Annotated in this window: 104 protein-coding genes and 2 pseudogenes; 47 read left to right on the top strand and 59 right to left on the bottom strand. The window is 75.1% G+C overall.

Translation table 11 applies throughout. From position 1 onward, the window contains the following. The first annotated feature begins 104 nt into the window (after window positions 1-104). Genes LPU61_RS30670 through LPU61_RS30655 form a run of 4 tightly spaced genes read left to right on the top strand, consistent with a single transcriptional unit; the run spans window position 105 to window position 4,757 of the window. Window positions 105-365: a hypothetical protein gene (locus LPU61_RS30670; protein ID WP_007076395.1), complete on the top strand. Its 261-nt coding sequence runs from the start codon at window positions 105-107 to the stop codon at window positions 363-365. A gap of 9 nt (window positions 366-374) precedes the next feature. After that, window positions 375-1,418, top strand: coding sequence for a hypothetical protein (locus tag LPU61_RS30665; RefSeq protein WP_229406889.1), 1,044 nt, complete (start codon window positions 375-377; stop codon window positions 1,416-1,418). Beyond that, on the top strand, window positions 1,411-4,095 hold the full coding sequence (locus LPU61_RS30660; protein ID WP_229406888.1) for an FtsK/SpoIIIE domain-containing protein: 2,685 nt from the start codon (window positions 1,411-1,413) through the stop codon (window positions 4,093-4,095). The genes LPU61_RS30665 and LPU61_RS30660 overlap by 8 nt, the downstream gene beginning before the upstream one ends. Continuing rightward, on the top strand, window positions 4,092-4,757 hold the full coding sequence (locus tag LPU61_RS30655) for a hypothetical protein (protein ID WP_091284127.1): 666 nt from the start codon (window positions 4,092-4,094) through the stop codon (window positions 4,755-4,757). The genes LPU61_RS30660 and LPU61_RS30655 overlap by 4 nt, the downstream gene beginning before the upstream one ends. 14 nt (window positions 4,758-4,771) lie before the next feature. Here the strand turns inward: LPU61_RS30655 and LPU61_RS30650 are convergent, their stop codons facing one another. The 3 genes from LPU61_RS30650 to LPU61_RS30640 form a co-directional block, all read right to left on the bottom strand. After that, on the bottom strand, window positions 4,772-6,049 hold the full coding sequence (locus LPU61_RS30650) for a cupin domain-containing protein (protein ID WP_229406887.1): 1,278 nt from the start codon (window positions 6,047-6,049) through the stop codon (window positions 4,772-4,774). A gap of 9 nt (window positions 6,050-6,058) precedes the next feature. Next, the gene (locus LPU61_RS30645) at window positions 6,059-6,364 is read right to left on the bottom strand and encodes a hypothetical protein (protein ID WP_043968749.1); all 306 of its coding nucleotides are present in this window, start codon (window positions 6,362-6,364) and stop codon (window positions 6,059-6,061) included. A gap of 155 nt (window positions 6,365-6,519) precedes the next feature. Next, on the bottom strand, window positions 6,520-8,007 hold the full coding sequence (locus LPU61_RS30640; protein ID WP_229406886.1) for an endo-1,4-beta-xylanase: 1,488 nt from the start codon (window positions 8,005-8,007) through the stop codon (window positions 6,520-6,522). 210 nt (window positions 8,008-8,217) lie between these two features. Here LPU61_RS30640 and LPU61_RS30635 point away from each other — a divergent pair, with 210 nt between their 5' ends. Next, window positions 8,218-9,552 carry an MFS transporter gene (locus LPU61_RS30635; RefSeq protein WP_229406885.1) on the top strand — a complete coding sequence of 445 codons (1,335 nt, stop codon included), beginning with the start codon at window positions 8,218-8,220 and terminating at the stop codon, window positions 9,550-9,552. Here LPU61_RS30635 and LPU61_RS30630 read toward each other — a convergent pair. Both LPU61_RS30630 and LPU61_RS30625 read right to left on the bottom strand, forming a co-directional pair. Continuing rightward, entirely contained in the window at window positions 9,542-9,970 is a 429-nt protein-coding gene (locus LPU61_RS30630; RefSeq protein WP_229406884.1) for a DUF2267 domain-containing protein, read from the bottom strand. The genes LPU61_RS30635 and LPU61_RS30630 overlap by 11 nt on opposite strands. Window positions 9,971-10,317: 347 nt before the next feature. Then, window positions 10,318-10,995: a hypothetical protein gene (locus LPU61_RS30625; RefSeq protein ID WP_052503996.1), complete on the bottom strand. Its 678-nt coding sequence runs from the start codon at window positions 10,993-10,995 to the stop codon at window positions 10,318-10,320. A gap of 192 nt (window positions 10,996-11,187) precedes the next feature. On the opposite strand from LPU61_RS30625, the gene LPU61_RS30620 reads away from it, so the two are divergent. The 4 genes from LPU61_RS30620 to LPU61_RS30605 are packed head-to-tail and all read left to right on the top strand — an operon-like array spanning window position 11,188 to window position 14,648. Further along, a complete protein-coding gene (locus tag LPU61_RS30620) occupies window positions 11,188-12,102 on the top strand; it encodes an ABC transporter ATP-binding protein (protein WP_229406883.1) in 915 nt (304 codons plus the stop codon). Next, a complete protein-coding gene (locus LPU61_RS30615) occupies window positions 12,095-12,976 on the top strand; it encodes a hypothetical protein (protein ID WP_043968742.1) in 882 nt (293 codons plus the stop codon). Before LPU61_RS30620 ends, LPU61_RS30615 begins: the two co-directional genes overlap by 8 nt. Next, complete coding sequence (locus LPU61_RS30610; RefSeq protein WP_229406882.1) at window positions 12,973-13,932, top strand: ABC transporter ATP-binding protein; 960 nt, start codon at window positions 12,973-12,975, stop codon at window positions 13,930-13,932. Before LPU61_RS30615 ends, LPU61_RS30610 begins: the two co-directional genes overlap by 4 nt. A gap of 5 nt (window positions 13,933-13,937) precedes the next feature. Further along, window positions 13,938-14,648, top strand: coding sequence for an ABC transporter permease subunit (locus LPU61_RS30605; protein ID WP_043968740.1), 711 nt, complete (start codon window positions 13,938-13,940; stop codon window positions 14,646-14,648). A gap of 16 nt (window positions 14,649-14,664) precedes the next feature. Here the strand turns inward: LPU61_RS30605 and LPU61_RS30600 are convergent, their stop codons facing one another. Beyond that, window positions 14,665-15,288 (bottom strand): hypothetical protein, encoded by a 624-nt coding sequence (locus LPU61_RS30600; protein ID WP_229406881.1) that lies wholly within the window; start codon window positions 15,286-15,288, stop codon window positions 14,665-14,667. Window positions 15,289-15,424: 136 nt separating this feature from the next. On the opposite strand from LPU61_RS30600, the gene LPU61_RS30595 reads away from it, so the two are divergent. After that, window positions 15,425-15,667, top strand: a complete 243-nt coding sequence (locus tag LPU61_RS30595; RefSeq protein ID WP_229406880.1) for a hypothetical protein — start codon at window positions 15,425-15,427, stop codon at window positions 15,665-15,667. Window positions 15,668-15,959: 292 nt separating this feature from the next. Here LPU61_RS30595 and LPU61_RS30590 read toward each other — a convergent pair whose 3' ends face one another. The 8 genes from LPU61_RS30590 to LPU61_RS30555 all read right to left on the bottom strand — a co-directional run bounded on the left by LPU61_RS30590 (window position 15,960) and on the right by LPU61_RS30555 (window position 21,386). Next, the gene (locus LPU61_RS30590; RefSeq protein ID WP_229406879.1) at window positions 15,960-16,835 is read right to left on the bottom strand and encodes a DUF72 domain-containing protein; all 876 of its coding nucleotides are present in this window, start codon (window positions 16,833-16,835) and stop codon (window positions 15,960-15,962) included. A 50-nt stretch (window positions 16,836-16,885) separates the two neighbouring features. Next, window positions 16,886-17,284 carry a TraR/DksA C4-type zinc finger protein gene (locus LPU61_RS30585; RefSeq protein ID WP_043968735.1) on the bottom strand — a complete coding sequence of 133 codons (399 nt, stop codon included), beginning with the start codon at window positions 17,282-17,284 and terminating at the stop codon, window positions 16,886-16,888. A gap of 188 nt (window positions 17,285-17,472) precedes the next feature. After that, window positions 17,473-18,111, bottom strand: coding sequence for a uridine kinase (locus LPU61_RS30580; protein WP_043968733.1), 639 nt, complete (start codon window positions 18,109-18,111; stop codon window positions 17,473-17,475). Between the two features lie 82 nt (window positions 18,112-18,193). Continuing rightward, complete coding sequence (locus LPU61_RS30575) at window positions 18,194-18,799, bottom strand: winged helix-turn-helix domain-containing protein (RefSeq protein WP_043968732.1); 606 nt, start codon at window positions 18,797-18,799, stop codon at window positions 18,194-18,196. 331 nt (window positions 18,800-19,130) lie between these two features. Then, window positions 19,131-19,838 (bottom strand): winged helix-turn-helix domain-containing protein, encoded by a 708-nt coding sequence (locus tag LPU61_RS30570; RefSeq protein ID WP_043968730.1) that lies wholly within the window; start codon window positions 19,836-19,838, stop codon window positions 19,131-19,133. 52 nt (window positions 19,839-19,890) lie between these two features. Next, entirely contained in the window at window positions 19,891-20,388 is a 498-nt protein-coding gene (locus LPU61_RS30565; protein ID WP_091284157.1) for a rhodanese-like domain-containing protein, read from the bottom strand. A gap of 38 nt (window positions 20,389-20,426) precedes the next feature. Then, window positions 20,427-20,888 carry a cysteine dioxygenase family protein gene (locus tag LPU61_RS30560; RefSeq protein WP_043968727.1) on the bottom strand — a complete coding sequence of 154 codons (462 nt, stop codon included), beginning with the start codon at window positions 20,886-20,888 and terminating at the stop codon, window positions 20,427-20,429. 114 nt (window positions 20,889-21,002) lie between these two features. After that, a complete protein-coding gene (locus LPU61_RS30555; RefSeq protein WP_043968725.1) occupies window positions 21,003-21,386 on the bottom strand; it encodes a hypothetical protein in 384 nt (127 codons plus the stop codon). Between the two features lie 92 nt (window positions 21,387-21,478). Here LPU61_RS30555 and LPU61_RS30550 point away from each other — a divergent pair, with 92 nt between their 5' ends. Beyond that, window positions 21,479-22,429, top strand: coding sequence for a DUF3500 domain-containing protein (locus LPU61_RS30550; protein WP_043968724.1), 951 nt, complete (start codon window positions 21,479-21,481; stop codon window positions 22,427-22,429). Between the two features lie 89 nt (window positions 22,430-22,518). Here LPU61_RS30550 and LPU61_RS30545 read toward each other — a convergent pair whose 3' ends face one another. From LPU61_RS30545 to LPU61_RS30520, 6 genes are all read right to left on the bottom strand, one after another. After that, on the bottom strand, window positions 22,519-23,280 hold the full coding sequence (locus tag LPU61_RS30545; RefSeq protein WP_043968721.1) for a class I SAM-dependent methyltransferase: 762 nt from the start codon (window positions 23,278-23,280) through the stop codon (window positions 22,519-22,521). A 44-nt stretch (window positions 23,281-23,324) separates the two neighbouring features. Continuing rightward, window positions 23,325-23,825 carry a DUF2231 domain-containing protein gene (locus LPU61_RS30540; protein WP_043968720.1) on the bottom strand — a complete coding sequence of 167 codons (501 nt, stop codon included), beginning with the start codon at window positions 23,823-23,825 and terminating at the stop codon, window positions 23,325-23,327. A 127-nt stretch (window positions 23,826-23,952) separates the two neighbouring features. Beyond that, the gene (locus tag LPU61_RS30535; protein ID WP_043969538.1) at window positions 23,953-24,693 is read right to left on the bottom strand and encodes a GAF and ANTAR domain-containing protein; all 741 of its coding nucleotides are present in this window, start codon (window positions 24,691-24,693) and stop codon (window positions 23,953-23,955) included. Window positions 24,694-24,835: 142 nt separating this feature from the next. Continuing rightward, entirely contained in the window at window positions 24,836-27,130 is a 2,295-nt protein-coding gene (gene secA2 / locus LPU61_RS30530) for an accessory Sec system translocase SecA2 (protein WP_043968718.1), read from the bottom strand. A 43-nt stretch (window positions 27,131-27,173) separates the two neighbouring features. Next, window positions 27,174-28,262, bottom strand: coding sequence for a zinc-binding alcohol dehydrogenase (locus LPU61_RS30525; protein WP_229406878.1), 1,089 nt, complete (start codon window positions 28,260-28,262; stop codon window positions 27,174-27,176). Beyond that, a complete protein-coding gene (locus tag LPU61_RS30520) occupies window positions 28,255-29,280 on the bottom strand; it encodes a Gfo/Idh/MocA family protein (RefSeq protein ID WP_229406877.1) in 1,026 nt (341 codons plus the stop codon). Before LPU61_RS30520 ends, LPU61_RS30525 begins: the two co-directional genes overlap by 8 nt. A 229-nt stretch (window positions 29,281-29,509) precedes the next feature. Between LPU61_RS30520 and LPU61_RS30515 the strand changes: the two genes are divergently transcribed. The 5 genes from LPU61_RS30515 to ctaD all read left to right on the top strand — a co-directional run bounded on the left by LPU61_RS30515 (window position 29,510) and on the right by ctaD (window position 35,367). Then, on the top strand, window positions 29,510-30,490 hold the full coding sequence (locus tag LPU61_RS30515) for a glucosyl-3-phosphoglycerate synthase (protein WP_229406905.1): 981 nt from the start codon (window positions 29,510-29,512) through the stop codon (window positions 30,488-30,490). 121 nt (window positions 30,491-30,611) lie between these two features. After that, window positions 30,612-31,766: a glycosyltransferase gene (locus LPU61_RS30510; RefSeq protein ID WP_229406876.1), complete on the top strand. Its 1,155-nt coding sequence runs from the start codon at window positions 30,612-30,614 to the stop codon at window positions 31,764-31,766. A gap of 168 nt (window positions 31,767-31,934) precedes the next feature. Then, window positions 31,935-32,387 carry a DUF4383 domain-containing protein gene (locus LPU61_RS30505; RefSeq protein WP_043969536.1) on the top strand — a complete coding sequence of 151 codons (453 nt, stop codon included), beginning with the start codon at window positions 31,935-31,937 and terminating at the stop codon, window positions 32,385-32,387. Window positions 32,388-32,465: 78 nt separating this feature from the next. Continuing rightward, a complete protein-coding gene (locus tag LPU61_RS30500) occupies window positions 32,466-33,197 on the top strand; it encodes an ATP-binding protein (protein WP_043968711.1) in 732 nt (243 codons plus the stop codon). 163 nt (window positions 33,198-33,360) lie between these two features. Next, the gene (ctaD, locus tag LPU61_RS30495; protein ID WP_229406875.1) at window positions 33,361-35,367 is read left to right on the top strand and encodes a cytochrome c oxidase subunit I; all 2,007 of its coding nucleotides are present in this window, start codon (window positions 33,361-33,363) and stop codon (window positions 35,365-35,367) included. 83 nt (window positions 35,368-35,450) lie between these two features. Here ctaD and LPU61_RS30490 read toward each other — a convergent pair whose 3' ends face one another. The 4 genes from LPU61_RS30490 to LPU61_RS30475 form a co-directional block, all read right to left on the bottom strand. After that, a complete protein-coding gene (locus LPU61_RS30490) occupies window positions 35,451-36,305 on the bottom strand; it encodes a SigB/SigF/SigG family RNA polymerase sigma factor (RefSeq protein ID WP_043968709.1) in 855 nt (284 codons plus the stop codon). A 278-nt stretch (window positions 36,306-36,583) separates the two neighbouring features. Beyond that, entirely contained in the window at window positions 36,584-37,936 is a 1,353-nt protein-coding gene (locus LPU61_RS30485) for a hypothetical protein (protein WP_229406874.1), read from the bottom strand. A gap of 287 nt (window positions 37,937-38,223) precedes the next feature. After that, complete coding sequence (locus LPU61_RS30480; protein ID WP_229406873.1) at window positions 38,224-39,984, bottom strand: thiamine pyrophosphate-binding protein; 1,761 nt, start codon at window positions 39,982-39,984, stop codon at window positions 38,224-38,226. Next, complete coding sequence (locus LPU61_RS30475; protein ID WP_043968705.1) at window positions 39,977-41,101, bottom strand: Vms1/Ankzf1 family peptidyl-tRNA hydrolase; 1,125 nt, start codon at window positions 41,099-41,101, stop codon at window positions 39,977-39,979. Before LPU61_RS30475 ends, LPU61_RS30480 begins: the two co-directional genes overlap by 8 nt. Window positions 41,102-41,290: 189 nt before the next feature. On the opposite strand from LPU61_RS30475, the gene LPU61_RS30470 reads away from it, so the two are divergent. Continuing rightward, on the top strand, window positions 41,291-41,827 hold the full coding sequence (locus tag LPU61_RS30470; RefSeq protein ID WP_229406872.1) for a hypothetical protein: 537 nt from the start codon (window positions 41,291-41,293) through the stop codon (window positions 41,825-41,827). Window positions 41,828-41,870: 43 nt separating this feature from the next. Here the strand turns inward: LPU61_RS30470 and LPU61_RS30465 are convergent, their stop codons facing one another. After that, a complete protein-coding gene (locus LPU61_RS30465) occupies window positions 41,871-42,209 on the bottom strand; it encodes a DUF3817 domain-containing protein (RefSeq protein ID WP_229406871.1) in 339 nt (112 codons plus the stop codon). A 181-nt stretch (window positions 42,210-42,390) separates the two neighbouring features. Here LPU61_RS30465 and LPU61_RS30460 point away from each other — a divergent pair, with 181 nt between their 5' ends. Beyond that, a complete protein-coding gene (locus LPU61_RS30460; RefSeq protein WP_229406870.1) occupies window positions 42,391-43,869 on the top strand; it encodes a glutamate--cysteine ligase in 1,479 nt (492 codons plus the stop codon). Window positions 43,870-43,935: 66 nt separating this feature from the next. Further along, window positions 43,936-44,358 carry an SUKH-4 family immunity protein gene (locus LPU61_RS30455; protein ID WP_229406869.1) on the top strand — a complete coding sequence of 141 codons (423 nt, stop codon included), beginning with the start codon at window positions 43,936-43,938 and terminating at the stop codon, window positions 44,356-44,358. 98 nt (window positions 44,359-44,456) lie between these two features. On the opposite strand, the gene LPU61_RS30450 is transcribed toward LPU61_RS30455, so the two are convergent. The 4 genes from LPU61_RS30450 to LPU61_RS30435 form a co-directional block, all read right to left on the bottom strand. Further along, a complete protein-coding gene (locus tag LPU61_RS30450) occupies window positions 44,457-45,020 on the bottom strand; it encodes a hypothetical protein (protein ID WP_229406907.1) in 564 nt (187 codons plus the stop codon). A gap of 144 nt (window positions 45,021-45,164) precedes the next feature. Next, complete coding sequence (locus tag LPU61_RS30445) at window positions 45,165-46,811, bottom strand: pentapeptide repeat-containing protein (protein ID WP_229406868.1); 1,647 nt, start codon at window positions 46,809-46,811, stop codon at window positions 45,165-45,167. A 415-nt stretch (window positions 46,812-47,226) separates the two neighbouring features. After that, the gene (locus tag LPU61_RS30440) at window positions 47,227-48,441 is read right to left on the bottom strand and encodes a helix-turn-helix domain-containing protein (protein WP_229406867.1); all 1,215 of its coding nucleotides are present in this window, start codon (window positions 48,439-48,441) and stop codon (window positions 47,227-47,229) included. Continuing rightward, window positions 48,428-48,592: a hypothetical protein gene (locus LPU61_RS30435; RefSeq protein WP_199486169.1), complete on the bottom strand. Its 165-nt coding sequence runs from the start codon at window positions 48,590-48,592 to the stop codon at window positions 48,428-48,430. The genes LPU61_RS30440 and LPU61_RS30435 overlap by 14 nt, the downstream gene beginning before the upstream one ends. A gap of 390 nt (window positions 48,593-48,982) precedes the next feature. Between LPU61_RS30435 and LPU61_RS30430 the strand changes: the two genes are divergently transcribed. Next, on the top strand, window positions 48,983-49,219 hold the full coding sequence (locus LPU61_RS30430; protein ID WP_082106744.1) for a GntR family transcriptional regulator: 237 nt from the start codon (window positions 48,983-48,985) through the stop codon (window positions 49,217-49,219). Between the two features lie 85 nt (window positions 49,220-49,304). Continuing rightward, on the top strand, window positions 49,305-49,538 hold the full coding sequence (locus LPU61_RS30425) for a GntR family transcriptional regulator (protein WP_043968696.1): 234 nt from the start codon (window positions 49,305-49,307) through the stop codon (window positions 49,536-49,538). A gap of 234 nt (window positions 49,539-49,772) precedes the next feature. Here LPU61_RS30425 and treZ read toward each other — a convergent pair whose 3' ends face one another. From treZ to glgX, 3 genes are read right to left on the bottom strand one after another with little or no spacing between them, the layout of a single operon-like run. Further along, window positions 49,773-51,506 (bottom strand): malto-oligosyltrehalose trehalohydrolase, encoded by a 1,734-nt coding sequence (gene treZ, locus LPU61_RS30420; RefSeq protein WP_229406866.1) that lies wholly within the window; start codon window positions 51,504-51,506, stop codon window positions 49,773-49,775. After that, window positions 51,503-53,884, bottom strand: coding sequence for a malto-oligosyltrehalose synthase (gene treY / locus LPU61_RS30415; RefSeq protein ID WP_229406865.1), 2,382 nt, complete (start codon window positions 53,882-53,884; stop codon window positions 51,503-51,505). Before treY ends, treZ begins: the two co-directional genes overlap by 4 nt. Before the next feature lie 4 nt (window positions 53,885-53,888). Then, window positions 53,889-56,009: a glycogen debranching protein GlgX gene (gene glgX, locus LPU61_RS30410; protein ID WP_229406864.1), complete on the bottom strand. Its 2,121-nt coding sequence runs from the start codon at window positions 56,007-56,009 to the stop codon at window positions 53,889-53,891. A gap of 322 nt (window positions 56,010-56,331) precedes the next feature. Here glgX and LPU61_RS30405 point away from each other — a divergent pair, with 322 nt between their 5' ends. Then, window positions 56,332-57,750 (top strand): glycosyltransferase family 4 protein, encoded by a 1,419-nt coding sequence (locus tag LPU61_RS30405; protein WP_229406863.1) that lies wholly within the window; start codon window positions 56,332-56,334, stop codon window positions 57,748-57,750. A gap of 72 nt (window positions 57,751-57,822) precedes the next feature. Here the strand turns inward: LPU61_RS30405 and LPU61_RS30400 are convergent, their stop codons facing one another. From LPU61_RS30400 to LPU61_RS30385, 4 genes are all read right to left on the bottom strand, one after another. Next, window positions 57,823-59,106 (bottom strand): citrate synthase, encoded by a 1,284-nt coding sequence (locus tag LPU61_RS30400; RefSeq protein ID WP_077939903.1) that lies wholly within the window; start codon window positions 59,104-59,106, stop codon window positions 57,823-57,825. Window positions 59,107-59,347: 241 nt separating this feature from the next. Continuing rightward, complete coding sequence (locus LPU61_RS30395) at window positions 59,348-61,408, bottom strand: sulfatase-like hydrolase/transferase (protein ID WP_374199733.1); 2,061 nt, start codon at window positions 61,406-61,408, stop codon at window positions 59,348-59,350. Further along, complete coding sequence (locus LPU61_RS30390; RefSeq protein ID WP_229406862.1) at window positions 61,401-62,831, bottom strand: bifunctional 2-polyprenyl-6-hydroxyphenol methylase/3-demethylubiquinol 3-O-methyltransferase UbiG; 1,431 nt, start codon at window positions 62,829-62,831, stop codon at window positions 61,401-61,403. The genes LPU61_RS30395 and LPU61_RS30390 overlap by 8 nt, the downstream gene beginning before the upstream one ends. 17 nt (window positions 62,832-62,848) lie before the next feature. After that, on the bottom strand, window positions 62,849-62,998 hold the full coding sequence (locus LPU61_RS30385; protein ID WP_165949904.1) for a hypothetical protein: 150 nt from the start codon (window positions 62,996-62,998) through the stop codon (window positions 62,849-62,851). A gap of 205 nt (window positions 62,999-63,203) precedes the next feature. Here LPU61_RS30385 and LPU61_RS30380 point away from each other — a divergent pair, with 205 nt between their 5' ends. Then, a complete protein-coding gene (locus LPU61_RS30380) occupies window positions 63,204-63,605 on the top strand; it encodes a VOC family protein (protein WP_043968687.1) in 402 nt (133 codons plus the stop codon). 54 nt (window positions 63,606-63,659) lie between these two features. Here LPU61_RS30380 and LPU61_RS30375 read toward each other — a convergent pair whose 3' ends face one another. Then, window positions 63,660-64,340: a helix-turn-helix domain-containing protein gene (locus LPU61_RS30375; protein WP_229406861.1), complete on the bottom strand. Its 681-nt coding sequence runs from the start codon at window positions 64,338-64,340 to the stop codon at window positions 63,660-63,662. A 228-nt stretch (window positions 64,341-64,568) separates the two neighbouring features. Here LPU61_RS30375 and LPU61_RS30370 point away from each other — a divergent pair, with 228 nt between their 5' ends. From LPU61_RS30370 to LPU61_RS30325, 10 genes are read left to right on the top strand one after another with little or no spacing between them, the layout of a single operon-like run. Continuing rightward, on the top strand, window positions 64,569-65,546 hold the full coding sequence (locus LPU61_RS30370) for an asparaginase (protein WP_052503993.1): 978 nt from the start codon (window positions 64,569-64,571) through the stop codon (window positions 65,544-65,546). After that, a complete protein-coding gene (locus LPU61_RS30365) occupies window positions 65,543-66,574 on the top strand; it encodes a zinc-binding dehydrogenase (protein WP_052503992.1) in 1,032 nt (343 codons plus the stop codon). The genes LPU61_RS30370 and LPU61_RS30365 overlap by 4 nt, the downstream gene beginning before the upstream one ends. Next, window positions 66,571-68,085, top strand: coding sequence for an MmgE/PrpD family protein (locus LPU61_RS30360; protein ID WP_229406860.1), 1,515 nt, complete (start codon window positions 66,571-66,573; stop codon window positions 68,083-68,085). The genes LPU61_RS30365 and LPU61_RS30360 overlap by 4 nt, the downstream gene beginning before the upstream one ends. Next, a complete protein-coding gene (locus LPU61_RS30355; protein ID WP_229406859.1) occupies window positions 68,079-69,017 on the top strand; it encodes a polysaccharide deacetylase family protein in 939 nt (312 codons plus the stop codon). The genes LPU61_RS30360 and LPU61_RS30355 overlap by 7 nt, the downstream gene beginning before the upstream one ends. A gap of 1 nt (window position 69,018) precedes the next feature. Beyond that, window positions 69,019-69,810, top strand: coding sequence for an ABC transporter ATP-binding protein (locus tag LPU61_RS30350; RefSeq protein WP_043968683.1), 792 nt, complete (start codon window positions 69,019-69,021; stop codon window positions 69,808-69,810). After that, entirely contained in the window at window positions 69,807-70,676 is an 870-nt protein-coding gene (locus LPU61_RS30345; protein ID WP_229406858.1) for an ABC transporter permease, read from the top strand. The genes LPU61_RS30350 and LPU61_RS30345 overlap by 4 nt, the downstream gene beginning before the upstream one ends. Beyond that, the gene (locus LPU61_RS30340; RefSeq protein WP_082106740.1) at window positions 70,673-71,755 is read left to right on the top strand and encodes an ABC transporter substrate-binding protein; all 1,083 of its coding nucleotides are present in this window, start codon (window positions 70,673-70,675) and stop codon (window positions 71,753-71,755) included. The genes LPU61_RS30345 and LPU61_RS30340 overlap by 4 nt, the downstream gene beginning before the upstream one ends. Continuing rightward, the gene (locus LPU61_RS30335) at window positions 71,755-72,537 is read left to right on the top strand and encodes an HpcH/HpaI aldolase/citrate lyase family protein (protein WP_052503990.1); all 783 of its coding nucleotides are present in this window, start codon (window positions 71,755-71,757) and stop codon (window positions 72,535-72,537) included. The genes LPU61_RS30340 and LPU61_RS30335 overlap by 1 nt, the downstream gene beginning before the upstream one ends. Further along, window positions 72,534-73,196: an SDR family NAD(P)-dependent oxidoreductase gene (locus LPU61_RS30330; RefSeq protein ID WP_082106738.1), complete on the top strand. Its 663-nt coding sequence runs from the start codon at window positions 72,534-72,536 to the stop codon at window positions 73,194-73,196. The genes LPU61_RS30335 and LPU61_RS30330 overlap by 4 nt, the downstream gene beginning before the upstream one ends. 40 nt (window positions 73,197-73,236) lie before the next feature. Next, window positions 73,237-74,271, top strand: coding sequence for a LacI family DNA-binding transcriptional regulator (locus tag LPU61_RS30325; protein WP_229406857.1), 1,035 nt, complete (start codon window positions 73,237-73,239; stop codon window positions 74,269-74,271). 435 nt (window positions 74,272-74,706) lie between these two features. Here the strand turns inward: LPU61_RS30325 and LPU61_RS30320 are convergent. The 4 genes and pseudogenes from LPU61_RS30320 to LPU61_RS30305 all read right to left on the bottom strand — a co-directional run. Continuing rightward, window positions 74,707-75,930 (bottom strand): annotated as a pseudogene (locus LPU61_RS30320) (glycosyltransferase); the annotation flags it as partial. Window positions 75,931-75,934: 4 nt separating this feature from the next. After that, window positions 75,935-78,076 (bottom strand): glycosyltransferase family 39 protein, encoded by a 2,142-nt coding sequence (locus LPU61_RS30315; RefSeq protein WP_229406856.1) that lies wholly within the window; start codon window positions 78,074-78,076, stop codon window positions 75,935-75,937. A gap of 44 nt (window positions 78,077-78,120) precedes the next feature. Further along, a complete protein-coding gene (locus LPU61_RS30310) occupies window positions 78,121-79,614 on the bottom strand; it encodes a cell wall metabolism sensor histidine kinase WalK (protein ID WP_229406855.1) in 1,494 nt (497 codons plus the stop codon). Beyond that, window positions 79,592-80,332: a response regulator transcription factor gene (locus LPU61_RS30305; protein ID WP_141723685.1), complete on the bottom strand. Its 741-nt coding sequence runs from the start codon at window positions 80,330-80,332 to the stop codon at window positions 79,592-79,594. The genes LPU61_RS30310 and LPU61_RS30305 overlap by 23 nt, the downstream gene beginning before the upstream one ends. Before the next feature lie 153 nt (window positions 80,333-80,485). Between LPU61_RS30305 and LPU61_RS30300 the strand changes: the two genes are divergently transcribed. The 4 genes from LPU61_RS30300 to LPU61_RS30285 all read left to right on the top strand — a co-directional run bounded on the left by LPU61_RS30300 (window position 80,486) and on the right by LPU61_RS30285 (window position 84,010). Further along, window positions 80,486-81,316, top strand: coding sequence for an FAD:protein FMN transferase (locus tag LPU61_RS30300; protein WP_052503988.1), 831 nt, complete (start codon window positions 80,486-80,488; stop codon window positions 81,314-81,316). A gap of 145 nt (window positions 81,317-81,461) precedes the next feature. Continuing rightward, window positions 81,462-82,433 (top strand): serine/threonine-protein kinase, encoded by a 972-nt coding sequence (locus LPU61_RS30295; protein ID WP_229406854.1) that lies wholly within the window; start codon window positions 81,462-81,464, stop codon window positions 82,431-82,433. A gap of 11 nt (window positions 82,434-82,444) precedes the next feature. Further along, window positions 82,445-82,870 (top strand): OsmC family protein, encoded by a 426-nt coding sequence (locus LPU61_RS30290; RefSeq protein WP_043968668.1) that lies wholly within the window; start codon window positions 82,445-82,447, stop codon window positions 82,868-82,870. Between the two features lie 297 nt (window positions 82,871-83,167). After that, window positions 83,168-84,010: a hypothetical protein gene (locus tag LPU61_RS30285; protein ID WP_374199732.1), complete on the top strand. Its 843-nt coding sequence runs from the start codon at window positions 83,168-83,170 to the stop codon at window positions 84,008-84,010. 6 nt (window positions 84,011-84,016) lie between these two features. Here the strand turns inward: LPU61_RS30285 and LPU61_RS30280 are convergent, their stop codons facing one another. The 5 genes from LPU61_RS30280 to LPU61_RS30260 form a co-directional block, all read right to left on the bottom strand. Continuing rightward, entirely contained in the window at window positions 84,017-84,556 is a 540-nt protein-coding gene (locus tag LPU61_RS30280; protein ID WP_043968666.1) for a hypothetical protein, read from the bottom strand. A 165-nt stretch (window positions 84,557-84,721) separates the two neighbouring features. After that, window positions 84,722-85,168, bottom strand: a complete 447-nt coding sequence (locus LPU61_RS30275) for a response regulator (RefSeq protein ID WP_043968664.1) — start codon at window positions 85,166-85,168, stop codon at window positions 84,722-84,724. Between the two features lie 68 nt (window positions 85,169-85,236). After that, entirely contained in the window at window positions 85,237-85,584 is a 348-nt protein-coding gene (locus LPU61_RS30270) for an STAS domain-containing protein (protein ID WP_043968663.1), read from the bottom strand. Between the two features lie 85 nt (window positions 85,585-85,669). Continuing rightward, a complete protein-coding gene (locus LPU61_RS30265) occupies window positions 85,670-86,719 on the bottom strand; it encodes a B12-binding domain-containing protein (protein WP_043968662.1) in 1,050 nt (349 codons plus the stop codon). A gap of 41 nt (window positions 86,720-86,760) precedes the next feature. After that, a complete protein-coding gene (locus LPU61_RS30260; protein ID WP_052503987.1) occupies window positions 86,761-88,500 on the bottom strand; it encodes a PP2C family protein-serine/threonine phosphatase in 1,740 nt (579 codons plus the stop codon). A gap of 217 nt (window positions 88,501-88,717) precedes the next feature. Here LPU61_RS30260 and LPU61_RS30255 point away from each other — a divergent pair, with 217 nt between their 5' ends. The 6 genes and pseudogenes from LPU61_RS30255 to LPU61_RS30230 all read left to right on the top strand — a co-directional run bounded on the left by LPU61_RS30255 (window position 88,718) and on the right by LPU61_RS30230 (window position 93,738). Further along, entirely contained in the window at window positions 88,718-89,125 is a 408-nt protein-coding gene (locus tag LPU61_RS30255) for an STAS domain-containing protein (RefSeq protein WP_229406853.1), read from the top strand. A 45-nt stretch (window positions 89,126-89,170) separates the two neighbouring features. Then, the gene (locus LPU61_RS30250) at window positions 89,171-89,524 is read left to right on the top strand and encodes an STAS domain-containing protein (RefSeq protein WP_229406852.1); all 354 of its coding nucleotides are present in this window, start codon (window positions 89,171-89,173) and stop codon (window positions 89,522-89,524) included. Window positions 89,525-89,691: 167 nt separating this feature from the next. Further along, window positions 89,692-90,645 (top strand): class A beta-lactamase, encoded by a 954-nt coding sequence (gene bla / locus LPU61_RS30245; protein WP_374199731.1) that lies wholly within the window; start codon window positions 89,692-89,694, stop codon window positions 90,643-90,645. Between the two features lie 380 nt (window positions 90,646-91,025). Beyond that, window positions 91,026-91,700, top strand: a pseudogene (locus LPU61_RS30240) (DUF2267 domain-containing protein); the annotation flags it as partial. A gap of 85 nt (window positions 91,701-91,785) precedes the next feature. After that, the gene (locus tag LPU61_RS30235; protein WP_229406851.1) at window positions 91,786-92,577 is read left to right on the top strand and encodes a spermidine synthase; all 792 of its coding nucleotides are present in this window, start codon (window positions 91,786-91,788) and stop codon (window positions 92,575-92,577) included. Between the two features lie 126 nt (window positions 92,578-92,703). Further along, window positions 92,704-93,738 (top strand): AI-2E family transporter, encoded by a 1,035-nt coding sequence (locus LPU61_RS30230; protein ID WP_043969522.1) that lies wholly within the window; start codon window positions 92,704-92,706, stop codon window positions 93,736-93,738. A 36-nt stretch (window positions 93,739-93,774) separates the two neighbouring features. Here the strand turns inward: LPU61_RS30230 and LPU61_RS30225 are convergent, their stop codons facing one another. Both LPU61_RS30225 and LPU61_RS30220 read right to left on the bottom strand, forming a co-directional pair. Continuing rightward, window positions 93,775-95,076 carry an NAD(P)/FAD-dependent oxidoreductase gene (locus LPU61_RS30225; protein ID WP_043968653.1) on the bottom strand — a complete coding sequence of 434 codons (1,302 nt, stop codon included), beginning with the start codon at window positions 95,074-95,076 and terminating at the stop codon, window positions 93,775-93,777. Window positions 95,077-95,364: 288 nt separating this feature from the next. Beyond that, window positions 95,365-97,029: an L-lactate permease gene (locus LPU61_RS30220; RefSeq protein ID WP_229406850.1), complete on the bottom strand. Its 1,665-nt coding sequence runs from the start codon at window positions 97,027-97,029 to the stop codon at window positions 95,365-95,367. A 162-nt stretch (window positions 97,030-97,191) separates the two neighbouring features. Between LPU61_RS30220 and LPU61_RS30215 the strand changes: the two genes are divergently transcribed. After that, window positions 97,192-98,514 carry an NAD(P)/FAD-dependent oxidoreductase gene (locus tag LPU61_RS30215; protein WP_229406849.1) on the top strand — a complete coding sequence of 441 codons (1,323 nt, stop codon included), beginning with the start codon at window positions 97,192-97,194 and terminating at the stop codon, window positions 98,512-98,514. A gap of 19 nt (window positions 98,515-98,533) precedes the next feature. Here the strand turns inward: LPU61_RS30215 and LPU61_RS30210 are convergent, their stop codons facing one another. The 7 genes from LPU61_RS30210 to LPU61_RS30180 form a co-directional block, all read right to left on the bottom strand. Further along, entirely contained in the window at window positions 98,534-99,733 is a 1,200-nt protein-coding gene (locus tag LPU61_RS30210) for an alpha/beta hydrolase-fold protein (protein ID WP_229406848.1), read from the bottom strand. Between the two features lie 260 nt (window positions 99,734-99,993). Then, window positions 99,994-101,259 carry a hypothetical protein gene (locus LPU61_RS30205; RefSeq protein WP_229406847.1) on the bottom strand — a complete coding sequence of 422 codons (1,266 nt, stop codon included), beginning with the start codon at window positions 101,257-101,259 and terminating at the stop codon, window positions 99,994-99,996. After that, window positions 101,256-102,413 carry a ThiF family adenylyltransferase gene (locus LPU61_RS30200; RefSeq protein ID WP_199486168.1) on the bottom strand — a complete coding sequence of 386 codons (1,158 nt, stop codon included), beginning with the start codon at window positions 102,411-102,413 and terminating at the stop codon, window positions 101,256-101,258. The genes LPU61_RS30205 and LPU61_RS30200 overlap by 4 nt, the downstream gene beginning before the upstream one ends. Before the next feature lie 135 nt (window positions 102,414-102,548). Further along, entirely contained in the window at window positions 102,549-102,821 is a 273-nt protein-coding gene (locus LPU61_RS30195; protein ID WP_043968643.1) for a DUF6510 family protein, read from the bottom strand. A 19-nt stretch (window positions 102,822-102,840) separates the two neighbouring features. Beyond that, window positions 102,841-103,587 carry a ferredoxin reductase gene (locus LPU61_RS30190; protein ID WP_229406846.1) on the bottom strand — a complete coding sequence of 249 codons (747 nt, stop codon included), beginning with the start codon at window positions 103,585-103,587 and terminating at the stop codon, window positions 102,841-102,843. Next, window positions 103,584-104,174 (bottom strand): sulfite oxidase-like oxidoreductase, encoded by a 591-nt coding sequence (locus LPU61_RS30185; protein ID WP_199486167.1) that lies wholly within the window; start codon window positions 104,172-104,174, stop codon window positions 103,584-103,586. Before LPU61_RS30185 ends, LPU61_RS30190 begins: the two co-directional genes overlap by 4 nt. A 76-nt stretch (window positions 104,175-104,250) precedes the next feature. After that, window positions 104,251-105,270: a TerC/Alx family metal homeostasis membrane protein gene (locus LPU61_RS30180; protein WP_077939877.1), complete on the bottom strand. Its 1,020-nt coding sequence runs from the start codon at window positions 105,268-105,270 to the stop codon at window positions 104,251-104,253. Window positions 105,271-105,530: 260 nt separating this feature from the next. Here LPU61_RS30180 and LPU61_RS30175 point away from each other — a divergent pair, with 260 nt between their 5' ends. Next, window positions 105,531-106,730: a CaiB/BaiF CoA-transferase family protein gene (locus tag LPU61_RS30175; RefSeq protein WP_229406845.1), complete on the top strand. Its 1,200-nt coding sequence runs from the start codon at window positions 105,531-105,533 to the stop codon at window positions 106,728-106,730. 68 nt (window positions 106,731-106,798) lie between these two features. Here the strand turns inward: LPU61_RS30175 and LPU61_RS30170 are convergent, their stop codons facing one another. Further along, window positions 106,799-107,212, bottom strand: coding sequence for a DUF2267 domain-containing protein (locus tag LPU61_RS30170; RefSeq protein WP_043968634.1), 414 nt, complete (start codon window positions 107,210-107,212; stop codon window positions 106,799-106,801). Window positions 107,213-107,398: 186 nt separating this feature from the next. On the opposite strand from LPU61_RS30170, the gene LPU61_RS30165 reads away from it, so the two are divergent. Together LPU61_RS30165 and LPU61_RS30160 are read left to right on the top strand one after the other, a co-directional pair. After that, window positions 107,399-107,668: a DUF2795 domain-containing protein gene (locus LPU61_RS30165; RefSeq protein ID WP_043968632.1), complete on the top strand. Its 270-nt coding sequence runs from the start codon at window positions 107,399-107,401 to the stop codon at window positions 107,666-107,668. Between the two features lie 38 nt (window positions 107,669-107,706). Then, window positions 107,707-108,354: a DUF1345 domain-containing protein gene (locus tag LPU61_RS30160; RefSeq protein WP_043968630.1), complete on the top strand. Its 648-nt coding sequence runs from the start codon at window positions 107,707-107,709 to the stop codon at window positions 108,352-108,354. Between the two features lie 215 nt (window positions 108,355-108,569). Here the strand turns inward: LPU61_RS30160 and LPU61_RS30155 are convergent, their stop codons facing one another. From LPU61_RS30155 to LPU61_RS30145, 3 genes are all read right to left on the bottom strand, one after another. Further along, complete coding sequence (locus LPU61_RS30155) at window positions 108,570-109,232, bottom strand: hypothetical protein (protein WP_229406844.1); 663 nt, start codon at window positions 109,230-109,232, stop codon at window positions 108,570-108,572. 66 nt (window positions 109,233-109,298) lie between these two features. Continuing rightward, window positions 109,299-110,270, bottom strand: coding sequence for a pirin family protein (locus tag LPU61_RS30150; RefSeq protein WP_229406843.1), 972 nt, complete (start codon window positions 110,268-110,270; stop codon window positions 109,299-109,301). 15 nt (window positions 110,271-110,285) lie between these two features. After that, window positions 110,286-111,140 (bottom strand): hypothetical protein, encoded by an 855-nt coding sequence (locus LPU61_RS30145; protein ID WP_229406842.1) that lies wholly within the window; start codon window positions 111,138-111,140, stop codon window positions 110,286-110,288. Between the last annotated feature and the right edge of the window lie 406 nt (window positions 111,141-111,546).

Genomic DNA, 111,546 nt, shown 5'->3' with positions numbered 1-111,546 from the left:
AGTGACGTAATCGGACAGCCGGGCAGCAACACCGACAGGGCGGATGTTCTCTCCCCACGGGGGATGGGTTGTAATGGAGATCTCCCCGCCCCCAGGAGGTCCCCGTGGCGAGCGTCGCCGAGCTGAAGGCAGCCATCGATGTCGCCCTCCAACAGATCGGCGACGGGCAGACCGCGGTGCAGGCGGCCGGTGAGAAGCTGGCCGAGGCGCAGCAGACACTGGCCGGGGCGCTGGAGGGCAGCGGGCACGAGACCGTCGAGGCGGCGCAGGCGTCACTGACCCAGGCCAGCCAGGAGCTGGAGGAATGCCTCGCGGCGACCCTCGTCGCGGTGGAGCAGGCGCAACTCTACGTCTCGACCCTGTAAGGGGCGGGCGTGTCCATCATCGAGGACGTCGGGGCCCAGGTGCGGGCCGCCGCGGAGGAGTTCCCGCTGGCCCAGCTCGCCCTCGCGCTGGAGAAGTTCGGTCAGGCCACCGAGCGGCTGCGCTGGGTGCGGCAGGAGTCGGCCAACCCGATGGGGGTGCCGGAGCTGTCCGCGGCCGTCGAGCACGCCGAGTCCGCCGGGCACGCGCTGCGGGTGGCCCAGGAGCAACTGTCGACGTACCTCTCGGCCATCGGCCTGGCCCCCGACGGCGCGCCGCCGGCCCGCCCGGCCGGCGACCGGCAGGTGCACGACGCCCCGCGCGACGCGCCGCCCGCCGCCGGCGACGGACCGCCCCCGGCCCGCGACGACAACCCGGTGCTGCGCCGCTGGTGGGCGGTGCGGGTAGCGGAGCTGACCGGCGGCCGGGAGGGCGCGCCGGACGAGCCGGACGAGCGGATCGGCGATTCCCGGGAGCTGCTGCGCCGGGTCGCCGACGGGGTCCGTGGCGGCGACCGGGACCGGCTGCACCGCGAGCTGCGCGCCGCACACGCCGACGTCGGCCTCGGCCTGGCCGCGCTCGCCCCGCCGCTGCTGCGCGAGCTGGCCGGGGAGCTGCTCGGGCACCCGCCCCGCGCCGACGACCTGCCCCGGCTGCGTCGGGAGCTGGACGGCCGGGTGCGCGACCTGCTGCCCGGGCTGCCCCCGCCGGTGCTGGAGACGCTGCTGACCCGGGTCTGCCGGATGCCCCCGCCGCCGCGCGGCAGCGGCGAGGAGCAGCCGCACGCCGCCGACGCGGCCGTCACCGCCGGCGTGGTCACCGCCGTGCTGCTGGCCCGCCTCGGCAAGGACCTGCCCCACGACGAGGGGCAGGCCGACAAGGAGAGCGGGCCCGCGCAGCAGAAGCGTCGCGAGGCCGAACGCGACGCCTGGGACGAGGCGACGCGGCAGCGGGCGGACCGCGAGCGCGCCGCCCGGGAGCGGGCCGCGCAGGGCCTGCCCCCCGTGCGGCCCGCGCCGCCCACCGGGCGCGCCGGCCGGGGGTCCGATGGCTGACCGCCGCGCCCAGCTGGTGACCCGGGTGCGGGGCATGCTCTCCGAGGCGCTGGGCGCCACCCGGCACCGGCTCGCCGTCGCCGACGCCGAGCTGGCCGCCGCCCGGGACCGGCTGGCCAGGGTGCAGCACGCCGCGGCGGCCGTGCCGGAGAAGGTGGGGGCGCAGAGGGACCGGCGGCTCGCCGAGATCGACGCCCGGCACACCGCCCGGATCGCCGAGCTGGCCCGCCGGGCCGTCGACGCCGCCCGCCGCGAGGCGCCCGGCGCGGCCAGCGCCGACTGGGCGCAGTGGACCGCGACGCCGGCCGGTCGCGGCGAGACCCCCGGCGCCGTACGCGTCGGCACCGTGCGCATCCCCGGCGCGGAGCCGGTGCCGGCGCTGGTGCCGCTGCTCGACGCCGGGCACGTGCACCTGAGCGGGGCCGGGGCCGACGGCGGGGCTGCCGTGGTGCCGGCGCTGCTGCTGCGCAGCCTGGGTCGGGCCGACCCGGGCGCGGTGCGGCTGTTCGGCTACGACCCGGAGCACCTCGGCGGGGGGCTGGCCGGTTTCGCCCCGCTGGGCACCGCCGGGCTGCTCACCTTCGTCGGCCCGGGCGGGCTGGGCCGGCTGCTCGACGACCTGGTGGAGCAGATCCGCCGGATCAACGAGACCGTGCTCGCCGGGGAATACCGCTCGCTGCGGGAGCTGGCCGCCGCGACGGGCCGCCGCCCCGAGCCGTGGCGGGTGGCGGTGCTGCTCGGCGGCGACGAGCTGTCCCGGCACGAGCGCGGCCAGCTCGACCGGGTCGTACGCACCGGCGCGGCGTGCGGGGTGCACCTGGTCGTACGCGGCGTGCCGGTGCCGGACGACCCGACGGTGACCCGGGTCGTGGTGGGCCCCGACGGCGCCCGGGTGGGCGGCCCGCCCGGCCTGCCGGTGACCCTGGACCCGCCGCCGCCGGCCACGCTGGTCACCGAGACGTGCCGGCAGGTCGCCGCCCGGGTCAACGCCGGCCCCCCGCCAGCCCCGTTCACCGACCTGCTGCCGCCGCCGGAGCAGATGTGGCGGGAGGATTCCTCGACGGGGCTGACCGCGCCCATCGGCGAGGGCCCGCACGGCCGCCCGGTGCTGCTCAATCTCGGCGACTACCCGCCGCACGCGCTGATCGGCGGGCCGTCCGGCACCGGCAAGACCAACCTGATCTTCGCCTGGATCGGGGCGCTGGCCTCCCGCTACTCCCCCGCCGAGCTGGAGTTCTACCTGCTCGACTTCAAGGAGGGGGTGTCCTTCGCCCGGTTCGCCCAGGGCCGGCGGGACCCGAGCTGGCTGCCGCACATGCGGCTCGTCGGGATCAACGTCAACACCGACCGGGAGTTCGGGCTGGCGCTGCTGCGGTTCCTCGCCGAGGAGCTGCGTCGGCGCGCCGACGCGGCGAAGAAGCACGAGGTCACCAAGCTCGCCGAGCTGCGGGCGGTCGACCCGACCGGGCACTGGCCCCGCATCGTCGCGGTGGTCGACGAGTTCCAGGCGCTGCTGGCCGGCCGGGACGTGGTCGCCCGGGAGGCCGCCGACCTGCTCGAAGACCTGGCCCGCCGGGGCCGTTCCCAGGGCATCCACCTGGTGCTGGCCTCGCAGGACGTGCGCGGCATCGAGGCGCTGTGGGGGCGGCCGGCGCTGGTCGCCCAGTTCACCCTGCGCATCGCGCTGCCCAAGGCGCTGCGCATCCTCGCCGAACGCAACGACGCCGCCCAGTCCCTGCCCCGCCACCACGCGGTGGTCAACGCCGAGTCGGGCCTGGTCGAGGGCAACGAGGTGGCGCGCATCCCGTCGGCCAGCGACTGGGACGCGTGGAGCGAGCTGCAGCACCGGCTGTGGCGGATGCGCCCCGCCGACGCGAAGCCGGCCCGGCTCTTCGACGGCGACGCGATCCCCCGGCTCGCCGACGCCCCGGACTTCCGGGCGCTCACCCCGCCCGAGGGCGACGGGGTGCCGCGCAGCCCGGTGGCCCTGCTCGGGGAGATCATCGACGTGCAGGCCCGCTCGGCGGCGCTGCGGCTGCCCCGGGCGCCCGGGCGTAACCTCGCCGTGCTGGGCACCCGCGTCGACGAGGCGTGCGCCGTGCTGGACGCCGCCGCCCGGTCGCTGGCCCGCCAGCACCGCCCCGGCACCGCCCGGTACTCCATCGCCTGCCTCGACCCCGACGCCGACCCGGCCGCCCGGGAGCTCTACGCCGACCTGGCCGACGACGCCGCCTGGTACGACGACGAGACCGTACCGGAGCTGATGGCCGAGACGGCGGCGGCCCTGGACCGGCCGGGCACCCCCGCCACCCCGCACTACCTGCTGCTGTACGCGGTCGACGCGGCGGCGGGGCGGCTGGCCGCACGGGTCGGCGGGCGCACCGGGCTGGAGCACCTGCGGCGCATCCTGCACGACGGCCCGGAGCGGCGCACCCACGTGCTGGCCTGGTGGCGCGGCGTGGCCCGGATGCGGGTCGACCTCGGCGGGCCGGCCGCCCGCACCGACCAGATCGGCGCGTGGGTGGCCCTCGACGTGCAGGGCGGCGAGCTGGGCTCGTCGCTGTATCCGGGCAGCGGCGGCCCCGACTGGTATCCCCGGCCGTGGCGGGGGCTCTTCTTCGACCGGGCGGCGCACCGCACCGGGCAGGTCATCATCCCCTACGGACCGTCGGCGTGAACGAACCGGTGACCAGTGAGACGTACGCGGCGCAGGTGCGGCGGCTGGCCGAGCTGACCGACCGGGTGCGCACCCAGCGCGCCGAGGCCCACGCCTGGCACGAGCAGCAGTGCGCCGCCGCCGAGCGGGCCGTCGCCGAGGCCGCCGAGCAGTTGCGCGAGGCCGAGCGGGAGGCGGCCGACGCCCGCGAGCTGGTGGAGCGGGTGGACGCCGAGGCGGCCCACCTGTGGCAGCAGTTGCGGGCCCGGTTGGGCGCGGGTGCCCGCCGGCTCGGCGACCCGCCCGGCCCGGCCCGGGACGCCTCGGGCGACCCGCTGCTGCTGTTGCACGGGGTGCGCGGGCTGCTGGACCGCACCCGGCAGCCCGGCGAGCTGCCCGCCTCGGCGAACCCGCTGCTGGCGCTGTGCGGGGTGGTGGGCGCGGCGCTGATGTTCGCGCTCGGCCTCGGTGCCCGGGCGCTGGGGGCCCGCAACGGCGGGGACCTGGCGGTGGGCCTGCCGGTGTTGGCGCTGGTGGTGACCCTGCTCGGCCCGCTGGTCGGGTTGGCCCTGGCCAAGCGGCTCGCGGACCGTCGGCACGCGGTGCTGTCGCCCCGGCCGGTCACGGTCGTCCTGGTGGCGGGCCTGGTGACGACCGGGGTGCTGCTGGTCCTCGCCCGCTGAGAAGGTGCCCTTCCTCACCCCTCGGCCGGGACGGCGATCGCCTCGCGCAGCAGGCGGCGGGCGAGGACGACCCGGTCGGCGTCGTCGTCGAGACCGGGCAGGTCGCCGACCCGGCTCACCGCGCCCGTGAGCAGCGCGCGCAGCGCCGGCTCGCAGCCGGCGGGCAGGGTGAGCACCCGGTCGAACAGGCGCAGCGCGACCTTGTCGTCCCCGGTCGGGTCGAGCCGCCAGCGCAGTCCCGGCCGGGGCGCGAGCCGGGTGTCGGCGGCGACGGCGGCGAGCGCGGCGGCCTGGGCCAGGGGCCGGATCGGGGCGGGCCGGGCGGCCGGCCAGGCGCGTTGGCGCAGCCGCGCGGCCACGGCCGCCGGGTCGGCGCGCAGCAGCCAGTTCCGCAGCGCCTCGACGGTCTCGGTCAGCTCCGGCTCGATCGCGTCGGGGTCGGCCACGTCGGTGCCGAACGGCAGGCCGGCGCGCAGCCGGGCATCGGCGGCGGCGAGGGCCAGCAGCTCCTCGACGATGGCGTACCGGGTCAGGGCCCGGATGCCGACGGTCAGGTGCAGGGAGCTGGTCTCCTGGGCCTGGGCGCTGTGCAGCCAGCCGCGCGGCAGGTAGAGCGCGTCGCCCGGTTCGAGGACCACGTCGAGCGCGGCGGGCCCCTGGGCGGTCGCGGAGACCTCGTCGGCCCGGCCGCCCCAGGGCTGCCGTTCGAGGGGGTCGGGCAGCACCGGCGGGTGGATGCGCCAGTGCTTGCGCCCGTCGACCTGGAGCACGAAGACGTCGTGGGTGTCGTAGTGGGTGGCGAAGCCCTGGCTGCCGGCCGGGGTCAGGTAGGCGTTGACCTGCAGCGGCTGCGCGAGGGCGGTGCCGAGGTCGCGGGCGAAGTCGATGAGGGCGGGCCAGGTGCGGTGCAGGCCCTGGAGCACGAGGGTCGCGCCGGAGGCGTACAGCTCCAGGACCCGCTCGTCGAGGACCTGGTCGCCGATCTCGGCGCCCGCGCCGCCGCCGCCGGTCCAGCGCGCCGCCGGCACGAGCTGGCCGTCCTTGGCGATGCGCAGGAAGGGGGTACGCAGCCCGCGCCGGCTGAGCAGCTCGTCGGCGTCGGCGGGGCCGAGCAGGTCGGTGAAGCCGTCGGCGTTGGGCAGCTCGGCGGCGCGGGACAGCAGCGGCGCCCGGCCCCAGTGGGCGGCGGCGAACTTGCCCGGCTCGACGGCGACGCAGCGCGCGAGGGCGCGGGCGGCGGCAGCCGGGACCGCCGGGCGGCCGTGGCCGCCCGGCGGGTCGGTGATCGTCATCGCGAGGCGTCAGACGGCGCTGCCGTCGGCGCCGCCGTCCCGGTGGCCCGGGGTGGCACCGCCGTCAGCCGGACCCTCCGCGCCACCGTCGGCACCGCCGTCCTGCTGACCCGGGGTCGCGCCGCCGTCGGCCGGGCCCTCGGCACCGCCGTCGGCACCGCCGTCCTGCTGACCCGGGGTGGCCCCGCCGTCAGCCGGACCCTCCGCGCCGCCGTCGGCACCGCCGTCCTGCTGACCGGGGGTGGCACCGCCGTCGGCCGGGCCCTCCAGGCCGCCGCCGCTGGTCGTCTGGATGTCGTCGTCGTTGAGTGCCATGCGGTGCTCCCTCGCCAAGTTCCCGCCCCGCCGCGCGGCGGGGGTTCGTCGTGCGACGGGTGGTACCCCCGGCACGATCTTCTCTAACCCCACCGTAGACGGCGCGTCCCGCCGGCACGTCCGGTTCGCCCGGTGTGCCGGCGGGACGCGGGCGGTCAGCCGTTGGCGCAGACCTTGCCGTTGAACGTGAAGCTGGTGGGCGACGGGTTGGACCCGGTGTGGGTGCCCTGGAAGCCGAAGCTCACCGTGCCGCCGACGGCCACGGCACCGTTGTAGCTGGCGTTGCGGGCCAGCACCTGGGTGCCGGACTGGCTGACGGTGGCGTTCCAGGCGTTGGTGACCTGCTGCCCGGCGGTGAAGTAGAAGCCGAAGCTCCAGGCGTTGACGGGGTCGGGGCCGTCGTTGCGGATCCGGATCTCGGCGGTGAAGCCGTTGCCCCAGGAGTTCGGCACGTACGTCACCGTGCAGCTGCCGTTCGGGGCGGGCGTCGTCGGGGCCGGCGTGGTGGGCGCGGGCGTGGTGGGCACGGGGGTGGTCGGGACCGGCGTGGTCGGTGCGGGCGTGGTCGGGGTGGTGCCGCTGCCGAGGGCCTCGGCGACCGCCTGGTACGCGGGCTTCGGCGCGTAGTTGTCGTCCCAGATCAGCGCGGCGCCCTCACCGGGGAAGGTCCCCGGGATCCAGGAGTACTTGTCGGTGATGCCCCAGACGGTGACGCCCTGGCACCGGGCCACGGCGAGGCAGATGTTCATGACCTTCTTGTAGTCGGCGGCCTGCGTGGCCAGCTTCGAGGAGTTCGCCGGGGTGGACATCCGGATGTCCAGCTCGGTGACCCGCACGTCGACGCCGAGGTCGGTGAAGCGCTGAAGGTTGGCCTGCATGTCGCCGGGGACCTGCCCGATGATCAGGTGCGCCTGGAAGCCGACGCAGTCGATCGGCACGCCCCGGGCCTTGAAGTCCTTCACCAGGTTGTAGATCGCGGTGCTCTTGGCGTTGATGCCGTCGGTGCTGTAGTCGTTGATGCACAGCTTCGCGTCCGGGTCGGCGGCGCGGGCGGCGCGGAACGCCTCCTCGATCCAGCTGTTGCCGATGCGCTGCTGGAGGATGCTGTCGCGGCGTCCACCGGAGCCGCCGTCGGCGAACGCCTCGTTGACGACGTCCCAGGCGAAGACCTTGCCCTTGTAGTGGCCGGCGACCCCGGCGATGTGGTTCTTCATCGCCGCGAGCAGGTCGGAGCCGGAGAGGTTCGACGTCCAGCCGGGCATCTGGTTGTGCCAGACGAGGGTGTGGCCGTACACCTTCTTGTTGCTGCCCACGGCGTAGTTGACGACCGCGTCGCCCTGCCCGAAGGAGAACTGGTTGCGGTTGGGCTCGGTGACTTCCCACTTCATCGCGTTCTCGGCGACGACGAGGTTGAACTCGGCGTCGGCGATCTGCTTGTACGGGCTCTCGGAGAGCCGGTTGGGGTCCAGGGCGAAGCCGATGTCGCGGCCCTTGGCGTCGGCGAGGCTCCTCAGGCTGGCGGCGGCCTCGGCGGTGCCGGGTTGGGCGACGGCGATGCCCATGGCGAGCGCGCTCGTGGCGGCGAGCAGGCCAGCCAGCAGGCCCGACCTGGTGCGCCGACCGATGTGGTGGTGGATGCGCATGCGTTCCCTGTCCTTCGTTACGGGTCGCCAGCCACGGCGACGACGAGACGATGGGAGCGCTCCCGACATCCTGTCAGCATCGACACCCGTCGTCAACCGACCGGCCCGCCGCATGCGGCGCCCGGCGAAGGGCCACTGCCGAGCCCGGACCGGCTTCCCAGATAGCAAGATAATCGTCTCTCATATCGGGATGGCAGCTAGCCTCTGGCCATGGCCGACTCCCGCCGGTGGGTCATGCTCGGCATCGGCACCGCCGCGCAGACCGCAGGCACCCTCTACCTGTACGGGCTGCCGTTCCTGCTGCCCGCGCTACGCCGCACCACCGACCTGCCGCTGTGGGAGCTGGGCCTGCTGGTGGCCTGCCCCAGCCTCGGCATGGTGCTCGCCCTCATCGGCTGGGGCGTCCTGGCCGACCGGCGGGGCGAGCGCTTCGTCATCGGCCTGGGCCTGACCGGCGGGGCCGCGTTCCTGGCCGGGGCCGCCTCCGCCGCCGGGCCGGCCCTGTTCGTGCTCCTGGCCCTCGCCGGGGCCGCCGGTTCCGCCGTGTACGCCGCCAGCGGCCGGGTGGTGACCGGCTGGTTCGCGCCCGGCGAGCGGGGCCTGGCGATGGGCATCCGGCAGACGTCGCAGCCGCTGGGCGTGGCGGCGGCCTCGGCGGTCCTGCCGGTGCTGGCCGACTCCGGCGGCCCCCGGCTGGCGCTGCTGGTCGCCGCCGCGGTCTCCGCGCTGACCGGGATCGTGGCCGCCCTGCTGCTGGTCGACGGGCCGAGGCCCACCGCCGGCCGGACCGCCGCCGCCTCGCCCGCCAGCGGCTCGCCCACCACCGCAGAGCCCGCCGCCTCGCCAGGCTCCGGTGCCGGCGCGACCCACGCGCGGTCGCCGTACCGGTCGCCGACGCTGTGGCGGGTGCACGGGGCGAGCGCCCTGCTGGTCGTGGCGCAGTTCGTCGTCGGCGCGTACGCGCTGGACTACCTCGTCACCGAACGCGGCTGGCCGGTGCGTACCGCCGGGCCGTTGATCGCGGGGGCGCAGCTCGTCGCGGCGGCGGCGCGGGTGCTCGCCGGCCGCTGGTCGGACCGGTCCGCCCAGCGGCTCCGGCCGCTGCGGGTCATCGCCGCCGGCACCGCCGCCGCCCTCGGGGCCCTCGCCGTGGCCGAGACGCTGCACGCCCCGCCGGCGGCCCCGCTGCTGCTGGTCGCCCTCGTCGCCACGGTCAGCTGGCACGGCGTCGCGTACGCGGCCGTCGCGGACGTGGCCCCGGCGAGCTGGGCGGGCCGGGCCACCAGCGCACAGACCGTGCTGCAGAACGTGGCCGCCACGGCCACCCCGCCGCTGTTCGGGCTGGCCGTGGCGGGGCTGGGCTTCGGGCCGGGGTTCGCCGTCGCCGCCCTGTTCCCGCTCGCCGCCGTGGCGGTGCTGCACGGCCTCACCGTCGACGGTCGCCCGTCCACCCGCCCACCCGACCCGGGCACCGCCGCCGGAGCCGACGGGGCCGGCCGACCCCTGTCGGGATCGGCCGGCCGGCGTCCGGGCGTCAGGGAATGAGCTGGGCCAGGTCGCGGGGCATGGTGGAGCGGACGTCCTCCCACTCCCCCTGGGTGACGTGCCGGCGCAGGGTGTCCAGCACCACCTGGACCACGCGCTCCGGGCCGCCCTCGACGTCGTACGGGAAGCCCTGGCGGACCTCGTAGAGGAAGTCGTCCCGGTTCAGCTTGATCGGCACGTCCGACGGCTGCCAGCCGTCGAAGTAGATGCCCCGCAGCAGCACCGGCAACTGCGCGGCGAACTCCACGCTCTCCTGCACCGGCATCCGGTCGCGCAGCAGGTGCAGCACCGTGCGCAGGGCCCCGTACGACTGGTTGCGCTGCTCCTTCGGCCAGCCGTACGCCGCCTCGATGTCCTTCAGGATCAGGTTGGTCTTGTCCAGCGAACTCTCGAACGCCGAGATCAGCTGCTCAGCCATCTGCCCACCCCCGTAGGTCGGTCGTGTCCGGTGTCGGTGACCCTCACCGTCGGTCGTCTTCGCGGCGCGGCGGCCCGGCCGGGCCGCGCCACTGCCGAACGGGGCTGACCCGACCGGGCCGCGCCACCGCGCGGGGGCGGTCCCCGGCCGACCCGACCACGTGCAACACGCCGCCGCGCCGTCGATCCGGCACGTCCCGAACCGTCATCGTGCGCACCCCCTACCCAGCTCGGGTGGCCCACCGACGGGCCACGCACACCGCCCACCCTGCGCCCCGCCCGGGTGAGGCCGCCTCACCCCGTGGGGATGAGACCGGCCGCCGGCAGCTCGCAGGGCACGGGCAACGGTCAGCCGCCGGAGCCCTCCGCCGCGCCGTCGGGGGCGAAGGCGTCGTCGCCCGGACCGGCGTCCAGGTGGACGTGCTGGTGGCCCTGGCCGGTGTCGATGTTGACCTGATCGAGCTGGGTGGCCGCGACCGACCAAGCGGCCACCGCCTGCGCCGCCTGTCGTTTCGCCAGCTCCGTCAGAGCGCCCCGCTGGGTCGGCGGCCCGGTGACAGCGAGGAGATACGACTCGACAGCCAGGGACGCCTGCTCCACAGCGCCCTGCAGCCCTGCGCGCGCCACGTTGGTGGCGGTGGTGCCCGACGGAGGGTTGGCGAACGGCTCCGCGGCCCGAAGCAGGGTCTGTCGCCACTGGCGGGCCTGCTCCGGGCCCGGCTGCCCACCGTCCGACGGAGCCGCCCGGATGGCGCCGAGAATGGGAGAGATCTCGTCACGAAGGCGTCGGGCCGTCGTCGTCAGCTCGGCCACCTGCTGGGTGTCACGCTCCACCTCGGCCCTGCGCATGTCCGCCACAGCCGATTCGACGCCGTCCGGTCGGCTGGCCGTGTAGCCGGTGGCACCGCCCACGAGAACGCCCGTGAGCCCGATCGCCGCCACGACGGCGGCCAGACGGGCCTTGCTGCGGCGGCGCGTGTCAGACGCCGCCAGCAGGTAGGAGGGCTTGCCGGTACGGCGCGACACGACTTCTCCTCGGGCCGACGAAAGTTCGGTCGCAGCGTAGCTTTCTCCGCTGGCCCTAGTCGATAGTCCGCTGCCGGGCTGATGCCGCCCACGTCGGCCCGGGACCCTAGGGGTAGCCGGCCAGGAAGTTCAGGGATCCACCCGGGACGGGCCGCCGGCCACAGGCGACCCCCGGTCCCTACGCTGTACGGCGTGACACTCATCGCGACCGAGTCGCTGACCAAGACGTACGGGGGCGGGGTCACGGCGTTGGCCGACCTGACCGTCGCGGTCGAACCGGGCATCGTCGGGCTGGTCGGCGCCAACGGCGCCGGCAAGTCCACCCTGATCAAGATCCTGCTCGGCCTCCTCACCCCGACCAGCGGCCGGGCCCGGGTGCTCGGCCTCGACCCGACCACCGACTCCGCCCGGGTGCGCGCCCGGGTCGGCTACATGCCCGAGCACGACGCCCTGCCGCCGGACCTCTCCGCCGCGGAACTGGTCACCCACCTCGGCCGGATCAGCGGCCTGCCGCGCACGGTCGCCCGGGAACGGGCCTCGGAGGCGCTGCGGCACGTCGGGCTCTACGAGGAGCGCTACCGCCCCGTCGGCGGCTACTCCACCGGCATGAAGCAGCGGGTCAAGCTCGCCCAGGCCCTCGTGCACGACCCCGACCTGCTGCTGCTCGACGAGCCGACCAACGGCCTCGACCCCGCCGGCCGGGACGCGATGCTGACGCTGGTGCACCGCATCGGCACCGAGTTCGGCATCTCCGTGCTGGTCTGCTCGCACCTGCTCGGCGAGGTGGAACGGATCTGCGACACCCTCGTCGCCATCGACGGCGGGCGGCTGCTGCGCGCCGACCACATCTCCGCCATGACCTCCGCGACCGACGTGCTCGCCGTGGAGGTCAGCGAGGGCACCGAGGAGCTGGCCGCTCGGCTGGGCGCGCTCGGCCTGCCGGTGCGCCGGGACGGCCGGCTGCTGCTCGTCGAACTCGTCGACGACGCCACCTACGACCTGATCCTCGGCGCGGTCGCCGAGCTGGACCTGCCGCTGCACCGGCTGGACCAGCGCCGGCACCGAGTGGCCGAACTCTTCGCCACGAGGGAGCCCAGCCATGCCTGAGCCGACCGGCGTCATCCACGACATCGGCTACCAGCGGTACACCGGCCCCCGGCTGGGCCGCCGGGCCGTCTTCGGCGCGCTCTACCTGCACGGCCTGCGGACGGCGTTCGGCCTGGGGCGCAGCGCGAAGGCCAAGATCTTCCCGTGGCTGGTGGTCGGCATCGTCACGGCGGTCGCCGCCGCCCTCACCGCCATCCGCGCCCAGATCGGCGAGGCGGTGATGACGTACGCCCAGTTCGCCGACAACATGAGCTGGCTGGTCATCTTCTTCGTCGCGGTGGCCGCGCCCGAACTGGTCTCCCGTGACCTGCGCAGCGGGGTGCTGCCGCTCTACTTCTCCCGGCCGCTGCCGCGCGCGGACTACCCGCTGGCCAAGCTGCTGGCGCTGGCGACCGCGCTCTGGCTGCTGCTCGGCGGGCCGCAGTTCGTGATGTTCCTTGGCGCCGCGTTCAGCACCGGCGACGGCATGAGCGGCGTCGCCGAGGAGCTGCTCGACCTGCTGCCGAGCCTGCTCTACGCCGGGCTGTGGGCGGCGGTCTTCGCCTCGGTCGGGCTGCTGGTCGCCTCCCTCACCGGCAAGCGGGCGTTCGCGGCCGGTGGGATCGTCGCCGTGTTCCTGATGACCACGCCGATCGTCGGCACCCTGTCGGTCATGCCGTCGCGGACGGTCAACGAGCTGGCCTTCCTCGCCTCGCCGTCGACGCTGGTGGGCGGCGTGGGCTCCTGGGCGCTCGGCGACCTGCTGACGTTCGAGGGCCAGAGCGGAGTCCCCATCGGCGGCTTCGGCCCCGTCTACGCGGTCGCCGCCGTGCTGCTCGTGGCCGGCTGCGTCGCCCTGCTGCTGCGTCGATACCGGAAGGTGGCCGCCCGATGACCACGACCAGCGCCGCCCCGGCGACGGGGACGCCCACGGCCGCCACCCGCGCCCTCGACCTCGCGGGCGTCTCCCGCTGGTACGGCAACGTGGTGGCCGTCAACGACGTCAGCATGAGCCTCGGCCCCGGGGTCACCGGGCTGCTCGGCCCCAACGGCGCGGGCAAGACGACCCTGCTGCACATGATGGCGGGCTTCCTGGCCCCGTCGCGCGGGGTGGTGACCCTCGGCGGGCGGCCCACCTGGCGCAACCCCGAGGTCTACCGCCGGCTCGGCCTGGTCAGCGAGCGCGAGGCGGTGCAGACCTACCTCACGGCGTACGAGTTCGTGCTGGCCAGCGCGAAGCTGCACCGGCTGGCGGAGCCGGCCGCGGCGGCCCGCCGGGCGATCGCCCTGGTGGAGTTGGAGGGCGCGCAGAACCGCCGGATCGGCACGTACTCCAAGGGCATGCGGCAGCGGGCCCGGGTGGCCGCCGCGCTGGTGCACGAGCCCCAGGTGCTGCTGCTCGACGAGCCGTTCAACGGGATGGACCCGCGGCAGCGGCTGCACATGATGGAGCTGCTGCACCGCCTCGGCGACGCCGGCCGCACCATCCTGTTCAGCTCGCACATCCTGGAGGAGGTCGAGCAGGTCTCCGGCACCGTCCAGGTGATGGTCGCCGGCCGGCTGGCCGCCTCCGGTGACTTCCGCACCATCCGCCGGCTGATGACCAACCGGCCGCACGTGTTCACCGTGCGCTCCACCGACGACCGGGCGCTCGCCGTGGCGCTGATGGCCGAGGCGTCGGTGACGGGCGTCGAGCTGGGCCGCGCCGGGTTGACGGTGCGCGCCGGCGACTACGGCGCGTTCACCCGCGTGCTGCCGAAGATCGCCCTGCGGGAGGGTGTCCGGGTGCGCCAGCTGGTGCCCGAGGACGAGTCCCTGGAGAGCGTCTTCTCCTACCTGGTGGAGGCCTGAACCCCATGTCTACCGTTTCCTGGCTCACCCTGCGCGGGCTGTTCGGGCGTCGCCGCTTCCTCCTCCTGCTGCCGCTGCCCATGGTGCTGGTCGGCCTGGCGGTGCTCTCCCGGTGGCTCGGGGTCACCCCGCGCGACTGGGGGCCGCCGGTGCTGGTCGGCCTCGGCCTGGCCGTGGTGCTCCCGGTTGTCGCCCTGATCGTCGGCACCGGCGTGCTCGGCGCCGAGATCGACGACGGCACGGTCGTGCACATCCTGACCAAGCCGCTGCCCCGCTGGCAGATCGTGCTGCCCAAGCTGGCGGTGGCCACCGCCGTCACCGGCGTCACCGTCGCCCTGCCGCTCTACGCCGCCGGCCTGCTGGCCGACTCCGCACGGCTCGGCCTGGCGCTGGCCGCCGCGTCGGCGGTCGGTGCGTTGGCGTACTCGGCGCTGTTCCTGGCGCTCAGCCTGCTCACCCGCCGGCCGGTGCTGCTCGGCCTGGTCTACGTGCTGATCTGGGAGGGGTTGCTCGGCAGCGTCGTGAGCGGCACGCGGGTGCTCTCCATCCAGCAGTACGTGATCACCCTCGCCGACCGGATCGCCCCCACGGACCTGCTGCTGGCTGACGTGTCGGTGCCGGTGGCGGCGGTGATGAGCGCGCTGATCAGCGTGGGCTTCACCGTGCTGGCGATCGACCGGCTCCGCTCGTTCAGCATGGCCGGCGAGACGAGCTGACCCCTCCCCTGCCCGGTCAGGGGCAGCCGCGCCGGTTGCGGGGGCGGACCCCGGGGCCGGCGCGGCGGGCGTGGGTGGCGGCGGCCAGGTCGAGCAGGCGGCGGAGCCGGTAGGACAGGACCCGCCCCTGGTCGAGGGTGAACATCAGCTCGCCGGGCTCGGCCCCACCCACGGCGACCACGAGCACCGGGCCAGCGCCGGGCACGAGCGCCTGCGCCAGCGCCACGTCGGCGGCGACTTCGGTTCGGGCTCTAGCGGCCAGGCCTTCGGCGGCCGGGTCGTCGGCGGCCAGGGGGCCGGCGGGCGGCTCCGGCGAGCGCGGCGTCAGCGGGAGCCGCGTGGAGCGGTGCCGTCGTCTCGCGGCGCAGCCGTCCCGGTCGCACCAGCGGGGATGGGCGTCGCCGGGCGGGTCGGCCAACCCGCCGGTCGGGTACCGGTAGACGTGCCCGCAGGGCCGGCCCGACTCGGGGACGCGCGGCACCGGACAAGCGGACCACCCGGCGGCCTCGATCGTGGCGACGATCGGGGCCGCGTGCCCGGCGCACGCGTACGCGGCGGCGTCGAGGCCGCCTGCCCCGTACACCTCGATCCGGACGGTGGCCAACTCCCCGCACCCGGCCAACGGCGGCAACACACTCACGACCCGAACCTCCCCTGTCGAACCCAACCCCTCAATGCCAACACCATACCGCCTAACTGGCCAACATAAAGATAGTTTGCTGGCCAGTTTCTCGACCGAGAAATGGCCAAGATCGCCGGTGTGACAGTGTGACGGCGTGGCACAGGATCTGGCTTCGGCGACGGCGGCCTACCGGTCTGCCCAGAACGCCGTGGACACCGCCAAGGCTCAGGTGCGCACAAGCCAGGACGCGCTGCGTCAAGCGCGGCGAGACCTCGGCGAAGCGATCGTGGCGGAAGCACGGGCCGGCACCCGCATGCGGGACCTCGTCGCTGCCACGGGCCTGTCCCGCGAGTGGATCCGCACCCTCCTCCGCCAGGCCGGCGTCGAGCCCGACTAGGACCCTTGCCGGGGCGGGAAGAGACACAGCGTTTCCCCGCGGCTGCAAGCGCACCGCCTACGGCGACGAGCCGTGACCGGGGCAGATCTTGGAAGATTTCGGCCCCTGGAGGGGCCGTCCGCTTCCAAGATCTCCTATTCGCGGCGTGGCCGGCGACGTCGAGGCGGGGCAGCGCGGGAGAGATCGTGCTCGATCGCGGAAAGAGTGGCCTCCTGGCCCTTGGGGATGCCACTCCTTCCCTGATTGAGCGCGATCTCGAACCCGGTCGCCCGCGCGAGGGACCAGGCCCGCGTCAGGGGCCGGCGTCCAGGAGGGACTGGAGGCGCTGGCCGTTGCGCTGGGCGTAGTCCCGGTAGCAGTTGTTCATGAGCACGTGGGTCTCGCCCGCGTCGTCGGCGAGCGTGCGCAGCTTCGGGGCCCAGTCGCGCAGTTCCCGGTCGGAATAGTCGTAGCCGAACTTCTCGTGGATGTCCTTGCTGGCCCACTTGGCACTGTGGCCGTGGAAGCGGACCACGGCCAGGTCGGCGGTGGCCGCCAGCACCGGCGGCACCGAGGACCGGTGGCCCTGCGGCATGTCCACGCAGACGTACGCCAGCTCGTGCTCGCGCAGGAAGCCGAGCGTCTCGTCGCGGTTGTCCCCGGCGAACCAGGAGGCGTGCCGGAACTCGAACACCGGCCGCAGGGGTGCGCACCGGCGGGTCACCTCCAGCAGATACTGCTTGTTGTCCCGCTTGATGGTGAACCACGGCGGGAACTGGAACAGCAGCGCGCCGAGCCGGCCCCCCTCGACGAGCGGGTCGAGGGCGGACAGGAAACGGGTCCACACCTCCTCGTACGCCTGCGCGGGCAGGTCGCCGGGGTAGACGTTGCGCTTGTCGGTGTCCGGCCGCAGGTCCTTGTAGAGCGCGGAGACCCGTGTCGGGTGCCCGGTCAGCAGGCTGAACGCCTTGACGTTGAAGGTGAACCCGGCCGGGGTGCGCTCGGCCCACAGCCGCGCCGTGCGTTCGGCCGGCGGCGAGTAGTAGGTGGCGTCGACCTCGACCAGCGGGAACTGCTTCGCGTAGTACGACAGCCGCTTCTCCGGGGTGTCCGCCGTCTGCGGATACCACCCGGAGTCGAGCAGGGTCCGGTCGGTCCAGGACGCGGTGCCCACCTTGATCTCACCCATGGGTGGAGTGCACCGCGTCCGCTACCGACCGGCGACCGGAGGGGGCCGCCTCAGGCGGCCCGCCGCTCCCGGCTCTGCTTGCAGGTGACGCAGGCGGTGGCGGAGGGGAAGATTTCCAGCCGCTCCACCGGGATCGGGGCCGAGCAGCCCTCGCAGAAGCCGTACGTGCCCTCGTCGAGCCGGCCCAGGGCCCGCTCGAACTGGGCGCGGCGGTCGAGGATGGTGCGCAGCAGCGACTGCGCGGTGTCCCGCTCGGCCGTCTTGGTGCCGCTGTCGGCCTGGTCGTCGCCGGCGGTGTCGCCGACCTCCACCAGGCGCAGCACCTGGCTCTGCAGCACCGCCTGCTCGTACTCGGCGGAGAGCTCCTCGTAGCGAGCCCGCAGGGACGCCCGGATCTGGTCGGTGTCCGCCTGCGATCGGCCGGTGGCTACCGTGTCGTGGACGAGCATCGCTGCCTGCCTTTCCTGGCTGGTGCGCCGGGGTGGTGCCCGGCCCGGTCGCTGCGTGACGCGGGTGGAGATCACTCGCGCTCTGTGAGCCGGGCGATTACCCCGGGTGCAGCCGCGCCAAACCACCGAATTCTGGAATCTCCAGCCCGCCTCCCGGGGCGGCGCCCCAGGGGGCGTGCGGCCCGGGGTCACCGGGCGGCGTCGGGCTCCACGAGGGCGGGGCGGCGGGGGTCGTCGACGCGCACCACCACGTCGGCGAAGCTGGCCGGGGCGACCTCCTCGGCATAGCGGGCGAAGGCAGGCAGCGTCCAGCGCAGCGCGGGGTCGGTGCGCCGGGCCAGGGCGGCCGGGGAGAGTTCCAGGTGCACGGCGAGGTCGACGGGGAGCCCGCCGCCGAGCAGGAGCGCCCCGCTGACGAGGACGACGCCGTGGGGCGGCAGCGTGACGTAGCCGGCCCGGCTGGCCCGGTCGGTGCGGGGGTCCCAGAGGGACGGCAGGATCCGGCCCGAGCCGCCGGGCCCCGCCGGGTCGAGGACCTCGCGGCGCAGGCCGGGCTCGTCGACCCACCCCTCGTAGTAGGCGTCGGGATTGGTCCGGCCGAACTCCAGCCGCACGGAGGCCGGACGGAGGAAGTCCGCGGCCCGCACGTGCAGCACGGGGCGGCCGAGAGCGCGCAGCGGGTCGACCAGCGCGGCGGCCAGTTCGTCGGGACCCGCCGCCGGGGCGCCGTCCACCGCGACGCGGAGCCGGCCGGGCGGGTCGGCGGCGACGAGCCGCTCGGTCAGCTCGGTGACGAGCCGCTCGGGGGTGATGGGGCGCACGCGCATCCGACCATCGTGCCCGGTCGTCGGGCGCGCGACGCGGGCCGGGCGGCGGGGCCGGCGCTGACGGGCCCGGCCGGTGGGGTCGTCAGCCGCTGCGGTCGATGGTCACCCGGGCGTCGTCGGCGAGCCGGTAGCCGACGCCGTAGACGGTGGTGACCAGCGGCACGTCCACGCCGACCTTGCCGCGCAGCCGGCGCACGTGCACGTCGACGGTGCGGACCCCGGCGTGTTCGTAGCCCCAGACGGCGTTGAGCAGTTGCAGCCGGGTGAACACCCGCCGGGGGTGGGCGACCAGGTGCAGCAGGAGGTCGAACTCCAGCCGGGTCAGGGGCAGCGGCTCGTTGTCGCGCAGCACCGACCGGGACGACGCAAGGATGTGCAGCGCCGGGATGGTCGGGGCCAGGGGGCGGGGCGGCGTGCGCCCGGCGGGCACCTGGTCGGGCCGCCGTTCGGGGGCGGGGCCGGCGGTGACGACCCCCTCGCCCCGCTCCAGCATCTCGCGGGCGGCGTCGAGCAGGCGGCGGGCCGCCGGGGTCAGGGTCTCCTCGGCCACGAGCGGGATGCTGAGGGTCACGGTGAGCACGGGCGTGGTGCCGTTGACGGGACGGCGCTGACCGCCGGGGGGCCGACCGGGAACCGCGGGTTGGGACGTATGCCATCCGGCGCGCGGCGATGCGGGGCTGACCGACATGGTCCTCCTTGGCTGGTCCGGGTATCTCCCCACGGCCCGGGACGCCGCTGCATCGATGCTTCCCGGCGCCCACCTGGCGGTCAAGGGGCGGCTACGTTGCATGAATGTGACAATTGACGAACACATCGGAGCCGGATGCTCGCTCTGCGTACGAGGCCTGATGATTACAGCAGAGTCACCATGATCGTGGGATACGGGGGGGTACCCGCGCGGCCCGCCGTTCGCGGTCGGGCCGCAGGGTGACCGGCCAGGCGGCGCGGACGTCCGACACGCGGACGCGGCGCACCCCGGTTCCGGGGTGCGCCGCGTCGCCGGCTGCGCGGCGGACGTCTCAGCGATGCGGGTCGACGCTGACCCGCGCCTCGTCGGCGAGCCGGTAGCCGACCCCGTAGACCGTGGTGACCAACGGGGTGGCGGCGCCGAGCTTCGCGCGCAGCCGTCGGACGTGGACGTCGACGGTGCGGGCGATGGCGTGCTCGTAGCCCCAGACGTTGCTGAGCAGCTGCAACCGGGTGAAGACCCGGCGGGGGTTCTCGGCCAGGAAGTGCAGCAGGTCGAATTCGATGCGGGTCAGCGGGATGACCCGGGGGCCCTGCCGCACCACCCGCGAGGCGGCCAGGATGCGTACCTCCTCGGGGTCCTCGGGGGGCGGCGGGGCGGCGGCGGAGACCCGGGGCACGAGCGGTCGCGGCCCCGCCGGGTCGGCCTGCGCCGACCGGAACTCGACCGGGCGGGGCCGGCGCTCCGCCGGGGCCCACGGCTCCGGTGCGCGGCGGCCCTGTTCCGTGGAGCCCGCCAGCAGCGTGCCCTCGCCGGACTCGGCCAGCTCCCCCAGCAGCTCGACCAGCCGGGCGAGGCGGGGCGTCAGCTGGCCGGGGGCGAGTTCGACGGTGACGGTCAGTGTCGGCACGGACCGGGCGTGTCCCGGCGACGGGACCCGGTCGACCCGGCCTGCCGGCGCACGGTCGGGGCGGCACTGGGGGGCCCGCTCGGCCCGGCCCGGCGGGTGGGGGCGCGAGGAGATGGCGACGACGGACATGGTGCCTCCTCAGATGGCGGTGCCGACCGCCGCGTCCGGTGGGGCGCGGCGGTCAGTGGTGCGCCCGGCCGGCGGTCACCGGCGGCGCGACGGACGGGGAACGGGGCGGGGGCGTGGGGCCGAGCGTGGGCAGGCCGGCGATGCGCCAGGCCGCGAAGCCGCCGACGACGTCGGTGGCGCGGTGCAGGCCGATGTCCTGGAGCGCGGCGGCGGCGAGCGAGGAGGTGTAGCCCTCCTGGCACAGCACCACCACGGGCACGTCGTAGCCGACGGCCTGGGGCAGCCGGGCCGCGCACCGGGGGTCGAAGCGCCACTCGAGCACGTTGCGCTCGATCGCCAGGGCGCCGGGCACAGTGCCGTGCGCGGCGCGTTGCGCGGCCGGCCGGATGTCGACCAGCAGGGCGCCCTCGCGGTACGCCAGGTGCGCCTGCTCGGGGTCGAGCCGCCGCAGCCGGGAGCGCGCCTCGGCGAGGATCTCGTCGATGCCCCGGGAGCCGGGGGGTGGCACGGGACGTGGACAGCTCTCGGCGCGGGCGGGGTGGTGCGGCATGGTCGGGTCCTTCCAGGGAGTCGAGGTGGTCAACGATGTCACCACGCGACGCCGGCCTCGGCGACCTCGGCCACCCGCAGCAGGCCGTCGACGAGGCGGTAGCGGGTCATCCGGGTCAACGCGGGACGGTAGACGTGCACGCTGACCGCCGGCTGGTCGTCGCGGTTGGTGACCACGTGCACGTGGCGGGCGCCGAAGCGGCGGCCGGCCCCGGCGGCGAGGCGGTGCGGGCGCAGCCGGCCGCCGCTGACGGTCTCCTCGGTGAGGACGCCGTCCACGACCAGGAAGGCCCCGGAGGAGCCGCCGTGGTCGTGCAGGTCGGTGCCCTGGCCGGGAAGCCAGCTCAGCGCCCAGACCTCGTGGTCGGCGGCGACCGCGAGGCGCGCGTACCACCGGTGTTCGGGATGGAAGCGCAGCGGCACCGGCCAGCCGGCCGGGTCGGCGGCGTACCGGGCGGCGACGGCGAGCAGGTCGGGCTCGGGACGGCGGCTGACTACCATGCGGGACCTCACGGGATCGGTGCGGAGCGTGCGACCACCAGCATAGGAGGTAAAGCCTATAGGTTTAGTAGGTAATACCACATGATGGGAAGCCGCGTGGGCTTGGCGCGCGCCTCAGCGGCGCACCGGTGGCTCCACCCGGTAGCCCGGTACCGACGGCCAACGCACGGTCAGCAGCACCGACTCGCGCTCGGCGTACCAGGAGTGGTCCACGCCCCGCCCCCACACCACGTAGTCACCCGGCTCGGCGAGCAGCACCGTGCGGTCCGGCAGCTCGACCCGGAACCGGCCGCCGCTGACCAGCACCAGCAGCGCCGTACGCCGTTCGCCGGTGGCCCACCGCGAGCGGGCCTCCCCCGCCGCGTGCACGCCCCACTTCACCTCCACGTCGCCGCTGCGCCGCGGGTCGCCCTCCGGCATGAAGTGGCCCAGCAGCCAGCCGCCCTCCCGGGGGCCGTCCACGTCCGCCTTGCCCACGTACACCCTGTCGTCGCCCATCGCCCCTCCCGCGCCGGCCCGGCAAGCTACCAGGCGGCGCGCCGGCCCCGCTCGCGGCGCGCTGGCCGCGCCCGGCCGGGTATACAGGGTCGGTGGACGATCCCCTACCCGAACAGATGCGCGCGGCCGGCACCACGTTGCTCGGCGCGCTGGACGACTCGGCGCGGACCCGCGCCACGCACCGGTTCGACGACGACGCGGCCCGGCGGTGGCTGGAGTACCGTCCCCGGCCGCGCCCCGGGGTGTGCCTGGCCGACCTGGACCGGGCCGGCCGCAAGGCCGCGCACCGGCTGCTGGCCACGGCCCTGAGCCCGGCGGCGTACGCGCAGGCGATGGCCGTCGTCGCGCTGGAGGAGGTGCTCGATCGGGCCGAGGGCTGGCGGCGCGGGCGGCACAGCGGCGACTACTGGGTCGCGGTCTTCGGCGACCCGGCCCGCGACGACCGGTGGGCCTGGCGGTTCGAGGGGCACCACCTGTCGGTGAGCATGACCGTGGTCGACGACCAGGTCTCCCCCGCGCCCGTCTTCCTCGGCGCGAACCCGGCCGCCGTCCGGCACGCCGGGCACCCGGTGTCCCGGCCGCTCGGGGTCGAGGAGGACCTGGGCCGGGCCCTGCTCGACGCCATCGGCCCGGCGGGACGGGCGGCGGCGATCGTCGCCGACGACGCCCCCGCCGACATCGTCAGCGCCACCCGTCCCCGCGTCGCCGGGCAGATCGCGCCGCTGGGGGTGCCGGCCGACCGGCTCGGCCCCACCGGCCGGGCCCTGCTGGACCAGCTCGTCGCCGTGTACCTGGACCGGTTGCCGCCGCAGCTGGCCGCCCGGGAGGCCCGCCGGCTCGCCGGTGGGCCTCTGCACTTCGCCTGGGCCGGCCCCACCGGGCCCGGGCAGCGCCACTACTACCGGGTGCAGGGCGACGACCTGCTCATCGAGTACGACAACACCGCCGACGACGGCAACCACGCCCACACCGTGCTGCGCCGCCCGGCCAGCGACTTCGGCGCGGACGTGCTCGCCGCGCACCACGCCGAGGCGCACGGCTGACCGGAGCCACGCCGACCGCGGGCAGGGGCACGGCGGCGGTCCCCGCGGCCGGCGCGGGCGACGCCGGCCGCGGGTCGGTCCAGGCCGGCTCAGGCGGGCCGGACCGCCTCGATCAGGAAGCGCCGGGCGTGGGCCACGAACGGGCCGTCGGCCTCGATCCGGTCGTGCAGGCGGGCGAGCTGGGGTCGGTAACGCTCGACGGTGAACCCGGGGACCGTCCAGACCACCTTGCGCAGGAAGTAGACCACCGCCGCGACGTCGTGGAACACGGTGCGCAGGGTCGCCTCGCGCAGGTCGAGCACCGTCAGCCCGGCCGCCTCGGCGGCGGCGACGGCCTGGCCGGGGAGCTGCCGCTGCGGCGGGGGCAGCGGACCCAGCATCGCCTCGCTCAGCTCCCGCATGGTGCCGCCGCGGATCTGCTGGGACAGGAACGTCCCGCCGGGCCGCAGCACGCGGGCGATCTCGTCCCAGGGGGTGTGCACGGGGTGTCGGCTCACCACGAGGTCCAGGGCGGCGTCGGCCACCGGCAGGCCGCCGCCCTCGGCGACCTGGAGCACCGTCGCGCCGACCGCGCGCAGGTTGCGCCGGGCCACCTCCACGTTGGGCGGCCACGCCTCGGTGGCCAGCAGGACCCGGGGCGGGCGGGGCACCTCGGCGAGGACCTCCCCGCCGCCGGTGTCGACGTCCAGCGCCGCGTCAGCCCGGGCCATCCGGTCGGCCACGAGCCGGGCGTAGCCCCACGGCGGTCGTTCCTCGCTGGCCCGCCCGCGCAGCCAGGAGAAGTCCCAGCCCTGCACGGGCACGGACGCGCCCTCGGCGATCAGCTCCTCGAATCCCCGCTTTCCGCTCATGGGCGGAAGCATCGTCGCACCCACCGCGCCGGGACAACCGGGTTTCAGACGCGGGGCCGGACGATCTCCACGGTGGAGCCCGCCACCGGGCCCAGCGCGTCGAGGGTGCCCGTCTCGGCGCGCCCGGCCTCGAACTGACGCATCAGGCGGGCGCCGAGCCACACGCCGGCCCCGCCCAGCCCGAGCGCGACCAGTTCGGCGGCGAGCATGACGCCGGTCGCGCCCCGCTGCGGCGAGTGCGCCCGGATGAGGCAGGTCAGCAGGAACAGCGCGGCCATCGCCGCGTTGACCAGGTTGAAGGTGATCTTGGTGCGGCGGGTCCGCTCGCCCGCGGCGTCCCACAGGTCGACCATCCCCGCGACGGTGGACAGCGCGGCCGCCACCAGGGCGGCGACCGAGGTCCAGTAGCCGACCTCGCCGAGGAACGCGGGACCGCCCGCGACGTCGGCCAGGTCGAAGACGGTGGCGCTGACGAAGAGCCCGAACGGGAACGTCACCAGCATCGGTTGGATGGGATGCCCGTGCACCCGCAGTCGGCTCTCCATCGCGCCCTCCCCTGGTCGCTTCAGCTCACCAGTCCAGGGTGCTACCCGCAGGTCGCCATGGGGAAACGGCCGGCCGTCGGATCGCCGACAGACTGGTGGCCGGCGGTGCCGGCGGCCCGGCCCGCAGCTAGCCCTCCCGGGGGCGGGCGACCGTGGCCACCAGGCGTTCGGCGACCTCGCGCAGCGGGATGTCCAGCGACGTCGCCGCGCTGCGCAGCACCTCCAGGGCCTCCGGGGCGGGGCAGCCACGCTGGGTCATGATGACGCCGATCGCCTGCCCGACCACCCCCTCGCCGAGCAGCGCGGCGTCCCGCTCGGTGGCCTCGGCGGCCCGCCGCTCCCGGCCCCGGACGGCGGCCAGCAGCAGCCCGGCGTGCTCGGCGAGGAGCATCGCCGTGAGCTGGTGACGGGTGGTCAGCGCGTCCGGCGTCGAAGCGTACAGGTTGATCGCCCCGATGACCTGCTCGTCGACGTCGACCGGCGCGGAGATGACGCCACGCACCCCCGCCTGCCGGGCCCGGGCCGTCCAGCCCGGCCAGCGCGACTCCCGCCCGAGGTCCTCGGCGATGATCATCTCGCGGCGGTGGATGGCGCTCATCGCCGGCGTGTCGGGGCCGTCGCTGAGGTCGTCCAGGCCGGCGAGTGCCGGGTCGGAGGCGGCCACCCCGGCCGGCTCGCCGGCCCGCAGCGCCGTGAAACCGCACCAGGCGACCCCGGCGACAGCCGCCTGGGCGAGCCCGACCAACTGGACGAGCGCCGCGTCGAAATCCGTCACCTCGATCAGGCCGGCGGTGAGCTCCCGCAGCAGCGCCGCCGTCTCCAGCACGCTCAGGGTCTCGGTGCCGGCGACCTGCGCCTCCAGGTTCACCGGGCCACTGCCCCCGCCGGGAACGCCGGCCACCGGCGCCCCGTACCGCCCCTGCGCTGTCTCATCGTCTTGCTCTCCCGATTCTTTCGACGCGCGCTAGTACCCCCGGCAAGCCGGGTCGAAACGGCCGAAAAGTCGCGCCTCAGCGCGGGGCGGCGCTGAGCCGACGCCCCACCGAGGCGATGAGCCGGTCCAGCTCCGAGCCGAACGGGTTGTCGTGGACGAGGTACGTCCACGTCGCCGACGGCCGCACCAGCGTCGAGGCGTCCGGCTCCCAGTCCTCGTCGAACTCGGTCTCGGTGAACGTGGCGATGGTGCGGGCCTCGATCTCCGGCACCAGCGCGTTGAACGCCGGCACGGCCGCCCGGTGGAACTCGTCGAGCGGGTCGAGCCGGCCCAGGGCGCGCAGGTGCACGCCCTCGCGCACCTCGGACAGCTCGGCGAGGTGCTCGGCCCACAGCCGGTCGAGATGGAAGAGGGCGATCGACCGGGCCGCCCGGGCGAGCAGGTCCTCGTCCATCTCCTCGGCCTTCTCCGGCACCCGCTCCAGCAGCATCAGCGCGGCGATGTCGCTGGTCAGCAGCCGCTCCCGCCGCTCGGCGAGGGCCTTGCGCTGCTGCTCGATCACCACGCTGTAGCGCCAGGTGTTGCGGTGGATCTCGTGGTTGACGCCCTCGGCGACCCGCTGGGCGTGCTCCACGGCGTAGTCGACCTGCGGGTCGGTGACCAGGCCGTCGGCGTTCATCCGGGGCGAGGCGGGGACCGCGTCGCCGGCGTGCCGGACCACGAGGTCGTCCTCCAGGCTGACGAAGAACACCGACCCGCCCGGGTCGCCCTGCCGGCCGGCCCGGCCGCGCAGCTGGTCGTCGACGCGGCGGCTGTCGTGCCGGCCGCTGCCGATGACGTAGAGGCCGCCCAGCTCGGCGACCCGGTCCCGGTCGGCGGAGTCGCTGCCGCCGAGCCGGATGTCGACGCCCCGCCCGGCCATCTGGGTGGAGACGGTGACCGCGCCGTACGCGCCGGCCTCGGCGATGATCGCCGCCTCGTCGTCGTCGTTCTTGGCGTTGAGCACCACGCAGGGCACCCCGGCGGCCTCCAGCCCGACGGCGAGCTGCTCGGACTCCTTGACGTCGAGGGTGCCGACCAGCACCGGCCGACCCTTGTCGTGGCAGCGCCTGATCTCGTCGACCAGCGCCTCGTCCTTCTCGGCCCGGGTGGCGTAGATGCGGTCCGGCTCGTCCTCGCGCACGCAGGGGGTGTTCGGCGGGATCACCGCCACCTCCAGGCCGAAGAACTCGCGCAGCTGGTCGCCGACCAGCACCGCCGTGGCGGTCATGCCGCACACCTTCGGGTAGAGCGCGATGTACGCCTGCACGGCGATGGTGCCCAGCACCTCACCCTCGGCGGTGGCGTCGAGCCCCTCCTTCGCCTCCACGGCGGCCTGGAGGCCGTCGGGCCAGCGGCGGCGCTGGGCCACCCGGCCGCGCATCTCGTCGATCAGCTCCACCGAGCCGTCCCGCACGATGTAGTCGACGTCGCGGTGCAGCAGGGCGTGCGCGTGCAGGGCCACGTTGACGGCCGAGAGCTGCCCCACGTGCTCGGTGTCGTACAGGTCGATGCCGCCCAGCTTGGCCTCCACGGCGGCCAGGCCGGCGGAGGTGAAGGCGACGCTGCGGCCGTCCTCGGCGACGGTGTAGTGCTTGCCCTTGCGCAGGCCGCGCACCAGGGCCGCGGCGGCGTGCACCGGGTCCTGCTCGCCGCCGACCGCGCCCGCGAGGACCATCGGCACCCGGGCCTCGTCGATCAGGATGGAGTCGGCCTCGTCGACGATCGCCGTGCGCAGCGCCGGCTGGACCCGGTCGTCGAGGTCGGTGACGAGCTGGTCGCGCAGGTAGTCGAAACCGGCCTCGCTGACCGAGACGTACGTGACGTCGCACGCGTACGCGTCGCGGCGCTCCTGCGGGGTGGACGCCTCGCTGACCGAGCCGACGGTCAGCCCGAGCAGGGCGTAGACCGGCTCCATCCAGCGGGCGTCGCGGCGGGCCAGGTAGTCGTTGACGGTGAGCACGTGCACCGGGCCGTTGCCGAGCCGGACGTGCCCGTACGCGGCGATCGTGGCGGTCAGGGTCTTGCCCTCACCGGTGGCCATCTCGGCGACCTTGCCGGAGAGCAGGGCCATCGCGCCGAGCAGCTGCACGTCGTACGGCCGCTGGTCCAGCCCGCGCCGGGCGGCCTCGCGGCCGATCGCGCAGATCTCCTCGTAGCCCGTGGCGGAGCCGGCGGCCTCGGTGAGCTCGGCGTCGGTCAGCGCCGACAGCTCCTCCTCACGGCCCTCGATGGCCGGCAGCAGCTTCTCCAGCGGGCCCAGGTCGACCGTGGTGCCCGGGCGCTGGAGGAACCGACGGAACCTGCTCTTCAACCGTTGCGACACACCCATGAGCCGCAACGGTACGCGACCCGGGCCGGATCGTGCGGCCCGGTCAGCCGGTCAACACCACCTGCAACTCCTGTCGGCGGCGTTCGGCCAGGTCGGTGAGCAGCTCCGGAGCCTGATCGAAGGGCACCACCGCCGACACGAGATGCGTGCGGATCCGATCACCGTACGCCCGCAGCAGGTCGACGGTCTCGGCCGACAGCCGCTCCCGGTCCCAGGTCGGGGCGAGCCCGCGCGGCACCCGCCCGATCTGGGCGCAGCGCAGCGACAGCCCGTTGTGGTGGAACTCCTCGCCGAAGCGGACCGCGTCCGCGCCCGCCTGGTAGAAGGCCAGGTCGATCACGGTGCCGTGGGGGCGCAGCAGGCGCAGCGCGAGCTGCAACGCCCACGCCTGCCCCCGGCACTGGAAGACGACGTCGGCGCCCCGGTCGCCCGCGGCGTGGTTCCACCGGGTCTTCAGCACCACCGCCGGGTCGTCGGCGCCCGGGTCGAGGGTCTGCAGGCCGAGCGCCTCGGCGACCGCCCGCCGCTGCGGGGTCGGGTCGAGCACCACCACCGACGCCGCGCCGTGGTGCCGGGCGAACAGGGCCGTGAGCAGGGCCACCACGCCGCTGCCGACCACCGCGACCCGGCGGCCGGCCACCCCGTCGCCGAGGGAGCGCACGTCGGTGCCGCGCAGGTCGGCGGCGGCGTGCAGCAGCCCGTTGGCGCAGATCGGGCCCATGTGCGCGACGTAGACGCCGAGCAGGGGGTCGAGGTCGTCGGGCAGCGGGACGAACCGCTCGGCGAGCGGGTCGGCGACGTGGCCGGTGCGGTGGCCGTACGTCATCGCGCCGACCGTGCCGACGGCGACGGCCGGGGTGCGGCTCTCGACCACCCGCCCCACCTGCATGTAGCCCAGCCGGGCCACCGGGTACGGGGTGCTCGCCTCGCCCGGCTGGAACAGCCCCAGCACCGAGTTCCAGGTGACGTTGAGGTACGGGTTGGTGCCCTTGACGAAGCTCAGCTCGGTGCCGGCGGAGACCCCGCTGTAGAGGGTCCGCACCCGGAACGTGCCGTCGCGCAGCTCGTCGGCGTCCTGCTCGACCAGTTCGACCCGCCCCGGGCCGCTCACCACCACCACCCGGTCACGCATCGACGCCCACCCGCGTCGCGGTCGGCACGGCGGCGTGGGGGGACGCGGCGGGACCGGTCGGCAGGGACACCGGCCGCCCCGTGCGGGCGGACTCGGCGATCGCGAGGGCCAGCCGCTGGGTGCGCAGCGCCTCGGCGTACGGGACCCGCACGTCGTCGCCCACGCGCCGGACCGCGTCGACGAAGGCCCGGTCGACGGCGGTGCGGGCGGCGTCGGGATCGGCCGCCAGGTGGCGCTCGCCGTCGGCGTCGCGGACGGTCAGGCCGTCCTCGGTCAGGCTCAGGGCGAGGCCGTCGGCCAGGATCTCCAGCCCGGCCCGGTGTTTCCAGCCCAGGACGCAGGCGGCGGAGACGGTGCCGACCGCGCCGGCCGCGAAGCGCAGGGCGGCGGTGGTCACCGAGTCGACGTCGGCGCCGTCGACCGGCGGCGGGGTGCCGTCGCCGTACGCGGTCACCTCCGTCACCTCCCCGACGAGCACCCGCATCAGGTCCAGCACGTGCGCGGCCTGCTCGACCACGGGGCCGCCGGAGCGGTCCCGCCGCGCCCACCAGGCGACCGGGGGCACCTTGTCCAGCCACGCGCCGCCGACCATCCGCACCGGCCGGTCGGCGAGCAGCTCGCGGGCGTGCCGGACCACGTGCAGGTACCGCCAGTGGTGGCCGACGCCGGTGAGCAGCCCGCGCCGGGCGACCAGGTCGGCGATCCGCTCGGCGGTGTCCAGGTCCACCGCGACGGGCTTCTCCACGAACATCGGCACCCCGGCGGCGATCACCGCCTCCTCCACCGGCCCGTGCGCGAACGGCGGCACGCACACGTACACCGCGTCGGGGCCGGCGGCGAGCAGCTCGTCGACGTCGGCGAAGGTCCGCGCCCCGTGCGCGTCGGCCAGGGCGGTCGCGGCGTCGCGCGCCACGTCGGTCACGCCGAGGATCTCAACGTCGTCGAAGCCGTCCAGCACCCGGGCGTGGCGCTGCGCCACCCCGCCGGCCCCGACCAGTCCCACCCGGCACCCGCGCATCGGCACACCCTTTCGCCACGCTTTCGCATTCGCGCGATGCACACTCCCCGGTGGGGCGCGCAATCAAACGTTCACCTGCCGAAAACCGGTGGGGGCGCGGCCCGTGATCAAGCTGTTAGCGACAATCCGGTTAGCGTGCGGGCGGAATTGGGAATTCCGTACTCCGCGTTTTCCACCACGATCTGGGGGTGCGTCAGTGCGGGATGCAGAGGCGAGTGTGACACCGGTGGTGGAGGCATGGGCGACATATCGGACCAGTTCGGCGGCCGAGTGGACGTCGCGGCGGCTGCTGCGCGCCAAGGGCGACAGCCGGGTCAGCGTGGTCCTGCCGGCGCGTAACGAGGAGGCGACGGTCGGCGCGATCGTGTCGACCATCCGCGAGCACCTGATGGACCGGGTGCCCCTGGTCGACGAGCTGATCGTGGTCGACTCCCGGTCGACGGACCGGACCGCGCAGGTGGCCCGGGCCGCCGGCGCGGAGGTGGTCGGCCAGGACGAGATGACGCGGGGGCTGCCCCGGCTGACCGGCAAGGGCGACGCGCTGTGGGCCGGGCTGGCGGCGGCCGAGGGCGACGTGGTCGCGTTCGTCGACGCCGACCTGCACGAGTTCCGCCCGCACTTCGTCACCGGCCTGATCGGGCCGCTGCTGACCGACCCGTCGGTCGACTTCGTCAAGGGGTTCTACCACCGGCCGCTGGTGGGGGCGGCCAGCGTGGAGGCCGACGGGGGCGGCCGGGTCACCGAGCTGATGGCCCGTCCCCTGCTCAACCTGTTCTGGCCGGAGCTGGCCGGCTTCGTCCAGCCCCTCGCCGGTGAGTACGCCGGCCGCCGCGACGTGCTGGAACGGGTGCCGTTCGTCTCCGGGTACGGGGTGGAGACGGCGATGCTGATCGACCTGCTCGACCTGGTCGGCCTGGACGCGCTGGCCCAGGTGGACCTGGGTGAGCGCCGGCACCGCCACCAGGACACGGCGGCGCTGGGCCGGATGTCGGCGCAGATCATGCTGACCGCCTGGTCGCGGTTGCAGCGCCGGGGCTGGGCCAACCCCGGCGCCGTGCCGGCCGCCCTGCTGACCCAGTTCCGGCGGGGCGGCTCCGACGCGCTGCCGAACCTCGACCGGGAGATCGTCGTCAGCGACGTCTCGGTCGAGGAGCGCCCGCCCCTGGCGGAGCTGCGGCACCGGGTGCCCCGGCGCCGGGTGCCCGCGTGACGAAGCCGCCGGAAACCGGCGTGCCGAAGCCGGATGCCGGTACGACGACACGGACGGGGTGGCGGCGCGACGCAGCGTCCGCCGGCGCGACCCGACGGCCCGCCGAGGGAAGGAATCCCGCATGAGCCTCACCGTCCTGATGAACGCCGGCCCGTGGCTGTCCGTGCCGCCGCCCGGCTACGGGGGGATCGAGAACGTCATCGCCACCCTCGTGCCGGAGCTGCGCAGGCTGGGCGTGCGGGTGGTCCTCGCCTCCGTGGACAGCAGCACCCTGCCCGTCGACGAGAAGATCACCGTCTTCGGCGACGGCCAGTTCCACGCCCTGCAGCGGCCGTACAACCAGGTCTGCGGCATCTCCCAGGCGCACCTGGGCGGCGTGGTGCGCGCGCTGCACGCCCGCGACGACATCGACCTGGTGCACGACCACGTGGAGGCCGTCGGCCTGGCCACCCTCGCGGCGATGGGCCCGCAGGCCCCGCCGGTGCTGCACACCCTGCACTGGGACCTGGCCAAGCACCCCGACCTGTACGGCAACCTCGACGGCGGCGACCGGGTCCGGGTCAACGGCGTGTCCGCCGCGCAGCTGGCCCGTGCCCCCCGGGCGCTGCGGGAACACTCCGTCGGCCACGTGCACCTGTCCACTCCGCTCGCCGTCGACGCCGACCGGCGGCCCCGGCCGGACAAGGGCGACTACCTGATCATCCTGGGCCGGATCAACCCGGGCAAGGGCCAGGACGTCGGCGCCCGGCTGGCGCGGCGGGTCGGCGTGCCGCTGGTGCTCGCCGGGCCGGTCGGGCCCTACCACCGGCCGCAGGACCTGGCCGCGGCGGGCGACGAGGCCCGGCAGAACCCGGACGTGCGGTTCTTCTACGACGAGGTGGCCCCGCACGTCGACGGCGACCTGGTCCGCTGGGTGGGCACGGTCGCCGGGCAGGAGCGCGACGACCTGCTGGCCGGGGCCCGCGCCTCGCTGTTCCCGCTGCGCTGGGAGGAGCCCGGCGGCACGGCCGTGGTCGAGTCCCTGGCGCTGGGCACCCCGGTCGTGGCGACGGCCCGGGGCTGCCTGCCGGAGCTGATCGAGCACGGCCGCACCGGGCTGCTCACCGCCGACGAGGACGAGCTGGCCGACCTGCTGCTGGCCGCGAGCGTGCTCGACGGCGACGAGTGCCGCCGGGAGGCCGCCAGGCGGTTCACCCCGGCGGTGATGGCGCGCGCGTACGTCGGGCTGTACGAGCAGGTCCGGCAGACCGCCTCCCGCCCCCTGCAACCCGCCTGACGGCGGCGCACGGAGGGGCACCTGTCAACGCCGCCGGGCCCCTGCTGAGACCGCCCGCGCGGACCGCCCGCGTTTGCGCGGGGCGGTGGCGGGAACGCGTCGCCCGGCCGGGGGGCTCCCGCCCGGCGGTCAGACAGTGGCGGTGAGGAGGTCGTGGTGGCCGGTCCGATGGCCCACGCGCGGGCCCGACGCAACCCGGCCGACGGCCGGGCGCCGGTGCGGCGTGCCGCAGCCACCGTCGGTGTGGTCTTCCTCCTGGTCGGTCTGCTCGGCTTCGTCCCGGGGATCACCACCGACTTCGGCGACCTGCGCTTCGCCGGCCACGGCTCCGGGGCGAAGCTGCTCGGGGTGTTCCAGGTCTCGGTCCTGCACAACGCCGTACACCTGGCCTTCGGGCTGGCCGGCCTGGCGCTGTCGCGCACGTGGGACGGGGCGCGGACGTTCCTGATCGGCGGCGGGGCGATCTACCTCGTGCTGTGGCTCTACGGCCTGGTCGTCGACCACGGCAGCGGCGCCAACTTCATCCCGGTCAACAACGCCGACAACTGGCTGCACCTGGTCCTCGGCGCCGGCATGATCGCGCTGGGCGTGCTCACGACGCGTGACCGTCGTCCCCGCTGAGCGCGCCCGTCGTTCCGTTTCACCCGGCACCGCGCCGGGTACGTCGGGGTCACCCCGAGACGGAAACGAGGACCACGCATGCCGAGCCGGATCACCTGCGAGGTCCGCGACGAGTCGCCCGTGACCGTCGTACGCATCGCCGGCGCGCTCGACCTGGCGACCATGCGGACGGTGCACCGGGTGCTCGACCGCTGCCTCACCGCCCAGCCGGACGCGCTGGTGGTCGACCTCCACGACCTCACCGTCCGTGACGGGCTCGCGCTGTCGGTCTTCGCCGCCGCCGCCCGCCAGGCGGCCGGTTGGCCGGCGGTGCCCGTCGTGCTCTGCGCGCCACCGGCGCGAACGGCCAGCTGGCTGACCCAGTCGAGGGTGTGCCGGGGGCTGCCGGTGCAGCGGGACTGCGCCGAGGCGGCCCGGACGGCGGGGGCCGCCGCCGCGCCCCGGCTGCGGGTCCGCCTGGAACCGGTGGCGGGCGCGTGCCGACGGGCCCGGGAGCTGGTCGCCGACGCCTGCGGCCGGTGGCACCTGCCGGAGCTGGTCGGCCCGGCCTCGGTGGTGCTCAGCGAGCTGGTCGGCAACGTGGTGCGGCACGCCGGCACCCCGATGCAGGTCACGCTGACCCTGCGCCGGCCGTACCTGCAGCTGGCCGTTGCCGACGGCAGCCGCGCCGCGGCCCGCGCGGCGACCCGGACGGACCTGCGGGCCGAGGGCGGCCGGGGCCTGCTGCTGGTGCGGGAGCTGACCCAGCGCTGGGGCAGCGCGCCGGTGGTCGACGGCAAGGTGGTCTGGGCGATGCTGCCCGCCACCTGACCCCGCCGTGTCGCCCGGCTGTCGGTGAACGCGGTCGTGTTCACGGTGGCGGAGACCCGCCCACCCGCGAATTGACCGAAATTACCGCTCTCGCCTGGTTACATAGGGAGAGGGGCGGGTAGGCACGCCCGTCCCTTTCTGTCGCCACGACGGGGTGAGAAGCATGCCCAAGCGGGTAACCACGGAGCCTGCCCGAGACCGGGGGCCCGCGATCCTCGCGCCGGCCCGCTTCGGCGGCTTTCCCGGCCCGGTCCGCCCGGCCCTGCCCGGGGCCAAGCTGATCAAGCTGATCGGGACCACCGACGCCAAGCAGATCGGCCTGCTCTACCTGGTCACCTCGTTCGTCTTCTTCCTCATCGGCGGGGTGCTGGCCCTGCTGCTGCGGGCCGAGCTGGCCCGGCCGCGCCTGCAGTTCCTCTCCCCGGAGCAGTACAACCAGGCGTTCACCATGCACGGCACGATCATGCTGCTGCTGTTCGCGACGCCACTGGTGTTCGCGTTCGGCAACTACATCGTCCCGTTGCAGATCGGCGCGCCGGACGTGGCGTTCCCCCGGCTCAACGCCTTCGCGTACTGGCTCTACCTGTTCGGCGGGACCCTGGTCGTCGGCGGCTACGCCACCCCGGGCGGGGCCGCCGACTTCGGCTGGACGGCGTACACGCCGCTGAGCCGGATGGAGCACTCCCCCGGCATCGGTGGGAACCTGTGGATCGTCGGCCTGGCCATCTCCGGCCTCGGCACCATCCTCGGTGCGGTCAACCTGATCACCACCACGCTGACCCTGCGCGCCCCCGGCATGACCATGTTCCGGATGCCGATCTTTACCTGGAACATGCTGCTGACCAGCGTCCTGGTGATCCTGGTCTTCCCGCTGCTGGCCGCCGCCCTGTTCGCCCTGGCCGCCGACCGGCTGCTCGACGCGCACGTGTTCGACCCCGCCACCGGCGGGATGATGCTGTGGCAGCACCTGTTCTGGTTCTTCGGCCATCCCGAGGTCTACATCGTGGCGTTGCCGTTCTTCGGCATCATCACCGAGATCATCCCGGTCTTCTCCCGCAAGCCGATCTTCGGCTACACCGGGCTGGTGCTGGCCACCGTCGCGATCACCGTGCTGTCGATGAGCGTCTGGGCGCACCACATGTTCGCCACCGGCCAGGTGCTGCTGCCGTTCTTCAGCATCCTGAGCTACCTGATCGCCGTGCCCACCGGGGTGAAGTTCTTCAACTGGATCGGCACCATGTGGAAGGGGCAGCTCACCTTCGAGACGCCGATGCTGTTCGCCGTCGGCTTCCTGGTCACCTTCCTGCTCGGCGGGCTCACCGGGGTCCTGCTGGCCAGCCCGCCGGTCGACTTCCACGTCACCGACACGTACTTCGTGGTGGCGCACTTCCACTACGTGCTGTTCGGCACCATCGTCTTCGCCGCGTTCGGCGGGGTCTACTTCTGGTTCCCGAAGATGACCGGGCGGCTGCTCGACGAGCGGCTGGGCAAGCTGCACTTCTGGACGATGTTCGTCGGCTTCCACGCCACCTTCCTGGTGCAGCACTGGCTCGGCAACGAGGGCATGCCCCGCCGGTACGCCGACTACCTGCCCGGCGACGGCTTCACCACGCTCAACATGATCTCCACGGTCGGGTCGTTCGTGCTCGGCGCGTCCACGTTGTTCTTCATCTACAACGTGTGGAAGTCCTGGCGGTACGGGGCGATGGTGTCGGTCGACGACCCGTGGGGCTTCGGCAACTCGCTGGAGTGGGCGACGACCTGCCCGCCCCCGCTGCGCAACTTCGACCGGATGCCCCGGATCCGCTCCGAGCGCCCCGCCTTCGACGCCAAGTACGGCCACCTCGTCTCCGACCTGGGCCGGGACCTGCCCCAGCGCACCACGAAGCCGCCGCAGAGCTTCGCCTCGGAGATGCACCACGAGCGGCACGCGCCCGAGTCACCGGCGGCGGAGGGCGCGCACGGCGCCCGGGAGGCCGTCGAGTACCAGCCGGCGCCGCAGTCGGGCGCCCGGCCGGTGGACGTGCCGGAGCCGGAGGAGGTCCGCCGGCCCAGCTTCGACGAGTCCGACGCCCCGGAGCCGGGCGGGCCGGACGCGGGGCGGCGGGCCCCGCAGGAGAACGAGCGGTGGCGGCACCCGCACAGCCGTGGCAACTCGACGGAGCACTGAGCCCGCCCACGTGACGGGCTCCGGGGTGTGAGAAGGGCACCCCTCTCTGCCTCAGGCGTCGACAGGGGGCCCTTCCTTGCGCCTCACCGGCGCTTCGTCGCCGGTTCCGTCTCGGCCGGGCCGTTCTGCCACGGCGGCGGGGCGTCGGCCAGCATCGCCTGCCGCAGCCAGGTCAGCGCCCGCGACAGCAGCCGGGACACGTGCATCTGGGAGATGCCGAACCGGGCGGCGATCTCGGCCTGGGTCTGGTTGCCGTAGAAGCGCATGGCCAGGATCCGCCGCTCCCGCCAGGGCAGCCGGTGCAGCAGCCCGCTGACGGTCACCCGGTCGTCGACCGACTCCAACGCGTTGTCGCTCTCGCCGACCAGGTCGCCGAACTCGGCGGAGCTCTCCCCGCCGACGGGCGCGTTGAGCGAGGCCGGGCTGTAGCCGGCCGCCGACTCCAGGGCCGCGAGGATCTCCTCCTGCGGCGTCTCCAGCCGCTCGGCCAGCTCGGCGACGGTGGGGGCCCGGGACAGCTCGCTGGTCAGCGCGGCGGTCGCCTGCCCCACCTCCAGGATCAGGTCGCGCAGCCGGCGGGGCACGTGCACCCCCCAGGTGCGGTCCCGGAAGTGGCGTTTGATCTCCCCGACGATGGTGATCGCCGCGTACGCGGTGAACGAGCCCCGCTCCGGGTCGTACCGGTCGACCGCGTTGACCAGCCCGAGCCGGGCCACCTGCTCCAGGTCCTCCAGCGGCTCGCCCCGACCCCGGTAGCGGCGGGCGAGCCGCCCGGCGAACGGCAACGCGAAGCGCACCAGGTCGTCGCGGGCCTCCTGCCGCCGCTCGGGGGGCAGGCCCTCGATCCGCGCCGCGTACGCCAGCGCCGCCGCGTCGAGATCCTCCAGCCCCCGGTCGGTGGGGGGTGGTGCCGTGGTCGTGCTGGGCTGTCCGAACATCCGCGCCTCCCTCAGGAAGGTCCCCCGCCCGGGTCGGGAAACCGGACGTGCGCGTGGTCGAGCCACGCACCGGGCCGGAAGTGGGTCACATGACGGGATCCGTCGAGGAGCGGCGACAGCGGGCTGCGCAGCCTTGCCCGGCCGTCGCAGCCAGCGGTGTTCCCGCTCCGTAGGTACTCAATCACGCCGGCCCGGGTTCGCGAGGATGTTTCGGCCGGTCGGTACGACCGACTGCGGCACGCCGCCCGGGACGCCCGGCGGCACGGCGGACGAACCGGTCAGCCGACCACCAGGCCGTGCCGGGCGCCGCCGGCCCGGAACGCCTCGACGGCGGTCGCGGCGGGCAGCGGCGGCGGCGCCGGCAGGTCGTACGGCTGGGCGCGGAGCACCTCGGTGGCCCGGCGGGTCGGCACCGGCGCGACCGGGTAACCCCGGGCGGCGGTGCGGTCCAGGGCCCGGCGGCGGCGGCCGAAGGCGGCGACGGCCAGCCACTGCGGCAGGCCCGCGAGAGCCGGCGAGCGCATCCCCGGCGACTCCGGGAGCACGTCCACGGAGCTGAACGGCTCGCTGCCGGCCAGCCACCACTCGGCGGCGTCGACGGTGCGCCGGGTGGCGTTCTCGCACCAGTACGGCACCAGTCCCGCCCGCACCACCTGCCACGGGTCGAGCAGCCGCCCGCACTCCACGACGAGGCGGTCGCCGGTCTTGCCGGCCCGCCGCAGCCACCCCCGGTACAGGTCGGCGACGGCGGCGCTGAGCGCCTCCGGCCGAGGGAAGAGCACCCGGTGCACGTCGTTGCCCCGCCGCCCGGCCCAGTCCCGGACGGCGAGTTCGAAACCGGGCTCCACGCCGTGCTCGGCGTAGCCCTGGGGGCAGGAGACCTCCGGGGGCTGCCAACGGGCCCCGTCGCCGCCGACGCAGCGGAGCACCTGGCGCAGGACGTGCGAGTCCGGGTGGAAGTCCACCGGGTCCAGGCCGCTGGCCGGGGAGCCGGCCTGGAAGCTGTGCCCCCGTCCGGCGTCGTAGACCGGCCAGGTGCGGGCGTCGCGCAGCAGCAGCACCGGGGCGCCGGGCGCGAGGCGGTCGGCGAGGAACCGGGCGTACGCCGTCGGCAGCGACTGCCAGCGCACCGTGAGGGAGACGGTCGCCCCGGACAGCGGGCCCCGGCTCGCCGGGCAGTGCACCTGGCGCACGTGCACGTCCGGGTTGCCGGCCAGCAGCCGGCCGGCGAGCGCCGCGCCGTGGTCGAGGGCGGCGCCGGGCCGGTCCACCGCGCCGCCGCCCCAGTGCACCGTCGTCTCGAAGGCGGCGGGCAGCCAGGGCACCCCGAGGGCGACCGCCAGGTGCACGGCCGCGCCGTGCGGCGAGCCGAGCACCACGCCCGGGTAGCACCGGCGCGGGTACTGGTCGACGATCCACCGGGCGACCCGGTCGGCGTCGACCTCGGCCGCCTGGTCGGGGGTGAGGGCGACCCGCCCGGCCGCCCGCACGGCCGCGCCCCGGCGCACCGGCTCGGGGGCGCCCGGGAAACGGGACGGCACGCCCGGGTTCCGCAGGTCGGCGCAGTCCTCCCCGCGCAGGGCGCGCACCGCGGCGGCGACCATGATCCGGGCCGTGCTGCCTGCCGTCATCACCCGGTCGCCGGCAAGTCCGGCCCCGTCCGCCGTGAGGTCCGGGCGCACCGTGTGCGCCGGTCCGGACCCGCCTCGTTCGCTCACCACGCGGCCCGGCTTCCCGTCCCGATGGGGTCTAAACGGGGCGTCCGCCCTCGCGCGTGCCCGCTGGGCGGGTCGTCCGGAGCCGGACCGCGAGCCGGACCGGGGCGTACGCGCGGGCGGCGTGGCGGCCCCCGGAATCCCGAGACCGCCACGCCGCCCGGCGTGCCGTAGGTGGGTCACGCGCCCTGGCCCGGGGCGGGCTACACGAGGTCCTCCGCCTCGACGGCGACCCGGTTGTCGAGCATCCGCCCGCGGACCTGCCGGGCCGCGTCGCCGCCGGCGAACAGGCCGCGCAGGTCCGCCAGGGCCGGTTCCGGGGGGCGCAGCGCGACGGTCGGGTCGACCACGGCCTCCAGCACGCTCGGCCGGTCCGCCGCGAGGACCTCGTCCCACGCCGCGCCGACCAGCTCCGGCCGGTCCACCCGGACCCCGTGCAGGCCCAGCAGGCGGGCCCAACCGGCGTACGGGACGTCGGGGCGCCGGCCGGCCACGCCGGCCGGCGGGCGGCCGTCGCCCACCCCGGAGTTGTCCCGGTTGTTGAGCACGAGCACGACCAGCCGGGGGTCCGGCCACTCCCGCCAGTGGTGGGCCACCGTGATCAGCTCGGCCAGCCCGTTGAGCTGCATCGCGCCGTCGCCGGCGAGGGCGAGCACCGGCCGGTCGGGGCGGGCGAGCTTCGCCGCCACCGCGTACGGCAGGGCGCAGCCGGTCGACCCGAGGGTGCCGCAGAGGTGGGCGGTGACGCCGGGTGGCAGCTCCAGATGCCGGGCGTACCAGTAGACGACCGAGCCGACGTCGACGGCGACGGCCGCCTCCCGTGGCAGCCGGGCGGACAGCTCGTGCAGCACGAGCTGCGGGTTGACCGGCCCGGCGGGCTCGGCGGCGCGGGCCGCCGCCGCCTGCCGCCACCGGTCCACCGACGCCTCCACCGTCTCCCGCCACGCCCGCCGGGGCCGGTCCGCAACGCGGGTCAGCAGGGCCCGCAGCGTCTCGGTGGCGTCGCCGACCAGCGGCACGTCCACCGGGTAACGGTTGCCGATCCGCCGGCCGTCGATGTCGATCTGGACGGTGCGGACCTGGCCGGGCAGCGGATAGTAGTCGGTCCACGGGTCGTTGGTGCCGACCAGCAGCAGGGTGTCGCAGCCGCCCATGAGCTGGGCCGCGGCGGTGGTGCCCACCTCGCCGAGCACCCCGGCGTGGAAGGGTAGCCGCTCGTCGAGCACCGGCTTGCCGAGCAGGCTGGCGGCCACCCCCGCGCCGAGCCGGTCGGCCAGCGCCACGATCTCGTCGCCCGCGCCGTGGCCGCCCTGCCCGACCAGGATCGCCACCCGGTCGCCGATGCCGAGCACCGACGCGGCGGCGGCCAGGTCGGCGTCGTGCGGCAGCACCCGCGCCAGGGGCTCCCCCGGCGTCGCCGACATCACCCCGGCGAACTGCGGGACCAGGTCGGGCACCCGGGCCACCTGCAACTCGCGGGGCAGCACCACGCAGGTGGGGCTGCGGGTGGCGGCGGCGGTGCGGAACGCCTGGTCCAGCACGGCGGGCACCTGACCGGGGGTGCGCCCGTAGCGGACGAACTGGTTGCAGACGTCGCCGAAGAGGCGGCTCAGGCCGATCTCCTCGTGGGCGCCGCCGAGCGGGCCGCCGATGTCCTCGCCGACGATCGCCACCACCGGCTTGCTGTCCAGCTTGGCGTCGTACAGGCCGTTGAGCAGGTGCACGGCGCTGGGGCCCTGGGTGGCCAGGCAGACCCCGATCTCGCCGGTGAACTTGGCGTGCCCGCTGGCCATGAACGAGGCCGTCTCCTCGTGCCGGGCGGGGACGAACGCCGGGTCCCCGCCCGCACGGTCCAGGGCGGCGACGAGCGGGGCTACGGCGGCGCCCGGGCACCCGAAGGCGCGCGGCACCCGCCACGCCCGTAGCCGCTCCACCACCAGGTCGGCGACCGTACGCTCAGCCATGTGACCGGCCGGGGGTGGCGGCGTCGACGTAGCGCAGCACCGCGCCCACCCCGTCGGTCAGCTCGGGCGCCTCGTCCGGCGCGAGCACGGTCAGCTCGGCGTCGGTGCCGACGAGCGCCCGGACCAGGGCCGCGTCGGCGCGTACCCGCCGGGGGTCGGCCACCGACACGGCGGTGAGCTGGCCCGGGTCGGTGGCGATGTCGGTCGGCTCGGGGCCGACCCACAGCTGCGCCGTCGACGACGGGTCGTCCACGATCAGCATCGTGTCGACCTGGTTGCGGCGCAGCGCCGACACGACCGCGTCGAGGCCCGCCCCGACGTCCTCCTGCACGCCGAAGCGGTCCAGCGTCGCGGTGACCCGCTGGTCGGCCACCTCGGCGATGGTCTGCACGGTGACGTCGTCCATCAGCGCCGGGTCCGCCCCGGCGTGCCGCGACCCGGCGTCGGTACGCACCAGCACGTCCTGCCAGCGCTCCGGCAGCTGGGCGGCGATCATGCCGGTGGCCCGCACGTCGCCGGCGACCACCACCACCTCCGCGCCGACCTTCTCGGCCAGCTCCACGGTGGCCGCCGCCGCGTCGCCGGCGTTGTGGTGCCAGGCCTCCATGGCGGCCCGCTGGTAGCGCGACTGCGACCAGCCGCCCGGGCTGACGCGGCGCAGCGGGAAGTCCTCCCGGCCGGTGACGTGGGCGCGGCGGGGCACCCCGCCGGCGCTGACGGCCACGGCGTCCGCGCCCCTGCGGTCGGCCAGCACCCGCACCCAGGCGACCTGTTCGCCGCGCTGGGCGAGCAGCGGCATGGTGTGCGGCAGCTCCGACACGGTCGCCAGGTCCCGCAGCGGCGGGGCGGACAGGTACTCGGTGAGCACCGCGCGGCCCCGGGTGGCGAACACGGCGATGCCGTAGTCGCCCGCCATCGGGTCGTGGCCGCGGACGACCCGTTCGACGGCGTCCACGGTCGGCGCGTCGGCGCCCTGCTCCAGCAGTCGCCCCTTGAGGGCCCGCCAGCGCAGGTCCAGCGCGGGTCGGGCGTCGTGGGTGTCCCGGGAGGCGTCCAGGTAGACCGAGCACCACGGCCCGGGACGGTCGTAGAGCGGGCGCAGGAAGGACAGCTGCATGCTCGACCCCTTTCCGGCTCGGCCCCCCGCTTACCCGCGCCGGTCGCCTTGTCACCTCACCCGGCGGTCCCGTACGCAAGCGCGCCACGAACATGACTCGCGTTCATTCATGTCGTTCGGCCGCGCCGCCGGATACGATCGGTGCAGCGAATCGGACTCTCCGTGGTGAACGACTCTCGGTGGTGGACAATGGACGGCGACCTCGACTACCGGCGGATCGCTCGCCCGACGCAGCGGATCGTCACCGGCCGCGTCGTCCGGTTGCTCGACGGCTATCCGCGTGAGCTGAAGATCGGCCAGCCCGTGCTCGTCGCCGTGGTCACGGCCGCCAGCGTGATGGGGCTGCTGCTGCTGGCGTTCCGTTCGCTGCTGTCCAGCGGCGGTGGCGGCGCCCGGCGCACCTGGAAGGAACTGCGCAAGGGGCCGGAGTTCCTGGTCACCCCGCTGCGGCTGCGCGACTCCAACGATCAGCTGTGCGAGGTGGAGCTGCACGGGCACCTGGCGCAGAGCGCGCTGCACCCGGCCGACTGGGTGCAGATCACGCTCAAGCCGCAGGATCCGGACCTGCCGCCCCGGGTCGAGCAGATCGTCAACCTCACCACCGGGCAACTGCTGCGCCCCCGCCACGCCACCCTGTGGAGCCACCTCGGGCCGCCGCTGCTGCTCCAGGCCATCCTGGGCGCACTGCTGGTCCTCGTGGTCGCCGCGGCGGTCCTGCTCATCTGAGGCTTTGCGGCACCCGGCACCCGACACGGGGCACGCCGGGCGGTCAGCCGACCGGGGTGAGGGGGCGGTCGGGGTCGGGCGCGGTGCGCAGCATGCCCCGGCGGGCCGCCCAGCGCTCGAAGACCAGGGTGGCGAACGGCGGCACGGAACAGGCCAGCGCCACGAGGGTCGGCCACGTCCGCCACCGGTGCAGCCGGGCGACGGCCAGCACGAGCACGCCGTACGCGACGAACAGGCCGCCGTGGATCGGGCCGAAGATCTTCACGCCGATCTCGTTGCCCGGCGGCCCGTACTTGACGGCCATGCCGATCAGCAGGGCCAGCCAGGAGCACGCCTCGGCGATCGCCGCCGCGACGAACAGCTTCGTGATCTTCTCGCGCATCGTCTCCCCCACCGGTTGCCGGCCATGCTAGCCAGCCCGTCCGACACCTCGACGGCGCGGGAGGCGGAGGCGACGGGGATCACGCGGGCCGCAGGTGGGTACGTAGAGGGACCTTCGGGTCTTCCCCCGGGTCGCCGAGGCGTGCGAGGTTGGGGGAACCAACGGTGACAGGGCGGTGACCATGGGCGAGGAAGTCGGGGCGCGCACCTTCAGTCGGGAGGACCGGGCGCGCTATCGGGAAAAGGTGCACCGGTGCCTGGACGTCTTCGCCGAGATGCTCCGGGAGTCCCGCTTCGACGTCGAACGGCCGATGACGGGCGTGGAGATCGAGCTCAACCTGGTCGACGACGAGTCCATGCCGGCGATGCGCAACGCCGACGTGCTCGCCGCGATCGCCGACCCCAGTTTCCAGACCGAGCTGGGGCAGTTCAACGTGGAGATCAACGTCGCGCCGCGCCGGCTGGCCGGCACGGGCACCGCCGCGTTCGAGGAACACGTACGGGCCAGCCTCAACGCCGCCGAGACCAAGGCCCGGGGCGTCGGCGCGCACATGGTCATGATCGGCATCCTGCCGACGCTGCGCCCCGAGCACCTGACCGCCGAGACGCTGTCGGCCAACCCGCGCTACCAACTGCTCAACGAGCAGATCTTCGCCGCCCGCGGCGAGGACCTGCGGATCTCCATCAGCGGGGTGGAGCGGCTCGCGACCACCGCCGACACCATCACCCCGGAGGCGGCCTGCACCAGCACCCAGTTCCACCTCCAGGTCAGCCCCGCGCAGTTCGCCGACCACTGGAACGCCGCCCAGGCCGTCGCCGGCATCCAGGTCGCCCTCGGCGCGAACTCGCCGCTGCTCTTCGGCCGGGAACTGTGGCGCGAGACCCGCATCCCCCTGTTCCAGCAGGCCACCGACACCCGGGCGGAGGAGATCAAGGCCCAGGGGGTACGCCCCCGGGTGTGGTTCGGCGAGCGCTGGATCACCAGCGTGTTCGACCTGTTCGAGGAGAACGTGCGCTACTTTCCCGCGCTGCTGCCGGTGTGCGACCCGGAGGACCCGGCCGAGGCCCTGGCCCGGGGCGACGTGCCGAAGCTCGCCGAGCTGCGGCTGCACAACGGCACCGTCTACCGCTGGAACCGGCCGGTCTACGACGTGTACAAGGGCCGCCCCCACCTGCGGGTGGAGAACCGGGTGCTGCCCGCCGGCCCGACCGTGCTCGACACCGTCGCCAACGGCGCGTTCTACTTCGGGCTGGTCCGGGCCCTCGCCGAGTCGGACCGGCCACTGTGGTCGCAGATGTCGTTCAGCGCCGCCGAGGAGAACTTCAACGCCTGCGCCCGGCACGGCATCGACGCCCAGGTGTTCTGGCCCGGCCTCGGCTACCTGCCGGTCACCGAGCTGGTCCTGCGCCGGCTGCTGCCGCTGGCCCACCACGGCCTCGACCGCTGGGGGCTCGACCCGGCCGAGCGGGACCGACTGCTCGGGATCATCGAGCAGCGCTGCCTCACCGGCCGCAACGGCGCGACCTGGCAGGTGGAGACCCTGCACCGGCTGGAGTCCGCCGACCACCTGGACCGGCCCGAGGCGCTGCGCGAGGTCGTCCGCCACTACGTGGAGCTGATGCACAGCAACCGCCCCGTCCACGAGTGGCCGATCCCCTAGACCGGGCCCGGGACCGACCCGGGAGTCCCGGGCCGACGGGCCTGCGCCCAAGGCTAGGGTGGGCCGGTGCCGACCACCGACGCGGAGATCGACGCCGCCCTCGCCCGGTTGCGCTCCCTCGGGGAGCAGCTTCCCTACCCCGGGGACTGGCTCCCGGCCGCCCGCGCCGACTCGACCGGGGTCGTCCTCGCCGAGGACGAAGGGCTGTCCCGCCTCGTCGTCGACCCGGCCACGGGTGCGGTGTCCCTCGTCGACGCCGACGGCGCAGAGCCGGTGAACTCCACGCTGGACGCGCTCGTCGCCTGCGCGGAGGCGTACCTGGCGGCCCGCGCCGAGGCCGACGCGCTGCCCGACGACGCCGACGACGACCTCGAGGCGGTCGGCGAGCGGCTCACCGACCGGTTCCGACGGCTCGACCCGGCGGCGGTCGGCCACGAGAACCGCTTCTGGTCGGTGGCCGCCGAGGAACTCGGCTACGGGATGACCTGACGGGTCGACCTTCCCGGGTGGCGACGGGCTGGCCTGATGGTCGGCGCTTCGACGGCCTGACCGCGCGGGGAATTCGACGGGTCGGCACCCTCCGGTGGCTACGCCCCGGGTGCGTCGACCATCGCCTCGTACCGGTCACCGGCGTCGCTGACCGGGCGGTAGTCCTCGTCGGCCGCCAGGCGGTGCAGCGCCTCCAGCAGCCCGTCGGCCTCCGGCAGGTCGAGCGCCTGCCGCAGCCGCGCCCGTTCCGCGTCCAGCTCCGGCCAGTCCTCGCGGATCTCCTCGTCGGCGCGGGCCAGCCACTCCCGCAGCCGCGCGCCGCCGTCGCCGCCGTACGGGACCGACGTCGCGTCGTGGACGCTGGAGAGCCCGACGACGAGGGCGAGCGCGGCGCGCAGGTCGGTCGCGATCAGCCCGCCCTCCCCCTCCGAGCCGACGTACAGCACGGGACGGGTGTCGCCGGTGCCCACCAGCAGGTAGGCCCCGCCCGTGGCGTCCCCGGCGATCATCTCCAGGGGCTCGCCGTTGGGCAGGTGCACCGCCTCCGGCGGCCCGTCGGCCACCCGGTCCAGGTCGAAGTCGAACCGGCGCAGCAGGTCGACGATCCACGGGTCGCCGAAGATCCGCCCCAACAACAGCCCCTCGGCCCTCTCGTCCTTCACGCCGCGACGATACCCACCCCCGCTCCGCCCGGCCGGGCCGGGCAGGGCCGCGATCTTGCACTTGCGGCCCTCGGTTCGCCCGTTATCACCGTTATGCGGGGGCCGAAACTGCAAGATCGCGAAGAACGGGGGTCGGGGCGGGGGTCAGGACGGGGTGGGGAGGTCGTGGGTGGCGTGGAAGACGACCGCGCCGAGGACCTCCGCCGGGGCGCGGAACCTGTCGAGGCGTGCCCCGGCGAAGGTGACGTCGCCGTGGAACGAGGCGCGCCCCTCGGAGCCGCCGAGCCGGAACGCGGCCCCCTCGAACGTTGACCCGTCGAACCGGGTGACGCCGTGGAACTGGGCGGCCGTGAAGTCGGCGTAGTCCACCGCGCAGCCGCTGAGGTCGAGGTCGACGAGGGTCGCGCCGCACAGCGACAGGCTCAAGCCCGCCCAGTGCACCGCCCCGGAAACCGGCCCGCCCTGCTCGCCTAGCCCGCCCGACCTGCCCGGCTCCTCCGGTGCCCCGGGCCCCGGGCGCAGGCGTGCGGCGAGGAGTCGCTGGGCGGCGCGGCGCAGTTCCACCTCGCCGGCCTGCGCGGCGGTCAACTCGCCGGTCACGGGGAACGGCAACGGGGCGCGCAGGTAGCCGCAGACGGCGTCCACGACCCGCTGGCGCAGCTCCGGTCGCGCGTCGCCCAACTCGCCGAGGACCCGCAGGCCGACCCGGCGCACGTCGGGGTCGGGGTCGGCGAGCTGGCGGGCGTACGGCGCGACGGAGCCGTCGGGCAGCAGCATCGCCCCGCCGCCCCGGGCGGCCGAACCCTCCGGACCGGCCGGCGCGGCGGCCAGTTCCTCCGCCCCGGCCAGGCCGTTCGCGCCGTCCGGGGCGGGGCCCTGGGTCCAGCCGAGGGGCCAGCACACCGGCTCGTCGTCGGCCGAGCCGGCCCACCGCGCGTCGGTGAGGTCCACGGCCGGCTGGTCCAGGTGCACCGGCCCGCCGAACCACGCCCCGCCGAAGGTCGCCTCCGCGCCGAAGCGCGCCTTGTAGAACCAGGCCGGGCCGGCGAGGCGGGCCCGGCGGAACGACACCGGGCCGACGAAGCGGGCCCCGTCGCCGCCCTCGGTCCACTCCTGGTAGTCGCCCATCAGCACCGCCACGGGCCAGCCGGGGTCGTCCTCGTTCGGCTCGTCCCACTCGGCGGGCCGGACCTCCTCGATGGTGTCCCAGGCCGGGTCGTCCTCCCAGAGCTCCTCCTCGCCGCGCCCGAACCAGGCCATCCCGCCGAAGACCGCGCCCGCGAAGCTGGCCGGCCCCCGGAACCGGGCCCGCCCGAACACGGCGTCGGCCGCAAAGTGCGCCTCATCGAAGCGGGCCGCTCCGTGGAAGAACGCGCGGGCGAAGATCGCCTCGCCGGCGAACCGGGCCCCGGCGAACGAGGTCGTCCCGAGGAACCGGGCGTCGTCGAACCGGGCCCCGGCCAGCGCACAGCCGCCGAGGTCGGCGTCGACGAGGGTCGCCCCTGCCAGGTCGACGCCGACCGCCGACGCGCCGGGGTCTCCGCCGAAGCGCAGTAGCCCGGCGAGCACCCGCACCGCCTCCCGCCGACCGTCGGCGTCCGGCCCGTCGGAGCCGTCCACCGGGGTACGCAGGTAGGCGCACACCGCGTCGGCGGCGTCCTGCCGCAGCGCGGGATCGGCCGCGCCGAGCTGCGACAGCCGCCGCAGGGCGGCGTCCCGCTGGGCACTCGCCACCGCCAGCATCTGCCGGCCGACCGCCCGGCACTCCTCGACGCCTGCCGCATCGACCATTACGCGCCCCCTCCCGTACCCCGGTGGCTGCCACCCGGCCCCGACGCCGGCCGACCCCGACGCGCCGGCGCAGGATAACCGCAACGACCGACCTCGGCGGAGGCCAGGGAAACGGGACCTGTGCCGCGTTCGTCGGCACGCGGTCGGGTCGAGCGCCGGTGTCGGGAAAAGGCCACACTCGATCAGGGAAAGAGTGGCCTCACTCCGCTTGAGATGCCACCCGCCCCGTGATCGAGCACGATCTTGCAGGCCGCAGCCGGTCGGCAGCCCTCTTTCCGGGGCATCACCGCGTGCTGGCCCGGCTACCGGTCGGCCTGGTGTCACGCAGGTGACGCGCCGTGGGCCGCAGGGCGGTCACGGCCGGGCCCAGCGAGGGCGGCGCTCGGCGTGCGCGGAGGCCACCGGGCCTCAGCGGTCAACAGGACAGGCCGACCAGCGCCGCCAGGCGCGCCACGCCGGCCGGTGCCAAGCGTGCCGACGCGACCTCGGCGAGCACGGTACGCGCCACCGGCCGGCACCGGACCTCGTCCGGCGCGACGCCGTCCGCGTCGACCAGCACCCGCCCGGCCCCGCCCGGGTCGCCAGCCCGGAGGTACGCCCGCGCGGCGTCCACCAGGTACGCCGCGCGGTGCTCAGCGGGCAGCAGCCGCCACGCGTCCCGCCGTACCACCTGCTCGTGCCGGACCACGGCCGCCGAGGCGTCGCCCAGCTCGACCGCCGCCACCACCTCGGCCAGTTCAACGGCGACCGGCCCGAAGCCGGTGCGGTGCGGGTCGTCGGCGACGACCCGGGCGGCAACCTCGGCGGCCCGGCCGGTCAGCTCCCCGGCGCGGTGGGCGTCGCCGCAGCCGGCGGCGGCGAGCGCGGCCTGGAGCAGCAGCGCCCCGTGCACCGCCGTCGCTGCCGGCGGCACCGCCTCCGACACCCCTGACGTCTGCGGCTCGGCGGCGGACGTGGGCGCGGACACAGGCGCGGGCGCGATGCGGTGGGCGGCGGCCAGCGCCGCCACCAGCGCCAGCCGGTCGTAGCCCAGCGCGCGCAGCGCCTGGGCGGCCGAGATGGTCGCCGCCCCGGCCAGCACGGGATCGCCGCCGGCCACGGCCACCGCCCGGTCGGCGGCCAGCCAGCCGAGGTCGGCCTCGCCGAGCTTCACCAGCACCGACGACGTGATCCGGTACGCCTGCACCAGCAGCTCCGGCTGCGCCTCCCGCACGCTCTGAGCGGCGTGCAGCAGCCTAGGCAGCAGGCGCACCACCTGGGCGTACCGCGCGTGCTGGTACGTCAACCAGGCGTTCGCCACGTGTCGCCCCACCTCCGCCACCGACGCCGTTGGATGGGGCACGTCATAGCGGGCCAGGGCCGCCCGGATCCCGTCCACCCCGTCCAGCCGGCCGGCCCCGGTCGATGACGACTTACGGCGCTCGCCGAGCAGCACCAGCGGGTCGACCCGCAGCACCTCGGCGACCTGCTGGATCACCGCGTACCGGTCGAGCGCGCGCACGCCCCGCTCGACCTTGTCCACCCAGCTCTTCGACCGGCCGAGCCGGTCGGCGAACATCTGCTGGGTCAGCCGCCGCCGCGCCCGCCACCGGGCGACCCGGCGACCAATCGGCTCTTCACCGCTGGTCACGCCGCCACCGCCGGTCGGGGACCGCCCGCGTGGTGTCCTCCACGGGTACGCGCTCCGCTTCGGCCAAGGCGAGCAGCCGCTGCCTGGCCGCCTCCCGCTCAACCTCCTCGGCCTGCTCGCCCCGGCTCACCATAGGTTCGTCACCGCGCATGGGTGCCTCCGTCAGGGCGGCGCATCAGGGGATTCGATGGCGGCAGATCCCGCTGCGGGGCTTCCGCCCCGAACGATGACCCTGGTCGCCTCTGCGGAGGCGCCACGGCCCACCTCTGGTTGCGGCCCTCACGTGCCCGTCCCAGCGGCAAGGGCTGGTCCCGCCGCGCCCGTCGGGGGTCGCCCGACTGCCTTTCGCCGCTCGGTTCACCTGCCACGTAGTCAACGGGCCTACCGGGGCGCTGGTACCACTTCCATCTGGGCATACCGCTCCTTGCTGAGGATCCATCCTGGCGCAGCCCACTCTACTGACAGAGTTGACAGAGTGAGCACTGTTGAAAGAAGTGACATACTGGACATGGTCATCGGTGCAGACTGATCTACTAGAGCGATGAGCGGCTACATCCCGACCTTCCGAGTCGTCATCAACGACATCAGGAAGTCGATAGCCTCGGGGCAACTCAAGGAGGGAGACAAGCTCCCCTCCCTGCCGGAACTCGCGGAAAAGTACGATTGCTCCATCGGAACGGTAAGACGCGCGATCGAACATCTTCAAATAACCGGGGAGCTTCAGGGCCGACAGGGCAAAGGAACCTACGTGACCGGAAAACTGGCAGAGGGATCCTGACTTCCTCGTTCGAGCCCGAATGCGCGATCCGATGGTCCACCGATGGAGTCGGATCTGCAACGCCGCCCACGTTAAGGTCCGACACATGGTTGACGAGATGTCCCCGGTGGCGTTCTACGTACAGCTCGCAGGGCTTCTGACCAAGGAGATGGAGGCAGGCAAACTCAAGCCGCGCCAGCCTCTGCCCAGCGAGAGCCACCTTCAACAGCAGTACGGAGTCAGCCGGGGAACCGTCCGGGCCGCCATCCGACTGCTTCGCGACCGCGGACTGGTCGTGACCTCCACCGGGCGCGGCACCTATGTCGTTGACCGCTCATGAACCGACATTGGTGTGTCCGTCGCCGCCTGGTCCCGTCAGGCACAACGCGGTGATCAGGAGAAAAGCGTCAGAGTCGATCTCGACGATGACGCATTTCTCTTGATCACGAGGGCGGGCGGCCCCGGTTGCCGAGGAGGCGCAGGCTGACATGATCGTCTGCTGGTTATGGAGAAATTGTCCGGCGTGTCGTCTCATTAATCAGCAGACGATCATGCCAGCCAGCCCCGCTCCCCCTCACAGGGCGACCACCGCTGCCGATTCCGGCGGGAGTTCGATACGGTCACGGGTGACCGAGACGCCCTCCTCCGTGGTCAGCAGCACCCGCCGCGCCACTCCCGGCAGGGTGATCCGCTGCGCCCGGCCGGCCAGGTTCGCCACCACCATCCGCTCGCCCCGGTGCATCACCAGGAACTGGTCGCCGTGCCGGACGTCGACGGCGTCGAGCCGGGGATCGGACAGGTCGGGGTCGCTCTTGCGCAGGGCGATGAGCCGCCGGTAGAAGTCGTACATCCGGCGGTGTTCGGGCTTGTCCAGCTCGGCCCAGTCGAGCCGGGAGCGCAGGAACGTCTGCCGGTCCTGCGGGTCCGGCACGTCGCCGGGCGGCCAGCCGTGCGCGGCGAACTCGCGCCTGCGCCCGGTGGCCACGGCGGTGGCCAGCTCCGGCTCCGGGTGGCTGGTGAAGAACTGCCACGGGGTGCTGGCCGCCCACTCCTCCCCCATGAACAGCATCGGGGTGAACGGGCCGGTGAGCAGCAGCGTCGCGCCGACGCGCAGCAGCGCCGGGGAGAGCGTCGCGGAGATCCGGTCGCCGGTGGCCCGGTTGCCGATCTGGTCGTGGTTCTGCAGGTACGCCACGAAGCGGTGCCCCGGCACGCGCTGCCGGTCGACGGGCCGGCCGTGGCTGCGCTGGCGGAAGCTGGACCAGGTGCCGGCGTGGAAGAACCCGCCGGTCAGCACCTGCGCCAGGCACTCCAGCGAGCCGAAGTCGGCGTAGTAGCCCTGCCGTTCCCCGGTGAGCAGGGTGTGCAGGGCGTGGTGGGCGTCGTCGTTCCACTGGGCGTGCAGGCCGTACCCGCCGGCCTCGCGGGGCGTGACCAGCCGCGGGTCGTTGAGGTCGGACTCGGCGATCAGCGACAGCGGCCGGCCCAGCCGGGTCGACAGGGCCTCCACCGCGACCGCGATCTCCTCCAGCAGGTGGGTGGCGCGGGTGTCGGGCATGGCGTGCACGGCGTCGAGGCGCAGGCCGTCGACGTGGTAGTCGCGCAGCCACATCACGATGCTGTCGACGATGTAGCGGCGTACCTCGTCGGAGTGGGGGCCGTCGAGGTTGACGGTGCGGCCCCAGGTGTTGCTCCGCTCGGTCAGGTACGGCGCGAACATCGGCGCGTAGGCCCCGGAGGGCCCGAAATGGTTGTAGACGACGTCGAGGATCACCCCCAGACCCTTGGCGTGGGCGGCGTCGACGAACCGTTTCAGCCCGTCGGGGCCGCCGTAGGGTTCGTGCGGGGCGAACCAGCAGACCCCGTCGTACCCCCAGTTGTGCTCGCCGTTGAAGGCGTTGACCGGCAGCAGCTCGACCAGGTCGACGCCGAGGTCGACGAGGTGGTCGAGGCGCTCGATCGCCGCGTCGAAGGTGCCCTCGGGGGTGAACGTGCCGATGTGCAGCTCGTAGAGGATGCTGCCGGGCAGTTGGCGGCCGGTCCAGCCGGCGTCGCCCCAGCGGTAGGCGGCGTGGTCGTAGCGCCGGCTCGGCCCGTGCACCCCGGCGGGCTGCCAGGACGAGCGGGGGTCGGGCAGGGCCCGGCCGTCGTCGCCGAGGACGAACGCGTAGTCGGTGCCGGGGCCCGCGCCGGGCACCTCGGCCCGCCACCAGCCGCCCGGCTCGGGGCGCATCTCGTGGTCGTCGTCACCGGCCAGCCGCAGCCGGACCCGGGCGGCCTGGGGCGCCCACACGGTGAACTCGGTCATGCGGCAGCCTCCACGGAGTCGGTGGGTGCGAGGAGGGCGACGGGGAGAGTGGCGAGCAGATCGTCCAACAGCAGCTCAGCCCCACTGTAGACCCGTCCGGTGAACACGTCGGTAACACTGTTGCCGCCCAGCGACAGCCGGGTGCCCCGCCAGCCGCCGGCGCGGGCCAGCCGCAGCGGCAGCCGGGTGGCCACGGCGACCGCCCCGGCCGGGCGGAACCCGCCACCGCCGGCCGCGCCCGCAGCGGAGCCGCCCCGGTCGGCGGCTCCCCGGTCGAAGGCGACGACGTGGGCGGCGGCGGGGCCGTGCGCCGGCACCGGGCGGTAGCCGGCGAACAGCTCCGGGTGGTCGCGGCGTAGCCGCAGCGTCCGCGACACCACGAGCAGCTTCGCCGCGCCGGACGCGTCCACCGCCGGGGGCAGGCCGGCGTCGAGCCGGGCCAGCTTCTCCCGGCGTACGCCGAAGTCGACCGGGCGGCGGTTGTCGGGGTCGACGAGGGAGTTGTCCCACAGCTCGGTGCCCTGGTAGGTGTCGGGGACCCCGGGCATGGCGAGCTGGACGAGCTTCTGCCCCAGCGAGTTGGACCAGCCGGCGGGGGTGATCTCGGTGGCGAACGCGGTCAGCTCGGCGTGCAGCTCCGGGTCGTCGTACATGCGGTCGACCAGGGCGTGCATGGCGCGCTCGAAGCCGGGGTCGGGGTCGGCCCAGCTGGTGGCCACCGACGCCTCCCGGGCGGCCTTCTCCGCGTACGCGTGCAGCCGCTCGCGCTCGATGGGCCACGCGCCGACGGCGGTCTGCCAGAGCAGGTGGGCGAACGCCGGGTCGGGCAGCGGCGCGGCGGCCGTCCACCGGGTGACGCGCTCGGCCCAGCGGTCGGGCAGCTCGGAGAGCACCGCGAGGCGGGCCCGGACGTCCTCGCCGCGCTTGGTGTCGTGGGTGGAGAGGGTGGTCATGGCCGCCGGCCAGCGGACCTGCCGGGCGGCGGCGAACCGGTGGAACTCGGCCGGCGGGGTGCCGAAGTGGGCGGGGCTGCCGCCGACCTCGTTGAGGGCGACGAACCGGCTCCACCGGTAGTAGGCGGTGTCCTCGACGCCCTTGGCCATCACCGCGCCGCTCAGCTGCGGGAAGCGTACGCCCAGCTCGTCGTCGGGGTCGCGCAGCCGGCGGGTGACCGCGTCGAGGGCGGGGGCCAGGTCGGGGCGGCGGCGGCCGGCCTCGGCGCGGGCGGCGGCTAGGTGGCGGGCCCCGTGCGGCGGGTAGCCCCGGTAGACGGGGAAGCAGGCGGCCAGCTCCGCCAGGGCGGCGCGGGCGGAGTCGGGGGCCAGCTCGGGGGCGAGCGCGGCGAGGCGGGTCAGCTCGGCGGCGAGCAGCCGGGTGGCGGCGGCCAGCTTGGTGTCGTGGGTGAGGTCCTGCCAGGAGGTGTGCCGGCCGGTGAGCCGGGCGTCGAGGGCGGTGAAGTCGGCCTCGGCGGCGCCGTCGATGAACAGGCCGCCCACGGCGGCGAGGGCGTCGTAGCCGGTGGTGCCGTCGACCGGCCAGTCGGGCAGCTCCTCGCCGTACTCCAGGATCTTCTCCACCAGCAGCCACGCCTGCGGCGCGGCGGCGCGCAGCCGGGCCAGGTAGCCGGCGGGGTCGCGCAGCCCGTCGGGGTGGTCGACGCGGATGCCGTCGACCTCGCCGGCCGCCGCCCACCGCAGGACCTCGGCGTGGGTCGCGGCGAAGACCTCCGGGTCCTCCACGCGCAGGCCGGCGAGGTCGGCGACGGCGAAGAACCGGCGGTACGTCAGCTCGCGGTCGCCGCGCCGCCAGGAGACCAGCTCGTAGTGCTGCCGGTCGTGCACCTGCCGGGGGCTGCCGTCGCCGGTGCCGTCGGCGATCGGGAAGCGGTGCTCGTGGTAGCGCAGCTCCCCGTCGGCGATCTTGAGGTCGTCGAGGGCGTCGGGGGTGTCGGCGAGCACGGGCAGCAGCAGCCGGCCCCGGTCCCAGTCGATGTCGAACCAGCGCGCGTACGCCGAGTCGCGGCCCCGGCGCAGCACGTCCCACCAGGCGGGGTTGGCCGCCGGCCGGGCCACCCCGGCGTGGTTGGGCACGATGTCGACGACGAGGCCGAGCCCGGCGGCGCGCAGCGCCCGCACCAGCCGCACCCGGGCGGCCTCGCCGCCCAGTTCGGGGTTGACCGCCCGGTGGTCCACGACGTCGTAGCCGTGTTGCGAGCCGGGGGTCGCGGTGAGCAGCGGGGCGCTGTAGAGGTGGGTGACGCCGAGGTCGGCCAGGTAGCCGGCGAGGCCGGCGGTGGTGTCGAGGTCGAAGCCGGGGCGGACCTGCACCCGGTAGGTCGAGCCGACCCGGCGGGTAGGGGTGTCGGGGGTGTCGGGCATCGACTCAAACCATCCTCTCCAGGACCACGAGGCAGCGGTCGGGCACGCAGATGGTGCCGCCCGCCTCGACGAGGGTCGGCTTCTCCGGGTCCGGGTCGGCGGTGCTGATCACCTGTTCCCAGCGCTGGCCGAACTCCTCGCCGGGCAGGGTGAAGTCGAGCGGGGCGTCGTGGGCGTTGAAGCAGAGGACGAAGGACGAGTCGTGGTGGCGCTGGCCGTACTGGCCGCGTTCGCGGATGCCGTCGCCGTTGACGAACAGGGCCACCGAGCGGCCGAAGTCGTTGCCCCAGTCCTCGCCGCTCATCTCCCGGCCGTCGGGGGTGTACCAGGCCAGGTCGGGCAGCCCGGAGCCGGCGGCCCGACCGCCGACGGGCAGGCCGGTGAAGAAGCGGCGGCGGCGGAACACCTGGTGGCGGCGGCGGAAGTCGACCAGCCGCCGGACGAAGTCCAGCAGCGGCTCGTCGGCGTCGTCCCAGTCGACCCAGGCCAGCTCGCTGTCCTGGCAGTAGGCGTTGTTGTTGCCGCGCTGGGTGCGGCCCAGCTCGTCGCCGTGGCCGAGCATCGGCACGCCCTGCGACAGGATCAGGGTGGCCAGGAAGTTGCGCCGCTGCCGCTGGCGCAGGGCCAGCACGCCGGGGTCGTCGGTCTCCCCCTCGACGCCGCAGTTCCAGGACCGGTTGTGGCCCTCGCCGTCGCGGTTGTCCTCGCCGTTGGCCTCGTTGTGCTTGTCGTTGTACGACACCAGGTCGTTGAGGGTGAACCCGTCGTGGCAGGTGACGAAGTTGATGCTGTGGAACGGGCGGCGGCCGTCGTCCTGGTAGAGGTCGGCGGAGCCGGAGATGCGGGAGGCGAACTCGGCGAGGGTGGCGGGCTCGCCGCGCCAGAAGTCGCGCACCGTGTCGCGGTACTTTCCGTTCCACTCGGTCCACAGCGGCGGGAAGTTGCCCACCTGGTAGCCGCCGGGGCCGACGTCCCACGGCTCGGCGATGAGCTTGACCTGGCTGACCACCGGGTCCTGCTGGACCACCTCGAAGAACGTCGACAGCCGGTCGACCTCGTAGAACTCGCGGGCCAGGGTCGCGGCGAGGTCGAACCGGAAGCCGTCGACGTGCATCTCGGTGACCCAGTAGCGCAGCGAGTCCATGATCAGTTGGAGGGAGTGGGGGCTGCGGACGTTGAGGCTGTTGCCGGTGCCGGTGTAGTCGACGAAGTAGCGCCGGTCCTCCTCGGACAGCCGGTAGTAGCTGGGGTTGTCGACGCCCTTGAAGCTCAGCGTCGGGCCGAGGTGGTTGCCCTCGGCGGTGTGGTTGTAGACCACGTCGAGGATGACCTCGATGCCGGCGGCGTGCAGCGTCTTGACCATGCCCCGGAACTCCTGCACCTGCTGGCCGAGGCCGCCGAGGGCCGCGTACCCGTGGTGGGGGGCGAAGAAGCCGATCGTGTTGTAGCCCCAGTAGTTGCGCAGCCCCAGGTCGGCCAGCCGGTGGTCGTGCACGAACTGGTGCACCGGCATCAGCTCCACGGCGGTGACCCCGAGCCGCTGGAAGTATTCGATCATGACCGGGGAGGCGATGGCCGCGTACGTGCCGCGCAGCTCCTCCGGGATGCCGGGGTGGCGCATGGTCAGCCCGCGCACGTGCGCCTCGTAGATCACCGAGTGGTGGTACGGGGTGCGCGGCGGCCGGTCGTTGCCCCAGTCGAAGTACGGGTTCACCACCACCGACTTCGGCATGAACGGGGCCGAGTCGGTCTCCGACATCCGGTTCTCGTCGCCGCCCACCTCGTAGTCGTAGACGGCCGGATTCCACTCGACGTCACCGTCGACGGCCTTCGCGTACGGGTCGAGCAGCAGCTTGTGGGGGTTGCAGCGGACGCCGTTCGCCGGGTCCCACGGGCCGTGCACCCGGTAGCCGTAGCGCTGCCCCGGCTCGATGCCCGGGATGTAGCAGTGCCAGACGTACGCGTCGACCTCGCGCAGCTCGACGCGGCGTTCCGCGCCGGTGTCCCACTCGTCGAACAAGCAGAGCTCGACGCGCTCGGCCACCTCGGAGAAGATCGCGAAGTTCGTTCCCATCCCGTCGTGGGTGGCTCCCAGCGGGTACCGCTCGCCCGGCCAGACCTGCATGTCGCTCCTCAGCCCATGATGATGAGCGCCCCGGACGGGGCCGTGCCCGCCGGGTGCGCACGCCGCTAATGCCCCGCCGTCGGTCGGCCCAATCCACCCGTTGGTGCCGTAACCATTTCCACCCACCTGATACCGACTAGACCTTTGGGTGGTGTCCGTCACCTTGGGCCCTCTCAGGATGCGGTTCGGGCCCGGATGCCCTTTCCTTGATGCGGGGGCGTGCGGAAGCGCGCGTTCCCGCTCGGCCCTCGGCCACCCCACCATGTCCTGTCACGCCGCCATCGTTGCCGGCGCGTTCCACCCTGCACGGACGGAGTTCGATGTGACGACCCTGCGGGCCGGCGAGCAGACCGCCACCGCCACGGACCGGCTCTGCCGGCCCAGCACCACCTCACGGTCCCAGACCCCGCAGCCCGCGCTCCCGCAGCCCCACGGCTGCGGGGTGCCCCCGCAGACCCGCCGCATCCTCATGCTCTCCTGGGAGTACCCGCCGGTGCTCGTCGGCGGCCTCGGCCGCCACGTGCACGCCCTCTCCGTCGCCCTCGCCGCCGCCGGCCACGAGGTCACCGTCGTCACCCGCCACGCCGACGGCGCACCCCTGGAGGAGTACGCCGACGGCGTCCGCGTCCTGCGCGCCGCCGAGGACCCCGTCGCCTTCCCCCTGGCCACCGGCAGCCTCCTCGCCTGGACCATGGCCTTCAACCACACCCTCACCCGCGCCGCCCTGCGCGCCACCGAGAGCGGCTCCTACGACGTCATCCACGCCCACGACTGGCTCGTCGCGCACACCGCGATGACCCTGCGGGACCACCTCGACATCCCGCTGGTCAGCACGATCCACGCGACGGAGGCGGGTCGGCACCAGGGCTGGCTGCCGCAGGAGATGAACCGCACCATCCACGGCGTCGAGCAGTGGCTCAGCGGCGAGTCCAACCGGGTGATCGTCTGCTCGGCGTACATGCGCGACGAGGTCGGCGCGCTGTTCGACGTGCCGGCCGCCCGGGTCGACGTGGTGCCCAACGGGGTGGAGCCGCACCGCTGGAAGGTGCCGACGTCGGCGGTCGCCTCGGCGCGGGCCCGGTTCGCCGGGGACGGCCCGCTGGTCACCTTCGCCGGCCGGCTGGTCTACGAGAAGGGCGTTCAGCACCTGCTGGCCGGGCTGCCCCGGCTGCGGGAGCGGCACCCGGGGCTGCGCGCGGTGATCGTCGGCGACGGGCCGTACAAGCCGGCGCTGGAGGCCGAGGTGCACCGGCTCGGCCTCGGCGGCACGGTCAGCATGCCGGGCTTCCTCGGCGGCACCGACCTGCCCGCGGTGATGGCCGCCTCGGACTGCTTCGCGGTGCCGAGCATCTACGAGCCGTTCGGCATGGTCGCCCTGGAGGGGGCGGCGGCCGGCGCGCCCCTCGCGGTCGCCTCGACGGGCGGCCTGGCCGAGATCGTCGAGCCGGGCGTGACCGGGATGACGTTCGCCCCGCAGGACCCGGCGGGGCTGACCGAGGCGGTGCACGCCCTGCTGTCGGACACCGAGCGCGCCCGGGCGCTGGCCCGCCGGGCCCGGAGGATGGTCCACGAGCAGTACGGCTGGGCCGCCATCGCGCGCCGCACGGCCGACGCGTACGCCTCGGCGATCGCCAAGGCCCCGGCGTTCACCGCCGAGCGCGCCGAGCGGCGGATGAGCGGCGGGGGCGCCCCGCTGCGGGTCACCGAGGGCAACCTGCTGGCCGCCGCCGGCCTGCGCTGAGGCACAAGGAAGGGCCCCCTGCTCACGCGTTGCGCACAGCAGGGGGCCCTTGTTAACAGCGCACAGACAGCGTCAGCGGTCGGCGGGCCGCTCGTACGCGCGCTCCGGGGAGCCGATGTAGATCTGCCGCGGGCGGCCGATCTTGGTCTCCGCGTCGCCGAGCATCTCGCGGTACTGGGCGATCCAGCCGGGGAGCCGGCCGAGGGCGAACAGCACGGTGAACATCTTCGTCGGGAAGCCCATGGCCTTGTAGATCAGGCCGGTGTAGAAGTCCACGTTCGGGTAGAGCCGGCGGGAGACGAAGAAGTCGTCCGCGAGGGCGATCTCCTCCAACTGCATCGCGATGTCCAGCAGCGGGTCCGGCTTGGCCATCCGGCCGAGGACGTCCTGCGCGGCCTTCTTCACGATCGCGGCCCGGGGGTCGTAGTTCTTGTAGACCCGGTGGCCGAAGCCCATCAGCTTCACGCCGTCCTGCTTGTCCTTGACCTTGCGGACGAAGGACTGCACGTCGCCGCCGTCGAGCTGGATCTTCTCCAGCATCTCCAGCACGGCCTGGTTGGCGCCGCCGTGCAACGGGCCGAACAGGGCGTTCACCCCGGCCGAGACCGAGGCGAAGAGGTTGGCGTTGCTGGAGCCGACCAGCCGCACGGTCGACGTGGAGCAGTTCTGCTCGTGGTCGGCGTGCAGGATGAACAGCATGTCCAGCACCTTGGCCATGACCGGGTCGACCTCGTACGGCTCCGCCGGCACGCCGAACGTCATCCGCAGGAAGTTCTCCACGTAGCCCAGGGAGTTGTCCGGGTACAGCAGCGGCTGGCCGATCGACTTCTTGTACGCGTACGAGGCGATGGTGGGGACCTTCGCCATCAGCCGGACCGTGGACATCTCGACGTGGTCGGAGTCGAACGGGTCCAGGCTGTCCTGGTAGAAGGTCGAGATGGCGCTGACGGCCGAGGAGAGCACGGCCATCGGGTGCGCGTCGCGCGGGAAGCCGTCGAAGAAGCGACGCATCTCCTCGTGCAGCAGGGAGTGCCGCCGGATCCGCTCGCTGAACTCGTCGAGTTGCTGCTGGCCGGGCAGCTCACCGTAGATGAGCAGGTACGAGACCTCCAGGAAGGAGGACTTCTCGGCCAGCTGCTCGATCGGGTAGCCCCGGTACCGCAGGATGCCCGCGTCGCCGTCGATGTAGGTGATCGCGGAGGAGCAGGCCGCGGTGTTCACGAAACCGGGATCGTACGTTGTCATCCCGGTTTCCTTGAGGAGCTTGCTCACGCCGATGCCGGCGGGGCCCTCGACCGCCGACTGCACCGGCATCGACAGCTGCCCACCGGGGTGATCGAGCTTGACTTCCGTCATGTGTTCCTCGCTTCGCCGGCAGATCTACGTTGAAATTGCCTTCGCTTTTACCGTAAACACGGTTGCGGGGACACCGCCCGTCGTGGTTCCGCAGGTGAGGTATGCGTCACCCGATTCCCGGGAGGTGGGCGCGGAAACCCGGGGGCCGGGGACCGACCTCGAACGGGGCCAATGTGACAAAAGGCCCCCGATCGCGCACGAAGCGTGACCGGGGGCCCGGTGGGCAGCGGGAACGAAACTCTCAGGAAATACTCAGGTGACGCAGCTCGCCGCCCGGGCCGATCTGGTACAGGTCCACGCGGTTGTCCCCGGCGCGGAACAACCGGTCGTCGGTGAGGAAGGCCGCGAACCGGCGACCGCCGACATCCGGCGGCACCACCGGGACGACCGCCCCGATCCGCCCGTTGACGGCGACGGCGAGCAGCGTGCCGTCGCGTACCGAGGCCGGGACCGTGCCCCAGACCAGGGCCGGCAGCTCGCCGGTGTCCGGGTCGACGGCGCGGAACGCGGCGAGGTCGGCGACCCGCGCCGACCCGCCGGCCGGCCGCTGGCCCACGGTCGTGCCGACCAGCGGGTGCGGCTTCGGCAGCGCCGGCGGCGCGGGCACCCCGCCGGAGATCGTGACCGGCTCCGCCGGCTGGTCGTAGAAGCGCTTGTCGGCGCGCTCGCGCGGGGCCTGCCGGGCCGAGCGCCCGTCGACCTGCCAGGGGATCCGCACGTGTGCGTAGTCGGCGACGGTGGGCAGCAGGTCGACGTGCTCCCAGTTGCGGTCGTCGACCCGGCCGGCGCGCTGCCCGGGCTCCTTGACGAACATCGGCACCCAGGCCACCTGCCCGGCCGCCGCGCGGATCGCGTCCATCCCCCGCCCCTGGGCGCCGTTGTCGAAGCTGACCCCGTGGTCGGCGGTGACCATCACCAGGGCCCGGTCGTACAGGCCGGTGGCGCGCAGCGTACGCAGCGTCTCGCCGATCAGCCGGTCGGTGTACTCCAGTTGGGCCAAGTGCCGCCGCCGGGCCAGGTCGACCCAGCCCGCGCCGTCGTTGGGCAGGTCCTCCGGGGCGGCGTAGCGGGCCCCCGAGGGCAGGAACTGCCACGGCGCGTGCGGCATCAGCAGGTGCAGGAAGTGCAGGGTGGGCCGGTCGCCGGGGCGCAGCCCGGCCAGGAAGCTGGCGAACCGGGCCGGCTGGTTGGCGTTCAGCCGGTCCCAGCGGAACTTCGGGTCGGCGGGGACGGGCTCGGCGGCGTCCAGGCCCGCCTCGGCGGCGGTCTGCTCGCGGTAGGACTCCTCCGGGTCGACGTGGCTGTCGACCGGGGCGGTGACCTGACGCAGCAGCTTCCCGCTCTCCCGGACCAGGGTGCCGAGCCCCTGCCGGGGGCTGACCGGCTGGTCGCACCGGCTGGGCGGGCAGAGCCGCGTGATGCTCTCCTCGGCCCGGATGTCGTACAGGCCGCCGAGGGCGGTGAACAGGTTGTCCGGGTACTGCGAGTAGTGCGGGGCGACCGGCCTCGCCGGGTAGCGGCCGGTGAGCATGGCCGGCAGCGCGTACGGCGTCCAGCCGCTGACCCCGGTGGCGTTGCGGTACCAGGTGGAGCCGCCGGCCAGCTCGGCGAAGTGCGGGTAGCGGGCGGCGTCGATCCGCCCGTCGGGGCCGAGCAGGGAGACCAGGGGCAGCTCGTCGAGGATCAGCATGACCACCGGCGGGTGCCCGCCCGGGGCGGCCACCCCGGCCGCGCCGGCGTCGCCACGCGGCAGCACCACCGCCGAGGCCGGCGAGGCGAACAGGAACAGCGCCACGAAGGCCGCCGGCCCGGCCGCGGCCACCCGCAGCGCCAGGCCCGGCCCGCGCCACCGCCGGTGCGCCGCCACCCCGGCCGCGCCGGCCAGCACGGCGACCACCAGCAGCGGTACGCCCCGCAGCGGCGTGACGTGCCGGCCCACCTGCACGGCGAGGGCGGCCAGCAGCAGGCCGACGAGCACCGTGTGCACGGCCGTGCGGGCGGACCGCCCCGCCAGCCGGCTCGCCGCCCCGAGCAGCGCCAGCGCCACCGTGGGCGCGACGGCGATCAGCGCGACGAGGGCCAGGATCTCGCCCCGGGTGGCCCGGTGGAACAGGAAGAAGTCGGGGCTGCGGCCCAGCACGTCCAGCATCGGCTGGGTGACCACCAGCCCGACCAGGGCCGTCACCTCCAGCAGCCGGCGCAGCTCGGCCCGCCACCCGACCGGGCCGGCGGGGCGGTCCGGGGTCGTGCCGGCGGCGGGCGGCGCGGGGGCGGCCGGCGGCGCGACGGTCACGTCAGCCACCCACCACCGCCTGGTAGAGCGTCCGGGTGCCGCCGGGCAGCTCGACCCGCCGCTCGACGCGGCACCGGGCGGCGAGCAGCCGGGCGAACTCGTCGGGCCGGTAGTCGGGGAAGAGGCCGGCCGGCTTGTTGGCCAGCAGCCGCCGGGCCATCGGGTCCTCGGGGTGGACGAACTCGACCACCAGCCGGCCGCCGGGGAGGCAGGCGTCGGCGAGCTGGTCGACGACCTGCGTCAGCGGCACGTTGCGCCCGATCGCCAGGTGGTGCACGACGGCGAGGGCCAGCACCAGGTCGGCCCGCGCCCGGGTGGCGAACGCGGCCCGCTCGACGCCGCGCCAGCCGCCGCCGGGCGACGGGTCGGCCAGGTCCATCACCAGCGGCAGCACCCGTCGCTGCTCGTCGGCGCGCAGCGCCGCGTACACCTCGTCGACCACGGCCGGGTCCTGCTCGACGGCGACGACGTAGCCGGCGTACCGGGCGGCGAGGCGGGCGTACCGGCCGTCGTTGGCGCCGAGGTCGAGCACCAGGCCGGGCGGTCCCGCGGCGGTCAACGCCAGCTCGACGAAGCGCTCCTTGGCCGCGCGGTCGGCGGCGGAGTAGCTGCACGTGCGCTGGTAGTCGGCCCAGTGGCTGCGCACGTGGCGGGGGCGCAGCCGCCGGACCAGCCGCTCGATCCGGCGGACGGCGGCCAACGCCAGCTCCCGGGAGAAGCCTGCACCGCGCAGTTGCTCGCGTACCTCGCCGCTGGCGGCGTCGGCGTTGCGCTGCTGCATCGCCGAGTGCAGGTGCACGTGGGTGGGCACGCCGGGCAGCAGCCGCCGGACGCCGGTGAACAGCCGGCGCATCTGCTCCGGTGGGATGCCGTCGACCTGGGCCCGCAGCCAGGGCTGGAAGTCCACGCCGAGGTGCGCGGTGAGCAGCAGTGGGTAGAGCATGGTCTGGCAGAACTGCCGGTAGCCGGCCCAGGGCTCGCCGTCGCGGGCCGGCTCGAACGAGCCGACGTCGATGAAGACCGGCTCGACGCCGCGCCACTGCAGGTTGTAGGCCGAGCCGTCCTTGGTGGTGAAGCCGGCGGTCAGCGCGGCGCGCAGGATCTCCAGGTGCAGCAGGGCGGCGTCGCGCAGCATGCCGAACGACCACTCGTACGGGTGGGAGACGAACGGGATGCGTTCGTGGCGCAGCACCGCCGCCCACTGCGCGCCGGCCGCGGCGGCGAACCGGGCCGGTTCGACGGCCTCGGTGCCGCAGACCTTGCCGGCCGCGAGCAGCGGCGGGAAGAAGTCGCTGGCGGACAGGGCCCGCCAGTCGCGCGCCGCCCGGGCGTCGAGGCCGCGCAGCACCTCCCCGTCGGCGTAGAAGACCCGGTTGGCCGGGTCGCGAAACGAGCCCGGATCGGTCCGGACGTCGGTGTGCGGGACGGTCATCGGCGGTGTGCCCCCGCTCAGGAACGGTCGGTGCGCTGGCGGCGGTACCGGGCCGTCAGCCGGCGCCAGTAGAGCTTCGCGGCCACCGCCGCTCCGGCCACCCCGCCGACCACCGCCTGCACGATCAGGCTGCCGGATCCCGCATCCAGGTAGGCCAGGTGCATCACGGCCGCTCCTTCCCCTCGCCGTCTCGGAGCCGACCCGGGCACCCGCCACTCTGGGGTGTTCGTGCCCAAAAGCCGGACTTGTCTCATTGCCACCGTACGCGACGCTCCGTCCCGTCGAGGCAACACCGGCCACTCCGGCCCGCCGATCGGCGCGGTGTCCGTTCCGTTCAAGACGCCCGGCCATCCCGGCCGTACGGTCGGCGGTATGACACCTCAATTCGATCTCGTCGGCACGACGGTCGCCGACATGGCCCGCACCCTCGACTTCTACCGCCGCCTCGGGCTGGACATCCCGGCCGGCGCGGAGGCCGAACCGCACGTGGAGCTCACGTTGGACAACGGGCTACGGCTGGCCTGGGACACGGTGGAGACGATCCGTTCCTTCGACCCGGGCTGGACGCCGCCGACCGGCTCGCCCCGGATGAGCCTGGCGTTCCGGTGCGCGGACCCGGCGGAGGTGGACCGCCGCTGGGCCGAGCTGACCGGGGCCGGGTTCCACGGCCACCTGCCGCCGTGGGACGCGGTCTGGGGGCAGCGGTACGCCGTCCTGCACGACCCCGAGGGCAACGGGGTGGACCTGTTCGCCCCGCTGCCGACGGCCGGCTGACCGGGCCGCCTCGCCGCGGCAGCCGGGCCGACCGGGGCCGGGCGGCCGGGCGGTTCAGCCGCGCAGCAGGGCGGCGGGCGCGACGCCGGCCAGGTCGCGCACGTCCCGGCTCAGGTGCGCCTGGTCGGCGTAGCCGCTGGCGGCGGCCACCTCCGCCAGCGGCGTCCCGGCCCTGGCCAGGGCGAGGGCCCGGCGCATCCGCAGGATGCGGGCGAGGGTCTTCGGGCCGTACCCGAACAGGGCCTGGCAGCGTCGGTGCAGCGCCCGGGGGGTCAGGCCGACCTCGGCGGCGGCCCCGGCGACCGGCCGCCCCGCGGCGAGCAGCCCGGCGACGCGCGCGCCGAGCGGGTCGGGGCCGCCGGCCGCGGCGAGCCGGTCGGCCGCGAGCGCCGCCAGCCCGACGCCCGTGGGCGGTTCGCCCAGCCGCTCGGCGGCCTCCCGGGCCGCCCGGCCCCACAGCGCCTCCAGCGGCACCCGGGCGTCGCGCAGCTCGTCGGCGGGGACGCCGAAGACCGCCGGCCCGACGCCGGGCGGCAGGCGCAGCCCCAGCCACCGCTCCCCGGGCGCGGAGACGCTCAACTGCGCCGTGCGGTCGGGGCCGGCGACCAGCAGGCCGGAGCGGCTGGACCAGAGCAGGTCGAGGCAGCCGTCGGGCAGCACCCGGCTCGGGGTGCCGTCGCTGGTGGCGGTCCACAGCACCGCGCCGGGCAGCGCCGCCGGCCGTTCCTGGTACACCCGGACCAGCATTCCACGCCGCCGCGCCGCCTGGGGAATCCCGCCCCGCGCCCCGCGCAGATCGGGCGAAACGCCCTTCGGCAACACACCGGAAACCGCTCCGACGCACACCGGCAGCCGAATCCGAAAGTTCCACGCCCTGACGTTGTCGCAGCTCTTGTGCAGGGCGAACGTTTGTGCAACGCTCTCCAGCCAAGTGAGCAATCGTTTGCGCAGGAGGGTGGTCCGGTGCGGATCGCGGTGTTGGCAACCGGTGGGACGATCGCGTCCCGCCTGGCTCCCGACGGGACCCTGGCGGTGACCGACTCCGTCGCCGAGCTGCTCGGGAACGTCCCGGACCTGGCCGACGTCGAGATCTGCGGCTTCGACCTCTCCCGCCGGCCGAGCTTCACGCTGACCCTCGACGACATGCTCGGCACCGTCCGGGCGGTGCGCGCCAAGCTCGCCGGCGGCTTCGCCGGGGTGGTGGTCACCCACGGCACCGACACGCTGGAGGAGGCCGCCTACCTCACCGGCCAACTGACCAGCCGGGACGCCCGCGTGGTGCTGACCGGCGCGCAACGCGGGGCCGACGAGCCGGACTCCGACGCCGCACGCAACCTCCTCGACGCGATCCGGGTGGTCAGCGCGCCGGAGCCGGTCGGCGCGGCGATCGTGCTCGGCGGGGTGGCCTGCGCCGCCGTGGAGGGTCGCAAGGTGCACACCTCGGCGGTCTCGGCGTTCTCCGGCGGCCCGGCCGGCGCGCTGGCGCTGGTGGACCCCGACGGGGTCCTGCGGCTGTCGGCCCCGGTGCGGGGCGGCCACTACGCGGGCCGCCCCGTGCCCGACCGCCTGCCCCGGGTCGACCTGGTCAAGCTCGTGGCCGGGGCCGACGGCACCCACCTGCGCGCCTCGCTGCGGGCCGGGGCCGCAGGCGTCGTCGTCGAGGCGTTCGGGGCCGGCAACGCCCCGCCCTCCGTGGCCGAGGCCGTCCGCGAGGCGGACAAGCAGGGCGTGCCGGTGGTCATCACCAGCCGGACGGGGGCAGGACGGGTCCGCCCCATCTACTCCGGCGGCGGGGCCGACCTGGCCCAGGCCGGCGCGCTCTTCGCCGGGGACCTCACCGGCAGCCAGGCGCGGGTCGCCCTGGCCCTGGCCCTGGCCCTCGATGGACCCGACGCGGTGCCGCAGGCGCTGTCGAACCTGGTGGAAGGACGCCGACCGTGAAGACCGAAGCCGTGATGATGAACGAGTACGGCGGCCCGGACGTGCTCGCCCTCGCCGAGCCGGAGCTTGCCGAGCCCCGTCCGGACGAGGTCCGGCTGCGCGTGCTCGCCGTCGCCGTCAACCACCTCGACGCCGACCTGCGCAGCGGCGTGTCCCGGATGGACCTGCGCCTGCCCCACGTGCTCGGCCGGGAGATCGTCGGGGTGGTGGAGGCGGTCGGTGACGCGGTCGTCGACCGCCGGCCCGGCGACCGCGTCCTGGCGCTGCCGAACACCCCCTGCGGCAGGTGCGAACGGTGCCTGGCCGGGCGGGCGAACCTCTGCCCCCGGGCGGACATGCCGGGGATCACCCGGTGGGGCGGCTACGCGCGGCACGCCGTCGTCGCCGGCCGGGGCCTGCTGGACATCGGTGACCTCGACCCGGTGCTGGCCGCGTCGACGCCCATCTCCTTCGGCACGGCCTGGCGCACCCTCTACTCGATCGGGCGGCTGGCCCCCGGCGAGTGGGTCCTCGCCCCCGGCGCCGCCGGTGGGCTGGGACACGCCGTGGTCCAGCTCGCCAAGCTCGGCGGCGCCCACGTCGTCGGACTCGTCGGCGACCCGGCGAAGGCCGACTTCGTCTCCGCCCTCGGCGCCGACGCGGTGCTGAGCACCCGCGACGACGACTGGCCGCAGCGGGCCCGCGCGGCGACCGGGGGTGCCGGGTTCGACGTGATCGTCGAGCACATCGGCGGCGACGTGTTCGAGGCCGCCCTCGGCACCCTCGCGCCGACCGGCCGGATGGTCGTCGCCGGTGGGCACGCCGGCGAGCACCCGCGCCTGGACGTGATCGAGACGTTCCGCAACGAGTACGAGCTGCGCGGCTCCCGCAGCCAGCGGCCCGACGAGATCGCCCGGGTGCTGGCGCTGGTCGCGGCGGGACGGCTCAGCCCCCGCGTCGACGCGGTCCTCCCGCTGGCCGACGCCGCGCACGCGCACCGGGCGCTGGCCCAGCGTCGGGTGCTCGGCAAGCAGGTGATCACCCCATGACCCCCCGGACCGGCCGCCCCGGCGGCCCGGCCCACGTCGGCCGGGCGGCCGTCGCGCCCGACGGCGAGGTGCTGCCCGAGCTGGTGGCCACGGGCGTCGCCGCCGCCGACGCGCTGCTGGCCACCGCCGCCGGGCAGCAACAGGCCCGGCGCGTCGCGGCCCGGCTGACCGCCAACGCGGTCGCCGCCCGCGGCCACCTGCCGGCCGGCCTCGCCCCGCCGGGCCGCCGGGACGGGCGGTGCACCCTGCTGGCGGCCCACGGTGCGACGGACTCCCCCGACCGGGCCGCCGCGGTGACGGCGGCGGCGATCACCACCACCCAGTGCGACGAGGGGCTCCGGGAGGCCCGCGGGCACCCCGGCCTGCACGCGTACGCCGCCGCCCTAGCGGCGACCGAGGACGCCGACGGCGACCTGCGGACGCTGCTGCGCGCCCTGGCCGTCGGCTGGGAGGTGGGCGCCCGCCTCGGCCTGCTGCTGGGCCCCCTGCGTGACGGGGTGCACCCGCACGGCGGCTGGGGCACCGCCGCGGCGGCGGCCGCCGCCGGGGTGGCCGCGGGGCTGGACACCGCCGGCCTCGCCGACGCGGTGAACCTGGCGCTGACCGTCGCGCTGGCCGGCCCCGACGAGTCGACCCGGCGGGGGGCGCCGGCCCACCACCTCCTGCCCGCCCTCGGCACCGCCGCCGGCCTGACGGTCGCGTACCTGGTGCGCGACGGCTTCCCGGCGACCGGGCCGGCGGCGGCCCACCTCGGCCGCACCGCCCACCAGGGCCCGCCGACCCCGGTGGCGGTCGACGCCGCCCTGGCGACCCGGCCGCTGCTGCCCGACGCCTACTTCAAGCCGGTCGGGGTGTGCGCGCACGCCCTCACCAGCTGGACGGCGGCGAGATCGCTGGCCCGCGACGTCCCGGGCGCCGACGTCGCCACGGTCACCGTGCACACCTACGCCGGTGCGGCCCTGCTCGCCGAGCGGTTCCCCGCCAACCGGCTGGCCCGGCAGTTCAGCATCCCCTGGGCCGTGGCCTGCGGGCTGCTGGGCCTGGACCCCGGCGTCGCCGACGGGCGGACCGAGACGGTCCGGCACGACGAGGCGGCCCGGATCGCCGAGGCGGCCCGGATCGCCGAGGCGGCCCGGATCGCCGCGCGGGTCACCGTCCGCCACGACCCGGGCCTGGACGACGGCTACCCGTACGGCCGCCCGGCCGTGGTCGAGCTGCGCGACCGGGCCGGCCGGTGCCACACCGCCCGGGCCCGCTTCCACCCCGGCGACCGCGAGGCCCCGCTGTCTGCGGACGAGCTGGCCGCCGTGGACGCCGCGCTGCTGCGCACGGCCGGTCCGCCGACCGGCGCCACGGAGCTGCTGCGCGCGCTGGCCCAGGCGCCCGGCTCCGTTTCCCTGCGGCACCTCACCGCGCCGGTGCGCGGCGAGGCGCCGTCCCCCACCGGTGGCCCGGGGCCGACCCCCGCCGCGCCGGGCACCTCCCGCAGAAAGGACACGGCTTCATGGTGAGCAGAGTGGAACCCGGCACCGAGCGGGACTTCCTCGGCTACGGGGCGGACCTGCCCCGCGTCGAGTGGCCCGGCGGTGCGCGGGTCGCGGTCAGCCTGTGCCTCAACTACGAGGAGGGTGCGGAGCACAGCCTCCTCGACGGCGACGACGTCAACGAGTGGGTGGGCGAGATCTCGTACACCCCGACCAGCGCGGCGCACCGCGACCTGTCCCAGGAGTCCGTGTACGAGTACGGCAGCCGGGCCGGGGGTTGGCGGCTGCTGCGGCTGTTCGAGCGGATGGGCACGCCGGTAACCGTGTACGGCTGCGCCGAGGCGCTGGCCCGCAACCGGCCCCTGACCGCGGCGTTCGTCGAGGCCGGGCATGAGATCTGCTCGCACGGGCTGCGCTGGAGGGAGCCGTCGGGCATGACCGAGGAGCAGGAGCGCGCGGAGATCCGGCGGGCGGTGGAGCTGATCGGCGAGCTGTGCGGCGAGCGGCCCGTCGGCTGGTACTCCCGGTACGCGCCGTCGGAGCGGACCCGGCGGCTGCTCGTCGAGGAGGGCGGCTTCCGGTACGACTCCAACGCCTACAACGACGACCTGCCGTACTGGGTGGACGTGGCGGGCACGCGGCACCTCGTCGTGCCCTACACCCACACGTACAACGACGGCCGGTTCGCCTTCAGCCCCGGCTACGCGAACCCCACGGACTTCTTCGAGAACTGCCGCCGCGGCATCGAGTACCTGTGGGAGGAGGGCGAGACCTCCCCCAAGATGATCTCCATTGGCCTGCACGCCCGGCTCATCGGCCAGGCCGGCCGCGCCTCGGCGCTGCGTGACCTCATCGCCTGGGCGCAGGAGCTGCCCGGGGTCTGGTTCGCCCGCCGCCGCGACATCGCCGACTGGTGGCACGCCAACTACCCGGACCTGCCCGCGCACGGGGGGCGATGAGATGCGTATCGAGATCGACAACGTGGCCAAGGGCTACCCGCGCGCCGACGGCTCGCGACTGTCGGTGGTCGGCAACCTGAGCACGGCCGTGGAGGCGCAGGAGTTCGTCTGCGTCATCGGGCCGAGCGGGTGCGGCAAGTCGACGCTGCTGGGCCTGCTGGGCGGCCTGCGCCGGCCCGACAGCGGGGAGATCCGGTTCGTCGGGGAACGCGGCGCCGACGGCCCCCTCACCTCGATCGTCTGGCAGGACTACGCGCTGATCCCCTGGCGCTCCATCGTGGACAACGTCGCGTTCGGGCTGGAGCTGCGGGGGGTATCGGCCCGGCGGCGTCGGGAGGTCGCCCGGGAGCACCTGGCGATGATGGGCATCGAGGCGTTCGCCGACGCCAAGCCGCACGAGCTCTCCGGCGGGATGCGCCAGCGGGCCGGCATCGCCCGGGCGCTGGCCAGCGACCCCGAGGTGCTGCTGATGGACGAGCCGTTCGCGGCCGTCGACGCGCAGACCCGCACCCTGCTGCAGGACGAACTGCTCCAGGTCTGGTCGCGCAACCGCAAGACGGTCCTGTTCATCACGCACAGCATCGAGGAGGCGCTGCTGCTGGCGGACCGGATCATCGTCCTCGGCCCCCGGCCCACCCGGGTGGTGGAGGAGATCCGGGTGCCGTTCCCCCGGCCCCGCGACCGTGACGTGGAGCTGGACCCGCGCTTCACGGAGCTGAAGCGCCACCTGTGGGCGCAACTGCGGGACGCCACCCTGGCCGCCGAGTGGGCCGAAGCGAAGGGGGAACGATGAGCGAGAGCAGTGTGCCGACCCGCGACCGGGCGGCCGGGCAGCCCGCGCCGCCGGTGGTCCGCTACGCGGTGGACCCGCGGGCGGAACGCCCACCGGGCCGGCTGTTCCGGCTGCTCAGCAGCGGCTCGGGCAGCATCGTCCCGGTGGCCGTGGTGTTGCTGCTGTGGCAGGCCGGCAGCATGGCGGGGCTGATCGACAAGACGTTCTTCCCCGCCCCGTCGGAGTGCGTCCGGGCCCTGGTCGGGCTCGTCTCCTCCGGTGAGCTGCTGCCGAACGTCGGCATCACGGCGCGGCGGATCCTGCTCGGGTTCCTGCTCGGCGTGGTCCCGGCGACCCTGCTGGGCATCGCGATGGGCCGGTCCCGCTGGATCCGGGTGCTGGTCGACCCGCTGATCGCGATCACCTACCCGATCCCGGTGGTGGCCATCCTGCCGCTGCTGCTGGTCATCTTCGGCACCGGCGGGCGGCCGATCGTGGTGCTCGCCGGGATCATCTCGTTCTTCCCCGCGGTGGTGAACGCGATGTCCGGGGTGCTCCAGGTCGACGAGCGGCTCATCCTAATGGCCCGCAACCTCGGCGCCGGCCGGCAGCAGATCCTGTGGAAGATCATCCTGCCCGGCGCGCTGCCGTCCATCTTCGCCGGCATCCGGCTGGCCGCCGGGCTGGCCCTGCTGGGCACCATCGCCGGCGAGTTCCTTGCCGCCAGTGACGGGATCGGGTCGATGACCTGGCGTTACTGGCAGATCTATCAGATCGACAACATGTACGCCACGCTCGCGGTCATCGCGGCGATGGGCTTCCTGCTCACCACGGTGACGTTGCGGGTGCAGCGACGCTTCTTCGGCTGGACGGAGGGTCAGAAATGAGATTGACGAAGGCGGGTGTGGTCGCCGGGGTCCTGGGCGTCTCGCTGCTGCTCGGCACCGCCGCGTGCGGTGACGACGCGGCGGAGTCGGCCGGGTCCGGCGGTCCCGCAAAGGTGACGGTGAACTCGCTGGAGATCCTGTCGTTGGCGCCGATGATGGTGGCCGACGCGAAGGGCTTCTTCGGCAAGCACGACGTCGAGGTGGAGTTCAGCAACGCCGACATCTACTCCCGGCTGGCGGTGCAGGGGCAGGGCAAGCTGGACGTGAACATCCCCGGCACCGGCGGCGCGCTGTTCAACGCGGTCAACCAGGGCCTGCGGGTGCGGGTGGTCGCCGACCGGCAGCAGTACCGGTGCGCGTCGGACAACATGCTGCTGGCCCGGACCGCCGCGTACGACGGCGGGCTCAAGGGCGTCGCCGACCTCAAGGGCAAGAAGGTGGCCATCCTGGCCAAGGGGTCGAGCACCGAGTACTGGCTGGACCGGGCGCTGGGGCAGGTCGGGTTGAAGCAGTCGGACCTCGGGCAGGTCGTGACGTTGAGCTACCCGGACACCGCCAACGCGCTCAAGAGCGGGGCGGTCGACGCCGGCTTCCTCGTGGAGCCGCTGGCGTACCAGCTCATCAGCGACGGGCAGGCCAAGCGGGTGCTGGCGATGAACGAGGTGGCCCCCAACCAGGAGCAGGGCCTCATCACCATGTCCCAGGACTTCATCGACAAGCGTCCCGAGGTCGCGGCCCGGTGGATGGCCGGCTGGCTGGAGGGCGTCCGCTACTACCAGGACCCGGCCAACCGGGACGAGGTCGTCAAGATCGTCTCCGAGCGGACCAAGGTCCCGGCGGAGACGATCGGCAGGCTCTACGGCACCGACCAGTGGCCCTACATGGACCCCAATGGGCGGGTGGACACCGCGACGGTGGTCGCCGAGGACGGCAAGTGGCTGCTCGACAACAAGATCATCGAGAAGCTGCCGGAGGTCTCCGGGTGGCACGACGGCTCCGTCGTCGACGCCGCCCTGAAGATCGTCGGTGAGGTGCCGGTGAACCGGGACTGCTCCTCGGTGAAGAAGCTGGAGTCCTGATGTACCCCCGTCCGAGCCGGCTGGCCACCGTCCTGCGCGACGGCGGGGTCGCCCTGGGCAGCCTCACCCTGCTCCAGGAACCGGCGCTCGGCGAGATCCTCGGCGTCCTCGGTTACGACTTCCTCGTCATCGACACCGAGCACGCCGCCGCCGACGAGCAGAGCGTGCTGGCGATGGTGCGGGCGGCCGGCTCGGCGGGGACCACCCCGTTGGTCCGGCTGCGCCGGATCGAGGAGAAGGACCTCCTGTGGTCCCTGGACAGCGGGGCCGGCGGGGTGGTGCTGCCCCTGGTGGAGACCGGGGCGCAGGCCGCCGAGGCGGCCCGGCTGACCCGCTACCCCCCGGCGGGGGACCGGACACTGTGCTCGGCGGCCCGCGCCGCCGGGCACGGCACCGCCCGGGGCGACTTCGACCGGTACCTGGCGTGGGCGGCGGAGAACACGACCACCGTCGCCCTGGTCGAGACGCCCGCCGGGCTGGCCAGCCTGGACGACATCCTCGCCGCCGACCTGGACGTGCTCATGCTCGGCCGCGCCGACCTGTCGGTCAAGCTGGGCCTGGGCTACCAGCCGACCCATCCCGAGGTGGAGAAGCACGCGGTCGAGTTCGTCGACCGGGTGGTCGCCGCCGGCCGGGTCGCCGGGATGCTGGCCTACTCCCCTGAGGAGGCCCGCCGGTGGATCGACCGGGGCGTACGGTTCGTCGTCTACTCGCAGCCGGAGATGCTGCTGTCCACCATGTACCGGCAGGCACGCGAACAGATCCTGGGGGGTGCGGCATGAGCCTCCTGGTGACCGGCGGGGCCAGCGGAATCGGCGCGGCCGTGGTCGCGGCGGCGCGCAGCCGGGGCGAGACGGTGCACGTCATCGACGTGACGACCGGGGTGGACGCCGCCGACCCGGTGGCGGTGGGCGAGTTCGTCGACGCGGTCGGCACCCCGGACCGCGTGGCGCACCTCGCCGGGGTGGTCAGCGCGGGCGGCATCGAGGAGACCAGCCTCGCCGAGTGGGAGCGGACGCTGCGCAACAACCTGACGTCCGCCTTCGTGGTGAGTCAGGCGGTGGTGCCCCGGATGGCGGCCCGGGGCGGTGGGTCGCTGGTGCTGATGAGCAGCCTCAACGCCCGCGACGGCGGGACCCGGCTCTCCGGCACCGCGTACGCGGCGGCGAAGGCCGGGGTGCTCGGCCTGATGCGGCACCTGGCCGTCGACTACGGGCCACGCGGGGTACGGGTGAACGCCGTCGCGCCCGGCCCGGTGGCGACCCCGATGCACGACCGGCTGACCGCGCAACAGAAGGCGGCCCTGCGGGGACGGATGCCGCTGGGCCGGGTCGCCGCGGCGGAGGAGATCGCCGACATCGTGCTGTTCCTGCTGTCGGACTCCTGCGCCACGGTCACCGGGATGACCTTCGATGTGAACGGTGGCAGTCATCTCAGCTAGGTTGCCGGGGACCGGTTCGACGCGCGGCGCGGGAGGCACTGTGAACAAACGGGTGACGTTGCGGGATGTCGCCAGCTTCACCGGCGTGCACGTCTCCACGGTCTCCCGCGTCCTGCGCGGCGACGACGTCCGGGTCAGCCCCGCCACGGCGACCCGGATCGTCGACGCGGCGAAGGAGCTCGGTTTCCACCGGGACCGGTGGGCGGCGAGCCTGCGCAGCGGCAAGACCGGGGTGATCGGGGTGCTGGTCCCCCGGATCACCGACATCGTGCTGGCCACGGTGTTCGAGGGCATCGACGCCGCCGCCGCGAGCGCCGGCTACCAGGCGGTGGTCAGCAGTTCCTGGGACGACGACGAGGCGCGGGCGGTGCGGATCCGGCGCTTCATCGGGGAACGGGTGGACGGGCTCATCATCGGCGACGCCCGGCGCAGCGACCCCGCCCTGGACCGGCTCGCCGCCGAACAGGTGCCGTTCGTGCTGGTCAGCCGCGCCTCCCGGGGGCATCCCTCGGTCACCGGCCGGGACCGCTTCGGCGGCCGGCTGGCCGCCGACCATCTGATCGACATCGGGTGCCGGCGGCTGGCGGTCGTGGCCGGCCCCGACCACGCGAGCACCTCGGCCGACCGGGTCGCCGGCTTCCTCGCGGCGGCGAAGGCCCGGGGGGTGCCGGTGGACCCGCGGTGGGTGGCCCCGTCGAGCTTCGACGTGGCCGGCGGGGCGTCGGCGATGGCCCGGTTGCTGGAGGTAGGGCAGCCGGACGGCGTCTTCGCCGTCAACGACTTCGCCGCCATCGGCGCGATGGGCACCCTGCGTGACCACGGGCTGCGGGTCGGCCGGCAGGTGGCGGTCGTCGGCTACAACGACATCGACGTGGACGCCCAGCTGCTGGTGCCGCTCACCTCCATCCGGCAGCCCCTGCGCGACATGGGCGCACAGGCGCTGCACGCGCTCCTGACCCTGCTGGGGTCGGGCGAAGCCGGGTCGGTGCGCCTCGCGCCCGAGCTGATCGTGCGGGCCACGACCGGCGACTTCGTCCCGCAGGCCGCCGGAGCGCCGGAAGCCGCCACGCCCTGAGCACGTTCCGCACCGTGTGCCACAGCTGGACGGCCGGCGCGCGGACGGACTCTCGCGTCACCCCGTGTCACGGCCCTCACGCGCGGCCACTGCCCTCCCGTCCCCTTTGCTCTGCACCCATATCCGCAACAGGGCGGCGACCTGGGCATCCTCGTGGCCGCCGGACGCGGGCAGGGTGGTCACCGGTTGCGCTCGGTGAACCGTTGCGTATCCGGGTGCAGAGCAAAGGGCGGGCCCGGGGTGCCGCCGGCCGGGGCGGCCGATCGCACGGCGTCACACACCGGCCGTCGAGCACGCCAGCCGTCGAGCACACCCACGGCACGCGCCGGCCGTCGATCACGCCGCGTCACGCGCCGGTGGGCGGCCGGCGTCGCCACGCGCCGGCGGGCGGGCGGCGTCGGGCGCGGCCGGGGCGGTCCGCTGCGGCGTCGTCGGTCGGCGGTGGTGCATCGCGGCGCGCAGCAGGACGAAGCGCAGGGCCGTGGCGGCCAGGTTGGCCGCCACCAGCACCGTAAGCTCGACCGCGCGGGGCGGCGCCGCCGCGACGGCGTGCAGGGCCGCCAGGGAGCCGCTGGTCAGCGCCAGGCCCAGGCCGAACGCCAGCAGGCCCTGCAGGTGGTGGCGGCCGGCGTGCCGGCCCCCGCTGATGCCGAAGGTCAGCCGCCGGTTCGCCGCCGTGTTCGCCACGGCCGTCACCAGCAACGCCGCCAGGTTCGCCCACTGGGGGCCGAGCGCTCCCCGGGTGGCGACGAAGAGCACGAGGTACGCCAGCGTGCTCGCCACGCCCACCGCGGCGAACCGGACGAGCTGGCGCGGCAGCCCGACCGGCACCCGGGCCGGCGGCGGGGCCAGCGGGGCCCGGCCGAGCTGCGCGCGCAGCTCCGCCAGGGGCAGCGACCCGGTCAGCAGGGCCCGACCCAGCCGCCAGATGCCCCGCAGGTCGGCCAAGGCGGTGGCGACGATGTCCACCCGACTGTCCGGGTCGTCCACCCAGTCGACCGGCACCTCGTGGATGCGCAACCCGGCCCGCTGGGCCAGCACCAGCAGTTCGGTGTCGAAGAACCACCCGGTGTCGCGCACGAGCGGCAGCAGCCCGGCGGCCACGTCGGCACGGATCGCCTTGAACCCGCACTGGGCGTCGGAGAAGCTCACCGCGAGGGTGCCGCGCAGCAGCAGGTTGTAGCCGCGCGAGATGACCTCCCGCTTCGCGCCCCGCACGACCCGGGAGGTGCGGGCCAGCCGGGTGCCGATCGCCAGGTCGGAGTGGCCGGAGATGAGCGGCGCGACCAGCGGCAGCAGCGCGGCCAGGTCGGTGGACAGGTCCACGTCCATGTACGCCAGCACCGGCGCGTCCGACGCCGACCAGGCCGCCCGCAGCGCCCGGCCCCGGCCCTTGGCGTCCAGGTGCCGCACCGTGACCTGCGGCAGCTCGTCGGCGAGGCCGTCGGCCACGGCCAGGGTGCCGTCGGTGCTGGCGTTGTCGGCGACGGTGATCCGGAACGGATACGGGAAGTGCGCGGTGAGGTGCGCGTGCAGCCGCCGCACGCAGGGCCCGAGGTCGGTCTCCTCGTTGTAGACGGGGATCACCACGTCGAGCACCGCGGGCGGGGCGGCGACGCGGGCGTCCACGGTGGGGCGCGGCTCGGTGGATGCGGTCATCGGTTCAGCCCTCCTGTCCGCTGGTCAGGTCGTAGACGGTGACGCCGTCGACGGTGGTCGCCTCGAAGGTCTCGGCGACCCAGGCGGCGATCTCCTGCGAGGCGGAGCTGCCGCCGTTGGCGCGGAACCCGCCGCCGCCGACGAAGTAGTGGATCTTGCCCTCGGCCACGTACCGCTGGAACTGCGCGAGCGTCGGGGACGGGTCGCTGCCGTTGAACCCGCCGATCGACATGACCGGTTCGCCCGTGGCGAGCTGGTAGCCGGAGGCGTTCTGGGAGCCGATGGTGGCCGCCACCCAGGTGTAGTCGACGGCGTTGGCCTCCAGCAGGCTGCGCAGCTCGGCGCTGGGCTCCCGGGAGTCGAGCAGGCCGCCCATGCCGCCGCCGGCCGGGCCACGGCCCTGGCCGCCCCCGCCGGGCAGTTGGCCGCCGCTTTGGGCCTGGCCGCCGCCCTGGGCCTGGCCGCCGCCGGGGAAGCCGGGGAACTGACCGCCCGGTGCCTGGGCGCCGCCGGGGAAGGCGAGCTGGCCGTCGGTCCGGTTCTGGCCGCCCGGCGCGTTCTGGCCGCCGTCGCGCATCCGGCCGCCGCCGGGGAAGCCGCCCCGGCCCGGGCCGGAGCCACCCTCCACGGCGGGACCGGCGCTGGGGATCGACCCGGTGTGCGGGGTCGCGGCGGTCTGGAGCGAGTACGCCACCGGGCCGGCGAGCGCCGCCGTCGCGCCCAGCGCCACGAGCACCGGGACGGCCCGCCGGGCCAGCCGGTCGGCGACGACCAGCAGCACCGCTGCGGCCAGGCCGCCGGCCAGCACGGCCGTGCGCAGCCAGGGGTACCAGTCGGGGCTGCGGCCGAGCAGCCGCCACGACCACCAGGCGGTGACGGCGAGGGTGGCGGCCAGGGTGACGGTCGCCGCCAGCGCCTGCCAGCGGGGCACGCCCGGCGCCCGGCGCTGCCACAGCAGGGTGACGCCGATGCCGACGAGCGCGCCGACGGCCGGGGCCAGCGCCACCGAGTAGTACGCGTGGAAGATCCCGGACATGAAGCTGAAGATGACGCCGGTGACCAGCAGCCAGCCGCCCCACAGCAGCAGCCCGGCCCGCCGGCGGTCGGTGCGCGCCGCCCGCCCGGCCAGCAGCAGGCCGGCGACCAGCAGGATCAGCGCGGCCGGCAGCAGCCAGGAGATCTGCCCGCCGTTCTCGGTGTCGAACAGCCGCCCGAGCCCCGTCTGCCCGGACGCCGGCCCGCGACCGCCGACGCTGCCCTCCTCCGCACCGGTGATCCGGCCCAGCCCGTTGTAGCCGAGGGTCAGCTCCAGGATGCTGTTGCCCTGCGAGCCGCCGATGTACGGGCGGGCGCTGGCCGGCACCAGCTCGACGACCGCCACCCACCAGCCGGCGGCCACCACGACGCCGAGGCCGGCGGCCAGCACCTGCCGTACCCGCCGCCAGAAGCCGGTGGGCGCGGCCAGCAGGTACACCCCCGCGAAGACCGGGATCACCAGGAACGCCTGGAGCATCTTGGTGAGGAAGCCGAAGCCGACCAGCGCTCCCGCGAGGACGATCCACCGGGTGCTGGCGGTCTCCACGGCCCGGACGGTGGCGTACGCGGCGCCGATCAGCAGCAGCACGAGCAGGGCGTCGGGGTTGTTGAACCGGAACATCAGCGTCGCCACCGGGGTGACGGCGAGGACCGCGCCGGCGATCAGGCCGGCCGCCGGGCCGTACCAGCGGCGGACGGTGGCGAACAGCACGCCGACGGAGGCGACGCCGAGCAGGGCCTGCGGGACGAGGATCGCCCAGCTGTTGAGGCCGAAGACGCGCACCGACAGCGCCATCAGCCACAGCGACGCCGGCGTCTTGTCGACGGTGATCGAGTTCGCCGCGTCCGACGAGCCGTAGAAGAACGCCTTCCAGCTCTCCGATCCGGCCTGGACGGCGGCCGAGTAGAACGAGTTGGCCCAGCCGGACGCGCCCAGCCCCCACAGGTAGAGCAGCGCGGTGGCCAGCAGCAGGGCCGCCAGCGCCGGGCGTACCCAGGCCGGGTCCCGCCGCCCACGCGCGGGCGGGCCGGCGGCGGCCGTGGCGTCCGTCGGCGTGGGGCCGGTCGAGGCCGGCGGGGGCAGGGTCAGCAGGCTCTCTGTCTTGTCCATGCCGCCACTCTGCGCGACCCCACTGGCGACGGGCCGTGGGCGGCCTATGCGGTGGCTGTGGGGTCCGTGAACGCCGGCAACACGACGGTGAACGCCGTGCGACCAGGGCGGCTGGAGACCTCGACCCGGCCGTGGTGGGCGTCCACCACGGCCGCCACGATGGCCAGACCGAGGCCGGTGCTGCCGTGGGCGCGCGAGCGGGAGCTGTCGCCCCGGGCGAAGCGTTCGAAGACCTCGCCCTGCAGGTCGGGCGGGATGCCGGGGCCGTCGTCGGTGACGGTGAGCACGACCCCGTCGGGCTGGGCGGCGAGCCGGGCGGTGACGGTCGTGCCGGGCGGGGTGTGCACCCGGGCGTTGGCCAGCAGGTTCGCCACCACCTGGTGCAGCCGGGCCGCGTCGCCCGGCACCACCAGCTCCGCCTCGGGCAGGTCGAGCTGCCAGTGGTGCTCGGGGCCGGCGACGTGGGCGTCGCTGACCGCGTCGACGACGAGGGCGGTCAGGTCCACCGGCTCGACGGCTAGGGGCCGGCCGGAGTCGAGCCGGGCCAGCAGCAGCAGGTCGTCGACGAGGCTGGTCATCCGGGTGCTCTCCGACTCGACCCGGCGCAGCGCGTGCGCCACGTCCGGCGGGACGCGGTCGCGACCCCGGCGGGCGACCTCGGCGTACCCCCGGATGGCGGCGAGGGGGGTGCGCAGCTCGTGGCTGGCGTCGGCGACGAACTGGCGTACCCGCGTCTCGCTGGCCTGCCGGGCGGCGAGCGCGGCGGCGACGTGCCCGAGCATCCGGTTGAGGGCGCCGCCGACCTGGCCGACCTCGGTGCGCGGGTCGGTGTCGGCGGCCGGCACCCGTACCGACAGGGCCACCTCGCCGCGGTCCAGCGGCAGCTCGGTGACGCGGGTGGCAGTGGCGGCGACCCGGCGCAGCGGGCGCAGGGTGGCCTGGACGATGAGCGCGCCGAGGCTGCCGGCGACGAGCAGGCCGGCGGTGGCGACGCCCGCCTGGGCCAGCACCATCCACCAGACCGTCTCCTCGACGCCCTCCAGCGGCAGGGCGAAGACCAGCGTCTGGCCGTCGACGTACTGGCGGGCCACCGCCCGGTAGTCGCCCCGTTCGCCGAGGTCGATGGTGCGGGGGCGGCCGTCGGGCGTGAGCCCGGCCAGCGGGGCGGCCGCGTCGGCGCCGAGCTGTTCGGTCGCGTCGGCCGCGGTGCGGGTGGTCGCCGACTGGACGCGGCCGTCGACGACCCGGGCGGCGATCGAGCCGGCCGGGAAGCCGGGCGGCAGGTCGACGGGACGCTGCGACGACGGGGGCGGGTTGGTGAACCACGGCGGCCGGTCCCCGGGGCGGCGGCGCTGGTCGAAGGTGAGCTGGTCGTCGACCTGGGCGATCAGGAAGTGGTGCAGCGCCACCGTGGTCAGCGCGCCGATGCCGACGCTGACGAAGGCGAGCAGCGCCACCACGGTCACCACCAGCCGGGTGCGCAGGGACCAGCCGGCCAGCCACCGGCGCGCGCGGTCAGTCGGCGGGTTTGAGGACATACCCCGCGCCGCGCAGCGTGTGGATCATCGGCGCCCGCCCGACGTCGATCTTCTTCCGCAGGTACGAGATGTAGAGCTCGACGACGTTGGCCTGCCCGCCGAAGTCGTAGTTCCAGACGTGGTCGAGGATCTGCGCCTTGCTCAACACCCGGCGGGGGTTGCGCATCAGGTAGCGCAGCAGCTCGAACTCGGTGGCGGTGAGGGTGATCAACTGGTCGCCGCGGCGCACCTCGTGGCTGTCCTCGTCGAGGCTGAGGTCGCCGACGGTCAGCACGGCGTCCTCCCGGGTGGCGATCGCGAAGCCCGAGCGGCGCAGCAGCGCCCGCAGCCGGGCGATCACCTCCTCCAGGCTGAACGGCTTGGTGACGTAGTCGTCGCCGCCGACGGTGAGCCCGGCGATGCGCTCCTCCACCGCGTCGCGGGCGGTGAGGAAGAGCACCGGCACGGTCGGGGTGTGCTCGCGCAGCCGGCGCAGCACCTGGAAGCCGTCGAGGTCGGGCAGCATCACGTCGAGCACCACCGCGTCCGGCTGGAACTGGCGGGCGGTGCTCAGCGCCGCCATCCCGTTGCCGGCCGTGCGCACCTGCCAGCCCTCGTAGCGCAGGGCCATCGAGAGCAGGTCGGTGAGCGTGGGCTCGTCGTCGACCACCAGCACCCGGACGGGCTCGCCGTCCGGTCGGCGCAGCTCGATGCGGCCCTGCGCGGCCTGCCCCTCCATGACCATGCCCCCCATCGTGGGCACGCCCGCTGTGCCCCACCCCAGCAGATCCTGTGTACCAGCTGTGGGAGCGACCCGGTGCCCTCTCACCGCACAGCACGGGCACAGCCGTGCCCCAAGCCCGGTCCAGCCGCGCCCGGCAGGCTGCCCGGCATGGACAGGGAACCGCGCCACACCTGGGAGAGCCGCTGGACGCACCGGGGCCGGCCGGTGCGGGTGGCGGTGACCGGCCGACACGTGCTGCCGGCGGCCCGCCGGGAGCTGACGCTGCTGCTGGCCGGCCTGCGTCGCGGCGATGCCACGCTGGCTCGGGCGCTGCGGGCCGCCGGCCGACCGGTGCCGGTCGGCCCGCTGCTGCGGGACCTCGTCGGCGTCGCGCTCAGCGCGGCCGAGGCCAGCGACGGGGCGGTGGATCCCACCGTCGAGGCGGCCCGGCTGCGCCGCCGACGGGTGCCGGGGCTGCTGCCGGTCTGCGGCGGCGTGGCGGCCGGCCCGGTCCCGGTGGCGAACTGGCGGGCGGTGACGCTCGCCGGGGACCTGCTGGCCCTGCCGCCGACCCTGCCGCTGGGCCTGGCCGCCACGGCGACCGCCCAGCTCGCCCGGCGCTGCGCGCAGCGGATCGCGGCCCGGACCGGGGCGGGGGTGCTGGTCGGCGTCGGGAACCGGGCCGCCGTCGCCGGTCCCGCCCCGCCGGGCGGCTGGCCGGTCGCCGTCGGCGACCGCGTCGTTTCGCTCACCGGCGGTGGCCTGGCCACCGCCGACGTGCGGGTCGACGGCGGCGTGCTGGATCCGCGCACGGGCGCGGCGCCGGTCTCGCCGTGGACGTCGGTCACGGTGGTCGCCCCGGACGCGGTCCGCGCCGCGATGCTCGCCGTCGGGGCGCTGGCCCACGGCCCGCACGGCCCGGACTGGCTCGCCGAGCGGATCGGCGACGGGGCCGCGTACCCGGCGCTCGGCCACCCGATGGCGGCTGCCCCCGGCTGAGCGGTCGTCGGCGGGCGGGACCGGTCCCGCCGGGGGCGCCGGGGCGACACCCCCGGCGGTTTGCCCAGCTCGGGGGCCGGGTATCGGGGCAGGCAGCGCCGCCGTCGACGGGCGGCGCCGGGGCGCGAGCGACGAGGAGCGGTCGATGAGGACGCTGGACGGGCGGTACCAGCTCGAACAGCGCATCGGCGTCGGCGGGATGTCCGAGGTGTGGCGGGCCCACGACAGCGTGCTGGACCGGCCGGTCGCGGTGAAGCTCATCTCCCCCGGGCGCGAGGAGGTCCCGGTCGAGCGGATCCGGGCCGAGGCCCGCTCGGCGGCCCGGCTGGTGCACCCGAACGTGGCCAGCGTGCACGACTTCGGCACGTCCTCGACCCTGCCGGGCCGGCCGGTGCCGTACATCGTGATGGAGCTGGCCGAGGGGGAGACCCTCGCGGCGCACCTGCGCGCCGGGCCACTGGACTGGCGCATCGCGGTACGCGTCTGCGCCGAGATCGCCGCGGCGCTGGCCGCCGCCCACGCGCACGGGATCGTCCACCGGGACGTGAAGCCGGCCAACGTGATCCTCACCCCGTGCGGGGTGAAGGTGCTGGACTTCGGCATCGCCACCCCGGCCGGGGTGCCGGACGAGGCACCGGCCGGCATCGTGGTGGGCACCCCCGCGTACCTGGCCCCCGAGCAGCTCGACCGGCAGCCGGCGACCCCGGCAGCCGATATGTACGCCCTCGGGGTGCTGCTCTACTACTGCCTCGCCGGGCGGCTGCCGTACCCGGCCGACAGCACCACCGAGCTGCTGGGGGCGCGCCGCCGGCGACCGGCCGAGCCGCTGCCGCCGATCGACGGCCTGCCGGCGGAGGTGGCCGGGCTGTGCCGGCAGCTGATGGCCGACGACCCGGCACAGCGGCCGAGCAGCCTGATGGCGGCGCTGCTGCTGGCCGAGGCCGTCGACGCCCGGGTGTACGTGCCGATGCTCGCCACGGCCCCGCCGAGGCAGCGCGGCGGCGCCGGGGTGTCCCCGTGGACCCGGGAGGCGGCGGCCGAGACGACCCAGGCGGCGACGGTGGGCACAAGCCCCGGTTTCGCCGGGCGCGCGCCGGGTAGCCGGGCAGGTGACTGAGGGGGGACGCGATGCCGGATCCGAGTTCCTGGCTGCACGAGGCCACCGCCACCGCCGAGGGCGGTCACGTCCGCACCGACGACGGCGGGTTGTCCACCGCGCTGGCGTCCCCGCTGGCGCCGCACTGCACGGGGCTGACGCCGGAGCAACTGCTGGCGGCGGCGTTCGCGTCCTGCCTGCACCACGCCGCGGTGGAGGCGGCCGGGCAGATCACCGACGAGGCGCACACGGTGCAGGTACGCGCGGAGGCGCGGCTGGGTCGCGACGACGACGGACGCTACCGCGCCGACGTGCGCGCCTCGATCTCCTCCGCCGGGCTGAGCCGTCAGCAACTCGCCGAGCTGGTCGCGCACGCCGACGAGTTGTGGCCGTTCTCCAGCGGTGACAACAGCCGGCACCGGCTGACGGTCACGCCGGCGGAGAACGGGCGCGGCTGACCTCCTCGACGACCGCCGGGACCGACGCCGGTCGACCCCGGATCGGCCCGTCCGGTCGGGCATCAGGCCATCGGCCGAACGCCCGAGCCGGACGTCGCCGCGCGATCGCATGGCAGGCCCGCTGACTCGGCGCCTTTCCACACGGCGAATCGGTCATACCGTAAACAGGGCATTGGCGAGGTTGGACCGGGTTGCCGCCATTCTCGGGGTGATCGTCCGGGGGGAAACCCGCAATCTGTGACGCATGCCACCAACCACCCCGGTGGCAGGGCGCGGTCGACTATCTAGCCTCGGCGGGTGCATCCCTACGACTCCGCCGAACCGAATCAGGCCCACGACCGACCGGATGGCCGACCGGCCGATGCCGCCTCCGCCGAAAGGGTGGTGGGCCGGCACCGGCGTCCCGAACCGCCCCGGCGCGCGCTGCTGAGGTCCACCCGGGTGCGCGCGGCCCTGGTCACGGGGGTGAGCTGCTGCCTCGGCGTCGCCGCGTTCGCCGGCACCCGCCAGGCCGACGGCCCCGCGGAGCCGGTCCAGGGGGCCCTCGTCGATCGGGCCGCGGCCGCCGCCGAGGCCGAGCAGCGCGCCTCCCGCTCCCTCGACCGCTCCCCGGCGGTCCCGGTCACCGTCTCGCCCAGCCCGACGGCGAAGCCCAGCCCGAGCGCCACCCGCAAGCCGAAGCCGAAGCCCGTCAGACCGGCGCGCCCCCGCCCCGTCGCCGGGCTCAGCCAGCTTCAGATGGACAACGCGAAGACCATCGTCGACGTGGGCCGGGACATGAAGCTGCCCCGGCGGGGCCTCGTCGTCGCGGTGGCCACCGCCATGCAGGAGAGCGAGCTGCACAACCTGGCCAGCGACGTGCTCCCCGAGTCCGCGAACTACCCGCACCAGGGCAGCGGCTCCGACCACGACTCGGTCGGGCTGTTCCAGCAGCGGCCCAGCAGCGGCTGGGGCACCGTCCGGGACCTGATGCGCCCCGCGTACGCGGCCCGCGTCTTCTACGAGGCGCTGCTGGAGGTGCCCGGCTGGGAGGAGATGAGCCTGACCGCCGCGGCCCAGGCCGTGCAGATCTCGGCATTCCCCGACGCGTACGCGCAGCACGAGGAGCGGGCCACCACGGTCGTCGCGGCGCTGACCTGAGCCGGCTCAGGCGACCCGGCTGCCCCAGTCGCCCGGCGGCTCGACGGTGACGCCGGCCGCGCCGACCCGGGTGCTCGGCACGCCGCCGTTCGGCACGGCCGCCGCGGCCGTGGGCGTGTCCACCGCCACGGCCGGCCCGGCGAGGATCTCGTCCACCCGGGCCTCCCGGCGTCGGCGCGCGGCCAGGGCGGCCTCGAAGTCCCGGCGGGCGCTCAGCGCCTCGGCGTACACCTGCTCGCGGACGCGCCGGGCCTCCTCGCGGGCCGCGTCCAGCTCGAACCGGGCCTGCGCCAGGATCCCGGCGGCCTCCCGCTCGACGTCGCCCAGCGCCGCCCGCGCACCGTCGGGCCCGGCGGCCAGCTCGGGCCGGTGCTCGACCAGCTCGCACAGGCGGGCCGCCTCGTCCCGGAACCGGTCCCAGTCCCGACCCGCCCCGGCGGCGCCCTCCGCGCACGCCGCCAGCCGGCTCAACCGGACCGCCAGCTGATCGAGGCAGGAGTCGACCTGCCGCCGGTCGTAGCCGAACTCCACGACGGAGAACCTCATACTGTCGCCCCCAGGCAGCCGATGTTTCTTCCCCACCTGAAATCCTCGGCGGCGCGGGCGGGCGGCGAGGGCGTTCGGGAAAAATGTTCAGCATCCGAGCGGCGACGCCCCGGGCGGGCGTCAGCCCGGGGGCGCGGGGTGGGGCATCAGCCCGGGGCGCGGGCGTCAGACCCGCTTGGGCAGCACGACGACCCGGCCGAAGAACTCGTCGATGCGGCGCACCACGTCGTTGAAGTCGTCCAGGTCGATCGGCTTGGTCACGTACGCGTTGGCCTGGAGCGTGTAGCTGCCCACGATGTCGGTGTCGGCGTTGGAGGTGGTGAGCACCACGATCGGGATCGTCCGCAGGTCGTCGTCCTGCTTGACCTCGCCGAGCACCTGCCGCCCGTCCATCCGGGGCATGTTCAGGTCGAGCAGGATCACGTCCGGCCGGCGGGCCTCGGTGTGCCGGCCGGACTGGCGCAGGAACTCCATCGCCTCCTGGCCGTCGCTGACCACGTCGATCACCTTGTCGACGTCGGAGTCGGCGAGGGCCTCCTCGATCATCAGGACGTCGCCCGGGTCGTCGTCGACCACGAGGATACGAACGGGGCCGGGGGTGCTTCCAGCCATGGGAACCTGCCTCGGGTCGACGCGGACGGCGACCTCACGATCGCCTGCTGGCGGGGAAATCTAGCCCATCACGGAGCGGACCGCGCTGTCGGGTGGCCCGTGTCGGGCGGGTAGCCCAGCACCTCCGCCAGCCCTGTCAACCGCAGCACCCGCTCCACCCGGCCGGTGGCGCCGGTGACCCGCAGCCACCCGCCCCGAGCCGTGGCCCGGTTGTCGCCCCGGACGAAGGCGGCGATGCCGGTGGAGTCGCAGAAGGTCAGCTCGGCGAGGTCGACCAGCAGGTGCCGCTCCCCCTGCTCGGTGAGCCGGTCGAGCACCGCCGTGAGCTCCGGCGCGGTGCTCATGTCGAGCTCGCCGGCGAGTCGCAGGCACGCCCCACCGCCGTCCCGCTGGGCGTACGTGACGGTGAACGTCAACGTGGTCCCTCTCGCTCCATCGCAGCCGAATGCTTGCAGTGCAGCAAGTATAAGCAGGGGGCCGCCGGAGGCCGGCACGCCACGGTCACCGCGCCGACGCGCCCGCCTGCTGGGCGAGCAGCGCCAGCCCACCGGCCAGGAAGCCCGCGGCGCGCGGGAAGTCCCGCAGCTCACCCGCGAAATGGTCGAGGGTGAGGGCGACCGCCGCGGCCGGCACCCCCCTGCTGACCAGGATGCCGGTCAGCCACTCGACGAACTCGGTGAACAGCGTGCCGTCGTCGACGAAGACGGCGGCGGCGAGGAAGTCGACGATGTGGCCGAGGTCGCTGACGGTCGAGTCGAGCTGGACCGCGTCGTACTCCCGCACGCCCGGCACCCGCGCGCGCAGATCGGCCAGGGCGCTGTCGATCAGCGCAGCCCGCCGCTTGACGAGGCTCGCGTACTCGTCGTCGGCGAGGTGGGCCAGGTCGACCGGGGGGACGCGGCGCAGGGCCCGCTCGTCGGCCACCAGGTCGGCCGCCGCCGGCGCGTCGGGCGCCCACGCCACCCCGAGGCGGCGGGCCCACCGCCCGTCCCGGCCGAAGCCGCGCCCGCCGACCACCACCGGCACGTCGGAGCGGCGGCACGCCTCGACCATGCGGTACGCGTGCGGCAGCCGCATCGGCAGCGCGCAGGCCAGCGCCACGGCGTGCGCGTCGTGCCGGTGCAGGTACGACACCAGGTGCGCCGCCGGGACGCTGGCCCCGAGGAACGTGACCTGCCAGCCGCGCAGCCGCAGCACCTCGGCGACCAGCCGGGGCGGCAGCGCGTGCCACTCGCCGTCCATGCACGCCACCACGATCCGCCCCCGGGTCGGACGGGGGTTGGCTCGGGCCGCGACGGCCGCCACCACCCGCTCGCTGATGTGGGTGGCCGCGTGCTCCTGGGCGACGCTCCACTCGTTGCTGGCCCACCGCTGGCCCACCTCGACCTGCGCGGGGGCCACCAGCTCCAGCAGCACCCGTTCGGCCGGCACCCCGGCGTCGACCAGCCCGAGGGCGGTCTCGATCGCCGCGTACTCGTCGGCGGACTCCAACGCCAGCAGGAAGCCGGGGCAGGCGTCGGCCGGCGAGCCGACGGCGGCGGGGACGGTCACGCGGCGGTCTCCTTCGGGCGGTGGGGCGGTCGGGCGGGCGGTCAGGGCAGCGTCGGCACCGCGTGCAGGTGCCGGGTCGGGCGGCTGTGCGGCCCGGTCGCCCGCAGCGCGAGCACCGCGATGTCGTCGTGGTCGCCGTGGGCCAGCCAGTCGCAGGTCACCTGCTCGATCCGTTCGGCCAGCGCCGGGGCCGGCATCCGGTGGCAGCCGCCGAGCGCGTGCAGCAGCCGGTCGACGCCGAACTGCTCGTCGCCGCGCCGGCCGCCCCGGGCCTCGGTCACCCCGTCGCTGTAGAGCAGGCACGTCTCGCCCGGTGCCAGCTCGACGGTCACCTCCCCGATGCGCGGGTCGGGCACCACGCCGATCAACATGCCGCTCAGGCCGACCGTCTCCACCTCGCCGGAGGAGCGCAGCACGAGCGGCGGCAGGTGGCCGCCACCGGACATGGTCAGGGTGAGGCCACCGTCGCGCCGGGGACGCACCACGCCGAGCACCATGGTGGCGAAGCGGCCCTGCCCGTGCGCCAGGGTGGTCTCCAGCAGCGCGTCGTTGAGCAGCCGCAGCAGCCGGCCGGGGTGCGACTCCACCCGGTGCAGCGCCTGCAGGCACTGGCGCAGCTGGCCGGTGAAGACGGCCGCCTCGACGCCCTTGCCGGCGACGTCGCCGAGGAAGAACACCGCGCCGCCGTCGGGCAGCCGGTGCGACCCGTAGAAGTCGCCGCCGATGCGCAGCCCCGCCTGCGCCGGCCGGTAGGCCGTGCCCCACTGCACGCCGGGCACCTCGGCCGGCTCCACCGGCAGCAGGCTGGCCTGGAGGGTGTCGGCGACCTCGGCCTGGTCGCGGTAGAGCACGGCCGTGGTCAGCGCCGCGCCGGCCCGGGCCGCGAACGCACGGAGCAGGTCGACGTCGGCCTCGTCGTAGTAGCGGGCCGAGCGCCGGGCGACGAGCAGCGCGCCCGCCGGCAGGTCCCGTCCGGGCAGCGGCACCACGCGGACGCTGACGTCGACGGCGTCCAGGCCGGGCAGCCAGCCCGCCTCGACCGCCTGCTCGACGAGCCAGTCCAGCGTGTGCGGCTCGGCGCCGGCGAGCCCCTCGTCGATGGCCGCCGGCAGGTCGACGGCGTTGAGCACGCCGCTGTCCACGCCCGGGGCCTCGTCGTCGGCCCGGGTGGCCCGCCACCAGCGGGCCCGGCCGGACCGGGGGGCGAGCACCAGCACGGCCACCTCGGCGAGGGTCGGCACGGCGAGCCGGACCACGGCGGCGGCCGCGCGGTCCGGGTGCAGCGGGTTGCCGAGCTTCTCCCCCACCACGGCCAGGAAGGCCGAACGGGCCCGCTCGGCCAGCAGCGCGTCGGCCCGGGTGACGCTCTCGGTGACGTCCTCGACGTAACGGCAGCTCCGGCCGGCGGACAGCGGCACCTCGCGGACGCGCAGCCGGCGGCCCCGGTGGCCGAACTCGCCCCCGGCCGGTGGCGTCCGCAGGCCCGCCACCCCGGACGCGGCGAGCAGCTCGCCGACGGCCACCTCGGGCAGCAGCCGCTCGGCGACCGGGCTCAGTTGGCGCACCACGCCGGCGGCGTCGCAGACGATCAGGCCCTCGCGGAAGTGCTCGACGACCTCCGCCCAGTCGGGCGCGGGCGGGCCCCGGTCGGGGGCCAGGGGTGGCAGCGCAGCGGGCGGACGCACCGGCACGTCGGCGGACCACGCCGGGGCCCGGGCGGCACTCGGCGTGGAGATCCGTCCGTCGCCCGGGTCCCAGTCCCTGACGTCGGCAGCAGTCACCAGCTGAGCCCCACTCCTTCTCGACAACCGCCCGACACCCGCGGGCCACCGGAAACGGCGTATGTGGTCCAATCTCCTCACCCCACCCTACGCCGGTCCGCCGGTACCGCCACCCCACGCTGCCCTGAGCTGCCGAATCGGTCTCGACGGGCGACATCCGCCGGGGATTGTTACGATCCGAGGCGAACCTGCCCGACCGGCAGCCCTGCGGAAAGGCGTGATCGTGGTACCCCACGGGAGGAAGCCCGAGGCGACGCCGCTGACCATGTCCGTCGATCTGACCGATCCCGGCGCGCCCCTCATCCGGGTCGGCGGTGACCTCGCCTTCACCACCGCCGCGCCGCTGCGGCACGAGGTGGACCGGCAGCTCGCCGAGCACCCGCCGGTGCTCGTGCTCGACTTCGCCGACCTGCAGTTCATCGACAGCACCGGGCTTTCGGTGATCGTGCACGCCTGGCGGGAGGGGCAGCAGAGCGGCACCACCCTCCGGCTGCGCTCGACGCCCCGGTTCCTGGACACCATCCTCGACATGACCGGCGTCACCGGGCTGCTCGCCCGCCCGCTGCCCGACGGCGAGCAGTCCGCCGGAGCGCCCGGTTCGCACCGGTCGGCGGCGTCCGCCTGAAGCCCCCGGCGTTTGTCGATCACCGAAGGCTGGGAACATGGAGGCATGCCAGCCCCGCTGTTGACCATCGAGGTGAGCCGGCCCGCCCCCGGGCGCGCCCGGCTTCGGCTGGCCGGCGAGCTGGACTACGACACCGCGCCGGAGCTGGTGGAAGCCGCCGACCGGTTGCGCCGGGACGGCTGCACCGAGCTGGAGATCGACCTCGGCGGGATCACCCTCTGCGACTCCTCCGGACTGAGCGCGCTCGTGGTGATCCACCGCAACGGCACCGGGCCGATCCGACTGACCGGGACGGGCGGGATGCTCCAGCAACTGCTCGACCGCACGGGCCTCGCCGAGGTGCTCGCCACCACCCACCACCCCGCAAACCCCGCCGCCACCACCACCGACACAGCCTGACCCCAGCCCCCCGCCCCGCCGCCGCCCGCCGCTTCGCCTCGGTGATCAAGAGGTTTGCGTCATCAAAAAGATCAACTTTGACGCTTTTCTCTTGATCACCGGGCCTAGGCGGGGGGTGGGGGTGGGGAGTGGGGAGTCGGTTTTGTCGGTGTATGGGAGGGAGTCGCGTGATCTGGATCCGTTGGAGGGTGTCCCTGGGGGCGGTGCTCGTGGTGGGTCTCGCGGCCGGATGCACGTCGGCCCCGGACACGGCCACGCCCGGTGCCGCCACGTCCGGGGCCACCTCCGCGCCTGGCGGCGCCGCGTCCGGGGCCACCGCCTCCCCGGTTCCCCCACCCGCCGAGCTGACCGCCCTGGAGCGGCGGTTCGACGCGCGGCTGGGCGTCTACGCGGTCGACACCGGCACCGGACGCACGCTCGCCCACCGGGCCGACGAGCGTTTCGCGTACGCCTCGACGATCAAGGCCCTCGCGGCCGGCGCGCTGCTCGCCGCGACGTCGGAGGCGGAGCTGGACCGCGTCGTCCGCTACGACCGCGCCGACCTCGTGTCCCACTCGCCGGTCACGCAGCGACACGTCGCGGACGGGATGACCCTGCGCGCGGTCGCCGACGCGGCCGTGCGCCACAGCGACAACACCGCCGCGAACCTGATGTTCACCGAACTCGGCGGCCCCGCCGGGCTCGGGCGGGCGCTGCGCGGCATCGGCGACACCGTCACCAATCCGGCGCGCACCGAGACGAGCCTCAACGAGGCCGCACCGGGCGACCTCCGCGACACCAGCACGCCCCGCGCCATGGCCGGCTCCCTGCGGGCGTACGCGCTCGGCGACGCCCTGTCCGCGGCCGACCGCGGCGTGCTGGTCGACTGGCTCCGGCGCAACACCACCGGGGCGACGCTGATCCGGGCCGGGGTGCCCGCCGGCTGGCAGGTCGGCGACAAGACCGGCGCGGGTGGATACGGCACCCGCAACGACATCGCCGTGCTGTGGCCGCCCGAGGGTGCCCCGATCGTGCTCGCCGTGCTGTCCCGCCGCGACGCGAAGGACGCGCAGCCCGACGACGCCCTGATCGCCGAGGCCGCCCGGGTGACGATCGACGCGCTGCGCGGCCCCGGCTCCTGACGCGGCGGCACGAGTACGGGGCCTGTGCCGACCCGCCCGGTGCTGCCCTGTGCTGTGCCGTGCCGTGCCGTGCTGTGCTGTGCGCCGATCTTGCACTTCGGGCCCCTACGATGGGCGTTTTCAGCCGCTTTTTCGGGGCCGCAACTGCAAGATCGCGGAAGTGGGTGAGCGGCGGGACGCGGAGCCTACGGCCGGCGAAAGCCGACAGCCCGGCCGCTCGTGGGTGGCGCCGGGTTCAGGTGCCCTCACCCGGGCCGGGTGAGCGACACCCGCGGGTCCGTGGCGGGGCTCCCGGGCCGTTTCGGGCCCGATCGGGCCGGGAACGCGACCGCCGAGACAGGAGACGGAGCCAGCGGACCGGAGAAGGAGCGAGGTGTGTCATGCGCAAGCAGATGGAGGGGGACAACCAGCGCCGCCGGGCACTCGCACGTCAGGCCCGGGAGCGCGGCCGCCAGGCCAGCGAGACCGGTGCGAGCCTGAGCGCCTCCAAGCAGCTCACCCACCTGGACCAGGGCAAGCGGGCCGGGCCGCCGCCGGCCGGGCGGCACAAGCCGGACAGCACCCGGGGTGGTCCCGCCCCGCCGCCCGCCGCGCCGCCGCCCACCACTGGGCCCCGGTCCGAGCGTGTCCCCGGCGCGACGCCGCGGTCCGAGCGCCGCCCCGGCGCGACGCGGGCGACGACCGGGATCGGCTACCGGGAACTGGTCGACGACGTGGGCCGGCGGGCCGGTGTCGACTTCGACACGGCGAAGGTCGCGGCCGAGGCGACGGTCCTCGCCCTGGCCTGGGCGCTGGACCAGGGGGCGCGGGAGCGGCTGCTCCAGGCGGTGCCCGTGAAGCTGCATGACGTGGTGCCCGTCGACGGCATCGAACGCCACCGGGACCTGCCGGGCTTCGTCGGCGAGGTGGCCCGGATCAGCGGGCGTACCCCGGAACAGGCCCGGCGGCAGGCGGAGGCGACGCTCGCCGCGCTGGCCGACCACGACGGCGACCTCGTCGCCGCGCTGCACGTACCAGACGGGCTGCGCGACCTGCTCGGCCCGGCGGCCGGCGGTTGAGCGCGCGGGCCGGCGGGCCGAGGCGCCCGCCGGCCCGGCCGGCGGCTACGGTGCCGGTGCGCCCGCCGGCTACGGTGCCGGGATGCACTCCGCCGCCGAGGGGCCGGAACTCGTGGCCGACCCGGCCCGCCGCACCGGGCGCACCCTGCTCGCCGGAGGCGTCGCCCAGTCCTACGTCGACGTCGCCGACCCCCGCCACCTGCACTTCGAGTACGTCCGCCGGATGGCCGCCGTGGTCGATCTCGCCGCGCCGCCCGGCGCGCCGGTCGCCGCGCTGCACCTCGGCGGGGGCGCGCTGACCCTGCCCCGCTACGTCGGGGCGACCCGGCCCGGCTCGGCCCAGCTGGTGGTGGAGCGCGATCCGGCCGTCGTCGACCTGGTCCGCCGGGAACTTCCCGCGCCACCGCCGGGGGTACGCATCGACGTCGCCGACGCCCGCGCGGCGGTGCGGGTGGCCCCGGCGCAGGCGTACGACCTGGTCCTCGCCGACGTCTACCGGGCCGCCCGGATGCCGGGGCACGTGGCGAGCGTCGAGTTCGCCGCCGAGGTGGCCCGGGTGCTGCGCCCCGACGGGATCCTCCTGGTCAACGTCACCGACCTGCCGCCGCTGGTGTTCACCCGCGCCCGGGTGGCCACCCTGCGGGCCGAGTTCGCCGACGTCTGCCTGCTCGCCGACCGGCGGATGCTGCGCGGGCGGCGCTACGGCAACCTGGTGCTCGCCGCAGCGCGCCGGCCGGGCCGGCTGCCGGTGGACCGGCTGGCGACGCGGGCGGCCCGCGACGCGGTGCCGGGGCAGGTGCTGCACGGCGCGGCCCTCGACGAGTTCGTCGGCGGGGCACGCCCGGGCACCGATGCGGCCCTCGGCGTCGGCTGACGCGGCATGGGAGCGCCCGCGGGCGGATGGGGTGGCGGGGCCGGCCCGGACGGGTGACCGCGGCACCGGGCGGGCCGGGGCGTCTCGTCGGGGTTTCCGCCGCGCCGGCCGGGGTAGCCGCGCCGGATGAGGAACGCCGAGGACCAGGCGACCGCCCGGCGGGCGGCCATCGTCATCGGCCTGGTGCTGGCGACCCTGGTCGTGCTGGCCCTGGCCTGGGCCACCCGGCGGGTGCTGACCTGGACGGTCGTCGCCGTCTTCTTCGCCGTCGCGCTGAAGCCGCCCGTCGACGCCCTGCAACGACGCCTCGTGCGGCGCCGCGCGGTGGCCACGCTGCTGGTCTTCCTCGCCGCGTTCGGCCTGCTCGCCGCGCTGGTGGCGGGGATCGTCCTGCCCCTGCTGGACGAACTGGGCCGCGCGGCCGACCGCGCCCCGGACGTGCTGCGGGAGACCCGGGCCGGCCGGGGGCCGTTCGGCGAGGCCCTCGAACGGCTGCGGCTACGGCAGTACGTGGTCGGCCACTCGGCGCAGGTGCAGCAGTACGGCAGCCGGCTGCGCGATCCGACGGTGGGGCTGGTCCGCAGCGTGCTGGAGACCCTCGCCGGGCTGGTCACCGTGGTCGTGCTGGCGTACCTGATGGTGCTGGAGGCCCCGAAGATCATCTCGGCGGGGCTGGGGCGGCTCGGCGACGGGCCGGCGCGGCGGGCGCGGCGGGTCGGTCAGGGCATCTCCCGGGTGGTCACCGGATACCTGAGCGGGAACCTGCTGATCAGCGTGATCTGCGGCGCGCTGACGTTCCTGGTGCTCGTCCTGACCGGGGTGCCGTTCGCCGGGGTGATCGCGCTGCTGGTGGCGATCGCCGACCTGGTGCCGCTGGTCGGGGCGACCATCGGCGCCATCCTCGCCGGCGGCGCCGGTTTCCTGCACTCCCCCACCGCCGGCATCGTGGTGCTGGTCTTCTTCGTGGTCTACCAGCAGGTGGAGAACCACCTGCTGCAACCGCTGATCATGTCCCGGGCGGTCCGGCTGAACCCGCTCACGGTCCTGGTCAGCGTGCTGTTCGCAGCCGAGCTGGCCGGGCTGGTCGGTGCGCTGCTGGCCATCCCCGTCGTCGGGGTGGGGCAGGTGCTGCTGCGCGAGCTCGCCCCGCGCCGGGGTTAGGCGGGCGCGGCGCGAACTCGCGCGGGCGGGAGCGCGTCAACGGGGGTAGGCCGGGACCTCCGGCGACGAACTCTCCAGCGGCACCGCGTTGGCCGGCACCAGGCCGAGCTGCATCGCCGGGCGGGGCAGGGCGGCGTCGAGCAGCCAGTCCGCCCCGACCCGGGCCCGGTTGCCCGGCATCGCCAGCAGGTGGTAGCCCCGGGTGACGGCCTTGGCCGGCAGGCCGGCCAGCGAGACCTTCAGCGGGTTCGCCGCCGCGTCCTTGCCGCCGAGGTCGACCACCCAGCCCAGGTCGTGGTGCTTGTACGGGCGGCGCCGGCCCTGCCCGTAGGAGGCGGCGATGTTGTGCGCCACGAGCTTGCCCTGCCGCTGGGCGTGCTGGGCCGTCATCGTGCAGATCTTGCCGGGTCGGGTCAGGTCGGGCACCGCCGCCGCATCCCCGCAGGCGTACACCTCGGGGAAGCCCGGCACGGTGAGGTACTCGTCCACGACGAGGCGGCCCTTCTCGGTGCGCAGGCCGAGCTCGGCGACGAACGGGTCGGGGCGCACGCCGACGCACCAGATGAGGCTGCACGTGGGCACGTACTCGCCGTCGGTGAGCATCACCCCGTCGGGGGTGGCCTCCGCCACGGAGGTGCCCATCCGTACGTCGACGCCGCGCCGCCGCAGCACCCGGTCGGCGGTGCGGGACATCCGCTCGTCCAGCTCCGGCAGCACCCGGGGGGCCACGTCGAGCAGCATCCAGCGGGGGCGGACGTCGAGGTGCGGGCGCTGGGCGACCAGGCGGTCGGTGAACAGCTGCCCGTGGGCGGCGACCTCCGTGCCGGTGTAGCCGGCGCCGACGACCACGAAGGTGGTGTGGGCCCGCTGCTCGGCCGGGTCGTCGGTCAGCTCCGCCAGCTCGACCTGGCGTACCACGTGGTCGTGCAGGTAGAGCGCCTCGGGCAGGCCGCGGAACCCGTGGGCGTACTCGGTCACGCCGGGGATGGGCAGCAGCTTGTTGACGCTGCCGACGGCGAGCACCAGCCGGTCGTAGGCGAGCCGGCCGCCGTCGCCCTCCGGCATCCGGTAGCCGACCCAACGGTTCTGCAGGTCGACCCGGTCGGCCTCGCCGACGACCACCCGCACGCCGTCGAGGGTGCCGCTGAGCGGCACGCTGAGCCGCCCGGGTTCGACCACGCCGGCGGCCACCTCGGGCAGCAGCGGCAGGTAGAGGAAGTAGTCGGTCGAGTTCAGCAGCACGATCTCGGCCTTGTTGCGGGCGGTCCGGCTCAACGTCTTCGCCGCGTGGTAACCGGCGAACCCGGCCCCCACGATCACCACACGAGGTTTCGTCATGACGGGTGCCGTTCCCGCCCTCGCCGGGGACAAACGTGGCAGAGCGTACGGGCTCACCCGTCGCGCTTTGGCGGCCGCGACCCGCCGGAACGTGCTTCACGCGATCGGGGGGGTGCGCGAATCGGTGCATACACCACGTAAAACACCATTCGTTACCTGATCGCCGCCGACCGGCGTCGCGTCCGCCGCTGACCGCCGCCGAGACCGGCCCGGGGCGCGGCGACGCCCCGGGCCGGCACCCGACAACCAACCCCGACGGGGTACGCCGCCGCGGGCGGTGGGGCCGGGCTAGGGCACCATCCAGGACAGCAGCGGCGTGGCCTGCAGCCCCACCAGCAGGCACATCAGGGCGAGCAGCAGCACGCTCCAGCCGAACATCCGCCGGAACAGGTCGCCCTCCCGGCCGGTGAGGCCGACGGCCGCGGCGGCGATGGTGAGGTTCTGCAGGCTGATCATCTTGCCCAGCGTGCCGCCCGAGGCGTTGGCGGCGGCGAGCAGGACCGGGTCGAGGCCGGCCCGCTGCGCCGCCGCGACCTGCAGCGCGCCGAACAGCGAGTTCGACGACGTGTCCGAGCCGGTCAGGGCGACCCCGAGCCAGCCGAGGACGGGCGCCAGGACGGCGAACAGGGTGCCCGCGCCGGCCATCCAGACGCCGAGGGTGGCGATCTGCCCGGACGCGTTCATCGTGAACGACAGCGCCAACAGCCCGACCACCGTCAGCACGGCCCACCGCAGCTCGTACAGGGTGCGCCCGTAGAGCCGCCCGGCCTCGCGCGGGGACACCCGCAGCAGCGCCATCGTGACCAGGCCGGCCACCAGCAGCAGCGAGCCCGGCGCGGCGAGCCAGGCGAAGCGGAAGGTCGACAGGGGCGACGGGGTGCCGGCGGCGGTGAGCACGTGCAGGCCGGGCCAGGAGACCGCGAGCGTGCCGGCGTCCAGCAGGCGCTTGACGGCCGGCACCTGGGAGACGGCGAAGACGGCCACGATGGTCACGTACGGCGCGTACGCCAGCCACGCCCGGCCCGGCGGCGGCGTGACGCCCTGCGGCGACCCGGCGGGCCCCGGTCCGCCCGCCGGCGACGCGGCGGACCCCGACGACGCGGCGGGCTCCGGCGGGCCGTCGCCGGCCGGTACGGGCACCGGCCGGCGCGCCCGGCGGGTGACGAGCAGCAGGACGCCCGCCCCCGCGAAGGCGGCCGCGATGTCGGCGAGCGCGGCCGTCAGGAAGTTCGCGGTGGCGAACTGGGCCAGCGCGAACGCGGCGCCGCAGGCCAGCGCCGGACGCCACAGCTCCCGCACGCCCCGGCGGCCGTCGACGACGACGAGCAGCACGAGCGGGACGACGACCGCCACCACGGGGACCTGCCGGCCGGCCATCATGCCCAGCTCCGTGGCGGGCAGCCCGGTCACCCCGGCCAGCGTGGTGATCGGCAGCCCGAGCGGGCCGAACGCGGCCGGCACCGTGTTGGCGACCAGCGCCACGGTGGCCGCCCGGACCGGGGTGAACCCGAGGGCCAGCAGCATGACCGTGGTGACGGCCACCGGCGTGCCCTGGCCGGCCAGCGCCTCCAGCAGCGACCCGAAGCAGAACGCGATCACCATGGCCTGGACACGGCGGTCGTCGCTGATCCGGGCGAAGCCGCGCCGCAGCGTGTCGAAGTGTCCCGTGTGCACGGTCATCCGGTAGATCCAGATTGCCGTGCCGAACGTCCACACGAGAGGGAAGAGTGCGAACGTCGCGCCCTGGCCGGCGGCCAGCAGCGTCTGCGCCAGCGGCATCCGCCACAGCGCCCAGGCCAGCACGACCGCCACGGTCAGCGCGCCGAACGCCGCCACCCAGGCCCGCGCGCGCACGACGCCGAGCAGGAGGAAGAGGGTCAGCAGGGGCAGCGCGGCGCAGGCGGCGCTCAGCGCCAGCGACCCGGCCACCGGTTGCAGGGGCTGCTGATACATCGAGACCACCTCGGGTGCGACGCCCCCCGGTCCCGGCGGCGTGGAGTAGGGCTCATCCCACCCAAGACCCCCGCGCGACGCTTCTTCGAGGTTGCCCTGCCGCCGGGCCGGTTGCGCAACCTCGGAGAGGACGACCCGCCCCGGGCCGCCTACCGTCGCAGCATGAGCCGAGCGGGCAACGCCGTGGTGCTGGGCGCCAGCATGGCCGGGCTGATCGCCGCCCGGGTGCTCAGCGAGGCGTACGACAGCGTCACTCTCGTCGACCGCGACGCGCTGCCCGACGCGGTCGCGCACCGGCGCGGGGTGCCCCAGTCGCGGCAGCTGCACGTGCTGCTGGCCCGGGGCCGGGCGGCGCTCGACGAGCTGTTCGACGGCCTCAGCGACGAGCTGCACGCCGCCGGTGCGCCCCTGGTCGACCTCAACGGGCAGGTGCACTGGTGCAACGACGGCTACCTGATGCGCCGGTCCGCGTCCGACCTGGTCGGGGTGGGCGTGAGCCGCCCCCTGCTGGAGCGCACGGTGCGGGCCCGGGTGGAGAGGCTGGCCAACGTCCGCTTCCGCCCGCCGGCGGAGGCGACCGCCCTGTGCGGCTCCGACGACCGTCGCCGGGTCACCGGGGTCCTGCTGACGCCGCGCGGCGGGGCGGCGTACCGGCTCGACGCCGACCTGGTGGTCGACGCCTGCGGCCGGGCGTCGCGCAGCCCCACCTGGCTGGCCGCGCTCGGCTACCCGGCCCCGGCCGAGCAGCGGGTCGCCGTCGACGTCACCTACGTCACCCGCACCTACGAGCGGGACCACCGCCACCTCGACGGCCTGCTCGGCGCGTTGACCAACGCCGTACCGGGACGCCCGCGCACCGGGATCGTCGCCGCGCAGGAGGACGGCCGCTTCGCGGTGGCGCTGAGCGGCGTGCTCGGCGAGCAGCCGCCCCTGGACGACGAGGGCTACGCCCGGTTCGCCGAGTCGTTGGGCCAGCCGCTGATCAGCCAGGTGGTGCGCGAGGCCACCCCGGTGGGCGGGCCGGCGCTGATGCGCTACCCGGCGAGCGTGCGGCGGCGCTACGAGCGGCTGCGCCGTTTCCCCGACGGGTACCTGGTGTTCGGCGACGCGCTGTGCAGCTTCAACCCCGTCTACGGTCAGGGCATGACGGTCGCGGCCGGCGAGGGGCTGCTGCTGCGGCGGCTGCTGGCCGGCGACCGGCGTCGGTTGTGGCGGCGGTTCTTCCGCGGCGCCGGCCGGCTGATCGACGGGCCGTGGTCCATCGCGGTCGGCACGGACCTGCGGTTCCCCGAAGTGGCCGGGCCCCGCACGCCGCGGGTCCGGCTCGTCAACGCGTACGTGCACCGGCTGCACGCGGCGGCGCGCACCGACGCGGTCCTGGGCACCGCGTTCCTGCGGGTGCTCAACCTCGTCGACCCGCCGCACCGGCTGCTGCGGCCGGCGATCGTCGCCCGGGTGCTGCGGGGTGGCGCCCGGGCCGGGTGAGCGTCAGGCCGGCTGGGCGTCAGGGCCCGCCGAGGACGGCGAGCAGCCCCTCGGCGAAGGTGCGCCGCCAGTTGACGTAGTCGTGCCCGCCCCGGTATTCGGCGTAGGTCACCTGGTGGCCGCGCGCGACCAGCAGGTCCCGGAACCGGCGGTTGACGGAGAGCTGGTCGACCTGCCCGGGGCGGGGCCAGGTGTTCTCCCGGTCCCCCACGTCCAGGTAGAACCGCACGGGGGCGGCGGGCCAGCCGGCGTACGCGCGGGTCAGCCACTCCCGCTCGTCGGGCTGCGGCGACGCCGGCCACCAGAAGCTGCCGGACTGAGCGATCACCGCGCCGAACGCCCCGGGGGCGGCCAGCGCCACGTACGCGGCGGCGAGCCCGCCCAGCGACGAGCCCGCGATGACCCGCCGGGCGGGGTCGTCGGTGACCGCCCAGCGCCGCCGGGCCCAGGGCAGCAGCTCCCGGGTGACGAACGCGCGCAGCGCGGCCGACGGGCGCAGCTCGGCCATCCGGCGCGCCCCGCTGGGGGCCGAGACGAACAGCGCCAGGGTCGGCGGGATCCGCCCGGCGGCGATGAGGTTGTCCAGCGTCGCGGGCACCCGCAGCAGCGCCCGGGACAGGTAGCCGTCGAAGACCACCAGCAGGGGCAGCGGCCCGGCGGCCGGGACCGCCGGCCGGTAGACCGCGACGCGTCGCCGGCCGCCCCACGCGGCGGTGCGCACGCCCGTGCTCAGCACGGTGCCCCGGGGCACGCCGGGGTGGTGCCGGATCCACGGCTCGTCGGGGGCCTTCGGCAGCTCCAGCAGGGACGCCCACAGCTCCCGGTCGTTGGGGTCGGCGGGGTCGGCGGGCAACCGGAACGGGTGGTGGTTGAGCACGTCGAGGTGGGTGGGGCCCCGGCCGGTGGGGTCGGTCGGCAGCTCCGGCGAGCCGTGCCGCAGGAAGTAGATGGTGCGCAGGTCGACCGGCAGCCGCTGGGATCCGTGCCACAGGTCGGTGCCCGGGACGCGGCGCAGCGTCAGGTCGATGCCCCAGCCGGTGGTGGTCTGGGCCGCCTCGCCCCGCCACAGGAAGGTCACCAGGGCGCTGTCGCCGTCGACCCGCTCGATCAGGGGCGTGCCCCGGGCGGCGACCTCCCGCCAGAAGTCGGCGAGCACCGGCGCGCCGCCGGCGCGCAGGTCGTGCAGCAGGCGGGCGATGCGGGGGCTGGTCTCCGGCACGGCTGGTCCCTGTCTGTCTGGTCGATCGGGTCGGAGGGGCGGGTGGTGGCTCAGGGCGTCGGCTCGGGTCGGGGGGCCGGTAGCGGGGGCGGGGGCGGGCGCGGCGGCGGGGCGGCCGACGGCAGCCGTCGCCGCCGCGCCGCCGACACCGGCACGCCGACGGCGCGCCGGCGGGGCCCCGGCTCAGTTGCCGCTGGGGTTGCTCGCACTGGTCGTCTCCACCTTGTCCAGCTTCCGGATGACGATCTGCTCCACGTCTCTCACCTCCCTCCCGTCGACTCGTGACCGGCCATCCCCGCCACCGCCTGCGGCCCGGCCCGGCGGGCGCGGCGACGGGCGCGCAGCCGCCGCCCGTGCCGCCGCCACCACGCCCAGCCCCACACCGCCCAGGAGCCGCCGAACACGGCGGCGGTGACGGCGGCGTCGAACCGGTCGACCGGGTCGCCGCCCGGGCGCAGGCCGCCGGCGGCGTCGACGAGCAGCGCGAGGGTGAACGGCACGGTGACGGTGGCGGCCACGGCGAGGCACGCGGCGGTGCCGACGACCAGCAGCAGCGCGTACCAGCGGACGGCCCGGCGTTCCCGGGCGGGCAGCGCCAGGCTCGGGTCGGCGCCGGGCCGGCGGGCCGCCCGCCGCAGCCACCACCGGGCGTACGCGGCGCCGTCGGCGTAGAGGTTGCGCGCGCCCGCCACGTCCTGCAGGACGAAGTAGACGTCGGTGCGCATGAAGACGAGGAACTGCACCGGCAGCGGCAGCACGGCGAGCAACAGCACCACGGCGGCGGCCCGGTCGACCGGGGTGCCCGGCGCGGCGGCGGCCCGGACGAGCACGGCCACGGACGCGACGACGACGTTGACCACCATGCCGGCGAGGTAGACGGTGAGCCGGGCCGACCGGGGCGCGGCCCAGATGCCGCTCACGTCGGTCTGGGCGACCAGGAACTGCAGCCGGGTGCCCAGCCCCAGCCGGCCCGGCACCCCGTGGGCCCGCGCGGTCAGCAGGTGCGCCAGCTCGTGCAGCAGGACGATCGACCAGGCGACGGCCGCGTTGCCGGCCAGCACGAGGCTGGCGTGCGGGCTCCAGAGCAGGTCGCGGTGGCTCGGCAGGACGCCGGGGGCGAGCAGCGCCGTCACCGCGGCGGCCCCGGTCACCGCCAGCACCGCGACGGCGACGGGGCGGGCGACGAGCCACCGCACGTGCCGCGGGCGCAGCCGGGGCAGGGTCGGCGCGGGCACCGGCGCGCCGGGCACCGGCCGGCCGTCGACGGCGGCGACGAAGCCCAGCCCGACCAGGTCGCGGACGAAACCGGCGACGTCGATCTCGCGCCCCCGCTCGGCGCGCAGCCGCCGGTGGGTCTCGTCGATGCTGTGCCCCGCCCCGAGCAGCCGCAGGGCGGCCGCCGCGATCTCCGGCACGGCGACGAAGTCACCGGTGTCGACCCGCCCGACGATCCAGTCGTCGCCGTCGGGGCGGCTGCGCAGCTCGTGCAGCAGGACCCGGCAGGAGCCGGCCACCTCGACGCTCACCGGCGCTGCGCCCGGCCGGTGGCGACCACCGCGTCGACCTGCTCGCCGCCGCAGCCGGCCGGGCAGCGCGGGTGCGGCGGGTGGGCGATGAGGAAGTGCTGGTCGGCGGCGACCAGGTTGATCCCCTGGAGCTGGCCGGGGCGCACGGCCGGCACGCCGGTGAGCAGCGCCGACGCCAGGTGGGCGGCGAGGTGACCGGAGAGCCCGGCGGAGGCGGCGCTGACGGCGCTGCTGCTCTCCCGCTCCACCGTGTACTCGGCGGCCGGGTCGTCGCGGCGGCGCTTGTCGTGCTCGGCCAGCCAGAAGCACTCGTAGCAGGGCCCGAGCCCGGGCAGGTAGGCCGCCGCCGTCACCACCGGCCCGTGGTAGCCGGCGTCGACCCACGGGGTGCCGGTGTCCAGGCAGACCCGGTTGGCCCAGGCCCGGATGGCGCCCGGCCGGTCGGCGCAGAGCACCAGCACGTCGCGGTCGGCGACCAGCCGCCGCAGGTCGGCCGGCCCGCGCACCTCCGCCCGCTCGCCGGTGACCTCGATGTCGGAGTTGAGCCGGCGCAGCCGGGCGACGGCGGCGTCCACCTTGGGCCGGCCGATGTCGTCCTCGACGTACACGGTCTGTCGGTTGAGGTTGGACAGCTCGACCACGTCGGGGTCGACGCAGTGCAGCCGCCCCACGCCGCTCGCGGCGAGGGCGAGCGCGACGGCCCCGCCGGTGCCGCCCAGCCCGACGACGACCGCCCGGGCCCGCTTCAGGGCGACCTGCGGCTCCCAGGAGGTGGCGCGCGGGACCAGGTCGATCCACCGGTGGAAGCGGCGGCTGCGGTCGTAGCGTTCCCGGTCCCGGTCGGTGAGCTCCGGCGGGTCGGGGGCCGCCGCGTCGTCGAGGTAGCCGGCGGCGGCGAACTGGTCCAGCGCGGCGCGCACCGCCCGCGCCGTCTCGGTGGGGTGCGCGGCGAGGACCCGGGCGACGATCTCCTCGGCGCTGCGGGTGCCGTCGGCGGCGCGCAGCGTCGTCCAGATCGCGCCGGTGGTGTCGAGCACCTCGGCGGCGATGCCGTAGACCGAGCCACCGATGCGGACCCGCCCGCCGGGCAGCCGGTGCAGACCGTGCTCGGGTTTCACCTGCGGATACCACCCGGACGTGATGAGTGAAGCCATCGATCCTCGCCCCCGTACGGCAGATCGCTGTCTTGGCGATCAGCGTGGCGGACGGCGACGGCGAATGCAACACCCTGTGCCCGAATGGCTACCGGGCGGTAGAACCGCGCTGCCCACGGGCCGGCGCGGGTCTGGCTAGGCCGGCGGCAGCGGCACCTGGAGGAAGGTGGTCCCGCGCAGGTCCAGCCAGGCCCGATCGGGCCCGCGCACCAGGCGCAGCATCACCTCGGCGCAGGCCGGGCAGCGGGCCACCAGGCCGGGCGCGTGGGAGTAGACCCGCAGGCCCGCCATCGGGCCGGTCGCGCCGCACGACGCGCAGCGCCCGGTGGCCCCGCTGACGTCCACCGCGAAGACCTCCCGCAGCGGGCCGTCGAGCATGTTGCCGTCCAGGTAGGACATGTCGGTCATGGGGTCTCCTCGTCGGCGGTCAGCCGGTGGGGCCGAAGCGTTCGGTGCGGACGCGGCGCGGCGGGTGGCCCAGCCCCACCAGCAGGTCCGCCACCGTCTCCACGAAACCGGTCGGGCCGCAGACGTAGCACAGCGGCTCCAGCTCGGCCGGCCAGCCGTGGGTGTTCACGTCGGCCAGCCCGATGCGGTGCGGCTCGCCCCGCCAGCCGTCCGGGGCGGCGCGGGTGTAGACGTACGCCACGTCGAGGCCCCGGTCGTCGCGGGCCCGGCGGCGCAGCTCGTCGGCGTAGATCACGTCGGCCTGCGTGCGCGCTGAGTAGATCAGCCGGAACGGGGCCCGGCTGCCGGCGGCGCGGCGCGCGCGGACCATCGCCATCAGCGGCACCACGCCCGAGCCGCCGGCGACCAGCAGCACCGGCGCCGTCTCCGTCGGCCGCCACACGAACCACCCGCCGACCGGGCCGCGCACCTCCACCGGGTCGCCGGTCGCCCAGGTGTCGATGAGGTACGGCGAGACCTCCCCGTCGGGCACGCGCTGCACGGTCAGCGCGACGCGGTCGCCCTCGGCGGGCCCGGCGAGGGAGTACGACCGGGCGGCCTGGTAGCCGTCGGGGGCGGTGAGCCGGACGTCGACGTGCTGGCCGGGCAGGTGGCCGGGCCAGCCGGGGACGTCGAGCACGAGGGTCTGCGCGGTCGGCGTCTCGGTGCGGCGTTCGACGAGCCGGGCCACCCGCCAGCCCAGCGGGGCGGCCAGCGGGGCGCTCAATCGCCGGCGTAGCGCTGCTCGCGCCACGGGTCGCCGTAGTCGTGGTAGCCGGCGGTCTCCCAGAAGCCGGGGGTGTCGGTGACGCCGAGCCGGATGCCGCGCACCCATTTCGCGGACTTCCACAGGTAGAGGTGGGGCACCAGCAGCCGGGCCGGTCCGCCGTGCTCGGCGGGCAGGTCCCGGCCGTCGTAGCCGTGCACCACCCAGGCGCGTCCGCCGCGCAGGTCGGCCAGCGGCAGGTTCGTGGTGTACCCGCCGTAGGAGTGGACCAGCGCGTACGCCGCGTCGGTGTCGACGCCGTCGAGCAGCACGTCGAGCGAGACGCCCTGCCAGGTGGTGCCGAGCTTGGACCAGCGGGTCACGCAGTGGATGTCGACCGTCGGGGTCTCCTGCGGCAGGGCGGTGAACTCGGCCCACGTCCAGCGGTGTTCCGCGCCGGTCTCGGTGGTGACGACGAGCTCCCAGGCGTCCGGCCGCACCCGCGGCGTCGGGCCGGCGGAGAGCACCGGGAAGTCCTCGGTGAGGTATTGCCCGGGCGGCAGGGCCGGCCCCGCGGAGCGGCGCCGGCCCTGGAAGCCTGGTGACACGATTCCCACCCGTCAGTCGTACCACCTGTGGGAGTACGGCGGTACCGTTCGCCCGGACCGACGTGCGCCCGCGCGGTCAGTGCCGGTCGGCGACGACCTCCTTGTCGCCCGGCGAGGCGTGGCGGGTGGCCCGGAGGCTGGTGAGCGTGACGACGACCAGCACGCCGATGATCACGCCGAGCGAGGCCAGGGTCGGGATCTCCGGCACGCCGGACCAGATGCCGTGCGCCCAGTGCAGGCCGAGCTTGACGCCGATGAAGGCGAGGATGATCGCCAGGCCGTAGCTGAGGTGCACGAGCCGGCTGAGCGCGGCGTGCAGCACGAAGTAGAGCGCCCGCAGCCCGAGCAGTGCGAAGGCGTTGGTGGCGAAGACCAGGTACGGGTCCTCGGTGATGCCGTAGACGGCCGGCACCGAGTCGACGGCGAAGACCACGTCGGTGGCGAGGACCGCAACCACCACGAGCGCGAGGGGGGTGAGCGCCCGGCGGCCGTTCAGCCGGACGGTCATCTTCGTGCCCTGGTATTCGTCGACGACCGGCATGAACCTGCGCAGCAGCTTCACCGACCGCATCTTGTTGATGTCCACCTCCTGCTCGTGGCCGGAGAGGGCGTCGCGGAGCAGCTTGACGGCGGTGGCGATCAGGATGATGGCGAAGAGCAGGAAGGCGAAGTCCAGGGTCTGCAGCGCCGCCGCGCCGAGGGCGATGAAGACGGCACGCAGCACCAGCGCCCCGGCGATGCCGTAGAGCAGCACGCGCTGGGCGAGCACGGCCGGCACGGCGAACGCGGCCAGCAGCAGCATGAAGACGAAGAGGTTGTCGACCGAGAGCGACTTCTCCACCAGGTAACCGGTGAGGTATTCCACGCCCTGCTGGGAGCCGTAGCGCGACCAGATCCACGCGCCGAAGGCGAGCGGGAGGGCGACGTAGAACGCCGACCAGCCGAGCGCCTCCCTGATCGACACCTCGTGCGGACGGCGGGTGACGAGGAAGTCCAGCACGAGCAGCGCGAGCACCCCGGCGATGGTCACCGCCCAGAGGGTGGGGGTGCCGATCGAGGACAGCGCGCCGGCAGCAAGAAGGGATGATTCGGTCATATGGGTCTCCTCGAACACCGTGTCATGTTCGAGGTCTCCTTCACCCACGATTCCGTGGGCAACCACCCGAGGCGCGCCCGGGGCACGCCGTACTGACCGGAATGGTTCGTGGGAAGTACTCCCCTCGTGGGACCAAGGTTAGGCCAGTCCCGGGCGACTCGCCAAGCCGACACCGACCTGTCACCAGGGGTGATGCCCTGGTGGCTGTGGCGGTCCGTGCGGCCTGTCCCGGGACGCCCGCGCGCGCCTATGGTGTCCGGGTGAGCGAGCGCGCGCACCACCCCGACGCGGACCCGGCGGCCGGCGGCCCGGTCGGCCCCCTCACCGGGGTACGCGTGATCGAACTGGCCGGCATCGGGCCCGGCCCGTTCGCCGCGATGATGCTGGCCGACCTGGGCGCCGACGTGATCCGGGTGGACCGGGCCACCGACGTCGACCCGGCCGCCTTCGGCACCCCGCACCCGGACCTGCTCAACCGGGGCCGCCGCTCCATCGCCGTGGACCTCAAGTCGGCCGGGGGCCGGGAGGCGGTGCGGGCCCTGGCCGGCGGCGCGGACGCGCTGATCGAGGGTTTCCGCCCCGGGGTGACCGAACGCCTGGGCCTCGGCCCCGCCGACTGCCTCGCGGCCAACCCCTGCCTGGTGTACGGGCGGATGACCGGCTGGGGGCAGGACGGCCCGCTGGCCCCGTACGCCGGGCACGACATCGACTACCTGGCGCTGACCGGGGCGCTGCACGGCGTCGGCCGGGCCGGGGAGCGCCCGGTGCCGCCGATGAACCTGCTCGGCGACTTCGGCGGCGGCGGGATGATGCTGGCCCTGGGCGTCGTCGCCGCCCTGTACGCCGTCCGCGCCGGCGCGCCGGGCCAGGTCGTCGACGCGGCCATCGTGGACGGCGTCTCGGTGCTCACCACGATGATCCACTCGCTGCGCGGGGTCGGCAGGTGGCAGGACCCGCGCGGGGTGAACCTGCTCGACGGCGGCGCGCCGTTCTACGACACGTACGAGTGCGCCGACGGCCGGCACCTCGCGGTCGGCGCCCTGGAGCCCCGCTTCTACGACGAGCTGGTGCGCCGCACCGGGTTCCCGCTGCCCGGCGACGACGCGCCGGAGCGCACCGACCCGGCGAACTGGCCGGCCCTGCGGGCCGCGTGGGCGCGGCTGTTCCGCACCCGCACCCGCGACGAGTGGACGGCCCTGCTCGGCGACTCGGACGCCTGCGTCGCGCCGGTGCTCGACTGGCGGGAGGCCCCGCGGCATCCGCACCTGACGGCCCGGCGGGTGTTCGTGGAGCACGCCGGTGCGACCCAGCCGGCCCCGGCGCCCCGGTTCTCCGGCACGCCGACGGCCCTGCGCCGGCCGCCCCCGCACCCCGGCGAGCACACCGACGAGATCCTGGCGGAGGCCGGCTTCGCCGCCGACCGGATCGCCGCCCTGCGCGCCGCCGGCGCGGTCGCCTGAGGTGCAAGGAAGGGCCCCCGTCAACGGATTCTGTTGTGCAGGGGTCCTTTCCTCACCACGCCGGTCGGTCAGGGCCGGCGCGGGACGGCCGCGCCCGGGGCGAGCGCCGGCTCCACCATGTCCCGGTAGTCGCGCGGCATCTGCACCACGATGTCGTCGAACTCCCCACCGGTCACCGCCTCGCGCAGCGTGGTGAACACCGCCCGGACGGCCTCCCGGGCGGCCCGCTCGTCGAGCCCGGCCCGCTGGCCGACCCGGGCGACGAACTCGGCCGCGCCGAACCGGTCGGCGGCCTCGGTGTCCGGGCTGGGCCGCAGGACCAGCTGCAACGGCTTCGGCAGCTGCGCCGCGAGGTCGAGCACCTCGCCGCCGGTCAACCGCTCGGCGAGCGTCTCCAGCGTGGCCCGGGTCAGCTCGACGGCCCGCTCGCCGGGGACCCGCGCCCGCAGGGCCACCTGGTCGACGAAGGTGTCGTAGTTCATGACGGCGCTCCTTCCGCTGCCTCGGGCCGGTCGCGCCCGCAGGAGGGGGTCGCGTACCCGCCGGACGGGGGTGGAAACGGCGGCCGGGCGGGGACGATCGCAGGCCCCCGCGCGGGCGTGGGCGGCCGCACGGTGGGTAACCGCCGCCGGTCGGGAACCCCGATCGCGGCGACGAGGAGCGCACCCATGGCGAGCTACGACGACGTCCTGCAGTACCTGTCCAGCCTCGACTACCCGGCGGACAAGGCCGACGTGGTCCGCGAGGCGGAACGGGAGGGCGCCCCGCCGGACGTGCTGCGCGCCCTGCGGGCCCTGCCCCCCGTGGACTACGCCAACGGCACCGAGGTGGCCCGGTCCGCCGGCATCGAGGCCGCCCCCGAGGCCGGCCCGGCGCGGCGGGCGGCGCAGGCCCGGGAGCCGCACACCCGGGTCTCGCAGCACCTGCGGCGCATCTGACCGCCCGCCGGCGGCGCGGGCGAGTGGGTACGCGGCCGGTGCGGCGCGCGGACGGCCACCTCCCGGCGGCGGCACAGCTGCTCGTGATGGCGCTGGTCGGGCTGCTGGCCGGCGGCCTGTTCGCGCTCGTCGGCTCGCCGCGGCTCGGCCCGCTCGTCGGCTGGGACGCGGCGACGCTGAGCTGGCTGGTGCTGGTGTGGCGCACGCTGTGGCCGCTGGACGGCGAGGGCACCGCCCGGCTCGCCGGCCGGGAGGACCCGAGCCGCGCCGTGCGCGACGTGCTGCTGCTGGTCGCCTGCCTCGCCAGCCTGCTGGCGGTGGCGGTCGTGCTGCTGTACGCGCACAGCGCCCCGCCGGGGCCCCGCCGCGACGCGTACGGCGGGCTGGGCGTGGTGAGCGTGCTGCTGTCCTGGCTGGTGGTGCACACCGTCCACACCGCCCGGTACGCGCGGATCTACTACACGGGGCCCGACGGCGGGGTGGTGTTCCACCAGCGGGAGCGCCCCCGCTACTCGGACTTCGCCTACCTGGCGTTCACCGTGGGGATGACCTTCCAGGTCTCCGACACGAACCTGACCAGCAACGAGATGCGCACCACCGTGCTGCGGCACTCGCTGCTGTCGTACCTGTTCGGGGCGGTGATCATCGCCGCGACGGTGAACCTGGTGGCGGGGCTGGCCAGGTGACCAGGCTGGCCCGACAGACGGGCGCCCCGGGCCGCGAACCGCGACCCGGGGCGCCACGCAGAACCTGTGCCCCGGCGGTGAACGCGGCCCGAACCGGACCGCACCGCCGGGCGGCCACTCCCACCCGATGAGGGCGGGAGTCAACTGCCGAGATCATCCTACCGGCACCATCGTCCGAACGGTCAGTTCTCGGGAAAACTGTGGGCCAGCGCACCTCAGGTGAGCTCGGCGTACCGCTGCTCCAGGTCCACCCGGGCGAGCGCGCCGACCAGCCAGGCGAGCCGCTCCGACTCGCCGCCGCCCGCCAGGACCGCCAGGTCGGCCGCCGACCCGCCCAGCCCCAGCCGGCGGGCCGCCGCCAGCGCCCGCCGGTCCGCCACCGGGGCCACCTCCCGCCACAACGCCTGCGCCTCGCGCAGGAACAACGCCACCGCCTCGCCGTCGACGCCCGGCAACCCGGCCAGCAGCGTCCGCTCGACGGCCGGGTCGTGGTGGGCCGCCCCACGCAGCCGGCGCAGGTCGCCCCGGTAGCGCTCCACGACCGTACGGGCGAGGTCGCCGAGACCGTCGGCGAGCGCGTCGACGTCGCCGCGCACCCCGGCCCCGCGCAACACGCGCACCCGGTCGGCGTGCAGCGACCGGGCCAGCCGGGCGGCGCTGTCCCAACCGGAGTCACGCAGCGCCGCCGCGGCGGCCACGGCGCACCGGAAGTCACCCCGGCGGGCCAGCAGGACCGACAGGGTGAGCAACTGGAACAGGCTGGACGGGTTGTTGGTGACCCGGAAGCCGTACTGCTCGGCGAAACCGCGCCCGTCGCCCGCCAGGCGGCGTACCAGGCGCTTCTTGTCCTCGATGCTGGAGATCGCGGTGGTCGGCATGCCCGCGACTACCCGCGTCGCCGCCGGCCACGCCTGGCGGCCGGCGGTGGGGTGGGCGGCACCGGCTCAGCGCAGGATCTCGCCGTGCCGGGTGCGGGCCAGCAGCCGGGTGGTCGGCAGGGCGGGCGCCGGCAGCGGCGGGGCCGCGTCGTCCGCCACCACCCCGAAGCGGCGGCCCGCCGTCCAGTCCTCGCGCGCCGCGGCGATCTCCTCGTGCGACCGGCCGACGAAGTTCCACCACATCACCAGCGGCTCCTCGAACGGCTCCCCGCCGAGCAGGAGCAGGCGGCTGCCCGGGGCGGCGGCCAGGGTCAGGCTCTCCCGTCCCAGGCCGAGATAGAGCAGCGCGCCCGGCTCCACCGACACGTCACCCACCTCGGCGGCACCGGACATCGCCAGCAGCCCGTACTCGAAGTCGCGGCGCAGCGGCAGCCGGGCCGGCGCCGCGCCCCGGGCGGTGAGCTGCGCGCCGAGCAGTGGGGTGTGCACGACGGCCGGGGAACGCTCCCCGCCCAGCTCGCCTACCAGCAGCGTGACGTCGGTGTCCCCGTCGCGCCACACCGGCAGGTCCTCGTGGTGGGCGAAGCCCGGCCCACCGGCCCGCGCCGGGTCCGGCAGGGCCACCCACAGCTGCACCCCGTGCATCACCGGCGGATGCTGCGCCGGCGACCGCTCCGAGTGCGCGATGCCGTGGCCGGAGGTCATCACGTTGAGCTGCCCCGGGCGGATCGGCTGCACGTTGCCGAGGCTGTCCCGATGCACGATCTCCCCGTCGAGCAGCCAGGTCACCGTCTGCAGGCCGGTGTGCGGGTGGGGCGGCACCTCCATGCCGGGCCGCTGCGCGACGTCGTCCGGGCCGAAGTGGTCGACGAAGCACCAGGCCCCGACCATCCGCCGCTGGCGCTGCGGCAGCAGCCGACGCACCGTCGTGTAGCGGCCGAGCGGCACGTCGTGGCCCGGCAGCAGCACGCTGACCGGGTCGGCGGGCGCCACGCCCGGCGGGCGGGTCTGCGCCGGCAGAGATTCCGTACGATCCACCGCCCGACTGTACGCTCAGGCCCCCTCGACGGTCACCGTGTTGGCCCCGGCCACCATGTCGACGTACACCCGGTCGGCCCGGCGGTCCCAGTCCGGCGAGCTGATCACCGCGCCGGCCGCCACCCCCTGACGGTGCCGGTCGTAGACGGTGACCGCGCCCGCGCCGGCACCCGAACGGACCCGCGTCGGCAGCGCCCCGGGCACCCGGACCACCAGCTGGTTGATCCCGCCGGTCAGCCGCACCGTCAGCGTGCCGACGACCCGGGGCAGGCGCAGGTCGACGCGGGTGGCCCCGGCGGCCAGCTCCAGCCCGGCGAGCCGACCCCGGGTCAGGTCCAGCACCTGCTCGGTCACCCCGCCGGCCAGCCGCAGCCGCCAGGTCACCCGGGAGTTCAACACGACCTCCGCGACGGCCGGGCCGCGCCGCCCGCTCGGCGCCATCCGCAGCCGCAGCCGGTCGCCGACGAGCTCCGGCCGGGGATCCACCCCACCGTCGGCGGGGCTGGCGATCCGGTACAGGTCCTCGCCGAGGTCATCGATCCGCAGGTCGAACGTGGTCAGTCCGTCGACCAGCTCGAAACTAGCCCGGGTCCGCCCGGCCAGGGGCGCGGTGAGCACCCGGCCGTCCGCCGACGCTCCCCCGCCGCCGGGCTCGGCCGCCAGCGGCACCGTCGACCCGACGTCCGGCCGGCCCCCGGAGAACGCCACCCCCAGACGGTCCGGGTTGGCCAGGGTCACCGCCACCGCGCCCGCGCCCAACGCCAGCACCACGACCGCGGCGGCCACCATGAGGCGTACGCCGCGCGGCCAGGCCGGGGCGGGCGGCTCCGGGACAGGGTCCCCGGTCACCTCGACGACCGGTGCGGGCACCGGAGGAGCGACCCCCGGGCGGCGGTACGCGTCATGCTCCGAACCCGGCATGTGCTCCCCTTTCGCGGTCCCCGCCAGGCAGTACGTACCCGACCCGGGTTCGGATCAGTCCGCCCCTCGGCTTGCAGGGAAGGGCACCTTGTCAACGCTTTCTGTAGAGGAAGGGCCCCTTGTTGACACCCCGCTGGGCGGGGCCGCCGGGGGCCGGGGACGCCACCGGCCGGGCCCCTGTTGTCGGGGCCCGGCCGGTGGCGCTATGCGATAGGTCAGCTGTTGTTCCAGTGCTGGGTGACGAGGTCGGCGGCCTGCTGCTCCCACTGCGCGTAGGCGTCGGGGTAGGCGGAGACCTGGACGGTCTGGGCGGCGTCGGTCAGGGGCATGTCGTGCCAGCCGTCGACCTGTCGCA

This window comes from Micromonospora sp. NBRC 110038 (genome assembly GCF_020884815.1).
GTDB classification, from domain to species: domain Bacteria; phylum Actinomycetota; class Actinomycetes; order Mycobacteriales; family Micromonosporaceae; genus Micromonospora; species Micromonospora haikouensis.
The sequence above is the reverse complement of the archived record's forward strand: the minus strand, read 5'-3'. Positions and strand labels throughout refer to the sequence as shown.

Bases quoted from the DNA above. Each gene is read 5' to 3' on its own strand.
- LPU61_RS30155 (WP_229406844.1), bottom strand. From the start codon at position 109,232: ATGCCGACCACCGCGATCTCCAGCATCGAGGACAAGAAGCGCCTGGTA.
- LPU61_RS30400 (WP_077939903.1), bottom strand. From the start codon at position 59,106: ATGACGGAAGTCAAGCTCGATCACCCCGGTGGGCAGCTGTCGATGCCG.
- LPU61_RS30650 (WP_229406887.1), bottom strand. From the start codon at position 6,049: ATGACGATCACCGACCCGCCGGGCGGCCACGGCCGCCCGGCGGTCCCG.
- LPU61_RS30345 (WP_229406858.1), top strand. From the start codon at position 69,807: ATGAGCGAGAGCAGTGTGCCGACCCGCGACCGGGCGGCCGGGCAGCCC.
- LPU61_RS30660 (WP_229406888.1), top strand. From the start codon at position 1,411: ATGGCTGACCGCCGCGCCCAGCTGGTGACCCGGGTGCGGGGCATGCTC.
- LPU61_RS30605 (WP_043968740.1), top strand. From the start codon at position 13,938: ATGTCTACCGTTTCCTGGCTCACCCTGCGCGGGCTGTTCGGGCGTCGC.
- LPU61_RS30250 (WP_229406852.1), top strand. From the start codon at position 89,171: ATGCCAGCCCCGCTGTTGACCATCGAGGTGAGCCGGCCCGCCCCCGGG.
- LPU61_RS30575 (WP_043968732.1), bottom strand. From the start codon at position 18,799: ATGTCGGTCAGCCCCGCATCGCCGCGCGCCGGATGGCATACGTCCCAA.
- LPU61_RS30335 (WP_052503990.1), top strand. From the start codon at position 71,755: ATGTACCCCCGTCCGAGCCGGCTGGCCACCGTCCTGCGCGACGGCGGG.
- LPU61_RS30445 (WP_229406868.1), bottom strand. From the start codon at position 46,811: ATGGTCGATGCGGCAGGCGTCGAGGAGTGCCGGGCGGTCGGCCGGCAG.
- LPU61_RS30505 (WP_043969536.1), top strand. From the start codon at position 31,935: ATGGCCCACGCGCGGGCCCGACGCAACCCGGCCGACGGCCGGGCGCCG.
- LPU61_RS30305 (WP_141723685.1), bottom strand. From the start codon at position 80,332: ATGGAGGGGCAGGCCGCGCAGGGCCGCATCGAGCTGCGCCGACCGGAC.
- LPU61_RS30200 (WP_199486168.1), bottom strand. From the start codon at position 102,413: ATGGCTTCACTCATCACGTCCGGGTGGTATCCGCAGGTGAAACCCGAG.
- glgX (WP_229406864.1), bottom strand. From the start codon at position 56,009: ATGCAGGTCTGGCCGGGCGAGCGGTACCCGCTGGGAGCCACCCACGAC.
- LPU61_RS30465 (WP_229406871.1), bottom strand. From the start codon at position 42,209: ATGCGCGAGAAGATCACGAAGCTGTTCGTCGCGGCGGCGATCGCCGAG.
- LPU61_RS30315 (WP_229406856.1), bottom strand. From the start codon at position 78,076: ATGGACAAGACAGAGAGCCTGCTGACCCTGCCCCCGCCGGCCTCGACC.
- LPU61_RS30360 (WP_229406860.1), top strand. From the start codon at position 66,571: ATGACCCCCCGGACCGGCCGCCCCGGCGGCCCGGCCCACGTCGGCCGG.
- LPU61_RS30645 (WP_043968749.1), bottom strand. From the start codon at position 6,364: ATGGCACTCAACGACGACGACATCCAGACGACCAGCGGCGGCGGCCTG.
- LPU61_RS30555 (WP_043968725.1), bottom strand. From the start codon at position 21,386: ATGGGCGACGACAGGGTGTACGTGGGCAAGGCGGACGTGGACGGCCCC.
- LPU61_RS30165 (WP_043968632.1), top strand. From the start codon at position 107,399: ATGGCGAGCTACGACGACGTCCTGCAGTACCTGTCCAGCCTCGACTAC.
- LPU61_RS30525 (WP_229406878.1), bottom strand. From the start codon at position 28,262: ATGCGTGACCGGGTGGTGGTGGTGAGCGGCCCGGGGCGGGTCGAACTG.
- LPU61_RS30485 (WP_229406874.1), bottom strand. From the start codon at position 37,936: ATGACGGCAGGCAGCACGGCCCGGATCATGGTCGCCGCCGCGGTGCGC.
- LPU61_RS30545 (WP_043968721.1), bottom strand. From the start codon at position 23,280: ATGAGCGGAAAGCGGGGATTCGAGGAGCTGATCGCCGAGGGCGCGTCC.
- LPU61_RS30570 (WP_043968730.1), bottom strand. From the start codon at position 19,838: ATGTCCGTCGTCGCCATCTCCTCGCGCCCCCACCCGCCGGGCCGGGCC.
- LPU61_RS30170 (WP_043968634.1), bottom strand. From the start codon at position 107,212: ATGAACTACGACACCTTCGTCGACCAGGTGGCCCTGCGGGCGCGGGTC.
- ctaD (WP_229406875.1), top strand. From the start codon at position 33,361: ATGCCCAAGCGGGTAACCACGGAGCCTGCCCGAGACCGGGGGCCCGCG.
- LPU61_RS30220 (WP_229406850.1), bottom strand. From the start codon at position 97,029: ATGTATCAGCAGCCCCTGCAACCGGTGGCCGGGTCGCTGGCGCTGAGC.
- LPU61_RS30500 (WP_043968711.1), top strand. From the start codon at position 32,466: ATGCCGAGCCGGATCACCTGCGAGGTCCGCGACGAGTCGCCCGTGACC.
- LPU61_RS30590 (WP_229406879.1), bottom strand. From the start codon at position 16,835: ATGGGTGAGATCAAGGTGGGCACCGCGTCCTGGACCGACCGGACCCTG.
- LPU61_RS30435 (WP_199486169.1), bottom strand. From the start codon at position 48,592: ATGCGCGGTGACGAACCTATGGTGAGCCGGGGCGAGCAGGCCGAGGAG.
- LPU61_RS30380 (WP_043968687.1), top strand. From the start codon at position 63,204: ATGACACCTCAATTCGATCTCGTCGGCACGACGGTCGCCGACATGGCC.
- LPU61_RS30630 (WP_229406884.1), bottom strand. From the start codon at position 9,970: ATGGCTGAGCAGCTGATCTCGGCGTTCGAGAGTTCGCTGGACAAGACC.
- LPU61_RS30430 (WP_082106744.1), top strand. From the start codon at position 48,983: ATGAGCGGCTACATCCCGACCTTCCGAGTCGTCATCAACGACATCAGG.
- LPU61_RS30560 (WP_043968727.1), bottom strand. From the start codon at position 20,888: ATGGTAGTCAGCCGCCGTCCCGAGCCCGACCTGCTCGCCGTCGCCGCC.
- treZ (WP_229406866.1), bottom strand. From the start codon at position 51,506: ATGACCGAGTTCACCGTGTGGGCGCCCCAGGCCGCCCGGGTCCGGCTG.
- LPU61_RS30290 (WP_043968668.1), top strand. From the start codon at position 82,445: ATGCCGGATCCGAGTTCCTGGCTGCACGAGGCCACCGCCACCGCCGAG.
- LPU61_RS30520 (WP_229406877.1), bottom strand. From the start codon at position 29,280: ATGCGCGGGTGCCGGGTGGGACTGGTCGGGGCCGGCGGGGTGGCGCAG.
- LPU61_RS30610 (WP_229406882.1), top strand. From the start codon at position 12,973: ATGACCACGACCAGCGCCGCCCCGGCGACGGGGACGCCCACGGCCGCC.
- LPU61_RS30180 (WP_077939877.1), bottom strand. From the start codon at position 105,270: ATGACCGAATCATCCCTTCTTGCTGCCGGCGCGCTGTCCTCGATCGGC.
- LPU61_RS30225 (WP_043968653.1), bottom strand. From the start codon at position 95,076: ATGACGAAACCTCGTGTGGTGATCGTGGGGGCCGGGTTCGCCGGTTAC.
- LPU61_RS30565 (WP_091284157.1), bottom strand. From the start codon at position 20,388: ATGCCGCACCACCCCGCCCGCGCCGAGAGCTGTCCACGTCCCGTGCCA.
- LPU61_RS30310 (WP_229406855.1), bottom strand. From the start codon at position 79,614: ATGTCCTCAAACCCGCCGACTGACCGCGCGCGCCGGTGGCTGGCCGGC.
- LPU61_RS30580 (WP_043968733.1), bottom strand. From the start codon at position 18,111: ATGCGCGTGCGCCCCATCACCCCCGAGCGGCTCGTCACCGAGCTGACC.
- LPU61_RS30475 (WP_043968705.1), bottom strand. From the start codon at position 41,101: ATGCAGCTGTCCTTCCTGCGCCCGCTCTACGACCGTCCCGGGCCGTGG.
- LPU61_RS30230 (WP_043969522.1), top strand. From the start codon at position 92,704: ATGAGGAACGCCGAGGACCAGGCGACCGCCCGGCGGGCGGCCATCGTC.
- treY (WP_229406865.1), bottom strand. From the start codon at position 53,884: ATGCCCGACACCCCCGACACCCCTACCCGCCGGGTCGGCTCGACCTAC.
- LPU61_RS30390 (WP_229406862.1), bottom strand. From the start codon at position 62,831: ATGACCGTCCCGCACACCGACGTCCGGACCGATCCGGGCTCGTTTCGC.
- LPU61_RS30490 (WP_043968709.1), bottom strand. From the start codon at position 36,305: ATGTTCGGACAGCCCAGCACGACCACGGCACCACCCCCCACCGACCGG.
- LPU61_RS30425 (WP_043968696.1), top strand. From the start codon at position 49,305: ATGGTTGACGAGATGTCCCCGGTGGCGTTCTACGTACAGCTCGCAGGG.
- LPU61_RS30480 (WP_229406873.1), bottom strand. From the start codon at position 39,984: ATGGCTGAGCGTACGGTCGCCGACCTGGTGGTGGAGCGGCTACGGGCG.
- LPU61_RS30640 (WP_229406886.1), bottom strand. From the start codon at position 8,007: ATGCGCATCCACCACCACATCGGTCGGCGCACCAGGTCGGGCCTGCTG.
- LPU61_RS30215 (WP_229406849.1), top strand. From the start codon at position 97,192: ATGAGCCGAGCGGGCAACGCCGTGGTGCTGGGCGCCAGCATGGCCGGG.
- LPU61_RS30585 (WP_043968735.1), bottom strand. From the start codon at position 17,284: ATGCTCGTCCACGACACGGTAGCCACCGGCCGATCGCAGGCGGACACC.
- LPU61_RS30355 (WP_229406859.1), top strand. From the start codon at position 68,079: ATGGTGAGCAGAGTGGAACCCGGCACCGAGCGGGACTTCCTCGGCTAC.
- LPU61_RS30295 (WP_229406854.1), top strand. From the start codon at position 81,462: ATGAGGACGCTGGACGGGCGGTACCAGCTCGAACAGCGCATCGGCGTC.
- LPU61_RS30470 (WP_229406872.1), top strand. From the start codon at position 41,291: ATGGACGGCGACCTCGACTACCGGCGGATCGCTCGCCCGACGCAGCGG.
- LPU61_RS30635 (WP_229406885.1), top strand. From the start codon at position 8,218: ATGGCCGACTCCCGCCGGTGGGTCATGCTCGGCATCGGCACCGCCGCG.
- LPU61_RS30350 (WP_043968683.1), top strand. From the start codon at position 69,019: ATGCGTATCGAGATCGACAACGTGGCCAAGGGCTACCCGCGCGCCGAC.
- LPU61_RS30340 (WP_082106740.1), top strand. From the start codon at position 70,673: ATGAGATTGACGAAGGCGGGTGTGGTCGCCGGGGTCCTGGGCGTCTCG.
- LPU61_RS30460 (WP_229406870.1), top strand. From the start codon at position 42,391: ATGGGCGAGGAAGTCGGGGCGCGCACCTTCAGTCGGGAGGACCGGGCG.
- LPU61_RS30330 (WP_082106738.1), top strand. From the start codon at position 72,534: ATGAGCCTCCTGGTGACCGGCGGGGCCAGCGGAATCGGCGCGGCCGTG.
- LPU61_RS30235 (WP_229406851.1), top strand. From the start codon at position 91,786: ATGCACTCCGCCGCCGAGGGGCCGGAACTCGTGGCCGACCCGGCCCGC.
- LPU61_RS30510 (WP_229406876.1), top strand. From the start codon at position 30,612: ATGAGCCTCACCGTCCTGATGAACGCCGGCCCGTGGCTGTCCGTGCCG.
- LPU61_RS30300 (WP_052503988.1), top strand. From the start codon at position 80,486: ATGGACAGGGAACCGCGCCACACCTGGGAGAGCCGCTGGACGCACCGG.
- LPU61_RS30540 (WP_043968720.1), bottom strand. From the start codon at position 23,825: ATGGAGAGCCGACTGCGGGTGCACGGGCATCCCATCCAACCGATGCTG.
- LPU61_RS30615 (WP_043968742.1), top strand. From the start codon at position 12,095: ATGCCTGAGCCGACCGGCGTCATCCACGACATCGGCTACCAGCGGTAC.
- LPU61_RS30280 (WP_043968666.1), bottom strand. From the start codon at position 84,556: ATGAGGTTCTCCGTCGTGGAGTTCGGCTACGACCGGCGGCAGGTCGAC.
- LPU61_RS30195 (WP_043968643.1), bottom strand. From the start codon at position 102,821: ATGACCGACATGTCCTACCTGGACGGCAACATGCTCGACGGCCCGCTG.
- LPU61_RS30275 (WP_043968664.1), bottom strand. From the start codon at position 85,168: ATGGCTGGAAGCACCCCCGGCCCCGTTCGTATCCTCGTGGTCGACGAC.
- secA2 (WP_043968718.1), bottom strand. From the start codon at position 27,130: ATGGGTGTGTCGCAACGGTTGAAGAGCAGGTTCCGTCGGTTCCTCCAG.